This window comes from Vibrio sp. QJM3NY_35, from assembly GCF_057785915.1.
The window spans coordinates 689,818-805,160 of sequence record NZ_CM173508.1 but is presented as its reverse complement, the minus strand read 5'-3'; the positions used below and the strand labels follow the sequence as shown (position 1 = coordinate 805,160).

Sequence of the window (115,343 nt, the reverse complement as noted above, 5' to 3'; positions counted from 1 at the left end):
AACGAAAACGGGGCTCATCGACAATGGTTACGGCAGGGATATGGTAGCCAGTCGCTGTGGTTTCAACGAGCTGTAAAAGGGTTTCGATGCCGTGGATAGCGCCATATGGGCTTGGTGCGCTCAGCGTGACTTGCTCACCCTGAGTGGTAATCTTGTAGGACTCTACAGAGTCGATGTTCTGTACTTCAGACTTTGGTGCCGAGTCAATATCAATGATCAGGTTCGCTTCGTCTGCGCTATCAACCTGCCAGTTTAAAATCGGCACACCCGTTTGGCGCTCTAGGCGATCGATAAAGCGTTTTGCGGTGTACTCAACGCGATCAGAGTTAAAGCCTTTGATGTAAACCTTGAAGTTACCGTCTACCTTAACTTGCCCAGCTTGCAGCTCGACTGTCTGTGGGTACGGCATTAAATTTAGATCGGTATTCGGAGCCATTGCTAACGCCATTGGGGACACTACTGAACCTGAAATCAATAGAAACAATATAGTTTTTTTCATTATTAGTTTTCCTATATAACTGGGGTTCTGTTTTGTTTATCGGAGGCAATTCACAAAACAGAACCTTCAGCCACTGCTGTTGTTTATCGAGAGCTCAAAGCCTATCGCCTGTTAAAACGAATGAGCTCACAAACTTATGACTAGCTAACCAATTCAACGGCTTCACGAACCAACACCGCGATCTCATCCCACTGTTCGTTCTCGATCATCTTTGGAGACACCATCCAAGTACCACCACAGCAGACCACACGATCAACCGCTAGGTAATCATTGACGTTGTGTTTGCCGATACCGCCCGTTGGCATTAGCGACACATCAACGTAAGGCGCTAGCAAAGATTTCACCATATTGATCCCACCAGACGCTTCTGCAGGGAAGAACTTCAAGAAGTTAAGACCTAGCTCCAACGCTTGCTCTACTTGGCTTGGGTTGTTTACGCCAGGAACGATTGGCATACCGATCTCTTGGCAACGCTTAACCGTGTTTGGGTTCAGGCCAGGTGCAACGACAAACTCACTGCCCGCTTCTTTTGCAAGGTCGATCTGCTCTGGTGTCAGTACTGTACCTGCACCGATACACATCTCTGGGTAAGCATCACGCATCGCACGAATCGAATCTGCTGCCGCTTCGGTACGGAACGTCACTTCTGCTACTGGCAGGCCGTTTTCGACTAATACTTTTGCTAGTAGAATCGCATGTTCCACCTTGTTGATTTGAATAACAGGAATGACTTTGAATTGCTTAAGTGTGTTGATCATTTCTTGAGACATAATAAATTCGCTTTATTTTTCTATTTTTTAATTAAGTGATTCATAGCGCTTACCGGGATGATCGCGCCTGAGTATTGAATAACGGTAGAAGCCAGTTGGTGGCCGAGTTCAGCTGCATCGGTAGTGCTCTCACCTGTAAGGCGCGCAGCCAAATAGCCGGCAGCGAAGGAGTCACCCGCTGCGCAGGTGTCGACCACGTTAGAAACACGAGTCGCTGATACATAGCTCTCAACAACATCGCCCTGTTCAACTTGAACAATCTTGCATGGCTCACAGCCACGTTTGATGACGATCTCTTGGCAGCCTAAGCGAAGGCAGCGTTGTTGAACGCTCTCGCCATTGCCCCAAACCAGCAGGTCGTCGTCTTCGGTAATCAGTGCGATGTCTACCAATGGCAGTAACTTGGCGTACCAGTACTGAGCTTGCTCGGTGCTCCAAAGCTGCGGGCGATAGTTGTTATCAAAAATCAACTTGCCGCCTTGATTTGAGAACACGTTAATGGCTTTGAATAAGCGCTCACGAGAGGCGTCATCTAAAATCGCGATACTGATACCGCTGATGTAAACCGCATCGACTTGTTTCTCTGTCAGGGCGATTTCAAGCTTATTCAGGTCGTCAGCTTGAAAGTAAGATTTGACTGCCGCGTCGTTGCGCCAGTAGTGAAAGTGTCGCTCGCCTGTATCGTCGGTTTCGACCATGTAAAGACCAGGGAGCTTATTCGCAATGCGCTCTACGAAATTGGTTTGAATACCTTCTAACTGCCAGCTATCAATCATATTTTGAGACAGTTCATCGCCACCAAGGCCTGTCGCGTAATGCACAGACAGATTTTGATGTTGAGTTAAACGAGAAAGGTAAAGTGCGGTATTAAGTGTGTCACCGCCAAACTTTTTGGTTAATGGAGAGCCGCTGATTTCGACCATGCATTCGCCAAAGAAAGCAATATTGAAATGAGAAGATGCAGGCATAGCCGATCCTAAAATAGAGAGATATATGGGGAAAAGGCCCTGCCACTAAGCAGGGCCTGAATTAAGCAAACCAGTTGTGGAGACTAGGTTTAGCTTGTTTGATTTGCAGGACGTTGAGGTGCCGCTTCTTCTTCAAGTACGCCAGTCTCAGACATTTCCATTTCCATCAGAGCACGCTCGTCATCAAGAATCGCTTTTGCCATTTCAGGTGTTACTTGGTTAGCCGGAGTCACTAGGCTCACAACCACACCTGCCGTTAGCGCAAACAGACATGATGGAATAACTGGGTTGCCCCAGAAGGCTGTGTAGTCAGCGTTTAGCATTACTACGAATGAAGCTACAGAAGCACCCGCTAGTGTTGCAAGCGCACCTTGCCAGTTGTAGCGTTTCCAGAATTTACCCAACATACCGCACACAAACATGCCCGACATAACCGTTGAAATCATCTTAGTGATGTAGCCAATGATGTCGTTTGACGTCAGTGCGAACAGTAGTGCGAAGCCAATCACCACAACCAAAGCTAGACGAGAGTAGTTCAACATTGATTCTTTGTTTGGTACGCGGCCTGTGAACATCACGTACACGTCACGCAGTAGGATAGATACACCGGCAATTGCATCTGAGCTTGCGCTCGACATAGTTGCAGATAGGCCTGCGATAAGAACAATCATACCTACGCCAACTGGAAGAACCGTTGCAGCTACGTATGGGAACGAGTAGTTCGGGTTAGCCAATGATGGGTCGATTGCGTGCGCAGCCATACCAATGATTGCTGGAATAATTGAGAAGAAAAGGTACAACACACCAGAAGCAACAAATGAGCGACGGATAGTTGAAACATCTTTACCAGAGTAGATGCGTTGGCGGAATGAAGGTGTTGCCAGTACGCCTACACCGATAACCACAGCCAGAGAAACAGCAGGTAGAATGCCCAGTTTATCGATTGCTAAAAAGCTTGTAGCAGCAGGGTCCATCGCAGCGTAAAGGTTGTCCATGCCACCAATGTGATCAACAGACATTACCGCCATTAAAATGAAGCCAGCAAAAAGGATGATTGCTTGAATCGTATCGGTCCATACAACCGCTGTGTAACCACCGATAACAACGTAGATAGTGAATGCTGCAGCAATAATGATTTTCGCTAGGTTAAGGTCGATGTCTGCAATCCACGCTAGGTACATGCCGCCACCTAGAATGTGCGCACCTAACCAACCGATTGACGCGATAAAGATAAGTAGGCCAACCACGTTTTTTACGATTCGGTTAGCGCCAACGTAATAAGCCAACTCTTCACTCATGGTCATGAAGTTCAGTTTACGAACCGGAGCAAACCAAAGTGCAAGCAATAGGATGCCTACAGCACCGCCAATTCCGTACAGAGCACCCGCCCAACCATTTGCGTAACCGAAGCCAACCGCGCCCATACTTGAACCCGTGCCGACCATAGTCGCAACTGTTGTACCAAGTACTAAGAATAATGGCAGGCCACGGCCGCCTAATAAGAAATCTTCGCCAGATTTTTGATTACGCGAGACAAACCAGCCTAACCAAATTAAAAAACATACGTACACGCCGAAGCCTGTAAGAAAAAGTGTGCTGTTCATTTGACACCTCTCAGTGAAATATTGAGTTCATTCTTGAACTTTATTTATGATTCATTCATTTTTATATTTCATATAATTACTTTATTGATTTTATCTATTTTAATTAAAGTAATTTTTATAAATGTAGGGTGAGAGTATTAAAGGATAATAACAGGGATGACTAACCCCTAATACTCTCTAAGTAGGTAATTGTGATTAGGTTATTACTAAACGCGATCCGCGCGGTAGCAAGTCACATCTACTTCAACCTTCACGTCTACAACTAGGTCGCAAACCATGCAGATACGAGCCGGTGGGTTAGCACCGAAGAACTCTTTGAAGACCTTATTAAAAGATTGGAAGTAACGAGAATCTGTTAGCACAACCTTTACGTGCATTACGTCTTCTAGGCCGTAGCCTGCTTCAGTCATGATATCGACACAGTTTTGGATCGCTAGGCGAGACTGGTCAACAATGCCGCCCTCTACCACTTCACCATCTGTCATCGGTGTCTGGCCAGAAACGTATAGGAAACCACCCGCTTCAGTTGCGCGTGCAAATGGTAAATGTTGTCCGCCTGTACCTGTGCCGCCTTCAACACCGTAACGTTTAATAGTCATTTTTTAACTCCACTTCTTTATAGATAATATTGGGTTTATAGATAAAACAGTTTCTATTCCAATATATTTAAATTAATTCGTCGTTTTCTTATTACTGTCTATTTAATAAAATAATTAAATTCTAATTACGGTAAATAAAAACGCCTGAACGATTATTTTTTACTTTTCCTTTTTGGTAAGTTAACTCACCATTTACAAATACACTTTCGATTCCCTCAGCAACTGAAATAGGATTTTCAAATGTTGCTGTGTCTTTAATATTCTTTGGATCAAATAGAACTAAATCGGCAAATGCGTCTTGGCGAATCTCACCTCTTCCCGCGAGGTTGTAGCGCTTCGCAGACATTCCGGTCATTTTGTGAATCGCTTCTGGCAGCGCGAACAGTTTTTCATCTCGGCAGTAGTGACCCAACACTTTCGGGAAGGTACCCCATAATCTTGGATGTGGGTGCGGGTCATTCGGTAAACCATCAGAACCAACCATGGTCAGCTTGTATTTCAATACACGCTTTACGTCGTTCTCATCCATACAGTGGTAAACCGCACCAGCTGGTTGAAGCGCTTTTGCTGCGTCCATCAACGGTAGGTTCATCTCATCAGCAATCTGCTTAAGCGTTTTGCCTGCATGTTCTGGCTTTGCTTTAGACCAAGTGATGAAGATATCGAAATCCTCTGTCACCTGTTTCAGATCTAACGTCGAGGAGCTCGCTGAGTATGGGTAGCAGTCGCAAGACACATCTTGGTGCTCAGAAACCTTGTCCATCAAATCAAGTACTTCAACAGTTCTGCCCCAGTTGCCTGCACCTGCACATTTAAGGTGAGAGATAACAACGGGTACTTTCGCGTATTGGCCTGTCTCAAACGCCTCTTCCATCGCGCTTAAGATCTCTTCAAATTCGGTACGCATATGCGTGGTATAGATGCCGCCATGGCTAGACAGCACTTTTGCTAACTGCATTACTTCATTGGCGTTGGCTTGTTTCGCGCTGGCGTAAGCCAAACCTGAACTCAAACCCAATGCACCTTGCTCCATCGCTAAATCAAGATTGGTTTGCATTGCTGCAATTTCTTCTTCGCTTGCGGTGCGTTGTAGGTCGTCCATCACTTGGTTACGCAGTGTGGTGTGGCCAACTAACGCTGCTACGTTCACCGCTGGTTGTGCTTGCTCTACGGCTTGTGCATATGCGGCAAAGGTTGGGTATTTGAAATCAGCCTGTGCTCCTAATAGGTTCATTGGGTCTGGTGGATCGCCCGCCAAAACCGTTGGTGATGCGCTGATGCCACAATTGCCAACAATCACGGTTGTCACACCTTGGCTAATCTTAGGTAGGCAGTCTGGGTAACGAATTACATTGGTATCGTCGTGTGTGTGTACATCGATGAATCCAGGAGCCAATGCTAAGCCTGCTCCCTCAACCAACTGGCTACAATCTTCATGATCGATTTTGCCAATTTCGGCGATTTTTCCATCTCGGATTGCTACATCGGCACAAAACGATTGTTCGCCGGTGCCATCAAACACCTCTACATTTTTAATTATCGTATCGAACAACATTTCTCACTCTCTCAATCCACTCTGTTGATGGAGCTATATTAGAAATCCAGCCGATTATTTTCAGTGACAAAACACACATAATATTTTAATTTGCGTGATAGTTTCTATCACAAAGTACGTTACAGATATATTTAAACATTAAATAACAACCACTTAAGTCATGTTAGGAATCAGCAATGAAACATAACCCTGCACAAAAAGATGTTATAAAGTATCAAAAAGATAGTTTCATCTTGACTGAAAAAGGCCAAAAAGGGAGAGCAGTATCACAATCTGAGAACGGTATTTATCGACTGGTTGATGAAGACATTTCGCTTCCGGTAGCAATTATCAAACAATCAGCGTTGACCAATAACCTGAATTGGATGCAATCATTCGCCGATCATCACCAGGTTAAATTGTCGCCACACGGCAAAACATCCATGACACCTGCTTTTTTCCGTCAACAGCTAGAAAATGGCGCTTGGGGAATTACGGTTGCGACACCTGCACAAGCAGAAATTGCAGCAATGGCAGGTGCAAAAAGAATCATCATGGCTAACCAATTGGTAGGTAAAACCAACATGGCGATCATCGAACAGCTTATTAGTGAGTTCGACGTTGATTTCTATTGCTGTGTGGATTCGTCAGTCAACGTGCAGCGACTCAACCAATATTTCTCCAACAAAAAGCAAACGCTAAAAGTACTGATCGAGTTTGGTGTTCCGGGTGGCCGTTGTGGTTGTCGTTCACCTCAAGAGGTTCTAGAGCTGGCGCAAACTATCCAAAATACGTCTGCGCTTTCTCTAGCGGGTATTGAGGTATACGAGGGTGTGATTCATGGCGACAATGCCGAACAAGACATTCGTACCTTCTTAAACCAAGCGCTCACTTCGGTTGAAAGCCTCGCATCAGACGGCTTAATTACAGGGCAACCTATTATCACTGGTGCAGGCTCGGCTTGGTATGACGTGGTGGCAGAATGCTTGGCGAACCTCACAGATTACTTAGCGATTATCCGCCCAGGTTGTTATGCCATTCACGATACTGGGATCTACCTAGATGCCCAAAGTAAGGTATTGCAACGTGCCCAAGTAAACCAAGGTTACGCGTGTGAACTGGGTGGTGACTTAGAATCGGCACTGGAAGTGTGGGCGTATGTTATCTCTCGTCCGGAGCCAACCAAACTGGTGATCGGTCTAGGTAAGCGTGATGTTGCCTTTGATGCGGGTTTACCTATTGCCGAGCGCGGCTATCGCAATGGCGAAGCTATCTCTGTGAAAGGGCTAACAGCTACCGCGGTGATGGATCAGCATACCTTTGTTGAAACGGACGGTTCTGCTGAGATTGAAGTAGGCGATATGATTGCGTTCTCAACCTCACACCCATGTTTAACCTTCGACAAATGGCGCTACATTGCCATCAGCGATGACGATCATCAGGTAAGCCACTGGGTAGAAACCTGCTTCTAGCTTGATTTTTCAATAAGCTAGAATCAGCGAAGCAATCAGATATACTAAAGGGGCTAAGGCTTAGCCCCATCAACAAAGGATCAGGATTCTTGAGTTTAGAAGTAGATATCATTTCACAGATAACCGAGCGTTTTCCCGCTCTTCGTGATGCAGAGAAAAAAGTCTCCAAGCTGATCATGGACGACATTGATTTCGCAGCCAATGCCAGTATCACAGAGCTTGCTGAAGGTGCTCAAGTCAGTGAAGCCACAATTACGCGTTTTGCGAAGGCGATCGGCTGTAACAACGTGCGTGATATGAAGATCAAGCTTGCTCAAACCCTAACGGTGGGCCAGCGTTTTATTCTCGAACCGGTAAACCAAACTGGCTATCAAGGTATCTACGAATCGATCAAGCAGAGCTTAGACATCAACCGAACCTTGTTCAAGGAGCAAGACATTGAAACCGCGGTGAGTTGGCTGCACAACGCCAGACAGATCATTGCTATCGGCATGGGTGGCGGCTCAACCATCGCCTCTCAAGAGCTGCAACACAGACTGTTCCGATTGGGTTATCCGGTTGTGTCATACAACGATGGTTTAATGTCACGCATGGTTGCTGCCACGGCAGATGCCAACGATGTGATGGTGATGATTTCCGCGACAGGCTTTACGCCAGTGATCACCGAAACCGCCGAACTAGCGAAGCAGTACGGGCTTAAGATCATCGCAATTACCCCGCAAGACACGCCACTGGCAAAGATTGCGAATATTGTTTTGCCAATCAAACACATGGAAACCGACTTCATCTACAAGCCATCAGCGTCTCGCTACGCAATGCTAGCATTAGTGGATGTGCTTTCAATGGGTATGGCGGTCAATCACAAGAACCGCTCGCGCGATAAACTTCGCCGCTTGAAGGTTGCTTTAGACTCCTACCGAGGCGGCGGCGACCGACAACCTCTCGGTGATTAAACGTTACCGAAGCCAAGCTTGTCGCAGCTAAATCAAAATAGAATCTGAATAAAAAGCCCCGCAGTATTCACTCAATCGAGTCGATACTGCGGGGCTTTTTAGTTGTGGATTTGCTAGAAATTACTCGCCTGAGTCAATTGAAGTTAAAATGAACGCGACTCGTTCCTCGACAGATAGCTTAGGCACTTCCACCAGCTGATAACCAAACTGAGTATAGGCTTCCACCATCTTTTCATAGGTGGCAACCGCCTCTTTAAAATCTTGCTTGCGCTCTTGGTCATTGATGAAAATAGAGTCCCATGGCGGGAAGATAAACACCTTACTGTTGTATACGAGCTCATTACAGCTATTGAGCAAGGATTCTGGAATAGGCAACGTCTCTAACAAACTGTAACCGTATGAATCCACGATGCTTCTATCAAAGAAAACGAGTTGCTCACTTGCCTCAAATACTTGGTAATTAGCTAACTCTTCTCGCACCATCTCATCACGAAAAGCCACTTTATCTAACCACGGCAAAGCGCTACCTTGTTGCTCAACTTGGTGCTGAATCACTTTACGCCCAACCTCTGGTGCGCAGCGATAGCCCTTGCTTTTCAAAGCGTCGATGACCGAGGTTTTGCCGGATCCCGGCCCACCTGTAAATACAATTAGGTTATTCAAATGAACCTCTTCAAAGGGGGAAAATAACGAATCGGACCTCAACGAAACCCAAGTTAACGAATCAAGGACAGAATGGACTTAAATTCTGGTGCGCGGCAATCTTTCACTAGCTCGTATAAGCTCATTTCTAATCCCGTAATTTGGACACCAGCGTCCCACAATCGACTGATAGCCAGTTTCTTGTTCAATGCTGTTCGCGAACTAACACAGTCACCAACTACCTGAACCTTGTACCCAAGTTCCAACAAACCCACTGCGGTTTGATAGACACAAATATGAGCCTCAATGCCACACACTAACCACGTATCGACATCCTTGGTTTGCACTGTCTCAACAAATTTGGGTTCGCTACACGCGTTGAACGTGAATTTCGGTATCGGCTTAACATCACTCAATAGGTCATTCAGCTCACTAACGGTAGGCCCCAACTTCTCTGGGTTCTGCTCCAAACTCACAATAGGAAGGCCTAAAACCTGCGCTCCCTCAATCAGCTTTCCACAGTTAGCAATCAGTGTCTCGCTCTCATCAACAAGGCGTGCGAGCTTGCCCTGAACATCCACAACCACCAAACCTGTCTTTTGTTTCGTTAGCATGTTTACTCCTTGTTTTGGGCAGCCTGATTAATTACGCAATCTGATGTGTATGTTTTCTACTATGTAATGATTCAGCTTACAAAGCCATACAGTAATACATAAAAGACTACGGAATAATGGTCATCAACGGTCGAAAGGTCGCAAAACAAAAATAATTGATACTGGCATGACATTAAAGAGTGAGTAAGAAAAATGAACAAGATAACAAAATCAGCATTAGCACTGGGTTTAATCAGCGCGGTTTCTCTTCCAGCTTTAGCAGCAGGCACTGACGGCGGCGCTTACATTGGTGGCGGCCTTGGCTTATACCAAGATTCTGATACAGATGGTCAAGGTAGTCTAGATTCCGACGGTATGGGCTACAACCTATACGGCGGCTACCAATTCAATCGTATCGTAGGCGTTGAACTTGGCTACAACGATTACGCAGACTACAAAAAAGGTACAGAAAAAATGTCTCCAACGTCTGTTTCTGTATCAGCAAACCTAGGTTACACGTTCGACAACACGATTCGTCCGTTCGTATTGGCTGGTTTAAGTTCTGTTGACCTAAACGCAAACAAGAGCGCTGGTTACGCTGATGACAGCGGTACAGGTTTCCACTTCGGTCTGGGTGTTGAATACACGCCAATCGAAAACCTAACACTACGACTAATTTCACAAGCTGATGCTGTGAGCGTAGAAAACTACTACGGTCCATTCAAAACCGAAGATAAGACACTGGCATTCAGCAGTGTTAGCCTAGGTGGTTCTTACAACTTCTAATGTAGCGAGCCTACGTAGAACAACCTAACGTAAATAATTCACTTTGCTGTTCCACCTTGTCATGAAGGTCACTCAGTAAAGTGAATTTTTTGTTTCTACTGCCCCAAAACGCGTCATTTCACTTTAGCCAGTTTATCGCTCATCATCATCGATTTGAGCTGTATAGATTGATATTAGAGCTTTCTTGATAGCGAGGCTAAAATAAAGAGATAAGAGGCGCAGGAGACAAGCATAGTGAATCTACCAAGTGTAAATATGTCGATAAACAAACTGCCCTTTATATTGGCGGTATATTACCTGCTGATTATCAACATACCGCTCTCCCAAGAACTATTTAGTATTGTTCAGTCCTCAAAATCTGAGAGCCTCTGGTTTGTTCTATCCATTCCAATCTTCTTCCTCGCAGCGTTCAACTTCATCTTCCAAGTCTTCAACTGGCCGATATTCTCCAAGCCATTTTTTATCTTCTTGCTGATCACCTCAACACTCGTCAGCTACAGCATGTTCAGTTACGGCATCTATGTCGATTATGGGATGATAGAGAACGTCTTCGAAACCAATAGTGGCGAAGCAGCAAGCTATGTAAGTACCCACTCCATCTTATGGTTATTCGCGATGGGTATTATTCCGTCACTGCTGCTACTGTTTACCAAGCTTAAGCGAGAGTCATGGAAAGATTTCTTTGTCTGGAAGTCGATTGGATTGCTCTCTTCATTGATTGTTATCGCGATTATTGCAGGGCTGTTTTACAAAGATTATGTCTCGATTGGTCGCAATAACTCGCACATCAAAAAGATGATCATCCCAACCGAATACGTGTCATCCGCGGTCAAATACATCAATAATACCTACATTAAAGAGCCTATCCCCTATCAAGAGCTAGGATTAGATGCGAAGCAAACACCACAAGCCAAAGCGGCAACCAAGCCGACCTTACTGGTGTTTGTGCTTGGTGAAACCGCGCGCGTGTATAACTACCAATATCATGGCTATGAGAGGGAAACGAACGCTCACACTCAGCCTTACAACCCGATATTTTTCTCTGATGTTCAGTCGTGCGGAACAGCCACTGCGGTTTCTGTGCCGTGTATGTTCTCGAACATGAATCGCAGCAACTACGACCGAGACAAGGCTTACAATCAAGATAACGTGGTCGACATCATGAACCGCGCGGGCATTCACTCTATCTGGCGAGAACATGATGGTGGAGACAAGGCGGTCGCACACCGAATCAAAGAGATGACGCTCGTCGCCAAAGACAGCGATCCGTTGTGCAATAACGATGTGTGCTACGACACGGCAATGCTAGAGAACTTCGAGCAAGATACTCAAGATCTTAGCCAAGATAGCATCATCTTCTATCATATTGCCGGATCTAATGGCCCTACTTACTTTGAACGCTATCCAGACGAACATAAGAAATTCACGCCTGATTGCGCTCGCGCCGATATTGAAAACTGCACCAAAGAGGAAGTGGTTAACACCTACGACAACACCATCTTGTACACGGATTTCTTCCTCTCACAGGCAATGAAAAAACTTGAGAAGCTGACCGACAAATACAACGTGGCGTTGATGTACGTATCCGATCACGGTGAGTCTCTGGGAGAAAATGGCGTCTACTTACACGGCATGCCTTACTCTCTCGCTCCAAAAGAACAGACCCACGTTCCACTGATCTTTTGGATGTCGGATGGCTTTGCTGCCGAGAAAGGCATCAGTGACACGTGCTTGCGTAAAGCAGGAAAAGAACAGAGCTTCTCACACGATAATCTGTTCGACTCTTTGCTTGGTCTGATGGACGTTCAAACCCAAGAATACCGAGAAAACCAAGACATCTTCGCACCGTGTCGTTAATGAACTTACTTAAGTGAGTAGTCGAAAAATGCGACTTGCCTAAATAAGCTCATCTCTATATCCATCTATAGAAGAAAAGGCCTCGGTCTTTTCTTTTTTTTCCATCGCTAACGTTACACCAGAGTGCTAATTTATAACCTCTAAACAATAAGCTACATTTATTAGAGAGCCCGAAGCACTCGTTATCTCGGCTCTCGCTCCCAAAAAACAGGGCTCTACATAGCACCTTAATAGTGCTCGAATCTCGATGGTTACGTCATATCATTAAGGACAACGAATGGACGCTTTCATAATTTCAAGCTGGCAATTTTCAGAGGGTGTGGCACATGAGCACACCACCAACCCAGCTCCATTTGAGCAATCGACATGGTATCACTGCCAAAGAGATGCAAAAGGGCTGAGAGAGTGGCTCCAAAAGAATACGATTCCAAATGCCATCGTGGACTCACTGCTCACCGATGACACGCGCCCACGTTTTGAACAGTTTGGCAATGATTGCTTTTTGATGATCCTGCGAGGGATTAACCTAAACGAAGGGGCTAACCCTGACGACATGTTAAGCCTGCGTATCCTATGGTACAAAGGCACTTTAATATCGACACGCAAAGTTCCTTCGAAAGCGGTCAGTAATCTGATATCCGATCTCAAACAGAACCAAGGTCCAGCATCATTACCAGATGTATTGCTAGGCATGATACGTGGAATCAACCACAGCATTTCAACCTTTCTAGCTCCGGTCGAACTATTGATTGACGAGTTAGAATCTAAATCCAACATCGATATAAGATCCATCAATGCTCTGCATTCAAGACTGCTTAGACTAAGGCGCTATTTGAAGCCACAGAAATACGTTTTTGAGGATCTAATGAGTGACCTACCTGCACCATTGAGCAAGCACAACGGTCATATAAAGAACAGCCTTGATACCATCCTGCGAATTAATGAGTCTGTTGAGTTTTACATCGAACAAATTAATGTATTTTTAGCGAACCTAAATCAGCAACAAGCTGAAAAAATGAATAGAAATACGTACCTATTTTCTATCATTGCGGGTATTTTCCTTCCTGCTGGTTTTTTCACTGGTTTACTGGGTGTCAATATCGCTGGGATACCCGGAACAGATAACCCAATAGCATTTCCACTATTTTGCATCGGGCTGCTCGTGGTCGTAGCGGCAGAGGTCGTTATCTTGAAAAAAATGAGGTTTATTTAATGGTTGAGTTTTTGCAATCCAATATGTGGCTTAAGCAAGCAAGTTTAGGTTTGCTGCTTATCGTTGGGTATTGGGTGATCAAACGCTTAGGGAAGAACTGGATAGAAACATTAGCGGAAAATAAGCGTGTCGAATTGAAGCGAAAGCAGTTCGTGATTAAGTGTTTCAATATCGTTCTGTTTCTACTCTTCATCGCTGTGTTTACGATTGTTCTTAACTTAGGTTTTGGTGATATTTCGCTATTCTTATCATCCATATTTGCGGTGTTGGGTGTCGCATTATTCGCGCAATGGTCAATTCTAAGTAACCTTACAGCCAGTGTACTAATATTTTTTGTATTCCCTTATCGCATTGGCGACAGAGTAAAAGTCGCGGAGAAAGACGAAGACATCAGCGGTGTGATCATTGATATCACCATGTTCCACGTTATTCTCCGACACAGTTCAGGCAACATCATCACCTACCCTAATAACCTGATCCTACAAAAAGGCGTGATAAAGATATTAGTTGAGCCGGAAGCAAAAAGTGAAGCAGGTGATACTGAGCTAACCAAAACTGAAAATTCAAAATCATAAGATCTACTGGTGCCTTAGATATCGGCAAGTCAAACAGATAGACACTGCGAACTGATTCGTAAGATATTAAAAGAGCTTAGTTCGACATGGATTGCAGAACTTGGCGATAAAGGGCATTAGAGAGAAGCTTCAATAAGGTAAAAAGTCTAACACCCAATACTTACGCCAAACAAGGCGGTTTAACCATAGATGTCTATGGTGGAGTGAGATCGGAGTAACCCAATCTTTGTCTATAACGAGCGCTCTGTCTTTTGTGTCCCACTAGCTGCAAGTTTTATTGAGTTTAGATTTGCGACTAAATATACTGGAGGCACAATCATACGGAGGACATAAATGAATAATAAAAACAAACATATAGTTTTAATTCATGGTCTATATATGCCTGCGTTGATCATGCAATATCTGGATAGAAACTTCAAAAAACGCGGCTTTACAACGCACAAGTTTGCTTACAACTCGCTACGTTTCCCTTCTGCCGCCAAACGTCTCAATCGCTTCGTCAATGCACGCTTTGATGAGCACGATGAGGTCTACTTCTTCGGTCACTCACTAGGTGGCTTACTGATTCGTCATTACTTTAAATTCTACCAACCACACTTCGCCGACACCTGCATCATTACTGCGGGCACGCCACACAATGGGGCAACCATAGCCAAAACGCTCTCTAATCATGGCCTTGGGTTCATTTTTGGCTCGACCAAAAACATCCTCAATGATGGGCTTGGTGACTACGATAATGATGTGCCAATTGGCGTGATTACTGGCACCTACGACGCTGGCGTGGGACGTATTGTGCTGGGAAGAAACCCGGGCGATGGCACAGTCACACTCGAAGACGCAAACCTGAGAGGAGCAACGGATACTTACGCCCTCAAACTCAACCACACCGCACTTGTCTACTCCAAGGAAGTCGTGGTACTGTCGGCGCAGTTCATTGAACACAGAGCTTTCAAGAGCGCTTCATAGCTTATTTCCGTTAGCTTTTGCGCGTTTACTCCGGTATCGAACTCTTGTTCTCTTATTCGTGATAGATAAAAACAAAAATACCACTCTGAGATCGAGTGGTATTCAAAGATTGATTGCTGGAAGTGGTGCTTGTTACAGACGATTCACTCGCGTTGGCAAAAACACCTCACCCAACATGCATCGCACCGAACCACCACCAATGTCTTCAATCGTTTTCACGTTAAATGGTAGCAGCTTGCCATGTGTCGATAGCTGAGCTAACTGAGCTGGAGAAAACGCATCGTAAGCCGATTGAGACATCGCGATCACCTTGTCGCCATTCACCGTCTCCAGTTGCAAAATGTTGCCGCAAAATCGGTTCATCTGATCAATTGAGATAGAGATAACCTGCTTGTCTTTAGCAAGAGATTTCACCACAAAACGGCGCTCAAACTCTGGAATCACTTCATCACAGATCACGCAGAAATTATCACCAATCGCCATCATTACATTGGTGTGGTAAATCGGCTGGCCAGATGGCAATGCCGTTTGAAACGAAACCACGCGAGAATAACCAATACGCTTCGCATAGTCTTCTAACACTTCACGGTCACAACGCTGAGAAAGCGCAGCATAGATGGTCTTGTTAATATGGTCGATAACCATCACACCCGTGCTCTCAAGATAAGAGCCTTGAGTAATGTAAGACTCTAGAGACTCGCTGTGGTTAACAATGCGACCAGACGCTTCAAGCGCTTCAATAAGGGCACTTGGCTTCACTTCATTTTGACGGTTTTTACACGCCATCGGGAACGTAAATAGGCTTCCATCACTACAGGTACTGAACCAGTTATTTGGGAACACTGCATCAGGGGTTTCGACACCAAGCTCAGGATAATCAAACTCTACAACTTGCACACCTTCTTTACGTAGCGAAGCCACCATAGCCTTAAATTCAGCCATCGTTTCTAATTTGACCTCAGCCTCAGTCAGGTCGACTCTGTGCTGAAATTCGTTATCACGTGCTGTTTCTTCGTTAAATTTAAACTCTTTTGGCGGCACCATAACAACGCAATTGGCGTTTTGAACATTAGTAATATGAAGTGATTTTTTGTGTAGGTTTAACATTTCAACCGTCCCTATCTTTTATTTACTTCAGAATTGTAAACAACTTGTTACGACAAGATTCACTGAAAAGAATATTGATTTGAATATTTATCCCAAACAATTACTGCAGATCTTAGATTAATCGGTAATTTTTACTGCAAGATAACAGCACATCAGAAAGAACCAACTGTATGCATATTCGTTAAGTCACTTTATGGATAAATATTCTGATTCCATTTTCTCGCCTATCACGAGTTTTGATTACAATTTAATCCATTTAACGTTAGGATTATCACCGTTGCATAACAATCAATTACGTTTGAAATAAGCTTAACTTTTCCTGTCTAATTCAATCTAAAATAAGCGTCATGAAAGACATTCTTTGGACCTTTCCTGCATTGTTTAGACAAAGTTTTAGTGTTTTAAAGCCAAGTGCCTAAATAGGCGCTAGAACAAAATCCATCGAATGACTTAATACTGATAAGAACCCATTGGCGCTTATATAATTTCAAACTAAGACAGTTAAATTTTAAATCAAGACCATAAAAACAAAGCTGCACCAACGATGCAGTCGCTTATAGATGCACTAGTTTATAAAGGGAAATCTATGTACAAAAAGTTTGAAGGCTTTACTGAAGCCTTTCCAAAGGGAGAGCCGATACAACCTCCTACTGGAATACTGGCATTCTGCCGCCACTACACCCGAGGCTTTGAAAAGCCACTGATCGTGCTCGGTATCATGAGCATGACGATTGCGATCATCGAAGTGGCGCTATTTGGTTACATGGGGCAATTGGTCGACTGGCTATCAACAAGTAACCCAGAAACCTTCTTAGCTGACAACAAGTCCACTCTTATGGGCCTTGGTGTGCTGCTGTTGGTTGTGATGCCAATCTTGATCAGTGTTTACTCGCTATTGCTTCACCAAACTTTGCTGGGCAACTACCCAATGTCGATTCGTTGGTTAGCGCACCGCTACCTTTTGAAGCAAAGCCTGTCCTTTTATCAAGATGACTTCGCCGGACGTGTCGCGACCAAAGTAATGCAAACCTCACTCGCGGTACGTGAAACCGTGACCAAAATGGTTGATGTGTTTGTCTACGTAACGGTTTACTTCACGGCGATGCTGTTCATGCTTGCTGAATCAGATTGGCGCTTGATGGCCCCGATGCTGATTTGGCTATTCGTTTACATCGGTATTCAACTGCATTTCGTGCCAAAGCTAAAAGACGTTTCTTCAGAGCAAGCGGATGCTCGTTCACTGATGACAGGTCGTATTGTTGATAGCTACACCAACATCGCCACCGTGAAATTGTTCTCACACAGTAAAAGAGAAACCGAATACGCAGAAGAAGGCATGGAAGGCTTTTTAGATACGGTTCATCGCCAAATGCGCTTGGTTACTGGCTTCAACATCTGCGTTGAGTTCGCTAACTATCTATTGGTATTCAGCATTGCAGGTATCTCTATCTACCTATGGTTAGACAACGCGATCACCGTGGGTGCAATCGCGATTGCGGTCAGCTTGGCTCTGCGTATTAACGGCATGTCGAAATGGATCATGTGGGAAATCGGTGGTCTGTTTGAGAACCTTGGTACCGTGATTGACGGCATTAAAACTCTGTCTAAGCCTATCACTATCGAAGATAAAAAAGACGCAAAGCCTCTGGACGTTCCACAAGGCGGTATCAACTTCGACAACGTGAGCTTTAACTACGGTGAGAATAAGGGTGTGATTAACAACCTAAACCTCAACATCAAACCGGGTGAAAAAGTGGGCTTGGTTGGCCGTTCAGGTGCAGGTAAGTCGACCCTAGTTAACTTACTGCTGCGCTTCCACGATGTAGAAAGTGGCCGCATCCTAATTGATGACCAAGAGATCTCGAGCGTTACTCAAGATTCTCTGCGCAGCAACATTGGTATGGTGACTCAAGATACCTCACTGCTGCACCGTTCGATCAAAGACAACATTCTTTACGGTCGACCAGAGGCATCAGACGAAGAGGTATACGCGGCGACTAAACAGGCGCACGCTCATGAGTTTATCGAAACGCTAACCGACCCGTTTGGCAACGTTGGTTACGATGCTCAAGTAGGTGAACGTGGCGTTAAGCTTTCTGGTGGTCAGCGTCAACGTGTCGCTATCTCGCGTGTTCTTTTGAAAAATGCTCCCTTACTTGTTCTCGATGAAGCAACTTCTGCACTCGATTCTGAGGTAGAAGCCGCGATTCAAGAGAGCTTGATTGAGCTAATGGAAGGCAAAACGGTTATTGCGATTGCACACCGTTTATCGACCATTGCTGCGATGGATCGCCTGATCGTGCTTGATGCCGGTAATATCGTAGAAGAAGGCACGCACCAAGAGCTGATTACACAAAATGGCATCTATGCTCAATTGTGGAATCACCAAACCGGTGGCTTCATTGCCGATGATCTTGAGAAAGCTACGAACGCTTAATTTCTGTGCTACTTTAAAAGTGCGATGTGATTCACACCAATTTGTTAATTAACGGTAAATTACACATAGCAGAATGTTATGTCGTAATTATATAATGACATTAACACCAAAGACGCCTCGCTTGCGCGTTCTGGAATAAGGCTAGACTTCGGGGGGAGGCTAGCCTTTTTTATGCCTGCTATTTGGTACTCTTTTCTACCTGTCCAACAAACTTCATCGATCCTTTTGTTTTTTTCTTGGCGTTTTTTTCTTAAAATGCGCGCAATATTCTTTCGAGAGATCAACCATGAACAAAAGTGTCTTAACTAACGTTATTGCGTTAGCACTGCTTGCTGGCGGCTATGCGACAGCAAACCAATACTTGCTTTACGCAGGCCTATTCGCATTTTCTGGTGCCATCACCAACTGGCTTGCGATTCACATGTTGTTCGAGAAAGTACCCGGCCTATACGGTTCTGGCGTTATTCCAGCGCGCTTTGAAGAGTTCAAGGCAGCTATCAAGCAACTGATGATGGAGCAATTCTTTACAGAAAGTAACATCGACCGCTTCCTAAGCAGCGAGATGACAGGAAAGTCGCTCAATCTAGAGCCTGTGATTCAGAAGATCGACTTTAACCCTGCATTCGACTCACTGGTGCATGTTATCGAGAACTCTCAGTTTGGCGGTATGTTGGCAATGTTTGGTGGCACAGAAGCACTAGAGCCAATGAAAGCGCCATTTGTTGAGAAGATGCAAGAATCTGTGATTGAAATCAGCAAAAGTGACTCTGTAAAAAATGCCATCAAAGACGAGCTAGAGTCGCCTGCGATGATGGATGAAATCAAAGAGAACATTGAGGCGATCATCGATCAGCGCTTGAATGAGCTGACACCTAAACTGGTTAAAGAGATGGTTCAGACTATGATCAAGAAACACCTTGGTTGGCTTGTGGTTTGGGGTGGTGTATTCGGTGGTGTGATTGGCTTAATCTCTGCGGCAATTACGCTGTAAACCGGACAAGTTTATCGGATTACTCTTTCTCTAACATTCAATAAAAAATGGAAGCTTATTGGCTTCCATTTTTTATATCTAAACCACCTTAGTAAGGCGAAATCAGGCCACTATTTTAAAGTTGCCAACAACTCAGGGTTAACACCAAAGCCCTTCTTGTGCTCCTCAATGACCACTTCACTGCGTGTCTGAATGACACCAGGCAAGGTGCCTAACTTTGTTGCCATAAACGCTTGGTACGCCTTCATGTCTTTCACTCGAACCTTGATCATGGTGTCAAAGTCACCCGACAGTGAGTAACACTCTTCCACCTCAGGCATCAATTCAACCGCTTGAGCAAATTTGTCGAAGATCGAAAAGCTAGTCTGGTCGAGACGGATATGGATAAAGACTTGAACATCGAGTCCCAGCTTTTCTGAACAAAGCTCAGCATGATAGCCCGTGATGTAGCCCTCCTTCTCCAATCGCTTCAATCTATCAGAGCAAGGTGAAGTCGTTAAGTTGACCTGCTTTGCCAACTCAACAACGGGCAGACGCCCTTTCATATGCAGAATTCTTAGTATCTCTTTATCGATACGATCGAGTTGGTGCTGAGACATAACATTCCTTAAACATTCTAAATTCCACTCAGTATATTCCATATCAAGAGCAATCGAAGAAAACCTCGCTCACACATTTAGAAAACTAAACAGGCCATTTACATTCAGACTAAATATAAATATCAATATCAAACCACTGATAACTCGCCTTATAAATCAAGCTCTAGTTATTAACAAATTATTATAGAAATGACCCGATAAACAAATAAGTTGAGCCGGAAACGAAAGAAAGGATATAGGCCAAAGTGAATAATAGAATTATCAAAGAGAAAGGATGACTCTATTATGAAAACGCAAGAACTCGCATATAAACCTTACGGGATTGGTTCATGGACACACGTAACGGTATCAAAAGATGTTGCTCAAGCACTAGCAAATGAATACTCAAACTATGGTTGGGATGTGAAGATTGATGGCGAGCTAGCACTCAAAGCCGCATAGAAACGCAAAAACCTCCTAAAACGGAGGTTTTTTGATCTAAGTTAGTGAGCGCTTACTGTAAGTTAAGCTAAACCAACTTGGGTTACAGTACTTCCTGTTTCGCAACGGCAGTTACACGTGCGGCAGAAGTGCTGAGTTTCCATATCGTAGTGCAGGTTTCCACTAAATAGCTTTGACGTCCATTGCATCATACGGCCAGAGGTTGTCTCAGGCTCTGATTCACAACGTTTCATTATAGACTTATGTAGTGTTGTTTTTTTACATCCTTTGCAATAGAGATCTGGCATACCTTTGTCCTATAGGTCTTTAGTGGTTACTGACAATTGACACATCATGTCCAATTCAGTTCAACAATTCACCGAGCTAATCACAAAAGTGAGCGCCAAGTTCAAAAAATAGCCATTTTTCTGTTTCATTTTTTGACATCAAGCGCCATAAAGGTCCAACCTCTTCCATGCAATTTCTCTCATTCACTCGGTTTCAATTTACATTGTAAAACCCCTTCAAACCGTCTCCTCAACGCGATCTTCCATCAAATACACCAACAAAAAAACGGCACTCCCATTATGAAAGTGCCGATTTGTAAAATCATTTTAGATTCAATATGACTCCAACTTAGAAGCCAAATTTACCATTTTCATTTTTCCACTCTGAACGCGCTGGAATGGTTTCGATAGTGTCCCAGTGCTCAACGATCTTGCCGTTATCGACACGGAACAGATCATAAAAAGCGACATGGTTATTCATGAACTGGCCTTCACTGATTGACAACACGAAGTTACCTTGGCCTAAAATCTTGTGGTTAGCGGTATAAACCATTGGCATGCCTGCTTCCGCTAACGCCCCCAAAGCTTCACCCAAACCGCTTAGGCCATCGGCTACACCAGGGTTGTGCTGAAGGTAAGCGCTGTCTTCGTTATCGATGTACTGATTAATCTTCGACATGTCACCGCCGATCAGGATGTCTTTTACAAAGCCACCGACAAGCTGTTTATTTTGATCCGTTTTCTCGAGATCTACGACTTTAGTCGTACCGTCTAATTGAGTGCGACCACTTGCGTTTGGCTTGGCAATTTCTTGCAAGTTATCCCAATGTTCAACTATCTGTCCCTCTTCAAAACGGAACACGTCAAAGCCGACTTTAGGGCCGAAGAAGTTGTATTCAGTGTGTGTTACTACGAAATCACCATCTTGAAATGAGCGCTTCACTTGCGCTTTCGCTGAACCTTCTGGAAGCATTTGTAATACTTCACCAAAGCCCGCTAAGCCATCACCTACCGCTAGGTTATGTTGAATGTACTTTTCAGGGTTAATGTAGCTCACCGCTTTTGCGTCGCCCGTTTCAATGCTTGAAATGACCGCTACCGCTTTTTCTTGAATAGACAGCTCTTGTGCAGCCACAGAACCGGTAACAACAGAAGCAGCAAGTACGCCAGCAGTTAGTAGTGTTGATTTGAATGTGTTAGTTATTGTTTTCATTATTAAGTCCTCTCGTTGGCTTGGAAACTATATTAGTCAACGAGAGAGGCTCACGGCAGAGTGGGTTTAGGCAGAAAAATGGTAGATATCGAACCTTAGATGATTCGTGTCGACCTACTAGCTATTCAGAGAGTGAAGGCTTGGAATACTTCTTTTGAAACTCACTCGGCGTCATCTGAGTATGATTTTTAAAGTACTTAACGAAATTACTCGCATCTTCAAACCCAAAATCCAACGCCATTTTCTGAGACGTAATATTGGTTACCACCAGCTGACGCTTCATTTCTAAAACGGTAAAAGAATCGATGATTTGCTTAGCGGTTAACCCGGCTTTGTTGCGTAATTAAATTTATAGATAGAGCTACCCCATTTCGTGTGTTTCTTAGTCAATACGACAAGTTTCAGGCATACCTAACCCAGTAAGCTTGTTCAACGCTTTTATCATCGCGTAAGTCTCACCCACCTGCGCATTGTAATGTCTTAAGCTCAATCGTCCTCCTAGTAACTGTTTAACTCGATACATCGCTGTTTCTGATAGTGAACGTCTGTGGTACCCATACCGCTCTTTCCAATACTTATTTGAGCCGTATAACTTCTGGCAAACCACGGCGAGGTTTCGAGGATGACCACGCTCCCAGAAGGCTGCCCCTTCTCTTGGGGGAATAAGCGCAATGGCTCCCTTAATCTTAATAGCAGCATGACACAATCTCGTGTCGTAAGCTCCATCACCAGACACCTCAAGGATACTTCGGCGTGTTTGTTTCAGTAAGTTCGGGAGGACTTCTCCATCTGTAACCGTCGATAAACTTAGCTCGGCTGCGATAATTTCATGAGTGCTTGTATCAACGGCAATATGCAGCTTTCGCCAAACTCTACGCTTACCATCTGTCCCGTGTTTTTTGACTTTCCATTCACCTTCGCCATAAACCTTTAGGCCAGTTGCATCAATGGCCAGGTGCTGTATTGCTCCTCTCGCTTTAGTCTTAAATGAGACCTCAACTTGCTTTGCTCTACGACTGATGCAGGTGTAATGCGGACAACTTAATGGAACATGGGCAAGCCTAAATATTGAGTCGATAAACCCTTGCAGAGCTCTCAGTGGCATAGAAAAAACTCGTTTCACCATGAGCGCTGTCGTGATAGCTAAATCGCTGAACCGACGTGGCCTCCCGCGCTTACTCTGTTTGCTTTGCGCCCACCCGTTTATTGCCTCTTCATCAATCCAAAAGGTCAGAGAGCCACGGTTAATAAGTGATTGGTTGTATTGCTTCCAGTTGGTTGTTTTGTAACGAGGTTTAGGCATAGAGCTACGAGAAGGAGTGAACGTAGCTGATCAGATCGTAGGCTCTTGATTTAGTTCCATTGAATTACGCAACAAAGCCGGTTAACCCTGTTGCGACCTTGCACACTTGGTTCAACGTCTTGTACGTGGTGTTAATTTGATTGGCGTACCAGTTTGCATCACGCACGCGCAGGTAGTTGTTTTGAAGAAGCTCAAAGTAGCGGGCAAACTTAATGTTCTGCTGCAAGCTCAAGGCGTCTTTCTTCACTTCTGGTCGTAGGCGATGAAGAATCAGAGCTAGTGCTGAGAACAAGTACATGACAATCAAGGGATCGGATTCTGGCTGATTCAGCTCCGTCATAATCTGCTGAATGAGACTTTGCGTCCGCTCTTGGTGGGACTCGTCGAGTGACAACAGTGCCGAGTGCGCCTTGTTCAAATGAGTAGGCGTGTAGTTCGGCAACTTCATATTAGCGTGAACGCTGTCTAAGAACGCTTGAGTAAACAAAACCGCAGTGCCTTGTGGCTTGTTACTAAAATCAAAGGCGTGCATCTGCTCTCTTTGAATGAACAACACGTTCCCTTGGCTAAAAGGATAGTCCTCAAAATCGACCATGTGCGTGCCAGAGCCTTGCTCGATAAACAGAATCAGGAAGAAGCTGACACGATGTGGCAATTGAGGATCGTGGTTAATATTGCTTTCTGAATACAGCCGAGACAAGGGCACCAACTCCAGCTCAGCTTGCGCCGTTTTCTCATGGTTAAAGCCAATATTCGGGATTACTTGAGGCACTATTAACTTCCTATTCATTTACTCAACGGCTCTTAGCAAGAGTAATGTATCGCAGTGGGAACGGAAATGCTCTGAGCCTAGAAGTATGACTTAGCCAGCGTCACCAACAAGGTAAACATGCTCAATACACTCAACTTGCCAGACGCAACACAAGGTCGAAAGGTCAAAGCATTGGGGTATAGTCAAAAAAATAGAGCCACCGAAGTGACTCTATTATTTTTAGCTCATGTTCTTTGTTAATTCACATCTGTTTTACAATGTAAATTAGTCTAGCTCAACGAGGTTCTTCTCGAACTCAGCGTGTTGCTTCTTAACTTCTTCTTCAGGCTCGCCCGTAATTAGACTCACGATAACGATAGAAAGAGTCGATAGGATGATTCCCGGTACGATTTCATACACATCGAACCAACCGCCCGTGAACTGTTTCCAAAGTACAATCGTCACACCACCAACCACGATACCCGCCAGAGCGCCGTTACGGTTCATACGAGACCAGTACAGGCTCAATACGATAGCTGGGCCGAATGCAGCACCAAAACCAGCCCATGCGTAAGACACAAGGCCAAGTACTGAACTGTCTGGCGTCATCGCTAGTACAAGTGCAATCAGAGAGATTAGGATAACCGCGAAACGGCCTACACGAACAATCTCTTCTGACGTAGCGTCTTTCTTCAGAACTTGCTTATACAGATCTTCTGCCATTGCAGATGAAGAAACAAGAAGTTGTGAATCCGCAGTACTCATGATTGCCGCTAAGATTGCCGCCAGTAGAATACCTGCAATTACTGGGTGGAACATCGCGTTCACAAGAAGCATGAAGATCTTCTCGCCATCGTCTAGCTTAGGCGCGCCAGAGTTCGTCACGTAGATTAGACCAACAAGACCAACCAGCATTGCACCAATCATAGACAGCGCAGTCCATACCACAGCGATACGACGCGCGGTTGTTAGGTCTTTATTGCTACGCGTTGCTTTGAAACGAGCAAGGATGTGTGGCTGACCGAAGTAACCTAGACCCCATGCCGCTAGCGAGATGATCGCGATAGCAGAAAGCGGCTCACCTTTCGCATCATTCCATAGCGTGAGTAGCTCTGGGTTGATGTTATGAAGGTCTGTAGATAGCTGACCAAGGCCGCCGTTCATTGCTGCGATTGGCACAATCAATAGCGCAGCAGACATTAATAGGCCTTGAACTAAGTCAGTCCAAGATACCGCTAGGAAACCACCAAACAGGGTGTACGAAACCACACATACGGTACCGATAATGACCGCCGTTGTGTAATCTAGGCCGAATACCGTTTCAAACAATTTACCACCTGCTACTAAGCCTGAGCTTGTGTAGAAAAGGAAGAATAAAAGGATAAAGAAAGCAGAAATTGTTTGGATCAGCTTAGAGTTATCGTTGAAGCGACGAGATAGGAACTCAGGCAACGTCAGTGATTCCGTTGTAATACTGTAAGTACGTAGGCGTTTAGCACTGATTAACCAGTTTGCCCAAGTACCAACCAGGAGGCCACCAGCAAGCCAAAATGCTTCAAAGCCAGCAGCGTAAGCGTAACCAGGCAGGCCAAGTAGCAACCAACCACTCATGTCTGATGCACCAGCAGAAAGTGCAGCAGGCCATGGGCCTAACGAACGACCACCTAGGAAGTAGTCAGTTGAGTTAGATGTACGTTTGTAAGCAATAACACCGATCGCTAGCATCATAATTAGATACGCAATGAACGTCGTCGTTATTGCAAAACTGTTTTCTATCATTTGATAGTCCTCATTTTGTAGAAAGCCTTCCATGCCTAATTCAATGCAAGGTACTCACCGTAAAGGCAAACAAGTGCATTGAGTTAGGTATTGAGGCTCCAAAGCACTCAGGGAGAAAACCAAAAATGGGAAAACCCAAAAATGGAGAAACCAAAAGTCTTTAGAGCCAATTTTACTGAAGGTTAGTGAGCTTCGCTTCCAAGTTCGAGCAAGGTCGCGTTACCGCCCACGGCTGTTATATTTATAGTTCGCGTACGCTCGGTAATGAAGCGCAGCGATAGGTGTGGATCATTAGCAACATTCATTGTCGCCAGATCCGTTTCAGCCACTAAACCGACGATTGCACCGTCACGCTTAGCAAGCTGTAAATTGATAGCTTGTGCCGTTTGTGAATTACCCACGTAACCTGCACTTCGTACATCGCAAGACAGCAGCTGTTGAGCAGCGTCGTACGAGGCAACCTGCACCAAGTTGGTTGGTAGATTCGCTTGTTTTGCAGCATCAGCAATTAAGGTATTGAACTGCACGTCATCACTGCATAATTGAACGCTGTTACCTGCCAATAGTGCTGCAGTAATCATCGCTGTTGCAGTTTGCAGTGCCGGCACTTTCTCTTCGCAATCATCAACAATCACCAAAGCCACACCGCGGCCTGCGGCATACAACTCATTGGTTTCGCCCGTAGGACCTGCCATTAGGTGATGTTCAGAAAGCAGCGCAGACGCTTGCTCTAGATGATAAGTTGCCACTGCAGCCAAAGGCACAGATTGACTTTCGATCTCTGATTTCAGCGCAAGTACCTGAGCACTCTTGTAATCAAAGTCGGTAAGATTCCATTGTTCCCACGCTAGCAAAGCATCAGAAAAACCTGTCACTTGATGAACCATGATACTGCTCCTTATGCCTTGTCTTGTGATTGAGAGAAATGAACATCTGTAAAACGGTATAGGTAGTGAGGACCACCCGCTTTAGGGCCAGTACCTGACAAACCTTGACCGCCGAATGGCTGAACCCCAACAACGGCGCCCACTTGGTCACGGTTGATGTAGCAGTTACCCACACGAACGTGTTTTTCGATCCAACGGTAAGTTGTCTCGTTACGGCTGTGGATACCCATAGTTAAGCCAAAGCCCGTTTGGTTGATTTGGTCTACCACTTGCGTCAACTCACTCGCTTTGAAGCGAACAATGTGTAGCACTGGGCCAAACTGTTCTTCTTTCAAGCAGCTGATATGATCAATTTCAAAAGCACTTGGTGGAACAAAATCACCATGATCACAATCACTACCTAGAGAAAGTTGAGCCACCTTCTTCTGGGTATTGGTCATGTTTTCTAAGTGTGCCAACAACTTCTGTTTCGCGTTTTGGTCGATAACAGGGCCGACATCGGTTTTATGAAGGTGTGGAATGCCAACACTCAGCTCGTCCATTGCTCCGTGAATCAATCCAACCACGCGGTCTGCAATGTCTTCTTGGATGTAAAGCACACGTAGTGCAGAACAACGCTGACCTGCTGAAGCGAATGCTGAACGAATCACATCACGAACTACCTGTTCAGGCAGTGCAGTACTGTCGACGATCATCGCGTTTTGGCCGCCTGTTTCCGCAATAAACGGAACTGGCTTAGCGTTACGAGTGGCTAATGACACATTGATACGTTGTGCTGTTGGTGTTGAACCCGTAAAGGCAACGCCCGCAATCGCATCATGACTGGTGAGTGCACTACCGATCTCAGCACCGCGACCCGGTAGTAACTGAATCGTTCCAGCAGGGAAGCCCGCTTCATTCATCAGTTCAACCGCGCGAGCTGCAATCAAGCTTGTTTGCTCGGCAGGCTTAGCCACAACCGTATTACCCGCCACTAGTGCTGCAGTAATTTGGCCAAGGAAGATCGCTAGAGGGAAGTTCCAAGGGCTGATACAGACGAACACACCACGACCTTGTCGAGAAGCGATTCGTGTTTGGCCATCAAAACCTTTTAGTTCGAAACCTTGTAGGTTGTCAGCTTGTTTTGCGTAGTAACGACAGAAGTCGACTGCTTCACGTACTTCATCAACACTATCGTGAATTGTCTTACCCGCTTCTTGATGACAAATCGCCACCAATTCAGCGAGGTTGTCCTCCATCAAGTCAGCTAACTTATCAAGTGCCGCCGCTTTGGTTTCAACCGATGTTGCGTTCCAATCAGCGAATACTGCGTCTGCGCCAGTGATCGCTGCGGAAACATGATCAAGGTTAGCGAAAGCCACCTGACCCACATTAATACGACGATCATAAGGTGCTGTCACTTGCTCAACGTTCTGATCAGCCTTGATCATGCTTTCGGCAAGAGATTCACCGTTGATCACAGGGCCCGCAGTCCATTGATTGTTTAGGAAGCCTTTTACTTGCTCTTCAAACTGATGCGCTTCGCTTTCAATATCAATGTTCACACCGTAAGAGTTCTTACGCTCAGGGAAAACCGCTGGAGGCAGAGGAATCTTAGTGTTGTGCAATGTATCGAACGCCAGAAGCATATCGACAGGGTGTTGAGTCAGCTCTGCCACAGGGCAACGCGCATCAACTAGACGGTGGACAAACGAGCTGTTTGCGCCGTTTTCTAGCAAGCGACGTACTAGGTATGGCAGTAGATCTTTGTGGCTGCCAACAGGAGCGTAGATACGTACTGACTGTTGGTAAGCTTCCATCGCATGGTTGTACAGAGAATCACCCATGCCGTGTAAGCGTTGGAATTCAAAGTCTTTATGGTCGGTCATGACGGCAATAGCAGAAACCGTATGAGCATTGTGGCTCGCAAACTGCGGGAAGATATTGCCACGAACGCTTGGGCTCAATAGGTAACGCGCACATGCAAGGTAAGCTACGTCTGTCGCTTCTTTGCGTGTGTAAACTGGGTAATCAGTAAAGCCCGCTTGTTGCGACCATTTGATTTCGCTGTCCCAGTAAGCACCTTTCACTAAGCGAAGCGGGATCAAATCACCCTGCTCTTTCGCTAGGCGGTTTAGCCATACTAGAACCGGAAGTGCACGCTTTGAGTATGCTTGAATAACCAGACCAAATTTACCCCAACCTTTTACAAGGTCAGTGCGGTACAGTTTTTCGAATAATTTAAGAGAAAGCTCTAGGCGATCCGCTTCTTCCGCATCAATCGTAATCGCAACATCGAGCTCTACTGCGCGGCGCAATAGTTGCTCTAGCGTGTCGCAAAGTTCAGTCAGTACGCGGTCTTCGTTCGCCACTTCATAACGTGGGTGAAGCGCAGAAAGCTTGATAGATACCGATGGCGCTGGACTAGATTTTGAAGAGACATAAGTGTCTCGACCTACGGCTTCAATCGCCATTAGGTAATCTTTGAAGTATTTGTTTGCGTCAGCTGTAGTCAGTGCCGCTTCACCTAGCATGTCGTATGAGTAGGTAAAACCTTTGTCACGCATAGACTTACCGTTCTTTTGTGCTTCCGCAATGCTGCGGCCAAGAACGAATTGGTGACCCATCACCTTCATCGCTTGGTGCATCGCTTTACGAATCACCGGCTCAGAAAGCTTGTTCACTAAGCGGTTTACCGCTTGACCTGCACTCTGCTCTTTAGATGAAAGTCCAACCACCTTGCCTGTTAGCATTAGGCCCCAAGTTGATGCGTTAACAAAAACCGAGTCAGAATTCTTCAGGTGAGATTTCCAATCCGCAACGCTAAGTTTGTCGCGAATCAGAGCATCAGCGGTTGCCGAATCAGGAATACGCATCAAGGCTTCCGCCAGACACATTAGCAAGATGCCTTCTTGAGTATCTAAACTGTATTCAAGCAACAAGGCGTCGATCATCTGAATAGATGTTTTATCCGCACGGATAGACTCAATCAACGACGTCGTTTTGTCTGTAATTTGCTGCTTTTCAGACTCAGAAGGGGTAGCTAGCGGCAGAAGTTGCTCTAGCCATTGGGTTTCATCCACCATATATAATGGTGAGATAAGCGACCATAGATCACTAAGCGACTGCTCATTGAATTCTGGCTTTAACACATCAGTAGCTGTAAACATGCGTTTTCCTTAATCTCACACCCGGAATTAGCCCGGGATCTCTACAATGGCTGCAGTGTATTTAGAGTATATAAGGATTACTTGTCAAAAACTCCGAGTTTTTTGCTAAAAACTCGCTTTATTAACAAAACAAACACAACGTCACATATGAAACTTTAAAATAATATGCCGTTTTGTTTCACTATTTAACAGAAATTTTCTTTTTGTATTGGGATGGTGACATGCCTTGAAGGCGTGAAAAGGTGTGAGTAAAGGAGGATTGACCGGAGAAACCAGCAAGTTCTGCAACCTGACCAAGGCTCAGATTGCCTTGTTCGATCAAGCGGCGAGAGCGGTCAATACGCTTACCAAGAACATACTGGTGAGGGGTAATGCCCATTTGCTCTTTGAACAGCATATGGAACTGGCTTTCACCCAAGAACACGCTTCCTGCAAGCTGAGCGACAGAGATCTTATTCGCGAGGTGTTGCTCGATGTAGCGATCCAGTGCTTCAAGATCAAAACGCGAGTCTTTAATTGAGGTTTCAAATGCCGAGATGTGCCTTTGCATCAGAGCGATCACCGTGTCATTACAGGCACGGCTTAACAATAGATCATCCGGGCTCGCCTGCATTTCTTGCACCAACATATGGATAAGCTTTTGAATTTGCGCATCTAATTGGAAGTAGACGTTCGATGATTCTAACTGGTTAATCTTCTCTAACATCAGAGGGTCATCATCGGTTGGCACTGGCATGTTGAGCACTAGGATATCCGACTGACCGACCACCCCACCGAAAGCATGATCAGAGCTCGCTGTTACCACACAACCTTGACCCGGCCCGATAAGATTACCCTTACCGCAAACTTCAAATTCTGCCTGACCTTTTAAACCAATCACCACCTGAGAATAATGGTGATCGTGACAATCCATATGCGAAGGCAAAGTAATGATCTCCGCAGGGCGAGGGCCAGTAAGGCCTAGCGGGGACAAGTCTAGGTTTGGAAAGGGTAAAGGTTTTGGCATGACAGCAAAATACTCAGGTCGACATAGTAAGAATAATACTCTGAAATCTGCATAAGATGAATTTGTAAATGATCATGAGAGTCATTTCCTCGCCTTTAGCAAAAGATCATTATCGCGATCGTCTTGATCATGCCTCCGGAAAGATGATCAAGAGTGTATAAACTACGGCCATTGTAAAACCAATCGTTCCGGTGAGTTTAGGGGCTTCACAAGCACTCATACAAGCAAGTACACCGGCACGAAAAACCATGTCATCAATAAATACTTCAGCGCCCTAACATAATGAATAAATTTTCTTATATAGCTCAAATAATTGGCGATAAACCTGTAAAAAGTGTATCCGAAGTACCGAAACTTGGCTTTTGAGTAGATTGGATAGCAATAAAACGGTATAAAGACGGGTACTGTGTTAATTGCTAATAACTAGTGACTCACAACTAGGAAGTAGACACTTTATTAACGAGCCAATTTCAATCTATAAGTTGCAGGGACCTATGACTAACTTTCGAATTTCAGCGCTTTTACTTGCGCTATCCCCACTTTGGGTATCTGCATCGGTATCCGCTGAAGAACTGAATCAAGTCGATCCCGTTTCAGCTATCGATGCAAAGCTAACAGAGAAAAACTCAGATATTGAGCGTATTTCAGCAACCAAAGTATCGGCGACTGAAAACCTAAAACAACTACAAAACAAAAATAGTAAGTTGTTGCGCGAAGGTGAAGAACTTAAGGCAAAACGTAACAGAGCTAAGTCTGTACTCGACAAACAGTACAGTCGCTTACTTGAAGATCCAGAAACTGATTTGGTCTCTTTCCAAAAAAGCTACCAAGATGCTTGGGCGGCAGTTAAAGAGAATCAATCGTCTCAGTTAGATAACCAACAAGCGATGAACGAGGGTGAAATTCACCTTTCTCAAATCAAGCAAAAGCAAGCGCGTCTTAATAATGAGCTGGCTAACTTGAGAGAATCAAAAGTTGAAGCTCGTGTTAAACGTATTGCAACAGAACTTCGTGAAAGTGCCGTTCTTGAAACCAGCTACACCACCACATGTGCATCAACAATGACACTCGGTGAATGTACATCTCAAGGTAAACACCTAACGAACCAAAAAGCCGTTCAAACGTTCAAGACCCAATTACTTGAACAGCTCACAGAAAGCACACTAGCGAAGCAAAACTTGCAAGGTGTTCAACTGAACATCCATGTTCAAGACAGCCAAGCAATCAAGAGTGGCTTCTCTGGCAACAACGCATACTTCATGCAGATACAAGCTCAACTTCAAGCGAAACCTGAAGCCATTGCCGCTTGTAACTTGTTGAACGTGTCTACTCGCTACTGTCTAACAGGCAGTCAAGCCGCTGTCGTTAAGAAAAATGACAAGCAATGGGCAAATGTGACCGTTCGTTCTGATCAGTACAATGATTCAGTCACCATTAACGGCATCAAGTATGGCAGTACACCTCTTGAGGTTGCGCTACCAAGTGGTCGTCACCAAGTAACTATTTCAAAGCCAGGTTACGAGTCTTATAACCGCACAGTTACCATCAACGGCAGCGACACGATTTGGGTTAAGCTTCTTCCTAGTAAAGAAAGCTAAACACCCTTTCTACATAGAGCTGAGCCGATACAAAACGCTTAGCTCTATATCAGATAGCCGTGCCTATTTCACAAAGCTGAATGAACACTCGCCATTTTGTTGATAGTTATAAACTGTATGATCGTTACAAACTTGTATGGTCGTTATAACCTTGTTTTATAGTTATAAACAGTAGCTGCAGACGAAATGGCGTTTTCGTTTAGAATATTCGATTAACCTAAATTACGATTGAAGTAGCCCATCATGCGCCAAGGTCTTCCTACTCTATTATTTGCACTTGCTCCCTGCTTAATGACGCCAGCTGTTTTTGCTGAGGCAACACCACCAGCGATCGCGTCATCTGTCACCGACATTGAAAGCTCACTTTTCGAAAAGCATGCCGACTTAACGGCTGTTGAGAAGAAATTGGCTGATAAACAAAATGAAGTCGACAATCAGGCGCAGCAAACGGCACGTCTAGCTGAGTTATCGGCTCAAGCAGAGCAAACACTCGCAAAAGCGAAAGCCAGCCTAGAGCAAGATTACACGCGCATGATTGATGAGCCCGATTTCGATATCTCGCCCGCTCAAAACCGCTTCCAAGGGGCTTGGAAAACCGTAAAAGAAGGCAAGCTTGCGATTTCAGACTCAGATCAGAAGCAGCAAGACTTGGTGATGGAGCTTGAGGTTATCCAAGCCGAGAAAACCGCAGCAGAAGCTTCAATCGCAAACCTGAACCAAGACAAGCTAAGAGCAAGAGCAGAGCTACTAAGAAACGAGATCACTCAAACGGAAGAGCAAACGGTTAGCTTTACCAACCGTTGCAGCAGCGATATGACACTGGCGCAGTGTTCAGACCAAACGGTGACCTTGGCACTTCAAAAAGCGGTAAAACAGTTCCAACACAGCCTAGTGGACAACGCGACTGAATCGAAAACAGTGAAAGAGCACCTTGCGTCTGCTTCGCTAAATATTCACGTTGTGCAACACAAAGTGAAATCCTCTGGCTTCTCTGAAGATAACCGTTACCGAGCGGTGATTGCGGCGAACCTAGAAACTCGTCCAGATAAGAACACCCCTTGTCGCCTACTTGGTATTCAGTCATCAAACTGTTTCACGCAAAGCGAGCAGCAAACCAACGACCAGCAAAAAGAAGTCGCTTGGGTTAACTTGGTGGTACGTTCAAATCAATACAACGACAAGGTTTCTATCAACGGCGTGAACTATGGCAGTACACCGGTTGAAGTAATGTTACCAACTGGTCAGCACATGGTCACGATTGAGAAAGAGGGTTACCTTTCTTTCCACCAAGAGCTGAAGATAGCCCGCGATCACAACCTACGAGCCGTATTACAGGCCAAGCAGAACTCATTGAATGTCGGTACCAAGTTTGCCGATCCGATGGGTAACGACATTCAGAGCCCTGAAATGATTGTTGTCGGCTCGGGTCGCTACCTACTGGGTGAAAACAACGCACAACAAGTGACGATCAAACAGCCGTTTGCATTAGCAGCAACGCCAACCCGTGTTCAAGACTTCAAAGCATTCGTAAAAAACACAGGCTACCAGACAGACGCTGAGCTGATGAACACCTGCGATACATTCGTCAATGCAGAGATCACAACCGTTTCAGACAAAGACTGGCAGAACCCAGGCTTTAAGCAAGCTGATAACTCACCGGTAGTTTGTGTTAGCCAAAACGATGCCAAAGCTTATACACGTTGGTTATCTAAAAACACCGGCTTCACTTACCGCTTGCCAACACCACAAGAGTGGGAAGCTGCAGCAAGAGCAGGCCAAGACACCAACTTCTGGTGGGGCAATCAATTCCGTTCAGGCAAAGCCAATACTGGCTGGGCGGGTACACCTTGGTCAAACGTTAGCACATCTCCAGTTAAGTCATTCCTACCAACGCCAACAGGCTTCTACGACATGGTGGGTAATGTATGGGAATGGACAACCGTTCAGAAAGGCCTAGCGAAGGGTGGCGCGTGGAGCTTCTCTCCTGAAGAGGCAAAGGTGTTTAACGAACTGTACGTACCGCCTTCAACGGCAGCGAACTATCTAGGATTCCGAGTAGTACGAGAGCTGTAGGCTCCCAATCACAGGCTCAGAATCCCCAATATTTACTCTAGGTTCTCAATTATCACATTGAGCAGCATTTATAGGGGAATTCCCCCCTTATGCATAAGCACTCCTAGGAGTAGATTCGTCGATAGAGTAGTAAGTCACTCTGGGTATCAAATTGATGCCTCAGTTTAATTTACCTGACCCTCGTAAATTAGACTGAAAATCTTCTACATGTCGACAAGGCATATCTTGTCTTTAGCCAGCCCCTCTTCAGGCTGGCTTTTTTTTGCCTGATTATCACCCTTTATGCCCATCGATTCTCCGTGATCGACACAGTTAATCAGCAGTCCGTTTAACTGTCAGTCACCCCTTATGTTTCGTACTCTAATTGCCATTGCAGCGCTATAAGAAACTGATATCATTGCCATACCTCTGCTTACGAGATAAAACCTTGCCAGATCCACTCAACTCCATACATCGTTCTTTATTCGAACAACTTCCAGGCTGCTGGGGCTGCAAAGATACTGACTCGGTCTTCGTGTACGCCAACCTTGCTTACAACCAATTGATTGGCTTAAAACCCAATGAAACTTGTACTGGCTTGACCGACTTCGACATGCCCAGTCAAACCACTGAGTGCGCACAAGATTTCAGGGCTCAAGACAAACATGTAATGGATACACGCAGTACCCTTAAGATCCTCGATATTCACCCTTATCCAGACGGACGCTGGCACGCCCATATCTTTACCAAAACCCCTTGGCTTGATGATGACGACAACGTCCAAGGCACCATCTTCTATGGCCAAGAGCTTACCGATACCGCGATCTTAGAGGTTGGTCATTGGGTTTGTCAGGCCACAGGAACAAAAGGCAATCAGGCATCGCTTGCGGGGTCAGAGCCGCGCGTCTCTAAACTGCAAAAGCGGCTGACTTCGAGAGAATCAGAGGTGCTGTTCTTACTGCTTTTTGGCAAGAAACCACAGTACATCGCGTCGACGCTAAACATTTCAATCAAAACGGTCGAAGGTCATGTCGCCAGATTGAAACAGAAGTTCGATGCACGCAGTAAAAGCCAATTGATTGAGTATGCGTTGGACTCAGGATTAGGCTCAGTGATCCCAGAAACTCTGCTCAAAAAACAGATATCTGTTGTTCTACACAGTGACTGATTTACTAATTAGCTGAAAATTCAGACAAAAAAATGCCGTTGATTTGATCAGTCTAATCAACGGCATTTTTGGATCTATTAAGCAGCTAAGCGATCAAGCAGCCTAAGGCGCTAGGCGATCAATATCCCAACTGTTGTCTTGGCGTGAGAACAAGAAACGGTCGTGCAAGCGGTGTTCACCACCCTGCCAGAACTCAATGCTATCCACACGTACACGGAAACCACCCCAGAAAGAAGGCACAGGAATCTCTCCTTTGGCAAACTTCTGTTTAAGCTCTAGATACTTACCTTCTAAAATCCCACGTGCTGAGATACGGCTACTCTGCTTACTTGCAATCGCGGCCAATTGGCTCTCTTTTGGACGTGACGAGAAGTACTTCATATTTTCCATAGCCGTCAGCTTTTCAGCCGTGCCCGTAATATGAACTTGTCGCTCAAGTGGATGCCAAGGGAAGTGCAAACTGATTTTGCTGTTGTGCTCAAGCTGGTGCGCTTTACGGCTACCTAAGTTGGTGTAAAAAACGAACCCGTCTTTATCAACATTCTTCAGCAGAACAATTCGTTGGAATGGCTGACCATTTTCATCAACCGTAGCAACTGTCATGGCAGTGGGGTCCGTCAACTTCGCTTCAATGGCTTGCTCTAGCCATAGATTGAATTGCTCAATCGGGTCTGCGGCCAAGTCTTTACGTCTCAATCCACCCTTAGCGTATTCGCGACGAATATCTGTCAGTTCCATTTGGTTGCTCCTTTCAATTTTTTTGTGATTTTGCGCTGTAATCCTTTGAAACACAAGTCTAAGCCATGGTTTTGTCTCGCAGAAGGTGCTCTGTGTTAACAAGATCTCGGTACTCTCTCCATCATATTGATAATCTTTATACAAACCGATGACAAGTTGAGATCCGAGTGACCAAAATACTGCCTAACCTAATGACGCCCTTTGTTTTATTCTCATTGTTATTGGGAGCTGCAGGGCTGACTGCAACCCACTTTATGGCAGTGCAATTCCAAGAAAAAATCGTCACTCAGCAACTCGATGAAGCAGCGAATAAAGCCAATCTACAAATCGACTCTGAATTGGATAAATTCAAACAGATCCCCGATTTACTCAGCCATGATCCACGTCTGCTCTCTTATTTTGACTCATCACCACGAGCAGACAAGATTTCCGCTGCGCAGCTCAATCAATTACTATTTGAATGGTCGAATCAAAGCCAAGCCGACACCATCTATATTCACGACCCGAGCGGTACTGTGGTCGCTTCCAGTAATTACCAAAAGCCTCGTACCTTTGTAGGTGAGAACTTCTCGTTTCGTCCCTACTTTGCTTCTGCTATTCAAGGCAACAACACACAATATGTCGCGCTAGGCGCTCGTTCGAACGTACGCGGTTATTTTCTGTCTTCGCCTCTGTATATCGACAAAGAAACTGTCGGGGTTATCACCGTAAAAGTGAGCTTAGAAAACCTCGAAAACATCCTGACCAGCGACGACTTTGAGATCGTGGTACTCGACTCTAACCAAGTGGTGTTTCTATCAAGCCAAGCTCCATGGCTTTATCATTCATTGTTGCCATTAACTCAGCAACAACAAACGGATATCGCACTTCAACGCCAATACGGTCAAAGCGAAATTTCGATCATCGAAGCCTTTCGCTCTTCAAGCTCTCAGTCAGAAGCTAGCAATACCAATCAATCTAGCAACCTTCAATCCAATGAAATCCGAAAAGAGCTCACCGCCAACCAGTTATTCAAGCTTGGTGCTTTTAATCTTTACCCTGCAACGGTCAGCAACAACCAGTACCAAGTTGTCGCACTAAAAGAGACCAGAGCTGAACTTATTAAAATCTTGCAGATCGATGTCATCTTCGTGGTGATTTACAGCTTGGTGATGCTCATCGCTTGGTCGTGGCGCCAAACCTACGTAGCGAAAGTGGCGTTGACCCGACTCAACCAAAACTTGGAGCAAACCGTTGATAAACGCACTCACTACTTGAAGCAATCCAATCAACAGCTGCAACAAACCCTTTTTCAATACCAAGAGTCGCAATCCAAGTTGAAACAGACAGAACAAGAGCTGACACAAACCGCGAAATTAGCGGTACTCGGTGAACTGTCAGCCAGCATTAACCACGAAATCAACCAACCACTTGCAGCACTGCGAACCTACAGTGAAAACAGCTTAAAGCTACTGGAAATGGAACGAACCGATTTAGTGAAAAGCAATCTTGAGAAAATGATTGGCCTCAACAACACCATTACGGACATCATCGCGCGACTCAAAGTCTTTACTCGCAAGGTCACCAAACAAGAACATCATGTGGCGAACCTGCATCAAGCGGTCAATAACGCCACCAGCATTCTCAGTGCGCTGATGATCAAGCAAGGTATTACGCTGAGGCTAAGCACGGTGCCAGATGATATCAATATTGCGATTCATCCAACCGAACTAGAACAAGTACTGGTGAACCTGATTCACAACGCGACTCAAGCGCTTCAACAGCAAGTTCTTGAACAGAAAATCTTGCAGGAGCAACAAAACCTGGAAAGCGTTGACCAACAGGCTAGCCCACAGATAGGCATCGAATGGCAACTGCACCATGACTCTTGTCAGCTGATCATTTGGGATAACGGAATTGGCATGCCGAACGATAAGCTAGAACAGCTGTTCGACCCGTTTTTTACCACCAAACCGGAAGGCTTAGGGCTAGGGCTTTCAATATCGAAACGGATTATTGAAGCGTATCACGGCACGATCAGCGCGAACCGGTTAGAGCCTTCAGGCATGGTATTCTCGCTAAACATCCCGTTATATAACGATAAGGGCTAACACGCCGTTGTTATCGCTGATTAGAAAACGAATCTCACATACTGCTAAGGACTCGACTTTTGCACTCTATGCCTAAACTCTATTTTGTCGACGATGAACCCGCCATTCGAGACTCCGTAGAACAAGCCATGCTCATTGAAGGCATCGATATCGTCTGCTTTCCCAATGCTATTGAGGCATTAAAGAAAATAGATACCACGCAAGCCGGAATTGTCATCACCGATATTCACATGCCGGTAATGGATGGCATTCAATTAACGCAAAAGTTGCTGAGCCAAAATCCTCATTTTCAGGTCATCGTACTTACCGGACATGGTGACGTGCAAACCGCGGTGTCCGCGATGAAAGCCGGCGCTTACGATTTTCTGGAAAAGCCATTTGTGGTCGATGCCCTACTCACTGCCGTTAAAAAAGCGGCGGATAAGCTCGCACTGGTTGAAGAGAACAACCTACTGCGTAAAGAGTTGGCAATGCAAAATCAGGTTGGCCCAAAACTGATTGGTCAATCGCCATCGATGCAGGCATTACGCCGAGAATTGATCACCCTAGATACCAAAACCAACCCACTTCTATTGTTTGTTGGTGATTTAGGGACAGGGAAAAGGGTCACTGCACAATACACCCATGATTTACACAGTCATCAAACCGCGGAGCTTTGCCCTGTCGCTGCGTTTAATTTGCCACGCAGTGACGAAGCGACATTCCATCAGTTTGTTTTGCAACTGTTCTTGAAGCATCAAGGTGGAACGATCTATATCCATGAGACAGAAGCATTAACTCAAGATCAATGGCTGTGGTTAGCGAACTTAAAACCCACTCTACTTCGTGAAAACTCATGCAAGACCAATGCAACTTGTATCATTATCGCAACTACAGTAGTTCCTACTACAATTACAGGTGAACTACGCCGATTTAATTTACTACCCTTGGCGCAAAGAACGGAAGATATTGGATCTTTGTTCAAACACTTTGCTCGCGGTGCAGCCAGTCGCTATCAACTGCCGCCCCCCGTCATTACAGAAAAAGAGATTCAACGACTCATTGCAACGCATTGGACGGAGAACATTCGTCAGCTTCGCCAACATGCTGAACTCAGAGTGCTGACTCAAATTAAGCAGCCGTCGCTCGACAGCGATACTAATGAGCCAAATGACGACAATGAACTCGATATGAGCATTGAAGAGCAACAACAGTCGTTAAACCAACGCACCGATAGCTTTGAACAAATTATCTTGATTGAGGCGTTACATCGCCATCAAGGGCGTTTAAAAGAAGTACAACAAGAGCTGCAGGTATCGCGAAAAACACTGTATGACAAACTAAGAAAGCACCAACTCGATAAAACAGATTTCAAGAACCGATAAGTCTTAAAAAATATATAAATTCAAAGATTTAAAGGAGCAAAATCTTAACATTTATCAAAAGTAAGAATACACTCAATAGGCTTGCACTTTTATTTAGCGAACAAGGACTGTTATGAGTCAGAAAAATTTCAGCAAATTGAACGAGACCGAGCTTGAGTATGTCGATGATAAAACAGCGGCACTGCTCCTCAATACGCCCACCAGTGCGCGTATTATGTTGTGGGTGATCGTTCTGTTTTTTATTGCTGCTATTGGGTGGTCTGCCTGGGCAGAGATCGACAAAGTTACCGTTGGCCAAGGCAAAGTGATCCCTTCCTCTCAGATCCAAGTGGTGCAAAACCTTGAGGGTGGTTTGGTTAAAGAGATCTTAGTTAGAGAAGGCCAACAAGTTCAAAAAGGTCAACAACTACTATTGATCGATGACACTCGCTTCCGCTCAGACTTCCGCGAACGTGAACAACAAGTTGCCAATTTAACCGCCAACGTATTGATGCTTTCAGCCTCATTAACCAGTGTTGTTATCGACGAAGAGTTTTCTGTAGAAGAGTGGAAAAAAAGTGTGTTACTTGATTACGGCAAGCTCGCCTTCCCACCCAAGTTTTATGAACTTCAACCTCAACTGGTTAATCGCCAAAAAGCAGAATATCGTCAAGATCTCAATAACCTAAAAAACCAACTTTCCGTTTTTGATCAACAAGTTGAACAGAAACAACAAGACCTTATCGAAATTAAAGCGCGTGTCGATAACTTAAGACAGAGTTACCGATTCGCCCGCCAAGAACTGGATATCACCAAGCCTCTAGCCGATGAAGGGGTGGTACCACGAATTGAATTACTTAAACTGCAAAGACAAGTCAACGACACTCGCCGAGAAATGACCTCAAGCGAGCTAAAAATCCCTCTTCTACGTTCAGCCATCAAAGAAGCGATGCTCAGCCGTGTTGATGCCGCACTGAACTTCCGCTCCGAACAACAAGAAAAACTCAATCAAGCCCAAGACAAGCTATCTGCAATGACCGAATCGGCCGTTGGCCTTGAAGACAGAGTAAACCGCACTGTGGTGGTATCTCCTGTAACCGGCACCGTTAAAACGCTTGGCATAAATACCGTAGGCGGTGTTATCCAACCGGGTATGGACATCGTTGAGATTGTACCAACAGAAGACTCGCTATTGGTCGAAGCGAAAATCGCTCCTCAAGACATCGCCTTCCTACGCCCAGAACTGACAGCCATCGTTAAATTCAGTGCTTACGACTTTACTAAATACGGTGGTCTAGAAGGCGTGCTAGAGCACATCAGTGCCGATACCACCCAAGATGAAGAAGGCAATAGCTTCTACATCGTGCGCGTGCGCACCGAAAAACACAATTTTGGACAGAACGAAGAGTTGCCAATCATTCCAGGTATGACCGCCTCTGTCGATATCATCACGGGCAAGAGAACCGTGCTTGAGTACATGTTGAAGCCACTATTAAGCGCTCAAAACAATGCACTAAAAGAGTAAGGACGTTGGATGTTTGATAACGCCTTTCAATACACAGCAAATAGACAAGAGCAGAGGCTATGAAGTCTCGGATTTCGCTATTGCTGCTGGTCCTCACCTCTTTTACCTCTGTGGCGCTCAACAAGAGCGACCAACGGTGGATAGATGCGGTGACCAAAACCTACGGCGATAGAGCCGGAAAGCGAGTGGCGACATGGCGCTCAAATATGACGTCATACGATGGATTAAGTGAAAAAGAGAAGCTCAGATCGGTGAACCAGTTCTTCAACCAAATGTACTTTGTCGATGACAACATACTGTGGGGAAAGAATGACTACTGGGCAACACCACTGGAATTTTTAGGCAGCAACGCCGGTGATTGTGAAGACTTCACTATCGCAAAATACTTCTCTTTGCTTGAACTGGGCGTCCCAGATAAGAAATTACGATTAGTGTACGTAAAGGCACTGGAGCTAAATCAGTTCCACATGGTGTTGGCGTATTACTCAACACCGAGTGCAGAGCCACTAATTTTGGACAACTTAAACCCTGAAATTAAACGCGGTTCCAAACGCCCAGATCTACGACCAATTTACAGTTTCAACGGTAAAAACCTTTGGTTGATCAAGTCGGCAGCAGGCAGCGGCAAGTTAGCAGGGAAATCTTCAAGATTGAGCTTATGGAACGACTTACGTTCCCGTGAGCGCTCTCTAAAATTAAACAAACCCATTATCAATTACGATGAGTAGGTACAATGACTTTATATAAACAGCTTGTGGTCGGGATGGTTGCAGTGTTCATACTGCTGATGACGTCAGTTTTTATGATCGAATTCAATACCACCCGTGGATACTTAGAGGAGCAGCAACGCTCTGAGGTAAGTAATACCATTAATACTGTTGGACTGGCTCTCGCCCCTTACCTAGAAGAAAAGGACAAGGTGGCAGTGGAGTCTGTTATCAACGCCCTGTTTGATGGCAGTTCTTACTCAGTCGTTCGATTGATATTTCTCGACAGCGGTGAAGACATTCTCCGCTCATACCCTGTAAAGCCAACCGGCGTGCCAGAGTGGTTTACCAACCTAAACCTGTTCGAACCTGTTCATGACCGCCGCGTGATCACCAGTGGCTGGATGCAATTGGCCGAAGTCGAGATCGTAAGTCATCCAGGTCCTGCCTACGATCAACTTTGGCAAGCATTCATCCGCTTACTGAGCATATTTGGCACGATCTTCTTGCTCGGGTTAGTGTCTATATCTTGGATCCTTAAACGCGCTTTACGCCCGCTCTCGTTGATCATTACCAAAATGGATCAGATCGCCAAGAATCAGTTTGGCGAACCACTAGCCCGTCCAAAGACAAAAGATCTGACTTTGGTTGTCGATGGTATCAACCACATGTCGACTCAAGTTGAACTGGCATTTAAAAACCAAGCGAAAGAAGCTCAGAAGTTACGTGAAAGAGCGTATATCGACCCTGTATCTCAGCTAGGTAACCGTGCTTACTACATGTCTCAGTTAACTCAATGGTTAGAAGAGTCGAGCTTAGGTGGTTTAGCGGTACTTAAAGCGGAGTTTATTAGTGAAGAGTACGATGAAAAGGGCTATCAAGAAGGTGATGCCTTAGTTCATCAACTGGCTGAACAGCTGCAAGCTTCAATTTCATCTCCAGATATCACCATCGCTCGTATTTCTAGTGACGAGTTCGGTTTCATCATGCCAAACATTGATGAGAGCGAACTGAAACTTGTCGCGAGCAGCATCGTAAACTGTATCCAGAGCCTAGGTTCAGACCCAACAGGCACTGCGAATCCACATATTGCTCTTGGTGTGACCTACAGCAACAAGCGTAAAACCAGTACTGAAATCATGTCGCTGGTGGATAACGCACTCTCAAGTGCCAAGGCGAATCGAGAACTTGCTTACGGCTACGTCACCGCAGACGATCACGGCGCAGTGATGGGCAAACAACAATGGCGTATGTTGGTTGAAGAAGCGATCATCAACGACCTCATTACCTTCCGTTTGCAGGCTGCAAACAATGCCTTTGGTAAAACGTATCACCAAGAGGTGTTCTCTGCGATTGAAAAAGATGGCGTGCGTTACGGTGCTAACCAGTATCTATACGCGCTAGAACAGCTTGAAATGAGCCACATTCTCGACCAATACGTTATTGAGAAGATGATTGAAAAGCTCAATGCAAAAGAAGTAGCCAGCCCAGTCGCTATTAATATCTCGCCAAGCAGTATATCTCAACCAAGCTTCATCCGTTGGATCGGTAAGACGCTTGAACAGAATGCTTCAATCGCTCACCTGTTGCACTTTGAGATTCCAGAAAACTGCTTCATCAACGTTCCGCACTACACGGCACTCTTGTGTAACACCATTCGCAACGCTGAAGCGGTGTTTGGTGTCGATAACTACGGACGTAACTTCCAATCACTGGATTACATCAACGAATACCGTCCAAGCTATGTGAAGCTAGATTACCTGTTCACACATAACCTTGATGACGAAAAACAGAAGTTCACCTTAACGTCGATCTCTAGAACCGCTCACAACCTAGGCGTCACCACCATCGCGTCTCGAATAGAAACTCAGACTCAGCTAGATATCCTGTCTGATAACTACGTAGAAGTGTTCCAAGGCTTCATTGTTGATAAATAGTTGTAAGGGTTATATCACATGCAAGATCCACTATTGAACTCACTGATCTACGTTAGCCGGTATTACGGGTTAGCTAACTCGCCCGAAGCGTTGATCAATGGGCTACCACTATCAGACGGAAAGCTAACCCCTTTCCTATTCCCTCGTTCTGCTGAACGAGCAGGATTAGTGGCAAAAGAAAACCGTTCCGATTTAGAAAAGATCCCTCACCTGATTCTGCCTGCAGTTTTACTGCTTAAACAAGGTGAGGCGTGCGTTCTCAACAGCATTGATTTAGAGAAGCAAGAAGCGGAAATCATTACTGCGGAAAGCGGAATGGTGCCAATCATCATTCCTATTGAAGAGCTGAAAGAACAATTCATCGGTCGCTACTTCTTGGTAAAGAAACAGTTCCGTTATGATGAACGTTCACCAGAGGTTCTAAAAACACGTAAAGGGCATTGGTTTTGGAGCACCATTTGGGAATCTAAAAACATCTACCGAGATGTGTTGATCGCCTCCATTCTGATCAACATCTTCGCAATTGCCGCGCCCATGTTCACTCGCTTGGTATACGACAAAGTAGTCCCTAACCTCGCCTTTGAAACCTTGTGGGTGCTAGCGAGTGGTATCTTCGTCGTATTCCTATTCGATTTGCTGCTCAAATTGATGCGCAGCTACTTCATTGACGTTGCCGGTAAGAAATCCGATATTCTCATTTCCTCCAAGCTGTTTAGTAAGGTGCTAGGGATTCGCATGGAAGCAAAGCCTGCTTCTGTCGGCGCTTTCGCTAAAAACCTGCAAGAGTTCGAATCCATTCGAGAGTTCTTTACCTCTGCAACCATTGGCTCGCTAATCGACTTACCGTTCGCACTGATGTTCTTAGCACTCATTTGGTTAATGGCCGGAAACCTTGTGTTCGTTCCCGTTGCTGGCGTGGTTATTTTGATCATCTACGCGTTGCTAATCCAAGGTCCACTACGCCGTACTATTGAAGAAGGCTCTCGTCTTGCTTCGCAGAAGTATGCAAACTTGATTGAAAGTTTGGCAGGGTTAGAAACGGTTAAGCTGTTCAGCGCGCAAAGCCAATTCCAATTCCGTTGGGAAGAAGCTGTAGCTCACATGGCGAATTGGAATATCAAAAGCCGACGCATCACAGACAGCATCCAAAACACCGCCGGCTTTGTTCAGCAAAGTACTAACGTAGGTATGATCATCTTTGGCGTGTATCTAATTGCAGAAGGTGAACTCACTATGGGTGGCTTGATTGCCGCGACCATGTTGAGCGGCCGTGCAATTGGTCCTCTTGTTCAACTGTCTTTGCTTTCTACACGTTACAACCAAGCAAAGTCTTCGATGACCTTGATTGAACAAGTAATGTCGATGCCGGATGAACAAGAAGAAGGTAAACGTTATATCCACCGTCCGATTATTCAGGGTCATATCGCGCTAGATAAAGTGACGTTCCACTACCCAGATTCACCCGTTGCTTCTATTAGAGACTTAACCCTCAATATTAGCCCAGGGGAGAAAGTGGCGATCATTGGTCGTATTGGTTCCGGTAAAACCACGCTAGAACGCCTGATTATGGGCCTGTACAAGCCCACAGAAGGCCATGTACGCATTGATGACACCGATATGGAGCAACTGCATCATGTCGACGTACGACGCAATATAGGCTGTGTGCCACAAGACAGTAACCTGTTCTACGGTTCAGTAAGAGACAACATCACCTTAGGTCGCCCTTTGGTGGATGACCGTGACGTGATGGATGCAGCGAACCGTGCAGGCGTAACCGCATTTACTCAACAAGATCCGGCAGGTTTAGAACGCCAAGTGGGTGAAGGTGGTGCTTTGCTGTCTGGTGGTCAACGTCAGTCAATTGCCATTGCAAGAGCCTTTCTAGGCCGTCCGCCAGTATTGCTAATGGATGAGCCGACCAGTGCTATGGATAACCGTTCAGAGATGCACATCAAACACCAACTTAACCAATTGCTACCAAGCGAGACGTTGATTCTGATTACGCACAAAACGTCGATGTTGGATATTGTCGATCGAGTGATCGTAATGGAGAAAGGCTGCATCATTGCAGATGGTCCAAAAGCACAGGTTCTTTCAGACCTTAAACAAGGCCGAGTAAGAGCGGTGAGCTAAAACGCGCAATCCACCTAAATAAATCATTATCAGTAGAAAGCAAAAGGGGAGCATCAACTCCCCTTTTTCTATTTGTCAGTATCGACACCTAGACAATACGTCACTTTGTGTTCAGCACAAAAGTCTACAAAGCAATATCCTCTTGCTCCATCTTGAATGAACATTGAATCTCGTATTGGTTGAATGAGAAAACACTTCCGCCGTGGGTTCTCTTGGTTGTGACTGTCTCATCACCAAATTGAATCGTCACTCGGGTATACACTTTTTCGTGTACCTCTACCGTACATTCAGCAAGGTTGGTTTCAAACTCTGCTTCGAGTGTATCTAACTGCGACTTTGTATTTTCAATTGCGAGGTTGTTCTTCTCACGTTGCCGCTCTATTTCTAGGGCTTGCTCTTCGCTTCTCTCTGCTTTCGGGCGCTTCTTAAATTCTAACTCTTGGCGAATCACACCCATGGTTTGCTCTTGAGTGTGTTTATAAGTTTCCTTCAGCTCGGCTATCTTTTGGCGGTAACCATCGTAGCGCGCAAAACCATGTACCTTAGTTGCGGTGTCTCCCTCAACACCTAAGAAGACACATTCTACTTTTCCGCCAACTTTGGCTTCACCACCGCTGAGCGTGCCGTGTTTTTTCAAACTGTCCATCACGATAAGGTTGTTACCACAGCGAATGTCATTACTCATACTGTGCACACCAAGTCGAAGGTCATTGGCCGTTTGTAGCTCGGCATTCTGTGCGTAGCTTGCTGTGATAGAGCCTTTGCTAAATACCTTACAACTTTTTGGCTCACCCTCTTTAGTCGTGTGGCCGATAATGCCTTTCGCGACTTTGATATCCCCCTGGGCTTGAACTTCGGCCGATTCGATAAAGCCACCAACCGTAACACTTCCTGTCGCCTTGACGATCATACCCGGCTCGATGTTGCCAGAGACAAAGACATTACCTTTAAATTTAACGTGCCCAGTTGAGACATCGACGTTGCTGACACATAAAGCGTCATCCACTTCGATGGTTCGATCTTTAATGATGGGCAATCCAGGGTGTGAGGCGAGTAGTAAATTGGGATCTTCAGGGGAGATGTAGGTGCCCTTTCCAGGCTTGATTAAACTGTCTTGTCCAGGAAGCGGTGGGATAATTCGGCCTTGAACGGTAAAGCCAGCGATACCTTTGGTAGCGGGGGTACGTTTCATTAAGTGATCATTTTGACCAACGGTAATGGTTTGTCCCAAGTCTCGCATATCAATCTTGCCTTCGTCTTTGCTGCGAGGCTTCAAGACTTGGCGAGTAATATCTTCAACCAAAGCGGCAAACTTAGCGTCTTTACCTTTTACTGGTTGTGTCCCTTTAGCGACTGGCTGAGTAAACTTTTCGCCGGGCTTAAGTTTGCTACTCATCATCAGAACTTTTCTGAGCGCTAACTTATTTATTCCTTTTGTTATTTGAGCTTGAGATAAGCATTGGATGATGTCGCTGCCACGCAGTGGGTGTCCATTATATGGACCAGTAACTACAAGACTCGCCAACATCTCATCATCAGACAGTTCGACCGCAACACTGGCATTTCGAACTTCGGCAATCAAGATACCTTCATAAGCTTCACCCTTACCTTCTTTAGCAAGAGTAACGAAACGCAAAACCTCTTCTTCGAAAAGAAAATAGTTTGATGCATTCAAAGCTTCCAAGGTTGGTGGCAGCGTCTTGTTATCAAAGCTTGCGTCAACCACAGTTCCGGTTGGCAGACATGCCATTACTTGTTGCTTGTCTTCCGACAATGTAACGATGTTATCCCACATTCGAATTGAGTATCCCTAATGACTCAGTTGTTATTCAGTCTATATAATTCATTCTGCGCTGAGTATCACATTATTAGAATAATCAGCGTCACATCACTTACTTTCGATTCTGCAAACATGACTCATAAATAAGACTTACACATTTTATGATTTGCTTCGCCTTTACAAATACATAGGAAAAGTTTTTCAGAATATTTCATGTAATTGAATGTCGAGTCGATGTTAGAGCAAATAGTAAAGGCAAATAGCCTTAGAAGATTAAAGGCTGTCATGGAGAGATGAAACAGAAGTGATGTAACAGATAATCAGGGTAAAAACGGGGTTCGATGTGAAGCTGCAGTTTACAGTGTAAATCCAAGATTCTAATTTACACTGTAAATCTAATTTGTAGCAGTCGGTCTATTTTATTGATGGCTTGTCTATTTACACTGTAAATTTGCTAGCAAAGAATCGACATCTTTACGAAACTGAGTCTCTGCTTGTTTGCGACCAACAAGATTAAACTGTTCGACACAAGTCCCCCACTCTTTCTGCTGAACAACCTTTGCGATGAGTAAGTCAGAAATACCTATGTTTCGATTGTTACTGAGTAGAATCAAATTCAGTACGTTGAAGCTGATCGCATCATAACTGTTGCCACCGTTCACGTAATTTCTAACTAACTGAGTTTCAAACTCGCTAACGGTATCGACACTCTTTGGCAGCAGTGCGCGCACCATATCGGTTTCAAGTGAAACTAAAGAACCTGAAACAAGAAAACAGTAGCTACGCTCGAAGTGATTTTGAACTTGGTTAATCCAGCTTTGAGAGTTTGAGTTAAGTGCCTTAACCATCAGAACCGAGTGACAGCCGCTTGCCTGATCTCGCTGGTGGCCGATGTGTACAGCTTCGAATTCACTACCACGCCAAAAAGAAATCAATTCGCAGGTCGCACCAAAGCTTGTCGCCAGATAATCTGCTTGGCTGGTTTGCTGTGATAACTGAGCCAACATCCAACGGCCAATACCCAAACCTTGATGACGTGCTGAAACAGCAATGCGCATAACTCGAAGGCAACGACTGGTCGCCGCCTGAGTACAGCCAAGTTGGTTTGCCAGTAATACGGGAGCAAGGTGACCTTGAGGCCTGCGTTTTCCAAGTTGAATTTGAGCAATCAACTCGCTGTCCAAACCTCCCTCTTCCGTCACCAACATACAACCTAAACATTCATCTTGCTGCCAAACGGCGTATAAACGGATTGCTGGATTGTTGAGAAATTGCATTAAGTCATTTGGCGAGGTCTGATAGTGCGCATCCACAAGAAGAGAAAAACATTGTTGTAGCTGCTCAGGATTAGCTAAGCATTCTGCTTTTGATAACTCGACCAAGTTTAATTGGTTGATTGCGTCAGCAGAAAAGCCTTCGATTACATCAACCGCTGATTCAGTGACTGATGCGTCATTACCAAGTAGGAAGCAATCAAACAACCAAGCTTCTAGCGGATCGTTGATATTCCAACGAATCGGTTGTTCGAGCTTAAAGCCTTTCCACCCCGGACGATGCTCAGAAAGCCAAGATTCAAACTTAATTCCGAACCCTCGCCCACTGCCTTCGTAACCATGTACCGTGGTTGAAAAGACCATACGGTGATAGATGTCGACCATGGATTTAAGCATCGGAATTGGAATTGCAGCTGCTTCATCAACCAATAACAGATCGCAATCAGGCTTAGATTTAAGTAATTCATCTGCTGCGACGAATCTTAAACTGCCACCTTGATGACGAATGTGAGTAGCGTTTACCACTTCGCAAGATTCTAACCCTTGGCTAGCGTGAGAAAATACCGGCTCTATCGCTTTCACTGAAGGCGCGGTAACAATAATATTAAACCCGTGACGCTCAACTAACAGCTGCGCTGCGGCAATACCCAATGTCGAGCTTTTACCACGCCCTCTATCCGCAGTGAGAATCAAAGGACGTTTACGATGTCCAGACACTACCTTTTTAACTAATTCAACAGCCGTGTTTTGCTGTTCAAATTTATCCAATCCGTTTTGGGCGCTTTGCATCTGAGGAAGAGCGTGAGTTGCTTGAACTACATCGCCGGCTTCATTGTGTTGTGAAACAGAAATCAGTTTATCGAAATGACGTTTTAACCAACGTTGACCAAAGCCCTGGCTATCTTCAGAGGCATTAACTTTTGGCGGCAACACCAACAACAGCCCACCACCAACTAACGAACCCAACGCGGCACTAAAACCATTCGCATCGAACTGCTCTCTAAAATCACAAACAAGAACCTGACACTCACGACCAAGCAGTTGTTGGCCTTTTTTTACTGGAGCATGAATCACACCTTCAAATGGCGTACCGCCAATCTGGAAGATGCTCGGACTGTGTGAGTCTTGAAGGAAGGAAAAAACAGCAGAGTTTTGCCAATCAAAATCGCCATAAAAGACCACGCCGTAACGGTGATCGTTATGTTGAGCAATATTAGAAAGTATATGTAGAAAAGTGTTGGTTGGGTTTGTCATAGTTAGCGTCCAGATTCATCTAAACACAGTTTATCACAGCCAAATAAAAAGCCGCATTAAGCGGCTTTAGAGGAGTAATGAAAAGTCGTCGACTTAGTCGAGCTTCGATTGAACGAAGGCGAGGATTTCTTCCATTGTTGCATCATCAACTTTCTTAAGGTTCAACGCCAAGTTTGAACCCTTACGGCTGTATGATGCGCGGCCCTTAATAAGCTCGACTTTTGGAGAAGCTTTCTTCGCTGGCGCTGGCGCCAATTCAAGAATCCAACCTTCCAAAGTTTCTGTCACGTCTTTGGTTAGACGAGTTACGCCTTGAGCTTCACTACGCTGCCATACAAAACCTTCAGAAGCGTCACACTTAGTCAACAGTGTTTGCTGCTGTTCACTCGTCAATCCACCAAACTGCTTGTGCAGCTTAACAATAGTTGGACGACCAAGGTCGCTCACATTTGGGTAAGCTTGTAGCAATTCAAGTGGCAAAGCGGCCGCTTTCAATGCACCACTCACCAAAGCTTCACTGCACTGGAACATTTTTGCCAGTGCTTTCTGGTCTTCAGCTTCGCCTTTATCTAGCTTCGCTTGCATCTCTTTGCCCTTCTCGTAAAGAGAAAGCGGTTTATGAGCGTTAGCTACGTCTGATAGGAACTTAGCGTGTTCGCCGTTAATGTTTTCAGCAACATAGATTAGGAACTCTTTGTCAGCCAAAATACATGACATACGACGACGGCTACCATCAAGAACTTCAATCTTACCGTCTTTATTCTTACGACCAACCGCTGGGTATTGCTGACCACGTTCTTTCAATGTTGTAAGAACATCAGAAAGCGCGTGCTCATTTAAGAAAGATTGCTCACGAGCGTTCTCTTCAAAAACAACCGTTCGAGTTGCCACTTCAGCCGCAGGAATGCGAACCAATTCAAATGAAACCAAATCTTCGCCAGCAACAGAAAGCTCGATCACTTGAGCCTGTTCTTTTGCCGCTGTTTGCGCTTCTTGTGGTGTTGCTACGCGACGTTTGTTTGCTTTACCAAATAGCTTTGCATTTAAGTCAGATGTTTTAATTGCCATTGTTGTTATCCCTGATTAAGTGAAGGCCAGTTGCTATGTAATACGCGCTCTAATTCTAGAGCACTTTTTTGTACTGCGTCTTGAGCAACAGCTAGAGTTTTCTTACCGCCCTCAAAGTCGCTCACCGTTAGATCGAAAACCGTGCTGTAAGTGTCGGCACAGGTTTCAAAAGCACGGCTTCTTGGAATGGTTGCCATCATTACTTGATCATTCAACAGGTAGTTCATTTCAGTCAGAACTGACACCTGTTTCTTGTTGTCGTCTTCAAACATAGTTGGCATTAGACGAACAAATTCGAGCCCTTTCCAGTCATCCGGGAACATTTCGTAAACCGTTGGTAAGTGCTGGAAGAAGTTAACCGTTGAAGCCCAATCCAAACGCTTAGCAGCACATGGAATAAGAAGTGCGTTGGACGCGTACATTGCATTCCATACTAGAGGGTCAACGTGCGGGCCGGTATCAATCATAATCACATCGAAATCATCGGCGATTTTGTCGATTAGCTTCTCTTTTAACAGACGAACAATATCAAGTGACTGATCTTGTGAAAGGCTTTGCCACGCTTCAGCGTTAAACATCGCATCTTCCGGGAATGCAGAAATTGTCTTCAGGTTTGGATACTGAGTTGGCAATAGTACGTTCTTACGAAGAAACTCTAGATCGACATCTTGGCCTTCAGGCACGTTGTCCAACATGATATCGACGGCAGAATAGATGCTGTCGTGCTCTGCCCCACTAATTTGTGGATTTAGGAACAGACGCAAAGAGCCCTGTGGATCCAAGTCAATCAGACAGATACGGTAGCGCTTATCCAAATTCAGAGACAAACAAGCGGCTAAGTGAACCGCTGTCATTGATTTACCCGTACCACCTTTCTGGTTTTGTACGTTGATAATCCATGGCTTATTGTCAGCGTGCTGCTTACGTTCATGGAACTTTGGCACTTCTGCCGCGTCCATCAACATGTGAGCTTCTGTCAATGAAATCGAGTAATGATTGGCGTTGTTCTTTGTAAACTGATGGCCATCAGCTTCAAGTTTAGTGATCGCTTCATCGAGTTTACGACGCGTTAAACCAGAACGAGTCTCCATCATAGCTTTAGACATTGGAGGGAAATGTTCATCACTTCGCTCTTCCAAAATAATCTCAATTCGGTCAGCCTGAACTTGTTGAGTTTGTTCGGCTAGCTGATAGAGCTTATCAATCGTTTGTTCTCTTTTCATTGCCAGTTTCCGTAATGATTAACTAAGTACAAATTGTACAGCGATTAACAACAAACACAACAAAAACATGAACATTCATTTATGAGTAAAATCACATAAAATAGACCGCATTTTTACAATTTGATGAAACATCGCCTTAGGCAAACACAAAAATCACCGTTTTTATCATGCATAACCATGTTATTTCTAGCCTACATTTAAAATGTTACAGTATCACTTATTTACAATGTAAATGGAAATTCAGTGAAAAACCTTCGGAACGATTGAAATACAACCGTAGATTACGGTTGGTGTGATTTGCATTCGAATTTATAGATTTTCAATACAATAAAAATTAAAAACGCTCAATGAACAAAAAGATTCAAAACAGAAGAGAAGATGGGGTGTCAAAAAACAACAGAGGATTGGAGCCTAACCGGAAGAGTGATCATGGAGTACATCCAGTGTAAGATAATTAATAACGCCAAATTATGAAGCATGATCAAGGCGTAAACTGAGCAATATTGATCCGAGTAACCGCACATTGGAAATGATCAACTTCCGGAAAAATGATCAAGTAAATATAGTTCCGGAAGCATGTAATTTATGAGCTAAGTTACGGACAAATGCTTTTGGAATGGGGATTCAACGCCTATAAGGGCTCAATGATTGAAAATTCAATCGACACAGACCTAGAATACACAAACATGACAATTTCATGATCATGCTTCCTAGTTAAGACCCACCAGCGCTAAACACATCAAAGCAATCCATTTCCAGCGGATAGAGACTAAATTTTGCACTCAAAAAGGTAAGAACGATAAAAAGTATGCTCTCTTGATCATTGTTCCGATAGATTGGCCGCCACAAGTGTCCACATAGACAAGTAAAAAGCGATTTAGAAACCGATGTTGAATTCCGATCTGTGGATAAGCTGTATAAGTATAATGATCATGCTTTCGAACCAATAATGATCATGCTTACAATGACTTAATGATCATCGTTCTGATGTTCTGTGATCATGCTTTCTTAAGTTTAATGATCATAGTTTCGGAACCTTGATGATCATGCTTTCAAAGGCGATTTATTTTAATACTTTAAATTCAGCCACTTAAAAGCAAAATTACGTCCAGATCATTAGATCACTTAATCATTTAAGATCATATTAATCAAAAAGATCAGTTATTTAAAAGCCAATAAATTCTCTTTATTTATGATCATTCTTTCTTTATCATTCAGGAACTATAGTGAAATTACGGTTAGTGTGATACGGATCAAAAATGAAACCAGAAGAGAAATTGTTAATTAAGGCACGAAGCCACAAAGATGGTCATTTATTTGAGGTATCTGAAACAGCCGTTGAATGGATAGAACAATATCAACACTTCAAAGGTGTCACCAAAAGCATAGTTGAGCTTCTTAACCTAATTTCACTTCGTGGGTTTAGCAGCAAAGACGGGTACGTTTCCACCACTGAGATTATTGAATCAACTGATGGTCAGGTCACTCGCGCGGCCTTACAGCAAAGGCTGAGAGCAGCAGTTAATATCGGATTGTTCAAACAAATCCCCGTTCGCTTTGAAGAAGGCCTTGCTGGTAAAACCATGTTGCATCGCTTTGTGAACCCAAACCAGTTGATATCGGTACTGGGTGCCACCAGCTTAGTGACAGAAAGCGTGAAGCAAAATGAAAAGCAAAAGCGCTCTAAAGCCCTAGCTCAAACCAAAGTAAACAAGCGCTTACTGAACGAACATGGACTAAATACCCCACCAACAATGAAAGATGAAGCGGATCAATTCATTGTTTCACCAACCAATTGGGCAGGGATTATTGATCAAGCGTTAGCGCCACCTAGAACTCGTAAGAGCTACCAGAAATCCATGGTTTCGATCTCTGGCACTCGCGCTGTGATCGAGACACGATCTTCTAAAAATATCATGACCGTTGACGATCTGATGACGCTATTCGCGTTATTCACGCTCACCGTTCAATATCATGATCATCACCAAGATGATTACCATCTAGACGCGAAACACACGCCGAACAAAACACCACTCTACATCACTGATATTTTGTCTTTACGTGGCAAAAAAGATAGCGGTCCTGCTCGTGATTCGATCCGCGACAGTATTGATCGTATCGAATTCACGGATTTCCAGCTGCACGAGCTTACAGGCCGTTGGCTTAGTGAGAACATGCCAGAAGGCTTTAAGAGTGATCGTTTCCGATTCTTAGCTAGAACCATTACCGCATCGGAAGAAGCGCCTACAGAGGGTTCTGACGGCGAAATTCGCATTAAACCGAACCTATACATCCTGGTTTGGGAACCTTCGTTCTACGAAGAGCTGTTGACGCGTGACTATTTCTTCCTGTTTCCGCCAGAAATCCTGAAGCAACATACCTTGGTCTTCCAAATGTATTCGTACTTTAGAAGCCGCATGGCACGTCGCCATTCAGATAGCATGTTGCTCAGTGAGCTAAACCAGAAATTGGCACGTAACATCGATTGGCGTCGTTTCTCGATGGATCTGATCCGCGAGCTCAGAAAATTGGGTGAAGTCGGGGATCAAGAAGATACCTTCCTGGTTAATCTTTGGGGTTATCACTTGACGATCACCGCGTTGATCGAAAAAGGGAAAACGACCGATTATCAGGTAGATATCAAATGTAACGTGGAAGAGGTCTTACGTTACTCAAGAGCGCGTACCACTAACGCAGGTAAGCGTAATATGGCACCAACGCTGCCGAACCCACTTCGTAACGAGATGGTGTCTAAGCAGAAGCTGGAAGAGCTGTCTGAGATTATCGACGGTGAGTTTGAGCCAATTCAGCGTAAAGCACCGTCGCCAAGAGGCAAATTGGGACGTCGAGTTAAGCAGCGTAAACACTCTGTTGAAATCAACGCTGATGAGATCATGATTACTCTCTCTAAATATACCTCTGCAGAGGCTCTAGAACGCAGCATAACGGCTTTATCTGCTATGACAGGGCACTCACATGCCTCAATCAAAGAAGAGTGCTCAGAGCTCATTGAGAAGCTTGATTGGTTGAGAGTAGGGGAGGACGTTATCCCATACGAAACACTGAGTCGCTTAATTGAGCTTTACAACGACCGAGATAGCACCAGCAATCGACACTTGTCCATCGAACGTTTGATCTCTGGTTTAGCGGTGCGTCGTAAAGTGTGTAAACAAGTTCATGAAGGTCATTTAGACGAAAACGTGTTCCTTGCGCTCGATGAAATGGCGATTGGCCACTAGTGATTATCCTATCGCAATAAGCCTGTTTTACCGTCGCTGAATGGATAGTTTTGAACACATTAGGTGCTGATTAAAATCGCACCTAACGCTGACAAAGTGATGACAAAGTAACGCATCTAGTTGATTATTATTTATCCCGAATAGACAACCTTTGTCCTTTCTTATGATTAATAGATTGGCTCATATTTTGTTACATCATACTGAATAGATTTTTGCGAGTTCCTAAGGGACTCGCTTTTTTTTGCCTTAAATTCAGTCAATCATTAGAATTCAATAGCTTACATAATTAAACGCCGAAGCATGATCAAGGCTAGATCATGCTTTCTACGGATCTAGCTCTGATGAGATTTTGATTTGATGTTTGATCGAGAAGGGCTTGATCAGTGGAGATGGCGTTGAATGCTGCCTTGATCATCGTTTCGGGGATGGGTTGCCATAAAGCGTACATGCGATTCGATCAATTTCTCTGATTCGGCTTTCCAACGTGGTTCTTGCTGTTGGTTCGTAAACTCCAAAGCCAATACACACAAGTGTTGTAGCCGCTGTGTACACCACTCTTGCAAGCCAGCTTCTGATTTTGGGTCGCATGACACCGCTTGCAGCTTACTGTAGGCAAACATCAGGTATTGGTAGGCTTTATCTTGATGACTTGAGCTGTTGGCCTCCTGCGAAGCCAAGTCCGGATTCGATGAATCTGCGAGGTGGCGATAGAAAGTAAAGATTCTCAGGCACCCGTCTAGCCAACATGCGATGCCTTTGCTCTGCTCATCCGTGATCAATGGTCCCCAGAGCGCATCTGGAGGCATTAAGATCAAAGGTTCTAACCGGTCCACTTGATCATGCTTTCGGTCTTTGTACCAGTCTCCGATCCGCTCTAACCAAGTGTCTAGTTCATTCATGCAACATTATCCCATTGTTTTACAAAGTGATTATCAGCAATTTGCTTAACGTTATGCTGTATTTCACTGCTTTGCTCTCGAATACGATCAGCGTCTATTGAATAGTTTGGTTCATTTTTAACGAGTTCGCCAAACGGTAGATCAGGATCTGGCACCGCAGAGATCAATAGTTTGGTGTATGGGTGTTGAGGATTGGTCAAGATCGACTGAGTGGATCCCCATTCGACGATCTGTCCTTTGTACATAACTGCTGTCTCTTCTGCGATGTAATGTGCGGTGGCGAGATCATGGGTGATGTACAAAAAGCCAATCCCGAGCTCTTTCTTCATTCTTTGCATTAGATTAAGTACGCCAAGTCGAATCGAAACATCCAGCATGGAGGTGGGCTCGTCCGCAAGAATGACCTCAGCGCCAACAGCCAGTGCTCTTGCTAGGTTAACCCTTTGTCTATGGCCTCCACTGAGCTCGTGAGGGTACTTAGCCAATGTTTCAATGGGTAACTCCACCAGCGTTAATAACTCTTCCAGGCGCTCTGCTAGCGCTTGTTTGTTGGCGACTTGCTTATGAATCTTGAGAGGGCGTGTTAAGTGGTGCTCAATGGTGTGAGTGGGATTGAGTGAACCAAAGGGGTCTTGAAAAACCATTTGCACACGGCTGCGATAATCCAAGATATCTTTACGGCTTTTCAGCGTAGAGATGTCTCTGCCTTTGAACAGTATCTCTCCCTTCGCTGTAGGGTAAAAATCGTGCGCAGGTGCTTTTACCACAACCTGATTCTCCGGCTAAGCCGAAAATCTCGCTTTAGCCTATGTGAAAGCTAACGGATTTTATTGCATTGAAAGCGGGGAAAATGAGAGTTGGATCAAACCACATTTCTTATGGGGAATCTTTTAAATGTAATTGCAGAAAATGTCTTTGGCAAAGTTTAAATGAGGCATTTATTAATTAGGTTTGTGAAGCGTCGGAATCATCACATTTCAGTACAGATTTTCTTAACAAGCGAAATAGCATTTGCTACAGATTACCTGTCCATTACATGGTGCTTTTCGGAGGAAAACATGTCCATTAATTCTATCAACCATGATGAAATGACAAATATTGCAAACAAGTGGGATGCTGAAGAAGAAGTATCTTTTAAACCAGAAAAGAAAATGAAGTCCGCTGAAGCTCGTCGTCGTATCGAGACTCTAAGAGAAATTAGAGAAAGCGGTTTGAGTCTGGAAGAAGCGAGGGAGCTAGGTCTTATTCACTAATAATCCCCATTGCATTTAGAAGGGTGGCACAATGCCACCCTTTGATTTATAAGTATTTTTTCATTTTTCCTATCCAGGTTTAATCAACTCCTTGATTCTTTGGCTCACTGTTCCGTTCAGCCTATCCCTTTTGATATTAAGCTTTTCAGATGAAAAACACGCACATGGCATACTCTTGAGCTAAGTTGTTTGACAGTAATATTCAACGCCACTAATTTTAAAGTTAAAGCAAAAATATGCGATGTCGTTGGTAAGGAGAAGGCTATGTCTAATTCTGTGGCTCAAGCTAAAGAAGTGCTGTTTTACGAACCCGAAGATCCGAACGGATACCTGTCAAATTTTGCCGCTTGTCCTATCAAGGTGGGTGATCAAGTTTGGGCAACCAGCGAACATTATTATCAAGCGATGAAGTTTGCCTCCGAAGCGCTACGCAATACCATTTTGGAAGCCAGTACACCTGCCGAAGCGTTCTCTTTAAGTCGTGACTACGAAAACCAAGTTCGCGAAGATTGGTATGACATTCGTGTTGAAGTGATGCAGTTCATTGTGACTGAGAAGTTCAGACAGAATCCACAGTTTGCGCTGTTTCTTACCAACACCGGAGATTCGGTGATCAAAGAACATTCGCACAAAGACCACTTCTGGGGCGATGGCGGCGATGGAACCGGTGAGAACCATTTGGGTAAGATTCTGATGGCAGTGCGTCACCAACTTCGTACTCAGCAACTGCATTTGATTGCTTCGCACTGATTCGTCGATTCAGATAGCGGATATGCTTATGATTACCCCTTAGACGCATTTAAAAGGCCGCCCTGCTATCTAGTATGAAGCAGGGCGGCCTTTTCGGTTTTAGAGAGTCAGGCATCAACGAGAGTTAAAGTACGTGACTAAGCTATCCGTTGCTAAGTTCTACTTTACGCTGGTGCTACAAGTAACTCTGTACGATGTCGTCAAGCTGTCCATCGTCTTTCATTTGGTCGAGGCGTTGGTTGATGAAGCTTTGCAGTTTAGGATCCATCTCAGGGTCAAACGCCAAATGGATAGGGTAGTTATTGATTACAGAACCAAACTCTTGCATCTGGTAATCATCAATACTCAGTTTTTGTTCGTTTAGGTTGTATTTGATTCGTGATTCCATTTCCACAAACACTGTGTCGCCAGGTGCTCGGTTCAGGACACGAAACGCAGCAGTGTAATCTTTTACTCGAATCTCGTTGAGCTTGCCTTGTTGGATATAAGGCTCCAAGTTCGGGTACTCAAATCCTTTCAGCAATACCACGGCTTTCCCATCGAGATCATCGATTGTATTGAACTCAAATGGCTTTTTACCGCTGCTGAGTAATACGTGTTTTACATTGTAAATCGGGTCTTCAGATAGATTCGCAGATTGAATATTCCCCCAACTAGGGCTGCCATAGGTAACCCAGTTTGGGTTCTCTCTCGCATCGAGCTTGTCGATCATTCGATTAAAAGGGTAGGTATGGTAGTTGATCTCATATTGGCTGTCATCAAACACGGCTTCCACAATATCTGAAACAATTCCTCTGTGAGATGACCCGTCAGTTTCGATTTGAAAAGGTTGCGCTTGGCTCGCAATAATGTAGTAGTGAAGAGGTTCGCTTGCAGAAGCATAACTGCTTGAAAACAAACTGACTATGGATGCAACGATAAGATGTTTTTTCATAACCTTCCCTAGTTATTTGATGAATGACTACTATTATACTAGTTGAGTAATTGTAGTTTGCTAGGATAACAATAATGGTAATTTGTGTATGGTGACAAAAGGAAAACGCTACGTTGGACTCTCCCGACAGTTGATCGGGATGATAATAGCGATCAGTACCTTATTCACAGTTATAGTGACAGGTCTCGGGTTGTATGTAGAGTACCAAAGTCGAGTTTCTTTTATCAGCTCTCAGATCGAGCAGGTCAAGGCTGGCTACCTGTCCGGTTTAACGGCCAGTTTGTGGGTGGAAGATCGAGAGCAATTGTTTGTGCAAGCCGAAGGCATCTCTCGCCTCCCTTCGGTCAGTTACCTTCTTATCGAAAGTCCCGATGAAAAAATTCTAGAGTTAGGTCAAAAGACCGAAGGCCAATCTTATTCTCAGTCTTGGGAAATGGTGCACCAGATGGGCGGCACAGACTTCCCGTTGGCGACGCTCACAGTGCAATCAGACTTGAGCATGATCCTAGATGACTTTGAAGAACGAGTGTTACTGTTGCTCGCCTTCGAAGCCGTTAAAATCTTCTTGTTGTCTCTGGTATGTTTAACCATCGTCTATCGTCTTGTCGTAAAACGTTTGATGACCATGTCTTCCCAAATCAACCAACAACAGGTCGAAGACAACAAACCGCGCTTTATAACGCCAACTCACTCTACTTACAAAGATGAGATATCGACTCTAGAGAGTAGCTATAACCGATCGGTAGAACGTATTCGTCAACAATATCAAGAGCTGGAAAAAGCTAAAGATGTTGCTGAGGTGGCCAACCGTAATAAAAGTGAATTCCTTGCCAATATGAGTCATGAAATTCGTACCCCAATGAATGGGATTATCGGGTTGTCGTCTTTACTCTCTGAAATGGATATGCCGAAAGAGCAAAAAGAGTACATCAACATGCTCAACACCTCTTCGCTTACTTTGCTCGACTTAATCAATGACATTCTCGATTACTCGAAGATCGAAGCGGGGCGTCTAGAGCTTCAACAAGAGCCGATGAAAATGATGGGCATTGCGGCCGACGTTGAATCAACCTTCCGCGTGAAAGCGGAACAGAAAGGGCTTCGATTCCAATTAGCGATAGACCCTAAGATCCCAACCATGGTGATTGGCGACGGTACTCAACTAAGACAAGTCCTAAATAACTTAGTAGGCAACGCGATTAAATTTACCGAGCACGGCCACGTCACGCTCTCACTTCGTTTGGAAGAGGTGGTTGAGCCTGAACAAAAACTCAGAGTGAAGTTCGAGGTTGTCGACAGCGGTATCGGTATTGCAGAAGACAAACAGAAATCGGTGTTCGATAAGTTTCAACAAGCCGACGGCAGTACCACACGTATTTACGGAGGAACAGGGCTTGGTCTAACAATATGCGAGAAGATCGTGACATTGATGGGCAGCAAGCTTGAACTCACCAGTGTTGAAGGTAAGGGCAGTACCTTCTATTTTACGGCTGACTTTGACCCGTGTTTAGAAGCCGATGAAAGCAATATCGATTTCAATAAGGTTTCGGTTCTGCTTGTGGATGATAGCCAGCTGAACATGCGTATAACGTCTACACAGCTTCAATCCTTTGGCGTTAAGTCTGAGTGCTGTGAAACGGCAAACCAAGCGTTAGAGTTGGTTTCAGAGTCTGTGGCTCAGTCATCACCTTATGACCTTGTGCTGATAGACAAAGTGATGCCGTCCGTTGATGGCTTTCAACTGGCGAGAAGCTTAGTTGAACGCTTTGGTAGCGAGTGTCCTAAGTTAGTGATGATCTCTGCTGACCCTAGAAAGCAAGATGAAGCTCGTGCTAAACAAGTCGGTTTTGTTGCCTACATTGCGCGTCCTTACCAAGATAATCAGCTTAAATGGACCATCAGTGAGGTACTCGCGAGAGCGGCTGATACTTCAGTCTTTACCTATCCGAACAGAGGAGAGGTTGCGTTTAAAGACAATGAACCTGTGCCGTTAAGCAAACCTGCGGCGGTTGTTAAAGAGGCTTCCAATGTCTCTGTAAACGCCCCGCAAGCCGTTAAACAAGCTCCAGTTCAAGCAGAGTCAAAACCTGTCGCGGTTGCCGGAGAGTTTAGTGGTACGGTTTTGGTCGTTGAAGACTCGCGAGTAAACCAGCAAGTTGCCAAGATGATGCTCAAGAAGCTTGGCTTTGAGGTTGATATTGCCGACAACGGTGAAATTGGTGTCGAGAAATTCAAAGCCAACGAATACGAGATGATTTTTATGGATTGTCAGATGCCGGTTCTCGATGGCTTCGAAGCGACCAAGCAGATCCGAGCGCTCGAAGAAGGCTCTTCAAAGCACATTCCAATCGTTGCGCTGACGGCCAACGTCGTACAGCGAGACAAGCATTTGTGCTTCGATGTAGGCATGGATGAGTTTTTACCTAAACCGGTTAACCAAGGCAAACTGAGAGAGATCGTAGCGAGTTTCTTGTCGAAAGAGACCGAATCAAACAAAGAGCATGAGCAGCAAATTGTTTAGTTGAGTATATCTAATCTTACTTTCATTAAAAGAGTAATGAGGCGAGTTAGACACCGTCTTTTATGCCGTTGGTTATATTTGAAGTATCGTGTGAAAGAAATGACAAAGGTGGCCTGAAAAGACCACCTTTTTTGTTTGTGTCGGTTTGAACTTAGTCCCTATCGATTGCGAATGCAGACCATGCTTGACGGGTCGGCATCACTTCGACTCGGTTAATGTTGATGTGATCTGGCAAGGTTGCGATATAAAACATCTGCTCGGCAATATCCTCTGCTGACAACGGTGTGGTGCCTTGGTAAAGATTGTCTGAAGCCGTCTGATTACCTTTGGTTCTTACTAGAGTAAATTCCGTTTCTGCAATACCAGGGGAAAGGTCAGTCACTCGTACTCCTGTGCCTTGTAGGTCGCAACGTAGGTTGTAACTGAACTGTTTTACGAATGCTTTGCTGGCACCATACACATGGCTTCCTGGGTAAGGCCATTGCCCGGCGATTGATCCAACATTGATGATTGAGCTACCCGCACCGCTTTCAATTAACTTCGGAAGTAGAGCATGCGTGACATTGACTAATCCAGTGACATTCGTGTCGATCATAGTGTGCCAATCTTTTAAATCCACATCAGGTGCGCCTTCCGGTGCCAAGGCTAAGCCTGCATTGTTAACCAGCGCTGTAATCGATGAAAACTCAGCGGGTAGCGAATCAACTGCTTTTTTTACGGCGTCTGCGTCTCGAACGTCGAGTTGAATCACATGTACAGGCACCGTCAATTCTTCCTTTAAGTCGAGCAACCTTTCAATACGACGACCCGACAATACGAGCGACCAATTGTCTTCTGCAAAGCGTTTTGCCGCTGCTTTACCAAATCCGGATGTCGCCCCTGTAATGAACGCTATCTTATCCATAAGTAAATCCTTCTAATTTGAAATTAACATAAGTAGTGCCATGCCGATAAGGATCGGCGCGGTCGTTGTTTTTGCAGGCAAGTTAGGTACTGAGATATACAGTTTCTGCCCTAATAAATTGCCAATCACAGCCGTCGGAAGTAACCATAAGCCTGTGGTAAACGTGTTTTGGTTGAATGCACCGATCCAAATAAATCCGCTTAATGAAACAGCAGAACTCAACAAGAAAAATACAATGGCGGTTGCTCTCTGCTCTTTGGCTTCAATAGTGATATTCATTAAATACGTCACTAACGGAGGCCCGCCAGAAGAGGCCGCGGTCATACTGAAACCGGATATAGCTCCTGCCCAAAATGCGTGCCGATGGTGTAACCATGTCAGGCGAAAATCCAAAATAATCAGTGCACCAGCCACTAAAGACATCATCGCGATAAAGGTCTTCAAGCCTGATTCCGATATCGCGCTAATGAAATACAGCGAGAAAGGCACCGCAACCAACATGCCTATACACAGCGGCGCAATAAGCCGGATATTGATGGTGGTTTTACTTCGCTTGAGTAGAGGAAAGGTACTTAAAAAATCCAACAGGATAGCGATGGTTACCGCTTGTAATGGTGGAACTATAAAGCTGAGAGATAGTGCTGCAATGATCGCAAACCCAAATCCTGAATAGCCTCGAACCACACCTGCAAACAGAATCAATATCATCGCCAATCCTATTTCCACTCTTGCTCACCTCTTTGCTTTTGATATTTTGCTGCTGTGTTAATTAGCGTCCGATGAGACTTGTCTCGTCTGCCTTTCAATCTATTCACACCTAAGAATTTTGAATAGAGCCAGATCGACGATTGGATTGGGTCAGGCTGTTGGTTGGATTGGGGACGAGGTTTGAGCTGATTCACTGGCCCAAGATTTTGTTGAAACTGACACTATGAGTTGGGCCCTGTTTGGGACGAAGATTATTCCATCCGATAGCGCAGCCTTTTCAATCTCGTATTTCGCACTTTGATAGACGAGAAAGACTGAAGGAGAGGGTTGTGAATCTAGTTTTGTTTATGGAGACGATGAAATGGAAGTATCAACAGAACAGCTTGTAAACCAAGATATTATCGACCTCGACAAGAGCGTATTTCATTCTTGGTCGATTCAAGAAGCGGCAGAACCTATCGCTATCGCTGGTGGGCAAGGATGCAAAATGTGGGACTACGAAGGTAAGGAGTACCTTGATTTTAGTAGCCAACTGGTTAACACCAACATTGGTCATCAGCATCCACAAGTGATTAAAGCCATTAAAGATCAGGCTGATTCATTGGTGACCGTTGCCCCTGCGACAGCAAACCTCACTCGTGGTTTGGCCGCTAAACGTATTTTGTCTAAAGCACCAAGCAAGTTTAAGAAGGTGTTCTTTACCAACGCAGGCGCAGATGCCAACGAAAATGCAATTCGTATGGCAAGACAGTTCACAGGACGCGATAAAGTGCTTTCTGCTTATCGCTCTTACCACGGAAATACCGGTACAGCGATTGCGGCGACGGGCGATTTTCGCCGTATTCCAAATGAGTATAGCCGTGGGCACGTTCACTTCTTCAATCCATTTCTCTATCGAAGCGAATTCAACGCGGCGACTGAGGCAGAAGAGAGTGAGCGTGCCCTACAGCATTTAGAGCGAGTGATTGAATGCGAAGGACCCACAGCGATTGCGGCGATTATTCTAGAGACGATTCCGGGAACGGCGGGCTTCCTAATTCCACCGAAAGGCTACCTTATTGGCGTGCGTGAGCTTGCAACTAAATACGGTATTCAATTGATCTTTGATGAAGTCATGGTCGGTTTTGGTCGAACGGGTAAGTGGTTTGCGTTTGAGCACTTTAATGTCGTGCCGGATCTTATTACTTTCGCTAAAGGGGTTAACTCTGGTTATGTTCCGGCTGGTGGTGTGGTGGTCAGCGAACCGATCGTTGAGTACTTTAAGTCGAACTTCTTTATGGGTGGCTTAACGTATTCTGGTCACCCTCTAGCGATGGCTTCGATCGTTGCAACGCTCGATGTGATGGAGCAAGAGGGCATTGTTACGCATGCTGATAATGTCGGGAATAGCGTTCTTGGGCCGCTTCTGCTTAGTCTTCAAGAGCTGCATCCTATGATTGGTGATGTGCGCGGTAAAGGGATGTTCTGGGCGGTTGAATTGGTCGAAGATCGAGAAAGTAAAACGCCATTGAGCAATGAGAAAATGGGTCAATTGAAAGCGGAGCTAACGAAACGAGGCCTGCTAACCTTTATTGTTAATAATCGTATTCATGTAGCCCCTCCTTTGGTTATTCAACCAAGCGAGATAAAGAAAGGCGTTAAGATCATTGACGACGTTTTGTGTGAGCTTGCATCTTAATTTTTCAATCGGATAACCAGTAACGAAACCAAGGCACTTTGATAAGGACTCCCCATTCTTGTTTAAGTGTCTGGCTTTTAGATTGTTATGTCGATCCTAAAAAGAGCATCAATTGATGCTCTTTTTTACGTCATTCTCTTTTTAATTCATGCTCATGGAGAGTGTCGGTAAACAGCCCTAAGTGATGCTAAATCTTCATTACTTCAGACAGCTCTTTGATGCCGGGAGCGATCAGATCTTTATCGATGGCGTGAAACCCTAATCGAAAATAAGAGTTGGGATCATATTCTGACAATGATTCATAACCCGATACCGTTTCGGTATTAGTCATAAAGTGTGAATACCCGGTTTCAATCAGTATCCCTTTCTGTGCGGCTCGTGAAGCCAGTCGCTGGCTATTAATGTGGCTCGGTGTTTGTAGCCATAATGAGTTGGCTTGCTCGCTTTGTGCGAGTCGTTTGCAATCAGGTAAATACTTTAAGACGGCATCATTGAGCAGCTTCCAACGCTGACGCGTGTTTTCTCTGAAGCGCCTCACAAAGCTGTCGTAATAGCCTTGTTCAATAAAATGTGCGACTTCCATTTGAATACGATTTGGTGCATGTCGATACATTAACCGGCGCAAGATTCTTAAGTCATAAATCAGCTCTTCGGGTGCCACGATGTAGCCTAATCTCAAGCCGGGTGCCAATAGTTTGGAAAAGCTGCTGACGTAAATGACTCGGCCATCTTTATCATTGGCTTTAAGTGCCGGTTTTGGATTCCACTCAACGTTGCACTCGGCATCGTAGTCATCTTCGATAATGATGGCATCATTGGCCTTTGCCATCTCAAGCAACTGAGTTCGACGTTCGTCACTCATGGTAACCCCAGTTGGCGCTTGATGGCTCGGAGTGACGTAGAAGTGGTCACACAGCGATGAGTGCTCATTGAGCTTTAACCCTTGCTCATCTACTTGATGAGGGTGTAACTGCGCACCTGAGAGATTAAAAATATGGTTTGCTTCTTTATAGCCGGGGTTTTCGACGCCGACTCGGCTTTGAGCATTCATTAGTAAAGTCGAAAGCAGATAGAGCGCATTCTGCGAGCCCATTGTAATTAGGATTTCATCACTTTGAGCGTGGATGCCTCGTTGTGGTAGCACCCGTGTGCGTATTTGTTCCACCAGCATATCGACGTCTTTATCAACTTTGTCACACAGCCAGCGGTGGTCATGAGGATCTGAGGTCACTTTTCTTGTCGCTTCTCGCCATTGAGCCAATGGAAAGTCATTGATTGAAGGCTGGCCAAAAATAAATGGGTATTGATAGCAACTCCAGTGCGACGGTTTGACTATTCGTGGGTATTGACTTAATTGCAGCTTCACTCGTTTGCTCCAATCCGGTGCATTGTTGCTGTCTGTTGATTCAAAATGATCCAAGCTAGAGTCAATTTCATCGCTCGGATTTTGATACTTTTCTGATAAATAATAACCACTGCGAGGTTTACTTATCAGGTAGCCATCGTCGAGCAAACTGTCGTACACCAAGGACACAGTATTGCGTGAAACACCTAATTGGCTAGAGAGCTTACGACAAGATGGGAGCGCTTGTTCAGCCGGAAAAATACCATTCAATATCGCCGTCACCAAATAGCTACGTACTTGTTCTTGCAGGCTTCTTTTGGAATCAAACTCGATGAAACAATTGTGATTTATCGCCATGAGATACAGTCCTTATTCTCAGTGAACCTCAGTCCAATTTGTATAAAAGAGCAAGAAATGAGCCAGAGTTCATATCAATTCTCAACGGTGATTTTTTACTCTGTCTCGAACCCGAAAGTTGATCTGTCTTTTATATGAAAATGGCTCTGTCCCAACCTGAAAATTAAATTGGCTCTACGTCTTAGATGCATTCCGTTCATAAAGTAAAGGCAGGCAAATAATCTCGATAAGGAAAGCACATGAGACAGGGAATGACGATGAAGGCATGGGTTTCAACGGCGGCAGCAACCGTTGTGCTGGGTTGTTTTGGTGTTGCACAAGCATCAGAACTTTCAGCCATTGAAAAGCAAGGCTTTATGAAAGTGGCGACAGAAGATAACTACTCACCATTCAACTACATTGACCGAGGCAAGCCTGCGGGGATCAATAAAGATTTGCTTGATGAGCTGCGTGAATATTCAAAGTTCGATATTGAACAAGAGATCTTACCTTGGACAGGGTTGCTCGCCTCAGTATCTGCGGGTCAATACGATGTGGCGCTAACGGGCGCTATCGTGACAGACGCTCGATTGAAGGTGTTTGATTTTACGCCGCCTATTGCCTCAGCACAGCATTATTTCTTAACCAGAGCGGATGCTGACGACATCAATACGGTGTCGGATCTAGACGGCAAAACGGTGGGATTACAAGCGGGTAGTGCTTTGTTAGAGCGACTGCCAGAGCTCGAAGAAATGCTCGAAGCACAAGGTAAATCTTTAGGTAAGGTCGTTCAGTACCAATCGTACCCAGAAGCGTATTCAGATTTAGCTATTGGTCGAATCGACTACGTCATCAACAGTGTGGTCTCGGTTAACGAGGTAGTGAAATCTAAGTCTAACGTCTTTAAAAAAGGTGAGGCGGTATCTGGCCCTGGTTTCGTAAGCTGGCCTGTTCCAAAAGAGAGCCCTGAGCTATTGGCTTACCTCACTGAGTTTTTCATTCACCTAGAGCAAACAGGAAAAATGGCAGAGTTGCAGAAGAAGTGGTTCGGTGAATCGTTCGAGCATCTTCCTTCGGAAGCCATCACTTCAGTAGAGCAGTATCACAAGCTAACAGCGGTCCAGTAGATCAGTAAGCACGCGCTGGCACAAACAGTTAACCGCTGTTTGTGCCGATGACAAAAGGGCTAGAGCGATTTTACCCATTTGTCATTCGCGCAAAAGCCTATTGCAAGAAGTCGCTTTTTAAAGAGGTCGTTTATGGATTATTACGCTTGGGAACAGTTGCTACAGGGCGCGTGGGCTACAGCATGGATATCGGCAGTCTCGATTGTATTGGGTGTGGTTATTGGGCTAGCGATTGCCTTAATTCGAATGATGAAAATCCCATTTGTCGATCAAATGCTGGGCATCTATGTCAGTTGGGCAAGAGCAACACCTCTGGTGACTCTGGCTCTGTTTATCTTTCTTTCGTTTCCCTCATTTGGCATCAATTTAGACAAACACGTTTCTGCCATTTTAGCGCTTACACTCAACACCTCGGCATTTAATGCGGAAATTTGGCGCAATGCCTTTCTCAACTTTTCAAAAGGGCAAATGGAAGCAGCCGAGGCTATTGGTATGAGGCGACTGACTTATTTTCGCCGAATCATGTTCCCACAAATGGTGATCATGAGCCTACCTGCATTGGTCAATGAAATGTCGTTCTTAATCAAAGGCAGCCCTGCCATCGCGGTGATTGGTATTGTTGATTTAACCCGTGTCACCAACCGAATTGCAGCGGTTACCTATGAGCCACTTGGGCCAATTCTGTGTGCGGGTGCCATATACATGTTGATTATTGGCGTGTTGGTGAAATTGCAAGCTGTGGCTGAAAACCGAGCCACTTATCTGCAGCAATAAGTGCATACATCTGTTAACAGCAGCAGTAGTCGCAGTTTAGCCGTTATGATTACTTGGTCAGAAACACGATTTATCTGCGTATTGAAGTGCTATCTCGTGGGTAAATATAAGGAGTAAATATGGAAGAATGGAATATTATCTGGCAACAAAAAGAGCTGTTTGCTTCTGGTTTTGTGACCACGTTTTATCTTTTTGTCTCGTCTTCAATCTTGAGTTTCGTCATAGGTATTGGTTTGTTGTACTGTCTCGAAAACTCGAGACTCGGTGTTAAGTACACCATCAACAGTTTGATCGGCATTATGCGTACCTTACCGTTTCTGATCTTAGCCTACCTGCTCTATTACGGTTTGCCTCAGGTTGGTATTCGATTGGACGCAGTGACAGCGGGAATCATAGCGCTCAGTCTCTATCATGGTACGTATTTCTGTGAGATTTTCCGCGGTGTGCGTAAAGGGTTAGAGCCTGGTTACATCGAAGCAGCGCACGCTTATGGCTTTTCTAAGCTGAAAACCTTCACTCGAGTCATCACGCCCAACGTGTTATTTAAGTCGGTTCCTCTGATCACTAACCAACTCATTATCTGCTTAAAAGACACCGCATTTCTCAGCATTATTACGGTCGCTGAAATTACTGCGGCAGCTAACAGTATTCAATCCACATATTTTATCCCATTGAATGCGTTCATCATTGCTATCGCGCTCTACTGGGCTGTGAGTATTGCACTTGAAACCATCACCAAACGAATCCAAACCAAAGTTGAACTTAGAGGGCTTAGCCATGCTTAAACAGTCAGAGATTATTGAAACAGAAGCACCGATTAACCCCTCTTTGGGAGTGAGTTTGGAAGTGATTGAGTGTGAGCCACTATTGGAAGAACGAGAGACGATCATCAGCGTTGAAAACTTGTCGAAGCAGTTTGATGGAATCGAAGTACTGCGAGACATCAACCTGACTATAAAAAAAGGCGATGTGGTGAGTATTCTCGGCTCGTCAGGTTCGGGTAAGTCAACACTATTGCGCTGCATGAATTGGCTAGAGCAGCCAGAGCGCGGCACGATTTTTATGGGTGATGAACGCATTGGGATCAACTCTGAAACGGGTAAACCTCTCAAATACAAAGAGTTAGCGAAACTCAGAGAGCGCCTTGGCATGGTATTTCAAAGCTTCAACTTATGGCCGCATCTCACCGTGTTGCAAAACGTGATGGAAGCGCTGGTTCATGTTAAGAAGATAGCGAAATCTGACGCAGAGGAGATGGCTCGTAAGCAACTTGATAAGGTTGGCATGTCTCACAAGCTAGAGAGTTATCCAAGTATGTTATCGGGTGGACAAAAGCAACGTGTCGCGATTGCTAGGGCGCTCGCGATGGAGCCAGATGTATTGTTGTTTGATGAGCCAACTTCGGCGCTCGACCCTGAATTGGTCGAAGAGGTGTTACTGGTAATGAAGAAGCTATCGCAAGAGGGTTACACCATGGTAGTGGTGACTCATGAGATGGAATTCGCGCGTCAGGTGTCGGATCAAGTAGTATTCCTTGAGAAGGGGATATTGATTGAGAAATCCAACCCAGAGAAGTTCTTCACTAACCCAGATTCACCAAGGGTTAGACAGTTCCTCAAGCTTGATTCATGAACTAGATGATTCACATCACCTTAATGTTTGACCGCTAAATCCTAAACTCCGACTGAATCAGTCGGAGTTTTTGTATGTGTGGGGTTCTTCTCTCAAGCAGGCACAGCATTACCCAATGCTATCAATATGGAGCACCACAGAATCGGGTCGCCAATATTCCAGCTCGCAGTCCATTAACTCGCCATCTTGTTTGTAGTTCACTCGACAGATCTTAAGAACAGGCTGGCCCTCAGCCAAATTCAATGCCTTGGCGACATGGGCAGGGGCAGAGGTAGGGACCACGTCAAAGCGAGAGCGTTGGGTCTCGTAGCCGTATTTTTCTCGGTAGATACCTGTCAGCGACATAGTGAGGTTTTCTGACAACACCTTTTCAAACAGTGCCGCTTTCAAGACGTTTTCAACGAACAGCACCGCTCGGCCATCAATAAAGCGTAGTCGCTCAATCACGTGTATCGGCGTTATCTGTTCTATCTCTAATGCTTTGGCGTAATCGCCCGCGGCCATCTCTGTGCGGCTGCTCAGCAGCCTTGTTTCTGCAATACGATGTTGTTCGCGAATCATTTGGTGAAAATGAGAACGAGACAATGGGTTGTAGCGAATTCGTTCGGGTGATACATACCAGCCACGGCGCTCTTCTCGGTATATCAGACCTTCGGTTTCTAATGACACCAATGCATCTTTGAGCGTGATTCGTGTGGTGGAAAACAGCTCGCTGAGCTCTCTTTCCGATGGCAGTTTTTGCCCCTCGGTGAAGATGCCTGATTGAATCTGCTCTCTGATGCTCGCCTTAATTCTGCCTAGCTGTGTCCCTGATTGCCCTGTTGCCAATGTTCTCATTACTGATCTAGTCCATAGGTTCGTGTGCTCAATAAGGTAAACCACGGAGTTAACAGGAATGTGACAGTAAACAAAGGCTTACTGTCATATGAGTGAAATATAACTGCCACAGAAATGCATCTGAACTGTCAAATAAGTTGCGCGAAAGCGTCACACTCCGGCGATAGCATACAAAACGAACTTACTGACCTAGTCCAGAGGGATAGAGACAATGAAAACTTTGCTTAGCCGTTCAACTGTATCGCCAGCTAAACTGATTGGCGCAACGCTAATAACGGCAACACTTTCAATGCCAGCGATGGCGAAGGATGCTGATCTTGAGTCACTGATTGAAGCTGCTCAAAAAGAGGGTGCGGTGTACAGTGTGGGTATGCCAGACAGTTGGGCAAACTGGAAAGGCACATGGACAGACCTGAAAGCAAACTACGGTTTGAAGCATCAGGATACCGATATGAGCTCGGCTCAAGAGATCTCGAAATTTGAAGCAGAGAAGAAAAACGCAACCGCTGATATTGGTGATGTGGGTTTTGCATTTGCACGTGTGGCAGTGAAGAAAAACGTCACTCAGCCATACAAACCAACCACTTGGAATGACATTCCAGACTGGGCGAAAGACAAAGATGGTCACTGGGCTCTGGCTTACACCGGCACTATCTCTTTCATTTCCAACAACAACCTTGTTGAAGATGCGCCGAAAACTTGGAGCGACCTACTAGAAGGTGACTACAAAGTCACAGTCGGCGATGTCGGTGTAGCAGCGCAAGCAAACAACGCGATTCTAGCGGCTGCGTTTGCTAACGGTGGTGACGAGTCAAATCTAAAGCCAGCGATTAAATTCTTTGGCGAGCTAGCGAAGCAAGGCCGTCTGTCTTACACAGACCCAAGCATCGCGAACCTTGAAAAAGGTGAAGTGGAAGTGGCAATCATGTGGGACTTCAATGCACTGAACTACCGCGACACGATTGACCGTGAGCGTTTCACGGTGAGTATTCCACAAGATGGTTCGGTGATCTCTGGTTACACCACCATCATCAACAAATACGCGAAAAACCCGAACGCGGCGAAGTTGGCTCGTGAATACATCTTTAGTGACCAAGGCCAAATTAACCTAGCAGAAGGTTACGCACGTCCAATCCGTAGCAGCGTTACGCTACCTCAATCAGTACAAGACAAGCTGATCTCGAACGAGCAATACAGCAACGTGCACCCAGTATCTGACTTCTCAGCATGGGAAAAATCAGCACGTCGCTTGCCACGTCAATGGCAAGAAAGCGTATTGATTCACCAGCAATAACCCCGCTTAACACGCCACCTGTAATGGGTGGCTTATAGTAACAAGCAATAGAGAATAGACCATGAGCAATAAGGTTATCCTTGTTGTTTTAGATGGACTGAATTATCAGGTAGCCCGTGATTGCATGGGCTACCTGAACGGCCTTCTAGAACTTAGTGACTCGAAAAACAGTAATCACAGCGTTTCCCAAAATCAACAGGGCACTTCGCAAATCATGAGCACGCAAAAAAACAAACTGCGCGCCACTCTTTACCCTGTGCAATGTGAATTGCCGTCAATGTCACGCCCACTGTATGAGTGCATTTTAACGGGAGTCCGCCCTGTCGAGAGCGGCATCGTTAACAACCAAATCGTGCGTTTATCGAATCATGAGTCGATCTTTAGCTTGGCTAAATCACAAGGTAAAGTGACGGCTGCAGCGGCCTATCATTGGGTGAGTGAGCTGTATAACCGAGCGCCATTTGATGCTGTGCGTGACCGCTTTACCAACGATGAGACCATGAACATTCAACATGGCTGTTTCTATCACTGGGATCACTACCCAGATGAAGCCTTGTTCTTGGATGCAGAGCACCTGCGCGTCACTCATCAACCTGATTTCTTACTGATTCACCCAATGAACATTGACGACATAGGACACAAGCACGGGCTGGATTCTCGCCAATACCGCAACAGTGCACGTGGCGCGGATATCTACCTGTCGAATTACCTTGAGAAATGGGTAGATGATGGTTATCAAGTGATCATCACCAGTGACCACGGCATGAACAATGACTTGTCTCACGGTGGCATTCTGCCCGAAGAGCGTGAAGTGCCATTCTTTGTGATTGGCGATAAGTTCACACACCAAGAATGTTCAGTGAAACAGACCGACATCTGCGGCAGCGTCTGTCAGCTACTCAACCTTGAACACGATAAGTCTTACACTCAGGAATTGTTGGCCCTATGAGCAGTTCTGTAATCACGCAGAGCGATGGCTCTGCGCTTCAACCCAAAACCAAATCTTGGTTCAAACGCTTCAAGCCCGCTTTGTGGCTTGCGCCTTTCGCCCTATTTTTCTATCTGTTCCAACTGGCACCTATGGTTTGGGTGCTGATCAACAGCTTTTTCTATGACGACGAACTCTCTCTCGAAAATTACGCTGAAGTGTTCGACTCTGCCTTTATGATGCAGGCTTTTGGCAACAGTTTATGGTTGTCGATTTGGTCGAGCATTGTTGGCTTGGCGATTGCGACTCTGCTCGTTTCTTCACTGCGCCGCGTTGATTCTAAAATCCGCGATGCGGTGATTGCGTTTACCAACATGAGCAGTAACTTCTCAGGCGTGCCTCTGTCGTTCGCCTTCATCATCATCCTTGGCACCAACGGTGCTATCACCTTGCTGCTTAAGCAGTACGGGCTATTGGGTGATTTCGACCTGTATGGCAAGTGGGGCTTGCTGGCGATTTATATCTACTTCCAGATCCCATTGGCGGTGTTGTTACTCTATCCAGCGTTTGATGCTCTGAGTGACGACTGGCAAGCTGCCTCAGCACTGCTTGGTGCGAAAACTTGGCAATACTGGACTAAAATTGCGCTGCCTGTGCTATCTCCTGCCTTGTTTGGCACCTTTATCATCTTGATTGCCAATGCGATTGGTGCGTATGCGAGCGTGTATGCGTTGACCTCGGGCAACTACAACGTGATTACGATTCGAATCGCGAGCTTAGTATCGGGCGACTTGTTCCTAGAACCCAACCTAGCTGCCGCAATTTCCGTAATTCTGATGGCGATGCTGGCCTTCATCACCGTGATTAACCAATGGCTGATCAGCAAAAGCTACGTAGGGAAGAGAAAGTAATGAACACCGTAAATACTCGCTTTCATAAAACGGTTGTCTATTCGATTGTCGGCATCATGATGATCCCGATCTTAGCGACCTTTATCTACTCGCTCTCTTCTCGATGGGGCGCAACGATCCTGCCGGATGGCTTCACGTTAGATTGGTATATCAACCTGCTGACGGATCCTCGCTTCTTGCAAGCCTTTGGTCGTTCACTGTTTATCTGCGTGGCGGCACTGTCATTGAGTGTGGTGTTGGTTCTGCCTGCGATTTTCGTGGTGTTTTACTATTTCCCGAAACTCGACAAGGTGATGAATATCCTGATCTTATTGCCGTTCGCTGTGCCTCCTGTGGTGTCATCGGTGGGTTTACTTCAATTGTATGCAGACAGTGAAATCTCACTGATAGGCACGCCGTGGATTTTGATTGGCACCTACTTCACTATCGCGTTGCCATTTATGTATCGCGCGATTGCCAACAGTTTTGAAGCGATTAACTTACACGACTTGATGGACGCTGCTCACCTGCTCGGTGCAAGCACCACTAAGGCATTTCTATTGATTATTCTGCCAAACCTTAAGAAAGGCTTAATGGCGTCGCTGTTCTTGTCGTTCTCGTTCCTACTGGGTGAGTTCGTGTTCGCCAACATCTTGGTCGGTACACGCTACGAGACACTGCAAATCTACCTATACAACATGCGTCAAACCAGTGGTCACTTCACGTCAGCCCTTGTGATGACGTACTTCCTGTTTATTTTCTTACTGACTTGGTTGGCAAGTCGTTTCAGCCAAGGAACAAAATAATGAGCTATGTAAATGCGAAAAGCCTCACCAAGCGTTTTGGTGACAACACAGTGTTTGAAGACATTGAATTCTCAATCGAGAAGGGCGAATTCATTACTCTGCTTGGCCCGAGTGGCTGCGGTAAATCAACTCTACTGCGTAGCTTGGCAGGCTTGAATCCTGTTGATGGTGGTGAAATCTGGGTGAATGGCGAAGAGATTACTCACCAAGTGCCGCAAGAGCGTGGCATCGGCATGGTGTTTCAATCTTATGCGCTGTTCCCGAACATGACGGTTGAAGGCAACATTGCGTTTGGTCTCAAGATGAAAAAGCTTGCTGCCGATGAAATTAAACGCGAAGTCGCGAAAGTGATTGGGCTGGTGGACTTAACGGGCAAAGAGAAGTTTTACCCGCATCAGCTATCAGGCGGTCAGCGTCAGCGTGTCGCTTTGGCAAGAGCCTTGGTAGTTAAACCACGTATCTTGTTGTTGGATGAGCCGCTTTCAGCGCTGGATGCGAAGATCCGTAAACATCTGCGCCAACAGATTCGAGACATCCAAAAAGAGATGGACCTGACCACGATCTTCGTGACTCACGATCAAGAAGAAGCGATGATCATGTCTGACCGTATCTTCTTGATGAACAAAGGCGAGATCGTGCAAGCCGGCACACCCGAAGAGATCTACACTCAACCTGCCAATGAATTCGTTGCTGGGTTCATGGGCCACTACAATGTGGTGCAAGCGAACAAAGCCAAGCAGCTGTTCAACATTGAAACCGAATGGAAGGTGGCGATTCGACCTGAATCTATCTACGTTAAAGAGCAGGGTCGACAATATGGCGAGCATATCTCTGCGCCGAAAACGGGCACTATTCGCAACCACCAGCTTTTGGGCAACGTGATTCGCTACCAAGTGGACGTTGATGAGTGTGAATTAACGGTCGACCTGCTTAACCGTTCCGCTGAACGACTGTTGGCAAATGGCAGCCAACTTGAACTCCTGTTTAACCTTAACGAAATTCAACCTGTGAGAGCCTAAGATGTTCAAACCTTTGTATGTATTTGATATGGACGAAACGCTGATCAATGCTGATGCAGCGATGCTCTGGAATGAGTTCTTGGTTGAAAAGGGCATTGCCACAGCCCCCAACTTTATTGAAGAAGATAAACGTTTAATGGGCCTGTATTCAGAAGGTAAGCTAGACATGGAAGATTATCTAACATTCTCCATGCAACCATTGGCCGACATGCCAACAGAGCAAGTTACTGCCTTGGTCGAAGAGTGTGTTGAACAGCATATTCTGCCTAAGCAGTTCAAGCAGTCGAAACCCTTGATTGAGCAGTTAGAGAATGATGACATCGACATGTTGATCATCTCGGCTAGCGTCACTTTCCTAGTAGGAGAGGTCGGTCGCAAGATTGGTATCGAGAACGCACTCGGTATCGATTTGGTCGAAAACCAAGGCCGTTTTACGTCTCAAATATCAGGCGTGCCAAGCTACCGTGAAGGTAAAGTGACGCGTTTGAAAGAGTGGTTAGACAATCAAGAAACCAACTACTCAGACATTCACTTTTATACTGATTCAATCAACGACTTACCTTTGTGTGAACACGCCGATTTTGCCTATCTGGTGAATCCATGCCCGCGTTTGAAAGCACTGGCCGATCAACCAAATTGGTCGATCCTCGACTGGGATTAAACAGAATCTTATCTTCGAATTAGGTTCGCTCTAGAATTCATCAAGCCGCTGACTACAGCGGCTTTTTTGCATCATCAGTCTAATGTTCGATTTATTACCTTAGCTGACAAAAGGATGTATGTAACAATTCAGTAACATATCTTGCTCTGCTGTAAATCAAACCACCATCTTTCAATCCCTTGATAGCACTCACTTTCTTGTCTTGATGGTTTGTGTGTAACAAATATTTTACAAATTGACAGAGTTTCATCGAAATTGCCCATTTTCCTCCACCCATTCCATTATCTCGGCTTGTGGGCCAAATTTAATTAAGGATAAAAAACACACAACTACGTAATAAATACAAAACCAATAGGTACAAGGAGAAAGTTCATGGTGGATACATACAACCCGCTTGGCACGGATGGGTTCGAGTTTGTTGAATACACGGCCGTTGACCACAAGGGAATTGAGCAACTTAAAGCGCTGTTTGTGTCACTTGGTTTTGCTGAGATCGCCAAGCACCGCTCAAAAGAGGCTTGGCTGTATCGACAAGGTGACATCAACTTTATCGTCAATGAACAGCCACACAGCCAAGCTGAAGCGTTTGCTAAGGTACATGGGCCATCGGTCTGCGGCATGGCTTTTCGTGTGAACGAAGCAACGACGGCCATGGAGCAAGCGTTCAAGGGCGGTGGTGAAGAGTACAAAACAGAAATAGGGCCGATGGAGCTGAGCATTCCTGCCATTTACGGTATCGGTGAAAGTTTGCTTTATTTCGTAGACCGTTACGGCAAGCAGAGCATCTATGATGTTGATTTCCGATTCTATGATGATGCGGAAGAGCGTATGGCGAAAGCTGATGTAGGCCTTTACGAGATCGATCACCTCACGCACAACGTGAAACAAGGCAACATGGACCTGTGGTCTGGTTTTTATGAGCGTATCGGCAACTTCCGTGAGATTAGATACTTCGATATTGAGGGTAAGCTAACAGGCCTTGTGAGCCGCGCCATGACCTCACCATGTGGCAAAATCCGTATCCCTATCAATGAGTCTTCAGACGATAAATCACAAATTGAAGAGTTTATTCGCGAATACAACGGTGAAGGTATTCAACACATCGCACTTGCTACAGATGACATCTACAAAACAGTGAAAACCCTGCGTGATCGCGGCATGGACTTTATGCCAACCCCAGACACTTACTACGAGAAAGTTGATGAGCGCGTTAAAGGCCATGGGGAAGACACCGATCTGTTGCGTGACCTGCGCGTTCTGATTGATGGTGCGCCGACCAAAGACGGCATCTTGCTGCAAATTTTCACGCAGACAGTAATCGGGCCTGTGTTCTTTGAAATCATCCAGCGTAAAGGCAACGAAGGCTTTGGCGAAGGCAACTTCAAGGCGCTGTTTGAATCGATTGAAGAGGACCAGATTCGTCGAGGAGTATTAGACGATGCATAAATGGATCTCATTTCCTCATCGGGAGGGGGTATGCTCGAAACAAGCGCATGCCGACTTCCCTGAAGAGGCAATCTATGAGCGAGAGGCGGGCCGAAGTGGTTTCTTCGGCCCTGCCGCTCACTTTCATCACCAACATGCGCCAACAGGTTGGTCGGAGTGGGAGGGCGATTTACGTCCTCGCGCTTTTGATTTTACGCTGGTGGAGAAAGCTAGCCAGATAACCCCTTGGGCGGTGCCTCATCTTTTGCACAACGCAGACTGCAAAATCCGCGTATGGCGCATGGATGAGAAGATGGATTTCTTGGTGCGTAACTCTGACGGTGATGAGCTGCTGTTCATTCATCAAGGCAGCGCCGATCTCTATTGTGACTATGGTCATCTAGAGGTGAGTGAAGGGGATTACGTGATGATCCCGCGCTCAACCAACTGGCGCTTGGAGCCAAGCGAGCCGATGTTCATCTTGATGATTGAGAACACCGACGCGGCTTACTCCTTGCCAGAGAAGGGCATGGTCGGCAATCATGCGGTGTTTGATCCGGCGGTTCTTGAAATCCCGTCGATCAACGATCAATTCCGCGCTCAATATTCAGAAAACCAAACCCAAGTTCAGGTGAAGCGCCACGACAAAGTCAGTGTGATCACTTATCCGTTCAATCCATTGGATGCAATTGGCTGGCATGGTGATTTGGCCGTGGTGAAGGTGAATTGGCGCGATATCAGACCGCTGATGTCACATCGCTACCACTTGCCACCGTCTGCACACACTACCTTTGTTGGCGCAGGCTTTGTGGTGTGCACTTTTGTACCACGCCCGATTGAGAGCGATCCAGGTGCGCTGAAAGTACCGTTCTACCACAACAATGATGATTACGATGAAGTGCTTTTCTATCACGCTGGTGACTTCTTCAGTCGCGACAATATCGAAGCGGGCATGGTGACTTTCCACCCTGCGGGCTTTACTCATGGACCTCACCCGAAAGCCTTTAAGGCTGGGCAAGCGTATAAGAAAAAGTTCACCGATGAAGTGGCTGTGATGATTGATACCCGCCATGCATTGCAGTTCTCTGACGAGCTCGATAGCGTTGAGAACAAAGAATATGTCTACAGTTGGCAAGACTCTGGTTCGCAAGATACGGGCCAGCAAGAAATGGCTGACGATAAGAAATAAGGGACAAGGATGAAATTAGCAACCAAGAAAAATGGTACTCGCGATGGTCTGTTGATGGTCGTGAGCAAAGATCTCAAACAGTGTGTACCTGCCACTGAAATCTTCCATGCAATGCACCTTGCACCCACCATGCAGGTAGCCTTGGATAACTGGGACAGCGTTGCTCCTCAGTTAGAAGAGTTATACACCTCGCTCAATAACGGGCATGTGACGGGAAGTGAAGTGTTTGCCACTCAATATTGTGAATCGCCTCTGCCACGCGCTTATCAATGGGCAGATGGCAGCGCGTATGTAAACCACGTCGAGCTGGTGCGTAAGGCTCGTGGTGCTGAAATGCCAGAAAGCTTCTGGGTTGACCCACTCATGTATCAAGGTGGCTCAGATGCCTTTATTGGTCCACGTGACAATATTGAATTTGCCAGTGACGAATGGGGTATCGATTTTGAGGGCGAAGTCGCGGTTGTCACCGGAGATGTGCCAATGGGAGCCAGTGCCAAGCAAGCGCATGATTCGATTCGTCTGCTGATGCTAGTGAATGATGTATCGCTGCGTGGTTTGATTCCGGCCGAACTCGCCAAAGGTTTTGGTTTCTTCCAGTCTAAGCCCTCTTCAGCGTTCTCTCCGGTTGCCGTTACGCCTGATGAGCTGGGTGAACAGTGGAAAGGGAGCAAGGTACATCTGCCACTGACTTCAACCTACAACGACACGCCTTTTGGTTGCCCGAATGCAGGCGTGGACATGACCTTCAATTTCGCGGAGCTGATTGTCCATGCTGCGAAGACTCGTCCACTGTCGGCTGGTGCAATCATTGGCTCTGGCACGGTATCGAACAAACAAGGCACTGACCACGGCACCTCAATTGCCGAGGGCGGAGTGGGTTATTCATGCATAGCTGAAGTTCGCATGATAGAGACGATTCGCGATGGTAAGCCTTCGACTCAATTCATGTCGTTTGGCGATTCGATCAAGCTTGAGATGTTTGATGCGGCGGGTGATTCCATTTTTGGTGCGATAGACCAAAAAGTGAGTCAGTATCGGGCGCTATAGTCCACATAATAGGATTTCTGTATGAGCGAGAGCATCGTGAACAAGAAAATTGTACTTTACGGTTACTGGCGCTCTTCGGCAGCCTATCGAGTGCGTATTGGCTTGAACCTAAAGCAACTTAGCTATGAGTCGAAATCGGTGCATTTGGTGCGTAATGGCGGCGAGCAGCATGACCCACAATATCGCGAGCTCAACGCCAATGAATTAGTGCCTGTGCTGGTGGATGGTGAAGTTCAGCTCAATCAGTCGCTGGTAATTCTTCAATATCTCGATGAACACTATTTGTGTGAGAGCAGCCCTGACTCCTCGCTCATTCCAGAGCAAACACCACTGCGTTATCAAGCGTTGGCAATGGCTCAGGATATCGCGATGGAAATTCATCCTTTGAATAACCTGCGTGTGCTGCAGTATTTGGAGCGGGAATTGTCGTGCGAGCAAGAGGCAAAAATGGACTGGCTTCATTATTGGATGAGCCAAGGTTTCTGTGCTTTAGAAGAGAAGCTTTCTAAGCATCGTCAAACACACGGTGATTCGGTGTATAGCATCACCGATTCACCATGCATTGTCGATATCTGCTTGGTGCCACAGGTGTATAACGCGCTGCGCTTTGGCGTTGATATGTCACCGTATCCATTGATTAACTCGATTGTCGAAGCGTGTAACCAGTTACCCGCTTTTATTGAGGCGATACCAGAGAACCAAGCGGATGCGAATGTACTTACGTAAACGTATAGCAACACTTTACGGCTAATTTCGACTGCAATACGATAGACCACAAACATCTAAGGTGTGTCTGACGTAGTGCTAACAATGTTTATTTTATTTGTAATACAATTAAATATCTTTAAATCAACGAATAAAATGGCTATGAAATCAGTTCTATGTTTTGGCGATTCCAACACTTGGGGATGTTCCCCAGACTTACCGCGTAGATATAACCGTGCAGAGCGCTGGACGATGTTACTTCAATCAAAACTCCCTAATTATGTCGTGATTGAAGAGGGTTTAAACAGCAGAACAACCGTTTTAGATGACCCTTATGAAGCAGGAAAAAAAGGGCTAGATTACCTTTTACCGTGCATAGAAAGCCATCACCCCGATCTTGTTATACTGATGCTTGGAACCAATGACCTCAAATCTCGTTTCAATTTGACTGCCAGTGATATATCTAAAGGGGCTGCAAGACTCGTTCAACTGATACAAAACTATCAACACGGTTTTATGACTAAGCCTGCTGAAGTCTTGCTAGTGTCACCTACTCATGTCCTTGAAGTGAATCCATTAAAAGAGGGTTTTACGAACGCTGAAGCTAAATCAAAGCAGCTAGGACACTATTTTAAACTTCGCTCCCAAGAACTGGGTTGTCATTTCTTTGATGCTGCAACCGAAATCCAACCTTGCCCAAAAGAAGGTATACATTGGCAAGCATCTCAGCATGAAAAGTTTGCTGAGATACTAGCAAAGCGAATCCCCACCATCTTGGAAACCGCTGTTTAGTTATAGCTGCAGGCTTTTCCGAGGTTAGAAAGCCTTATGTTGGTATTTCTAGTCATCCTTTTGCTTTGATATTTTTCGTCCTGGCAAACTATGGTGAGGGTTAGATTGAACGCCGCGGGACAAAAGCTTGTTAAGAAGCCAATAAAACTAAGGTGATGCGAATAATCTCTGCTTCTACAAAGTATTCGAATCACCTAAAAGTAACGATCAACTTTACTCATCCGCTACGCCTTCCACTACCTGTACTTAAATAAGATTCTTGGTATTAAGACGGAACAACCAATTTGTCTACAATGTAGCAATCTATATTGGTAGTGGCAGCAAGGCGTATGAGTTTTGCGTCACGATATTCAATGTCATTATCCCATGCTAATGCAGCTTCTCTACTTGGGAACTGAATGATTATTTTCATTTGTAAACATTGCCCCGACAGTGTTTGACCTTCACTTGTTGCGACCAAAATCTCACCACCATGCTTTGCAACCGTGTTAGCAGTGACATGATTTAACCCAGGGTTGTATTGCGCATAAAGTTCTTCATCCGCAATATCATAATTAACTACATAATAAGCCGTCATTATTATCTCCAATCAACCCGCTATTTGAGTGACAAAGTTCATGTACTGGTTCATATCACCTACCACGGCTTTCTCCATTAATGCCCCAGTCACTTTCGAATAAGGTTGATTAAAGTGGATATCCCAAACATCCGATTCTTTTCTCCAGTGTTCATACACGGCTAACGTGTCGTCATTGCCATTAATGGTAAACAAATCAAACAACAAATTACCTGCCTCGGTGCGAGTGTGTTGAATATGCTCCTCGAACTGGGCGATTAGCGCTTCACGATGTTCCATTTTTAGTTTGAAAATGAAGAAAATATTAAATTTCTCATCCTCTTTATCTGCTTGCTTTAAGGCCACAGGCGCAGGGGTTGTTTCACTAAGGTTCAAAACCATCGCAGGCTCAACCAAAGCAGTTTCTGTCAGTTTGATGAGTTTTTGAGTGTGTGCCTGCTGTAAGTGTGAATCCAAAGCCTCCTGATTAACCCAACGGTCGTAGGCAAAAAATAGATTCGAATCTTGGTTATCAACATAGATTCGCATCTCCACATTGCCAGTTTCTTGGCTACTCGCCAGTTGGTGCTCCAATAGCTGTTGTTGAAATTCGTCTTCGTATTCTGGCTTTACTGTGAACTTTACAATTTGGTTAATCATTACTCTACACCTTGCTAGATTTTTAATTTTAACTTCAATGACTTATGGGAACTAAACCGTTACGATAACTTTACCTACGGTTCGGCCAGTTTCGACAGCAGTGTGCGCCAGAGCTAAATCTTTAAACTCGAAAATTTGAGATACGTGTGGTTTGATCGAGTTGTTGGCGAGCATTTCAGAAATTTTTGAAGCGTCTTCACCGTTAGATTGAACAAGAAGCGGAGTAATCTTTAAATTTGATTCAAACGCAGTTTTTTGCATGTTATCTGAAGGCTCTCGAATAGTAATTGAAACGAGTTGACCACCAGAACGCAGCACTTGTAGCGACTTTTCAGCGTTTTCTGGACTCACCGTGTCGAACGCTAAATCAATATCATGAAGTACTTTTTCAAAGTCTTGCTCACGGTAATCGATGTGCTCATCTGCACCAAGTGACATCACAAAATCCTTATTTCGAACCGAACTTGTCGAATAAACATAAGCGCCCATCTGTTTGGCTATTTGAACGGCAAAGTGGCCCACGCCGCCAGATCCCGCATGAATTAGAACTTTATCACGTTGGTTTACCCGACCGTTCAATGCCTGATAGGCTGTCATGGCAGCAAGTGTGGTTGCTGCTGCATCGATAAAATTAACGCCCTCAGGTATTAATGCGATATGTGATTCTGGAGATGCAACATACTCCGCATACGCTTTACCATTTCCTGGAAAATTCACTATACCAAAGACGTTATCACCCACTTTGAAATTGGTGACGTTTGCACCAGCTTCAATCACTGTGCCTGCAATGTCCCACCCCAAAATGATAGGACGCTCTTCGCCATACAAATCAAGTAACGCTTCTTCTGCATACTTCACTTTGGTATCCGCAGGATTAATGCTGATGGCTCGAGTTTCTACTAGTACTTCATTGGCTCTAATTGTTGGCTTTTCTACGTCGTGCAACTGTAGGTTTTCAATGCCGCCTGCTTGATGAGTAATAATTGCTTTCATTGGTTTGTCTCCGTTGGTGAATTCGTAAATGATTATATATATGCCACTATTTGGTATCATCTAGCAGATTAAGGAAAGACTATCCTTAAATTCGGGATTAATAGAGAGGCGGATGAAGTGAACTTTGATCTAAAAACCTTAGCGTTATTCTTACGAGTTGTAGAAATAGGAAAAATTGGACGTGCTGGCGAAGACTTTGGGCTTTCAACGACTAATGCCAGCCAAAGAGTCCAACAATTAGAAGCGGAGCTGGGCGTAAAACTGTTCCATCGCTCAACAAGAACCATCACATTGACTCATGATGGTGAAATGTTTCTACCTCATGCCAGACGCATTGTTGACGATGTTGAAGAGGTGGCAAATGTCTTCAAAGGTAGCGAAAGCAATGTTCAAGGGCGATTAAAAGTGGCTGTATCAGCTTCATATGGTCGACATTACATTGTTCCCTTTATCCCTGAGTTACTCGAGCTGTATCCTAATCTTGAATTGGAAATTGACTTTAACGATAAAACCGAGGATTTAATTGAGCATGGCTACGACTTAGCCTTCCGTATTGGTAACTTGTCTTCAAGTAACCTGTTAGCGAGGCGACTGGCTGACAATCCAATTATGCTAGTTGCTTCACCAGACTATATTGAAAAATATGGTGCGCCTGAAAGCCCAGAAGATTTACTCAAGCATCGATGTTTGCCCTTGGGTCATGCTGTCGATTGGGCGTTTATGAGTGCTGACGGGAAAGTACACAAGGTATCTGTAGCAAATCCGATCTCCTTAAACTTAGGGGATGCGGTCAGTGATCTTGTTGAGTCTGGTATGGGGATTGGTATGGCCTCTTACTGGCATGCAGGGCCTTCGTTAAAATCTGGTCGAGTGATTCAAATCCTTCCGGATTATAAGCTTGTGAACGACACAAAAATTTGGGCGGTACGGCCACCTGGCAGAGTTTTACCCGTTAGAGTTAAAGTATTCTTAGACTTTATTGAGAAAAAAATCGTAGATACCAATAAAGTGAGATACGAGGATTTACTGATGTAGTTTGGCTCTTACCTAGAGCACACTAAGACTATTTCTGAGACTCATTAGAATGTAAATGAGCCGGTCAGAATTCGCCCAGAACTAGATATAAGCGAGGCACCTAAATTCCTAATACTGGTTAGCGCTTAGTCGTTAAACCAAGCAACAAGATGATCGATTAAAGCTCTGATTCTTGCGGTTAAATGTCGGTTCTCGGGATATACGGCGTATAACCCCATTGGCTCTACTTCCATCTCTTCGAAAAGCAACGTTAGCTCACCTGATTTGACATGGTTTTCGACGGCGTAATACGGCCCAATTCCGATACCTAAACCACCACGCGACATATTGGTAATTGCCCTTGGTGAGTCTGCATTGAAAGTCCCAGACACTGGGCAAGAGACGATTTGGCCATTGAGGTTAAAATGCCAGTTTTTCGAATCAGTAGAGCTACGAAAAAGCAGGCAGTTATGATCGACAAGTTCTTCAGGATGAGTAGGTAAGCCATTGAGACTTAGATAGTCTGGGGAAGCAAAAAATACCACTCGCATATCTTTCAGCTTTCGTGCCATTAAATTTGAATCTTGCAGCTTACCAAATCTTATTGCAATATCGACGCCCTCTTCCACGACCGCAATATGGTTGTCTGACAGGCGAAGATCGACTTTTACTTCGGGATGCTGCTTTTGGTAGCTTAGCAGTGGTTCTATCAACTCTTTGCTTCCAAAGCTTGTGGATGCTGTTAACCGGATAGTCCCTGAAAGTTCTTTTTGACGGTCTTGTACCAAGTCTTCGAGCTCATCAAACTGCTCTAGTATCGGTTGACAACGCTTATAGTAAGCTCGTCCCGTTTCGGTTAATGTCACGCTGCGTGTAGTTCGATAAAAAAGTTGAGCATCCAATCTCGCTTCAAGTTGACGAACATACTTACTTGCTAGCTTCGTACTCAGGTCTGATTGCTTTGCTCCTTGAGTAAAGGATTTTTGACGTGCCACATTAACAAAAACCCGCATCGCTTCAATAGTGTCCATAAACTCCCTTTCTCTGCTGACCTCAGAATTATAATTATCTACAAAATGTACATTATCATTGTATATATGGGTAGATTATAACCTATTAAACACCTTATATACTCCTAGCATACACAATCAAACCAGTCCGTTTAGGAGGCTACAATGTCACATGGTATTCGAATCTACAGTTTTCCATTATCAGGCCATGCACACCGTGTGGAACTTTTTGTAAGCATTGCCAATATTAAACACGAAATTGTTTATGTTGATCTTCCATCAGGAGAGCACAAAAAAGAACCGTTCCTAACATTAAACCCTTTGGGACAGGTACCGGTCATTGAAGACAATGACATTGTCATCAGCGATTCAAATGCCATCCTCGTTTACTTGGCGCGCCGATATGCTCCAGACTTTCTTCCTTCGGATCCTATGCTAGAAGCTGAAGTGCAAAAGTTCTTAACACTGGCCGCTGGTGAAATAGCTTTTGGTCCAGCGGCTGCCCGTCTAATTACTGTTTTTGACGCGCCATTCGATGCTCAGTTTTGTCAAATTGTTGCTGAAAAGGCACTTACCAAACTCGATACTTTATTGGCTAACAAAGACTTCTTGGTTGGTGGTCGACCAACCATTGCGGATATTGCCGTCTACTCATATGTGGCTCATGCACCCGAAGGTAACGTGTCGCTAGACAAGTACCCGAATGTACTCCGTCTGCTAAGCAACATTGAGAATCTTGATGGCTTCAAAGCGATGCCTCGCACAGCTGTAGGGCTCTATGCCTAACACGGCTATTTCGTGTGAGAAGCGTTACGAGGCACGCTCATAAATAGACGATTACACGATCTGAAAAGTGACATCTCTCCCTTTTATAAGGGAGAGCTAATATGCTGGTACGAGTAGGGACGTGATAGCTCATCGTTCATTTCTATCGACAGGCTGTTTGCCCGCACATGCTGGACAGCACCGTCAGTTTTTTAATTAATCACCATCCATGACTAGCACGGATTCAGCTATAAACATGGCTTTTTTCGGTAGAAAGCCTCGATGGTTTTAAAGCTCTGAAGCAAGCAAATTAACAACGAAAAAATAAGGGATACTATGTCTTTTTTATCTTATCATCCGGGGGAATTAGCAGCCCAAGACAAAGCGGGAACAAGAGGCGCAGCCGCTGAACTCGCTGCCGGTAAGCGCAGTGCCCTTAGCTTTTCTTCTAGTCATGATGCATTTTTGGCAGCTCAATCATTTGCCGCTTTAGCAAGTGTTGATATAAAGAGTCAGTCTGTGTGGGTAACCCCTTTGTTCGGCAAAGCTGGTGATTTAACGGCTACCTCAGAACACGAAATTTCAATCTCCGCAAGTTGCATCCCAAACTCTGAAATACTTAAATTTATTGAGCCTGGCACGCCTCTTTCATTATTAGGAATTGATTTAAATAGAAGAATAAGACATCGCATTAGCGGCACTTCGCTAACTTCAATGAATCAAGAGAGCCGTGGATTGAATTTACAAGTTGAGGAATATAGCCCCAACTGCCCTAAATACATTAATCGCAGACAAATCATCCATGCATCAAATGAAGCGTCTGCCTTAAACAAAGATGCAAAGGCAGTAATCCGCACTCAGTTAACTCCTGATGATCAAGCGTTTGTTCGGACAATCGATACTTTGTGGATCGGCAGTTACGCACCTAATGTCGGTGCTGATTGCAATCATAGAGGCGGGCAACCAGGTTTTATACGAGTAATATCACCATCTATCATAGAGTGGCCTGAGTATCGTGGTAATGGCATGTTTTTTACCTCGGGTAATTTGGAATCTTGTGATAGAGCTGGAGTTACTTTAGTAAATTTTGAATCAGGTAGCATGATTCAAATGACAGGCCGAGCAACTGTAGATTGGGCACACGATGGGAGTTATGAAGGTGCTTCAAGGAAAATAGTCTTTCACATAACAAGTCTTATCCGAACAGACAATGTTACCAGCCATCGTTGGCAACGCTTAGATTACTCTCCTTATAACCCTGTGGTAGTGGGTGCAGAAATCTTAGATTCTGAAACTGAATATCCGCAAGTGGCAACGTTGGCGAAAATTGTGGACGAAAGCGAGCATGTTAAGACTTTCCGCTTTGTGATACCGCGTCGTATTGCTTTTCTGCCTGGTCAATATGCTACTTTTGAATTTTCCAATATTCCCGATGGTGAACCGCTTGAGGTACGTACTTGGACTCTATCGGAAACACCTAACAGTATTAATGGCGACAATACATTAGATATTACGGTGAAGCGTGTCCCAAATGGGTTGCTAACGAACTGGTTACACGACCATGCGGAGCTCGGCATGCAAGTTAAATTGCTGGGTGTTCAAGGCGAAATGACTGCAATTCGATTGGACATAGAAACGCAAAAACCGGTCGTTCCTAAACATTTGCTGTTACTGAGTGCTGGCATTGGTATTACGCCTAATCTGGCGATGGTTCGTGGTATCGGCGCATTTTCATTACAAGACCAAACCAATATTACTATGATCCACATAGAAAGAGATGAAAAGCACCTCATTAGCCAATCAGAATTATTACGCCGAGCAATGAATTACCCTAGTTTCAATTACATAAATATCATTAGTAGTCGTCAGGGGCGGTTGACAGAAGATGCACTGGAAAAGGTGGTGCCGAATGCGGCTAGCCAGCAAGCCTATATATGTGGGCCGACTCAATTTATGAGGGATATGACTGAGTACCTAGTTTCAATAGGCGTCCCAGCAGCACAAATTTATACTGAAAGTTTTGAGTTTTGAGTTTTGAGTTTTGAGTTTAGCTGTTCGAGGTTTGAGGCACAGATGGTTGGACAACCGATTGGAACAGCTCAAACCTTGATTGATAATGACAGGCTCGTGCTGATTAGCCCACTTAGATAAATCGAATACGAAGATCAAAAAAACTCCGCGGCGTTAAGTTCCACGGAGGACTTTTTATTTCTAAATCATGTTCTTCTAGGTCTCAGCGCTACAGCGAAACAGCACGCTTTATCTCTTCTAGAACCTCGGCGTTAGCGATTGCTCCGAGGTTTTCTACATCTTTGCCATTCACGACCTGCTTCACTGCCAACTCCACCAATTTACCAGAGCGTGTTTTTGGCACGTCGCTGATCGCAAAAATCTGGCTTGGTACATGCCTCGGTGAGCAAGAGGATTTGAGTTTACTTTTGATGGCTGTCAGTAAGTTATCATCTAAGCTCACACCTTGCTGCAGTTGAACGAACAGCCATATTTGCTCATTGCGGTCGATGTCTTTGCCGACTGCTATCGAATCAACAATGCCCTCAATGGTATTCACTTGCTGGTAGATCTCGGCAGTACCAATTCGCACGCCACCAGGGTTGAGAGTGGTGTCGCCTCGCCCGTAGAACAGGTAGCCACCATGCATGCTCTGTGCGACTTCATCACCGTGATGCCACACATTATCAAACCTGTCCCAGTAAGTGCTGTGGTAGCGCCCCCCTGTGTCATTCCAAAAACCAACAGGGAAGTTGGGTAGGGAGTTTGTACACACGAGTTCGCCACGTTCGTGATTGACCTTGTCACCAGAAGAGTTGAACACCTTGATATCGATTCCAAGCCCTGCCTGTTGGCACTCACCGCGATACACAGGCGAGATCGGGTTACCCAATACAAAGCAGCCACAAATATCCGTGCCGCCAGAAATTGAGGCTAAATGCAGGTCTTGTTTGATGTGTTTGTAAACGTAATCAAACTGCTCTGGGTAAAGCACTGATCCCGTCGAGCACAGTGTTCTCAAATGAGGAAGCGAGTGACTGTCTATTGGCGAGAGTTCGGCTTTCTCAATCGCCTCTAAATACTTGGCTGAGGTGCCAAACAACGATACATTCGCGCGCTGTGCCAAGTCCCAAAGTACATTGGTTTGCGGATAAACCGGGTTACCATCAAAGATCACCAAACAAGCCCCGCTGGCGAGCGCAGAGACGTGCCAGTTCCACATCATCCAACCACAAGTGGTGTAGTAGAACATGCGATCGTGTGGCTTAACATCGCAGTGAAGTTGATGCTCTTTTAGGTGATTGATGGTGGTGCCACCGACAGAATGCACAATACACTTGGGTTTGCCCGTTGTGCCAGAAGAGTAGAGTACAAACAGTGGTTCATTAAAGTTCACACGAGTAAATCGAAGAGGCTTTGGTTGATAGTGACTAATGATGTTTATCCAACTTTGGATTGACACACCATGTTTAACTTTGTTCTTCTCCAAATTGCTCTTCTCTAAATCATCACTTGGCTTTAAATAACCGATCTGACACACCTGCTTTAGCTCGGTTAAGTGTTCGATGATTTCATGGTTCTTGTCCGTCATATCGAACGTTTTGCCATTGAAGGTGTAGCCATCACAGGTGAATAGCACCTTAGGTTTCACTTGGCCAAATCGTTCAATCACACTCTCTATGCCAAAGTCGGGAGAGGTCGATGTCCAAATCGCCCCTAAGCTGGTGGTCGCCAACATCGCTATCACGGTTTGCGGTAGATAAGGCGTATAAGCAGCAACCACATCACCTTGTTGAACTCCGTTATCAACAAGCCATTGTTGAACGCTAGAGACGCCTTCACTTAGAGTTTGCCATGTATAACTCTGTTGTTCGCCACGCTCATTCTCAAACCAAATAGCACGTTCATCCGGTATCTCATGCGCCAAGCGCAGCAAATTTTCGGCGTAGTTTACTTGCGCATTCGGAAACCAAACTGCATCGCGATTCGATTTAGGCTGCAGCCAGCGGCTCTCGCCTTGAGTTTTGATGAGCTCTCTTTGTGCGTTATCAATACTGTTCTGCGAGCCCACCATTCCACAAAACTGCCAAACGTTCTGCCAAAACGACTCGGGATGTTCCACGGACCATTGATGGAAATCCGTGTAGTTTTGTAATTCCCGTCCGAGTACGCCCTGCTGAGCAAGGCTATCCATGAATTGGGTTAAGTTGGCGTCTGCGATGCGCTGCTCGCTAGGTTGCCAAACTGGCTTATTGCTTTCGTGCATTCCTTTACCTTTAACAAAAAGTTAACGTTTTCAGTCTGGTATTTAGGTTTTACAAAGTCAAAAGATCAGCAAAATAAGGGGCTGTCGGAATTGTGTAAATAAAATGTTACACGATCGCCTATTTCGAAAAGTCGCGCAAATTGGCGGATATAACGAGTGGAGATAGGCTTAAAGTGAGACATTCGAAAGGAGGTGTGTAATGACTCAATATCATTCTAAGCCCGTGAGCCAAGAGGGATGGGTTGAGTGGAGCCTCGAAGAAGACGCTATTTGGCACGACTTGGTAAAAAGGCAACTGGACGTCATTAATGACTGTGCATGCGATGCTTATTTGCATGGCTTGACCCTGCTGGATCTGCCATTAGACAGAGTTCCCCAGCTTCCAGAAATAAATAAAGTTCTAATTAAAACAACAGGTTGGCAGGTTCAGCCTGTGCCTGCGTTGATCGATTTCGACCGTTTCTTTGATTTGCTCGCCAATAAGAAATTCCCAGTCGCGACATTTCTGAGAACGCGAGACGAGTTCGATTACTTACAAGAGCCCGATTTCTTCCATGAAATTTTCGGACACTGTGCCATGCTCACCAATATCGATTTTGCGACATTCACTGAGCATTACGGAAAACTAGGCCAAGCAGCAACACCTAAACAGCGCGCCTATCTTGCCCGTTTGTATTGGTTTACGGTCGAGTTCGGTTTAGTAAAAGAAGGCGATAGGCTGAAAATCTATGGCGGCGGCATTCTTTCGTCTCCGGCGGAAACCATGTATGCGCTGGGAGCGGATTTGGCCGTTCGTGAGCGGTTTGATCTGCAAACCGTATTAAGAACACCTTATCGTATCGATATTATACAACCGAAATATTATGTGATTGATAAGCTGTCTGAACTCTTCAAAATCAGCCAGGAAAACCTATTGCAGCAAGCTGATCTAGCGATAGATGAGGGATTATTACCACCACTTTTTGAACCTAAGGAACCAACACATGTTGAATGAACAAAAATGCGAAGCCTGCAGTATCGACGCGATTGCCCTAAGTAAAGACGAACAAAAGTCTTTACTGTTGGAGTTGTCTGATTGGCAGATCATCGAAAGAGACGGTACCCCACAGCTTGAGAAGGTGTTCAAGTTTAAGAACTACAAACAAGCATGGGCATTCAGCAATAAAGTGTCGGAGTTGGCAGAAGAAGAATTCCATCACCCTTCGATCTTATTGGAGTGGGGCAAAGTCACTGTTACTTGGTGGAGCCACTCAATCAAAGGCCTGCACAAGAATGATTTCATCTGCGCCTCACGCTGTGATGTGCTTGCTGTGAGTGAATAGTATTTTGGGTTAGGGGTTACTCTTGCAACCTTATGTGGTGTTATTACCTCATTATTCGGCTCATAAGGTGAGCTGAATAATCACCTTAATCAACTCATGGTATGAGTTGAATAAGCGATACTTTCGTATCATAGGGTGTAACTTCTCCCAAACTAGCTTGACCTGCATCAGTGACTTGCCGCTTTCTCGTCCTACAACCCCCACTATTGTTCATAGTATTGGTTTTATGAGGCTGCTCTATGATATATTTCTCGGCCAAGTGTATTACAGACGAAGGCTAATAATGTCTATCAACCTTTCACTCCTTCCACCCAGCGAGAAAAATAAAATCGAACTGGATAAGCAGGCATCGTTTCTTGTATGGAAACTGAAGCAAGCGAAATGTGGCCCTGAAGCCATTGTTGAAGAAGCAATGAAGCTAGGTGATCCAGAAGAAAAGGCTTGGTTTGAACAGTCTGTAGAAAAATACAAACGGGTAATGGGTGTCGCATAAACGCAGACAAACCTTACCCAGCAAAGCTGTAGAATTGAAATGACACAGTAATTTGCTAGAATTTGCTCCGTTAACTGAATCAGAGAGAAGATCCCGATGGGAAGAAGTTTTGAAGTGCGCAAGGCCTCAATGGCGAAAACTGCAGGCGCAAAAATTAAAGTTTATTCTAAATACGGTAAAGAGATTTACGTACTGGCTAAGAACGGTAGCTCTGACCCAGACATGAACCTACCTCTTAAGCACCTGATTGCTAAAGCGAAAAAAGACCAAGTACCAGCTCACGTTATCGAAAAAGCGATCGACAAAGCTAACGGCGGCGGCGGTGAAGACTTCCAACCAGCTCGTTACGAAGGTTTTGGCCCAGGTGGCACAAGCGTAATCGTTGACTGTCTAACTGACAACGGCAACCGTACTTTCCAAGACGTTCGCCAATGTTTCGTTAAAACTGGCGCGAAAATCGGTGTTGAAGGTACTGTTTCTCACATGTTCGCTCACCAAGCTGTATTCCAGTTTGCTGGTGAAGATGACGAGATCATCCTAGAAACGCTAATGATGGAAGACGTAGACGTGACTGACGTTGAGCTAGAAGACGGTGTTATCACTGTATTCGCCCCAACGACTGAGTTCTTCAAAACGAAGACTGCACTAAACACTGCGTTCCCAGAGCTAACTCTAGACGTTGAGGAAATCACTTTCGTTCCTCAAACGACTACGCCAGTTGCTGAAGAAGATTCTGAGAAGTTCCAGAAGTTCTTAGACATGCTTGACGACTGTGATGACGTTCAGCAGGTTTACCACAACGCTGAGCTGTAATCTTTACAGTAACAACAGTTATTAAAAAACCGAGCCTAGTGCTCGGTTTTTTTTATGTCGGTAATAATGATTGTTTTCGTTGATCATCGTTCCGCTGGTTCTATAAATAACTATGGAATTCATGGCGTTATTCATCGCATAAACTCACTTCGGTTATCGTTTTTGATCTCGGGCGACATAGCCACTCGGCGAGCTTTCTGACTTGTGGTAACAAGGTTAGGCTCAGTGTGAGTGCACACGGGCAAGCAATCAAAAAGCTGTTTAACCAAATTGGTGGCCATGCTTGACTGAAACCCATCTTATAACCCGATATGATCCCCGACATCATGAAAGCCATGACAAGTGAAGACAGTATCGCGGTAACCCAGTGCAGTTTGTTTTTCATCCGATCTCCTTAGTGATTTTATTATTGGAATGCATTAAGGTTACTCTTATCCATAAATGAGAAAAATAGGCACATATAGAAGTATGAATTCCATATTTGGAAACATTGATGATCTATTCCTGTTTTGCACTGTGGTGGAAGAGGGGTCGTTGTTGTCGGCATCGAAGCGACTGCAGTTGCCTGTGTCGACCATGTCGCGCCGATTAACCGCTTTGGAAGAGCGCCTGAGCATTCGCCTTTTAGAGAAGAAGGGTAGAGAGCTGGTGGCTACTAAAGATGGTGAGGCGGCCTTTGCAGCGCTGAGTAGCAGCATGGAGTCACTGCATCAAGGGTTTAGTAGCTTGCTTGAAGAGCGCGATGCCATTCAAGGCAAGATAAAGCTTGCGGTGCCTCATAACTTCTATAGCGGTTTTCTTCGCCCGACGGTCGAGCAATTCCTTGCTGAGTACCCAAAAGTACAGCTCAATCTCATTTTGAGCCAACAGCAAGTGGTGCCTGAAACCGATCGTGATTTGTTGATCACGTTTCAAATTTCCGACATGGACGGCATGATTGCGCGGCCATTGTTTAAGGCCAAGCACGGATTTTTTGCGAGCCAAGCCTATCTGGATTCTCGCGAAGAGATTAAAAAGCCGGACGATTTAGAGCTTCAAGACTGGATTAACGTCGATGATGTGTTTGATATGCCGCTCTACAAATCTGACCGCTTAGAGCAGATGATCACGATAAAACCCAAGTTCATCGTTAACGATATTCATGCAGTGGCGGCCGCTGCGCAAAAGGGATTGGGCATCGCGTCATTGCCTTTTCGTCACGTATCCTCTGAGATGAATTTGATTCAAGTGCTCCCTGAGTATCATCGGGGTGATCGCCAAGCGTATTTAGTGTACAAAGAAAGAAAATATCAGCCAAAGGCTTTGACCCTGCTTATTGATGCATTGATTGAGAGTGTTCGATCTTTTCATAGCGATGGTTTGGTCAAATAAAAGGAGAAAGAAATGAAAGTAAGTTTTATCGGGCTAGGCGTTATGGGGTTCCCAATGGCAGGCCACCTAGTCAAAGCCGGTTTTGAAGTAACGGTATTTAACCGCACTCACAGCAAAGCGCTAGACTGGGCTGATAAACACCAAGGTAAAGCCGCTGAGAGCGTGGCTGAGTGTGTAGCCGAAGCTGATGTAGTATTGGTCTGTGTTGGTAACGATGACGACGTACGCAGCATGACGACCAGCGAAACAGGCGCGCTGGCTGCAATGAAGCCAAACGCGATTCTTGTCGACCACACCACAACGTCTGCAATCCTGTCTGAAGAGCTTGAAGTAGCTGCGAAGCAATCAGGTGTTCGCTTTATGGATGCACCAGTATCTGGAGGCCAAGCGGGCGCAGAAAATGGCGTGCTAACCATCATGTGTGGCGGCGAACAAGCGCTATTCAATGACCTTCAACCTGTGTTCAAAGCTTACGGTAAGTCGTCAGTTCTTATGGGTAAAGTCGGCCAAGGCCAACGCGCAAAGATGGTCAATCAGATCTGCATTGCAGGAGTATTGAACGGCTTATCTGAAGGCTTAGTACTTGCTGAAAAATCAGGTTTGGATATCCAAACGCTAGTTGATTGCCTTAAAAACGGCGCAGCAGGTTCATGGCAGATGGAAAACCGCGCCACCACAATGGCGCAAGATAAGTTCGATTTCGGCTTTGCCATTGATTGGATGATTAAAGACTTAGGTTTCTGCTTAGATGAAGCAGAGCGCCAAGGCATCCAGCTTCCACTGACTGAAAAGACCAACAACGCATACAAGGCATTGTCTGCCGAAGGACAAGGCCGCATGGATACATCAGTATTGATGAAAGCTGTGGTTGAAGAGACAAAGAAGTAGTCGCATCGAAGAAGCAGTAAAAGCTTCGTTTGAAAATTAAAAATAGCCGCTGATTAGCGGCTATTTTTGTTTGGTTAGAGCTCTGTCGAATGCGTTAATCCAAAATAAATCCCCTCCTAGCCTCCCCTTGATTCATATGTAGATCCCTTGCTGATCGTTGAAAGGGGAGGAATAGAACATCGATCGTTAAAAGTGTCGATGTATGTTCAGTGCTAAAGAAAGTTCTCCCCCTCTGCTAAAGATCTAGAGATATTGATGAACCCAGATTGAGGGGGAGTTAGAGGGGGGAGGTAACTATGGCTAATTATGCGAATAGTGTTCGTCTAGTTCCTATGAGGTTGAGACCCCACTCACACCTCCTCTCAACCATTCACTCCTCATTATTACCATTCGTCGCATTGATAAAACGGCGTGACAGTTTGTGGTTAACCTTTCAACGTCAACATTTGAAAGGGATTAGAAATCATGACTACTTCACACTCATTTAATTTAGGCTCTACCACTTCTCTGCTTAAGCGTTCATTACTGATTGCGCTTGTTTCGTTTGCACCGTCGTTAGCTTTGGCGAACCCAAGTTCAGACGTGCTTGATATCTACAATCAAGCCGCGCAAGGCAATGAAGACTTGGTTGAGGTGGCTTACGAACACCTTAATGACACGCTGCAACAAGACGGTGCGACACCACTGACTTTGGTTTACCTAGGTAGCACAGAAACCCTGATGGGGCGTGATGCGTTCTTGCCTTGGAATAAGATGAAGTATGTGGAGAAAGGCTTATCAACCATTGATAAATCACTGGTGCTGCTGAAAGACGAAGACCAACCAATTCATGAGCAACCTCGTGTTCAAGGGCTGCCAGATTCTTACCTAACTCGCGCAATGGCTGCGGTGACTTACACCTCGCTACCAGACATGTTTAACCATTTTGATCGTGGTTATGACCTGTTCCTCTCGTTACTCGCGGAAGATGATTTCCAACAACAGCATTTCGCTGCGACCTCGTGGATTTACCGCTATGCCATTACTGCATCTATTCGTGCTGAGGACTTCGAGCAAGCACAGGTGTGGCTTGAAAAAATGGAAAACACCGATGCTGGCAACATCGAGACAATGACGGCTAAAGCCCTAATAGCGAAAGCCAAATAACAGCTGCGAATGCTAAATAGCGGTTTACTAAAACTCATTAACAACTGCGAACGCTTAAGAATGATGGGTCAGCGGAGGACAAAGGAATGATTGAATTTAAAGATATCGGCAAAGCATATGTCACGGGCGGTCAACGTGTTGATGCATTAAACGGGTTCGACGGACACATCCAGCGCGGTGAAATGGTGGCCTTGTGTGGCCCGTCAGGCTCAGGGAAAAGCACACTTTTGAATATTTTGGGTTTGTTGGATATGGACTACCGAGGTGAGATAAATATTGATGGCCAGCCGTATCCGACAGAGCAAATCGCCGCTGCACGCTTTCGTCGTCAATCGTTGGGTTTTGTATTTCAGCGCTTCAATCTGGTTCCTGTGATGACGGCACTTGAAAACGTCGCTTATCCATTGATGTTGAACCAATACTCAAAACAAGTACAGCAAACCAGAGCGCAAGACATGTTAGAGCGTGTTGGGCTAGGCGAATATGTACATCATCGCCCAGACAATCTTTCAGGCGGCCAGCAGCAACGTGTCGCAATAGCCAGAGCGCTAATCCACAACCCAAGCTTAGTGATTGCCGATGAGCCGACCGCCAGCTTAGACAGCCACACTGCTAACCTAGTGATCGACATTATGAAAGAGCTTGGCCACGAAATGGGCACCACCTTTATAGTCGCAACCCACGACCCAAGAATGGCGCAGCATTGTGACCGAGTGATCGAACTTATCGACGGTCAACTGGCGCCACAATCCGCAACAACGGAGGCGATCTCATGGGCAAGTTAACACAAAGAATGAGCACGTTTTTACTTCCAATTTCGGTGCGTTTGGCGTGGCTTAATTTATTAAGAAACGGTCGTCGTAGTTTGCTGTCGGTATTGATTATCGCGATTGCGGTATTTGCGCTGACCAGTGCTGGTGGTTATGGGCTTTACACCTATGAGTCACTGAGAGAATCGACTGCGCGTGATACTGGCCACCTTACTTTGAGCACACCGGGTTATTTTGAACAAGATGAAGACATGCCGCTGAGCAATGGTCTGGACAACGTGCAAGCGCTAACCAAGAGCATTATTGGCGATAGTGATGTGCGTGGTGTGCAGCCGCGAGTCTATTTTAGTGGCTTGGTTTCTAATGGCAGTAAGTCGACCATTTTTATGGGAACGGGCGTCAATGAGCGCGAGTTCGACATGAAAGGTCCTTTCCTTGATGTACGCAGCGGTCAGACTCTCTCTGATGTGAAATCACCAAGATACGACAGCCAAGAACCACAAGTGATGCTGGGAACCGACCTTGCTCGTAACCTCAAAGTTGCGGTTGGTGATTGGGTAACGCTGCTCGCGACTACCAGTGATGGCGCTTTGAATGCCTTTGATTTTAAGGTGCAGGGCATTTACTCGACAGGGGTTCCTGAGCTGGATAAGCGTCAGTTATATGTTCATATCACTGCCGCTCAAGAGCTTTTGGCCTCAGATAAAGTCAGCACCTTGTCGGTGTTCCTATTTGAAACAAGCAAAACCTCGACCGTTCAACAGCGCATCCAAACTGCTTTAGAGCGAAATAGCGCTAGCCAAAACGATCAAGGCTCAGAGATCGAGATTACCCCATGGCAAGATCGCGCGTTTTTCTACACCAAGGTTAAAGATCTTTACGACCGGATCTTCGGCATCATGGGCGCTGTGATGGCATTGGTGGTGTTCGTGTCGCTGTTTAACACCATGACCATGTCGGTGACAGAGCGCACTCGTGAAATTGGCACCTTGTCGGCACTCGGCAGTTACCCCTCTGAAATCGTAGCGGGCTTCTTAAAAGAGGCGGGTTTGCTGGCACTGATTGGTAGCGTTATTGGAGCACTAGTGAGTGGTTTGGTGTCGTTGCTACTGTTGGTGGTTGATATACAAATGCCGCCACCTCCCGGCAGAACCGAAGGTTACCAACTCAACATTTACTTCTCATTGGAATTGGTTGGTTACGCCACCTTAGGTGTGCTGACAATATGTTTAATCGCTGCTTATTTCTCTGCTCGTAAAGGCGTGAACAAGCCAATCACGGAGGCGCTGGCTTATGTGTAAATTAACTCGTTCAATTAAAACGTTGGGCTCTGTTTTGGCTTTGGCCTCGGTTTTAGCACTAACTGTAACATCGACGCCAAGCTGGGCTGTCGAGTCACAACAAGTCACTGAGATGATCGCCAAAGCGGATAGCTACCGCTTGAACAGTGCACAAGCCTCTAAGGTGGTTTCTCTGGTAGCGCTATACCAAGACGAACAACTGGATAAAACCCGTGAATACAATGTCTACACAAGGCCAAATCGAGAGTCATTGGTCGTCTTTAAATCAGCTGTTGAGGCAGGTCAAAAGATGCTGATGATTGAAGATAACTATTGGTTACTGATGCCAAAATCGCGCCGACCAATTCGTATAACACCGATGCAAAAGTTATTGGGTGAAGCCTCGGTGGGCGATATCTCGACACTCACTTGGAGTGAAGATTACCAAGGTGAGTGGGTTGCCGATCAACTGGTTGAGATGCCGACTGGCGAGACAATTGATACCCATCACCTAAAGCTGGCGGCGAAAACCAAGGGTGCCAGCTATCAATCGATTGATCTGTGGTTAACGACAGACCGATCGTTTCCAGTTAAAGCGGATTTGTACCTGCGTTCAGGAAAGTTAGCGAAGCAAGCGTGGTTTACTGAAGGTGTGCGAGATGGCTTGCCAAGTGTGGTATCGATGACCTTGCTCGATAAGATTCAGCCGAGTAAGAAAACCGTGATTGAGTATCGTGAAGTAATAGAACAAAGCTTGGAAGACAAATACTACAACCCTGCTTATTTGTCGCGTAACAGTGTATCTGGATTGTAGGTGATCGTATGAGAGCGCCCAATCGCCGATTCCACATAAAGTCTTCAATCACTACTTTGCTTGCTTTGTCTTGTGTGAGTAACACGATTCAAGCAGACGATCTGAGCTTGGCCTGGGATTGGCAACTGAGCGCTGAGTCGGTTGAATCGCGAGAGTCGCCATTCAGTCCTTTAGCATCAGATAATCGCCAGTCACTTAATGGTTTGCTGGATCTAGAGGTTGGATATGGCAATTGGCTTGGTCTGTTCGCAGTGAAAGCCAATGATATTGTGAGCAACAACCCTCAAGAACAAGACGCGACCTTTGAGTCTGAATTCATTGTACGAGAGTTGTTTTGGCAAGGTGGTGTTGAACTGTCTAATTCTGCTTTCGGGGATCACTACCTTGATGTCACGCTCGGTAAGGTTCGTCTCGATTGGGGCGTGGGTTATGGCTACCGTCCTTTAGACATCATCAAGCCGTATCGACAAAACCCAGTAGGTATTGTCGCAGAGGAGGGCGCGGGAGTCGCTTCGGCGTCACTGTTCGATATGACGGGCGAATGGACACTGCTTTATAGTGATTCGTCATGGACTTCCCAAGACGTAAATGAATTCGAAAAGCAGAATCAGCAACAAGGGCTTGGGATACGTCGTTACAACTTAGTGGGCGATCACGAAGTTCAATGGGTCGCTTATTACGATGATGTGCGACATGGCTTATTTGGAGCGAGTTTGGTTTCGGTATTAAACCTCGCGTGGGAGTTTCATGGTTCGATGGTTTATCAGCGACAAAGCCTTGGCTACAGCCAGCCTGATTCCATACTTAAACCTGTTTACTTAGAAGAACAGGGCGAGGCCTATCAAGCGTTAGCCGGATTAACATGGGCCAATGACACTGGCCACAATGTGGTGTTGGAATATTGGTTTGATAGCCGAGCTTGGAGTAACTCTGAATGGCAAAGCGCGATAGAAAATGCCGAGTCTTTGTCGGTTAATCCAATGACAGCATCATTGGCTGGTTCTTACGCTCAGGGCTATCAACACGCCAATTTGGTTCAACACAACATCATGTTTCACTGGTCTTTGGATTCGACACATGGCTGGCTTGAAGATATCACGCCGACATTCGACGTCATGTTATCTCCACAAGACGGCGGCTTTATTGCTACGCAGTGGCTCAACTATCAGGCTTTAGATAATGGCGACTCATCGTTGGATTTGGAACTTGCTGCACGCTTTCTAGGCGGTAAAAGTGATTCTGCTTACGCCAACTTACCCGATAGTCATATGATTCTTATAAATATCAAAGGACGATTTTAATGAGTACTTCTTCTAAAAGTGAATTTTCGTGGCCAAAGAGTTTCACTCTGACCACCATTTTCTGCGCTTTGATTGCTGTGACCACGCAAACCATATGGGGAGGCGATTTCATCCTCAACCTCGCGATCAGCTTTGGTTTTGGTTTGAGTGCGGTCGGCTCTTCTTTCATTTTGGTTAAGTTGTTCAAAACCGAATCTCGTGTGTTTGAAGTGGGTATCTCGATGTTGGTGGCGATGACGGTTGGTACGTTAAACGCACATTATTGGTTAAATGGTTTCTTTGGTGACAATTTCTCTGGGCTGAAATCGGTGATGTTGTTGGGTGTCATTTTCTGCTCGGTTTGTTACTACTATTTTTATACGAGAGGCGAACAACTCAGAGCCGAAAATGAGTTGGAGATTGCTAAACGCCGTCAAGCTGACCAAGAGAAAATCGTGGTGATGAGTCAGCTAAAGCAACTTCAAAGCCAAATTGAACCTCATTTTTTGTTCAACACTCTCGCCACCATAAGCGTGCTAATTGAGACTGATGGCGCTAAAGCCAAGCTGATGTTAGAAAAGCTGACGGATTTACTGCGCGTGACATTAAAAAATAGTCGTGCCGATCAATCTACGGTTTCTCAAGAAGTCGATTTGATTGATGCTTACCTTAATATTCAGAAAATTCGATTGGCAGAACGATTGGAGTTTTCGATTGAAACGCATGGCATCAGCGACTTGCAGGTGATTCCGCCATTCTTGATTCAACCTTTGGTCGAGAATGCACTCACGCACGGTATCGAACCTAAAGCCGCGGGTGGCCAAGTGAATATCCGCATAGCTCAACAGGCGCAGCAGCTAAAAATTGAAGTTGCAGACAATGGCGCTGGGCTGAACTCCCCTTCTATTAGTGCGGGCCATGGTGTGGGGCTTAGCAATATTCGTCAGCGAATCGAAACCCTTTACGGTGAGAAAGCTAGCTTGATGATCACTGAGCAAGCTGAGGGTGGGGTGGTATCGACAATCTTATTACCGCTCATTAGCGAAACTAGATCTGAGAACGATGAGCCGAACCTCTAAGATCAGTGATTACAAACAGACGATTTACAGTGTGAATTTAAAGGAATAATAATGACTAACCCAGCAGTAAAGCCGAACGTAACGGCAATTATCGCAGACGATGAAGCACTGTTAAGGCACCATTTAGACAAGAGCCTTGCTGAGGTTTGGCCTGAGCTAGAAATCGTCGGTAAGGCACAAAACGGCTTGGAGGCGATGCAGAGTATTCAGCAGCTTAAGCCCGACGTGGTTTTTCTCGATATTCGTATGCCTGAGCTAGATGGCATCTCGCTGGTGAAACAACTCAACAAGCTAGCTTCACCGCCATTGATTGTGTTTATCACGGCTTATGACGAATACGCGGTCAAAGCTTTTGAGCACAATGCGATGGATTACCTGCTTAAGCCTATCAATGAAGAGCGTTTACTGGCCACATGTCAGAAGGTGCAAGCGCGTCTGTCGATCAATCAAACACAATCAGGTATTACGCCAGAACAGCCCGATATTACGGCGTTAATGAGTCAGCTTCAGCTATTATCTCAATCAACATCACAGCAAGTTCAATATCTAACATGGCTTAAAGCCAGTGTCGGAGAAGACATCCACCTTATCGCCGTCGATGATGTGGCTTACTTCAAAGCGGAAGACAAGTACGTCTCGATATTCAAAAAAGGCCAAGGGGGATCGCTAGAGGAGTTTATTCTTCGCGTGTCATTAAAAGAGCTGATTGCGCAGCTTAACCCGGATGAGTTTTGGCAGATCCATCGCTCGGTGGTGGTTAAAGTGTCGGCCATTGATAAGGTGAAGAAAGGACTCTCCGGTCAGATGTCGGCTTATGTGTCAGGGGAAAAGCTACCGATCAGCCGTGCCTCACAAGCGTTGTTTAAGGGTATGTAGAGAACTGGCTGAAATTTATGTAGCTTATTGATTCTAAATAGATGTAATAGGCTCTTATCTAAATGCCTATTTAAATGAGCACAGCGATCTTACATAACGATTGATGATTTATAAAATAAAGATCTAGATCACAAAGATACTCACCAGGTTCAATATTAAATAATAATCGTTAGCTCAATCTGTATATTGTCGATGAATGACATTAAGAGGTTGTTATGAAAACATATTATTTAGCGACGGCTCTATGCCTCACCTTAGTTGGCTGTAGCTCAACATCAAAAACTACCGAAACGCCAATCCAGCCGGATCCGGCATGGACATCAGGCCAGCTAGAAAATGGCCTTACCTACCATGTTTATCCCGATCATGAAGAATCCGTATCTGTTCGTTTAGTCGTGCACGCGGGCTCAATTCAAGAGACTTCTCAACAAGAAGGCTATGCGCACTTCTTGGAACACATGGCATTCAATGGCAGTAAAAATTTCTCTCAGAACGATGTGATTCGCTTATTCGAAGACGCAGGCGCTAGCTTTGGCGCTGATATTAATGCTTACACCTCTTATGAAGAGACGGTATACCAGTTAGATTTGCCAGATAACATCCAATTGCAGTCTGCCCTGACGTGGATGCGTGACATTGGTGACGGTCTGGATCTATCAAGTTCAGAAGTTGAAAAAGAAAAAGGCGTGGTTCTTGGCGAGTTTCGTATGGCTCGCCTCGATGATAAGTCATTCGGAGAGAAATTCTTTGACCACTTCATTGAAGGCAGCCCGTACCAATCGCAAGATGCATTAGGCACTAAATCGTCGATTGTGAATGCTACTCCTCAAGGCATCACCAACTTTTATCAGACTTGGTATCAACCTCAAATAGTTGAACTGGTCGTTTCTGGTGATGTGGATATCAAAACCGTGATTCCACTCATTGAAGAGAAGTTTTCGAACTGGGAGCGTGGCGACACGCCGAGACCAGAAAAACAGAAAGTGACCTCGTTCAATGAAGATGATTATGTTGAGTACGCAGGAAGAGAAGCGCCAAGCATCACTCTGACGTTTAACCGAGGTTTAAATCGAGTTGAAAATCATGCACAGCAGCATCAACGCTGGTTGGATGAAACCGTTCAACAATTGATTCGACAACGATTAGAAGCAGTATTCAATGATGCAGCTCTGCCGACTCAATGGATAGCGTCTGATGGCTATCGAATGGGTGCTCTGCACTATTCTTCAATAAGTGTTGGGTTTCCGGCTGGCGGTCGTGAAGTGATTCAACAAGATCTGCTTTCTACATTGGCATCATTGCGTGATTTTGGCGTTTCGCAAACGGATATTGTTGGCGAACAGCACTACTACCAAGACTTGCTGGATAACATCGAGCATGACTGGGATAAAATGGACAGCGTTGAACATGCGAGCTACAAAGCGAGAGCGTTAGTCACTGATCGAATTGTCCAATCACAGAAAGACTACCAAGTCAGTTTGGAAGCCTTCATTGCTAACTTGAGCCTTGAAGTGATTAACGACAACATCAAAAATCTACTTTCTGATGATTACTTCCTCGTTATTGGGATGGATGACTCTGAAGACAGAACAGCGATCATCAACTCTCTAGATAGTTTAAAAGCCACGTATAGCGAGACGGGAATTCCACCGCTTACGATTGGAACAGCAAGTGCCTTTGCTGTACCTAGTTCGCAAGGCGAGGTTGTGCTTGCTGAACAAATGTCCGTAGACCCATACATCCAAAAGTGGACGCTAAGCAATGGTATCGACATGTGGTACTTGCGTGATTATCTTGCAGGTGATGATGTTGGTGTGATGTACATGAGCCTCGGCGGAAAAGCCGCTTTGGATCCGAGCTTATACCCAGCCGTTGAAGTTGCGTTACCTACCTTCGCTCGAAGTGGTGTTGGTGAATTTACGGGTTCTGAGCTTTTAGCGTATTTTGACCGTGAAGATATTCGAGCCGATTCCTTTATTGGCAACACCCGCCATGGTATTGAATTTAATATTAATAAAGATGGGCTTAAAGACACGTTTGCTGCGCTTTATACCTTCATCACTGCGCCTAAAATTGTTCCCGAGCAGTTAGAGGCCGTTAAGCAGGAGTTTGTACAAGGTCAAGAATCTTTCTTGAGCAGCCCTGTTGGTCAGTTTGAACGAGCGGTAAACCACAATATTTATCGTCAGGAAAGTGGACATTATCTTGTAGATAAAGAGCGTGTTGAAGCGGTTTCTGTGGAAGACGTCGCTAATCTTCATCAGCAGTTGTTTGGCCAATTGAGACATAACCAATTGGTGATCGTGGGTGATATCGACCCAAGTGAATTAAAGCCTTTGGTTGAGCAATACTTGGCTTCGATTCCATTAGAAAAAGCCGAGGTTCCTGACTTTAAAGTGGCTTACAAGCAGCCAACTGAATCACGCATTGATTTGGCGATCAACAATGTGAATAGTGCAGAGTACGTCCTAAGAGTTATCTCTGAGCCTAGTGTTGAAGTTAAAATTTCGGCAAAAGATGTTTTCATGGAAGACTTGCTGCAACGTTTGCTGGCGGCTCGTTTAGATACTTATATTCGTGAAGAGTTGAGCTTAGATTACTCGCCATATACGTATTCAGCATCCGCAGATAGTGAGCTGAGTGGTGAGTGGGTTATCGGGGCGATGGTAGCGCCGGAGAACGTTGATCAAGTCGAAGTGGCGATCGATAAGGTGGTTGCTGACCTTCTGCAAGGTGTCTCTGAAAAGGAAATGCGAGCGGTCGTGAAACAGTTCGAAGCTGATTTCACACCTCTAGAGAAGAGCTCTATCGACCAAACGTGGTATGTGTCTCGTTATCTGCTCCATGGCTACGGTATCGAAGCTTTGTCTCAAGTAGAACGAGTGGCGAGATCGGTCTCTGTAGAAGAGATGAATGAGCTAGTGCAAAGTATCTTTGGTGAAAATAGCCGTAAGGTTAAGAACATCATGCGTCCTAAAGCCTAAAGCCTAAAGCCTAAAGCCTAAAGCCTAAAGCCTAAAGCTTGAAGCCAACAGAAAGAGACAACTGAAAGCCAAGCGAGCACCGCTTGGCTTTCTTGTTTCTCCACCATTCATAACATCTATCCATCACCTGTTGTTAAGCCGTTTTAGATCTATGTAAATCTAAATTGCGAGGGTGCTTAATCGGTTGCATCGAATCATTTTCTAAAAAAATGTTTTAAATCAAGACAGCGTTTCATTTGTATTGTAGATTGACGATCTACGAGAATGTTGTTTGGATATTAGATTGCTTAAACTGGGTACCCGATTAGTCTTAATGTTGTTTTTACTGAGCTTTGGCTTAGTGAATTCTAACGGCTATTCGTTTCCTTCTAAGCCATTTCAAATTCATTCGGCTCAAGAGCAATCTTCGCAGACTAATCTTTGTAAACAGGCAACTGCGGATAATCCGTCGGCCTATTTAGAGTGCGATAAGGTTCAGTTTGGCACCACGTCATTAGATGACAGTTCCAACTATCACGACACTGAATCGAGCCTTCAAGCGACAGCCTTTCGACGTATGCTCAGTAATGAGCAAGAAAGCGTGGCCGACCTTGAGCCTGCTTATCATCTACTGATCGACTTCTCTCCCCCTTCAATACTGGCTTCTCTGCTCTTCAACACGCCGTTGTTGGATTCCAAGCAGCACTGGACCAGTATTGTGAGTTCTCCGTCCTCCCGGCTTTCTGGGTGGAAAGAGGGCAACATCCAATACTCGCATTTCCGAGAACTTCTTAGCTAATCGTTTGACCCTAAATTGGTCGTATCGATGGTCACTTGTGCCCGTTGAGCTCGCCAGTTAACCAAGACAAACATAGCGACATCAGCTTTAGCATCACTACCGTTCAATCAGCTTGTTCTGGTTGCGATTAGCCATTGCTCGTGTTCGCAAAATATTAGTTCAAAGAAGAGATCTTGACTGTGAAAAAACGCATTCAAAGAAAACAAATAAACCACTACTCAAAGTGGAAATATGTGGTGCTTATCGCCACTATCATCATCATGGTTCTGAGTGCTTTACCTTCTTGGTATGGCGAGAATGCATCGGTTCAAATTAACAATCGTTCCGAACAGACCATCGATGCGAGCCAAATTACCCAATACCTTGCGAGCGAAGGCATTCAAGCCAAATCGGCATTTCAAAAAGACAACCGTTTGGTTGTGATCTTGGAAGATGCAGAGCAACAAGCGAAAGCCAAAGAGGTGCTGAATGAGCGCCTATTGGACAACGCGACGGTTGCGCTAGCGATGGAGCCAGCAGCACCGAAATGGTTGACTGACATGGGCTTCGCACCGATTCAGCTAGGCCTTGACTTACGTGGTGGTGTGCAGTTCCTGCTAGAAGTGGACATGGAACCGGTTTACCACGCACAAGCGCAATCTGTGGTCGATGAAATCACCAGCCAAGTGCGTTATGCACGCGGTAAAGTGGTCAATAACCAAGTTGAATTTAACTTCCGTACTGATGCCGATTTCGAGAAAGCACAAAAGCTGATTCGCGAAGAGTTCCCACAATGGCAACGTGACCGTTCAGATAAATCACTGACGTTAACTCAGTCTGAAGAAGAGCAAAGAACGCTACGCAACCTAACGGTTCAACAAAACCTACAAATCATGCGCAGCCGTATTGAAGAGCTAGGCATCACTGAGGCATCGATTCAACGCCAAGGTGAAAGCCGTATCCGTATCGAATTACCGGGTGTACAAGACCCTGCAGCTGCGAAAGACGTGATTGGTGCTACGGCTTCATTAGCGTTCTACTCTGTGTACGACAACGCAACTCGCAATACTCAAACGCTAAAAGATACAGATGGTAATCGTGTCGTTGTCGCTCGCAAAGCCGTACTGAGTGGTGAACACATTATTGATGCTCGTAGTGGCATTGGTGAGATGGGCAGCGCTGAAGTAAATATTACCCTAGATTCTTCTGGTGGTAAGAAAATGTCTGAGTTTTCTCGCCATAACATCGGTAAGCCAATGGCGACTGTTTACAGCGAATACAGCCGCGACAGAGCCGGTAACAGCGAGAAAACCAGTGAAGTGATCAGCGTTGCGAACATCCAATCTCAGTTGGGTAGCCGTTTCCGAATCACAGGTGCAGGCAGCTTGGCAGACGCACAAGAGCTTGCATTACTGTTGCGTGCGGGGTCATTGACTGCGCCTGTGACCATCATTGAAGAACGTACTATTGGCCCATCTTTGGGTGCTGAAAATGTAACTAACGGCTTTGCTGCTTTAGCACTTGGTCTTGGCCTTACGCTAACGTTTATGGCGCTATGGTACCGCCGCTTAGGTTGGGTCGCGAACTGTGCATTGGTGGTGAACATGACCACATTGTTTGGCTTGATTGCCTTGCTACCAGGTGCGGTATTAACCCTGCCGGGCATTGCGGGCTTGGTACTAACCGTCGGTATGGCGGTGGACACCAACGTGCTTATCTTCGAGCGTATTCGAGACAAGATGAAAGAAGGGCGCAGCTTTGCGAGTTCTATCGATCGTGGCTTTGACAGTGCGTTCTCTTCTATTTTCGATGCCAACGTCACCACCATGATTGTTGCTGTAGCCCTATACACCATTGGTAATGGACCGATTCAGGGCTTCGCTCTGACACTGGGCTTAGGTCTTCTAACCAGTATGTTTACGGGCATTTTTGCTTCACGAGCGATCATCAATTTGGTTTGGGGGCGTGACCAACGCCACGATGTAAGGATTTAAGCATGAGTATTTCAAAAATGACTATTTCAGACCGCTATTTTTCAAACAGTAATATGACTCGCCTTCGTAAGGTGATGTCTGTGATTTCTATTGTACTGTTCATGAGCTCTGTGATGCTGGTGGCAGTGAAAGGTTTCAACTGGGGCTTGGACTTCACAGGCGGTGTGGTTGCTGAGGTTCAGCTCTCTGATCAAGTAACCAAAGATGCGTTAAAAACAAAACTAGATACTGCTTTCCAACAAGACGTGCAAGTGGTTGGTATGGCAGAGCAAGACCGCTGGACAATTCGTTATAGCCAACTGACTGACGCACCACAGCCAAACTTGGTAGATGCTTTGTCTTCTGTAAGTGACCAAGTAAAAGTGCTTAACAGCAGTGTGGTTGGCCCTCAAGTTGGTCAAGACATGGTGGATCAAGGTGGCTTGGCGGTATTGGTGTGTTTCCTGATGATCATGCTGTACCTGAGCGTGCGCTTTGAATGGCGTCTGGCATTGGGTGCTCTTGCCGCGATCATCTATGATGTGACGCTTATCTTGGGTCTGTTCGCTTTTACTCAGTTCGAGTTCAACTTGACCGTATTGGCAGCCGTGTTGGCGATTTTGGGTTACTCATTGAATGACTCAATCATCATCGCCGACCGTGTTCGTGAAATGCTGCGTGGCAATCCAAATGGTGACACTGATAACCTGCTTAACGAATCGGTTAAAGCTACTTTCTCACGCACCATGGTGACGTCAGGCACAACGCTAATCACCGTATCTGCGCTTTGGCTACTTGGTGGTGCGGCACTGCAAGGTTTCGCGATTGCATTAGTGGTAGGTATTGTCAGCGGTACGTGGTCTTCAGTTTCAGTTGGTATCACACTGCCTAAACTACTTGGCCTACAGCCTTGTCACTACCAAGTGAAACCGCCAGTAGAGGTTGAGGGTGAGTACCCTTAGGTTTATCTTATTAGATAGCACCAAACTCAGTGATTGAACTCAATAAAGCCCTTCGTTAATAACAAAGCGAGGGGCTTTATTTTTAATAGTCAAACAGTTACAGAAAAGAGAGCCTATTTCAAAAAACGATGGATTGAGCAGGCACGGCCACATTATATGAAGTATGTTTAGATGACGTTTGTAGAAATGAGGCAAGGGAATGGAATATCGACATCAATGTCATGTAGGCGACCATGGTGATGCGCTAAAGCATCCAGTATTGAGTGCACTTGTTCAGTCTTTAATGCAGCAACATTCACGCCTCAATGTTATCGACACGCACTCTGGTACAGGGTGTTATGACCTAACCACAGCACCAAGCAATCATGCAGCGGAGTTTGCAGGAGGGGTCGGATACTTGTGGCGAAACAAGGCTTACCTTCCAGAGTCATTCGCTTCATTTATGTCGGTTCTGGAATACTACAATCCTAATCAGCTTATCACGCTGTACCCCGGCTCTGCGGCCATTACCTATCAACAAGGTCGCAGCCAAGACAGCTTCTATTTTTCCGATATTCAGCAAGACGAAGCCGACTTACTTCAAACCAATATTGAGAAGTTGCAACGCGATCTTGATGTTTCAAGTAAGCTAACAATCACCGCAGGCGACGGGCTTAAAGCGCTGCCTGATGATGTAGCTAAGCACGATAATCATCACCTGATTGTTATTGACCCACCCTATGAAACCGATTCTGAATATCTCGCGGTGATTGATGCCTTGGTCAAGGCGTATCAGCAATCTGAGAAGGTATCTGCTCTGATTTGGTATCCGCTCTACACGGATGATAAGAGCTCACTGATTTTGAACCACTGCGTGACCGCGGTGAAAGATGGTTTGCTGCCAAGTCCGATTAAATCTGAATTGCGACTAAGAGATCCCAAGGGGGATGATCGCCTGATCGGCAGTGGCTTGCTGTTGTTCAATCCACCACAAGGCATTGCGGGAATGGTCGCAGATACGCTCGATTATTTACACAGCCAACTCGCGACTAATGGTGAAGGTTACTGGCAAATGAGAAGCTTATAGATCTGATTTTTATGGGTTTTATGATGGTTTTCTAGACGTCACTCACTAAATCACTGTTATCTATGTGGTTTAAATTGACCAAACGCTAACTTTTATCGATTGATTAATTGCAGTGAATCATTTAAAAATAGAATATCAATGCGCACAAGTGCATAATGGCTCATAAGTTAAATAATTACCCCTAATTAATATCAGATTGTGGTTTACCCCCTAAACTGCATAAGGCTCGCACTAGTCATGCGAGCCTTTCTTTTGCCTGTCGGAAATTTTTACAACAGTTGCTCTTCAATCTTTAGTGCTTTCTCGATGAGTTTTGCATTGAAATCGGCAGCTCCCACTGAGTAGTGCGCTTCACGATGACAAGTCGGACAAAGTGCAATCACATTTTCGGGGCAATCAGCGCCGCCATCAGCTAACCGTGTCAGGTGATGCACTTCTAGGTAAGGGCCTGACTTGGTCTCAAAAGGTGAGGGTACTCCACAACCTTCACAGATACCATTTGCCCTCTTTTTTGCGTAGAGCTTAATGGCTTCACTACGATACTTCACGTGAGTGAGTTGTTCTTTAGGGTCAGCTTGAAGTGGCGTTGAAGCTAAAGCGATGTCTCGTAATTGCTTCAAGGATTTACTTTTAGTTGGCTTCGTTAGATATGAAGCTTTTGGTGTTTGAATGGTATTGCTGACACTTTGTGGGACGATATCTAGATGGAAAACTATTGCATCACGAAGTTGATCGTTCTTGTCGGGGCGTTGCTCAATGTGATGACAGATGTAGTTGCAAACTCCAACGAATCTAACAAAACCAGTTGAGACAGATTCAAACAAGAGAATCTCTTTAAGGTTGTTTTGGTGTTTAAAGATGGCCAAGTTTCCTTTAACCATTTTCATATCACCTTCTTGGCCTTCTCCTGTATATCGGAAAGTGCCGTCTGCACTAAAACCATCAGAGTAGCCAAATTCTTCACCAGCATCGCTAGTGAAGATAAATACATATGGGGAGGCTGCAGGCGTAGCTATACCACCATATTGCTGACCTTTGTAGCGACCGTGTATATCTGTGCGTCGATTGTAAACCTGTCCTACATTGAACAATGGAGAGTCCTCGTTTCAATTCTAATTATTATTGATATTTTTATAATTTAAATTTGATGTAAAGTTAAAATATAACAGTGGTTTAGGTAAAAATATGCAAGTGAATTTTTGAGTGTGAAAAGGTATCGAATCGGTCACGTTTCTAAAGAGGCAAGCCTGCAGGACTCATGCAGGCTTGGTGTTTATTTAATGTTTTACCACTACAACGCTGGATAATCGATGTAGCCTTTTTCGTTGCCGCCGAACAGAGTGGCGCCATCGAGATTGGATAGTTCGCTGCCGTTTTGTAGGCGTGAAACTAGATCTGGGTTAGCAACGAATGGGCGACCGAATGCGACGAGATCGGCGTAGCCTTTGCTTAACACTTCTTCGGCGCGTTCTGGTGTGTAGCTGCCAGCAACGATGATGGTGTTAGAGAACAACTCTCTTAGTTCGACACGGAAGCTTTCAGGTATCACAGGCGCGTCATCCCAATCGGCTTCTGATAGGTGTAGATAAGCGATATTACGAGCTTGCAGTTCCTTTGACGCTTCTAAAATCGTTGGCACGATGTCTGGGCAGTTCATGTCTTTGAAGGTGATGAACGGAGCTAAACGAACACCCACCTTATCGGCACCAATCGCATCAATCACTGCATCCACCACTTCGATTAGAAAACGAAGTCGGTTCTCGCGGCTACCGCCGTAGTTGTCGGTGCGTTTGTTTGAGTTGGTTCTTAGAAATTGATCGATAAGGTAGCCATTGCCACCGTGGATCTCGACGCCATTGAACCCTGCCTCGACCGCTTTTTTCGCTGAGTTAGCAAAATCTTGAACAACACGATCGATGTCTGCTTGAGTCATCTCTCTTGGTTGGATGCAATCCACCATGTTGCCGTTTCCATTCTCATCAGAGATCCAAACCTGAGTTTCAATTGGTGCTAATGCTGAAGGGGCAATCGGCAACTCGCCTTTTTGAAAGGTAGGGTGTGATACTCGGCCTACGTGCCATAGTTGGCAGAATATCGCGGCACCTTGCTCTTTGGCTGCTGTTGTTACTGACTTCCAGCCTTCGATTTGTGCATCGGTATAAACGCCGGGTGTGAATGAGTAACCCTGAGAGTCATCTGAAATCTGGGTCGCTTCAGTGATGATAAGCCCAGCACTTGCGCGTTGTTGGTAATAGGTTGCCATCATGTCGTTTGGCACGTTTCCAGGTTGGCTAGTACGAGCGCGTGTCATGGGTGCCATAACCACGCGATTTTGCAGTTCTAGGCCTTTCAGTTCTGATTTTTCAAATAATTTGTTCATGGTTTCTACCTTGTTTTAATGCTGTGATCTTTCGTTTTTTATTGGGGCTATAGCCGCGTTATTTGCTTTCTGCTGGGCTGAAAATAGAGTTGCTTTGTGGCTTGCCCGCTCGGTTGGCTTTGGCGATAAGCAGCAAACCAATCACTGGGACAACAACGGCTGCGAATGGAATCATGCCTGCGCCTAGTTGGCTGTCGAGTACCATGCCGCCAAGGAATCCACCAAAGGCATTGGCTAAATTAAACGCTGAGATATTCGCGGTTGCTGCTAGCTCTTGGCCTTCGCCACCGTTGTTCATCACTCGAAGTTGCATGGCTGGAACGTTCGCAAATGATGCAATACCAAAGACAAATGCCGCTGCAACGAATAGGATTTTGTTGTCTACCACAAGGCCAACTACAACCAATGAAACGATCATTGCGACGGCCCAAAACATTGAAGCTTTGCCTAGGTTTTTATCTGAAGAACGTCCGCCCAAGGTGTTACCGATGATTAAGCCGACACCCACAACCACTAAGATCCAAGTAACAGACTCTTGACCGTAGCCGGTGATGTGCATAGCGATTGGCGCAAGGTATCCGTAAAGCGTCATGAAGCCAGACCAAGCAAAAGCGGTGATTGCCAAGCTGATCAGCAGCATTGGGTTTTTGAACGCTAACAGCTGAGTTTTGATGTCTTTTGCTTCACTGTGACCAGTCGATTTGATTGACGTTAGAATAGAAATCATCGCAATCGTGCCAAGAGCTGCCACTGTGAAGAAGGTGGTGTGCCAGCCGAATTGCAAGCTAACCCATGTACCCGCTGGAACGCCAAGAACGTTAGCGAGCGTTAAGCCTGCGAACATCTGACCAACCGCGCGGCCTGCCATTTTTTCAGACACTAAGTTGGTCGCAACAACCGCACCGATGCCATAGAAAGGGCCTTGCACTAAGCCTGCGATAACACGACTCGCCAGTAGTAATGGATAGCTTGGCGCTAAGGCGGATAAGACGTTACCGATGATGAACAGTGCCATTAAGCCAATCAGCACCATCTTCTTATTAAAGCGCGCCAGGTAGATGGTTAAGATCGGGCCGCCGATAACGATAGCCAACGCGTAAGCACTGATAAGATAGCCCGCTTGGCCTTCTGTGATTGAAAGTGATGTGGCGATCTGTGGAAGAATGCCTGCGATAACAAACTCAGCGGTGCCGATTGCAAATGCTGCGAGTGTCAGTATCCAAACTTGGAATGGCATCTTTTCTTGTGTCATGGCTTTTGATTTCATGATGA

Annotated in this window: 98 protein-coding genes and 4 pseudogenes (1 of these 102 running past the window's edge); 61 read left to right on the top strand and 41 right to left on the bottom strand. The window is 45.3% G+C overall.

All coding sequences use genetic code 11. From position 1 onward, the window contains the following. The 6 genes from AC3CH3_RS19035 to AC3CH3_RS19010 form a co-directional block, all read right to left on the bottom strand. On the bottom strand, positions 1 to 499 hold the beginning of the coding sequence (locus AC3CH3_RS19035) for a family 20 glycosylhydrolase (RefSeq protein ID WP_488538991.1). The gene continues 1,952 nt to the left of window position 1, outside the view; only the first 499 of its 2,451 coding nucleotides appear in the window; it begins with the start codon at positions 497 to 499; the stop codon falls past the left edge of the window. 140 nt (positions 500 to 639) lie between these two features. Beyond that, positions 640 to 1,269, bottom strand: a complete 630-nt coding sequence (locus AC3CH3_RS19030) for a bifunctional 4-hydroxy-2-oxoglutarate aldolase/2-dehydro-3-deoxy-phosphogluconate aldolase (protein ID WP_488538990.1) — start codon at positions 1,267 to 1,269, stop codon at positions 640 to 642. Between the two features lie 20 nt (positions 1,270 to 1,289). Beyond that, positions 1,290 to 2,237 (bottom strand): sugar kinase, encoded by a 948-nt coding sequence (locus tag AC3CH3_RS19025; protein WP_488538989.1) that lies wholly within the window; start codon positions 2,235 to 2,237, stop codon positions 1,290 to 1,292. 89 nt (positions 2,238 to 2,326) lie between these two features. Beyond that, positions 2,327 to 3,841 carry a sodium:solute symporter family protein gene (locus tag AC3CH3_RS19020; protein ID WP_019824549.1) on the bottom strand — a complete coding sequence of 505 codons (1,515 nt, stop codon included), beginning with the start codon at positions 3,839 to 3,841 and terminating at the stop codon, positions 2,327 to 2,329. Between the two features lie 206 nt (positions 3,842 to 4,047). Next, a complete protein-coding gene (locus AC3CH3_RS19015; RefSeq protein WP_017065166.1) occupies positions 4,048 to 4,440 on the bottom strand; it encodes a RidA family protein in 393 nt (130 codons plus the stop codon). Positions 4,441 to 4,561: 121 nt separating this feature from the next. Beyond that, on the bottom strand, positions 4,562 to 5,995 hold the full coding sequence (locus AC3CH3_RS19010) for an N-acyl-D-amino-acid deacylase family protein (protein WP_488538988.1): 1,434 nt from the start codon (positions 5,993 to 5,995) through the stop codon (positions 4,562 to 4,564). Positions 5,996 to 6,171: 176 nt separating this feature from the next. On the opposite strand from AC3CH3_RS19010, the gene AC3CH3_RS19005 reads away from it, so the two are divergent. Next, positions 6,172 to 7,446 carry an amino acid deaminase gene (locus tag AC3CH3_RS19005; RefSeq protein WP_488538987.1) on the top strand — a complete coding sequence of 425 codons (1,275 nt, stop codon included), beginning with the start codon at positions 6,172 to 6,174 and terminating at the stop codon, positions 7,444 to 7,446. Between the two features lie 89 nt (positions 7,447 to 7,535). Beyond that, positions 7,536 to 8,399 (top strand): MurR/RpiR family transcriptional regulator, encoded by an 864-nt coding sequence (locus tag AC3CH3_RS19000; protein ID WP_488538986.1) that lies wholly within the window; start codon positions 7,536 to 7,538, stop codon positions 8,397 to 8,399. 120 nt (positions 8,400 to 8,519) lie between these two features. On the opposite strand, the gene AC3CH3_RS18995 is transcribed toward AC3CH3_RS19000, so the two are convergent. Together AC3CH3_RS18995 and AC3CH3_RS18990 are read right to left on the bottom strand one after the other, a co-directional pair. Beyond that, positions 8,520 to 9,062, bottom strand: coding sequence for an AAA family ATPase (locus AC3CH3_RS18995; protein WP_019824552.1), 543 nt, complete (start codon positions 9,060 to 9,062; stop codon positions 8,520 to 8,522). A gap of 53 nt (positions 9,063 to 9,115) precedes the next feature. Beyond that, a complete protein-coding gene (locus tag AC3CH3_RS18990) occupies positions 9,116 to 9,655 on the bottom strand; it encodes a hydrolase (RefSeq protein ID WP_488538985.1) in 540 nt (179 codons plus the stop codon). Between the two features lie 192 nt (positions 9,656 to 9,847). Between AC3CH3_RS18990 and AC3CH3_RS18985 the strand changes: the two genes are divergently transcribed. From AC3CH3_RS18985 to AC3CH3_RS18960, 6 genes and pseudogenes are all read left to right on the top strand, one after another. Next, a complete protein-coding gene (locus AC3CH3_RS18985; RefSeq protein WP_488538984.1) occupies positions 9,848 to 10,420 on the top strand; it encodes a porin family protein in 573 nt (190 codons plus the stop codon). Positions 10,421 to 10,654: 234 nt separating this feature from the next. After that, entirely contained in the window at positions 10,655 to 12,277 is a 1,623-nt protein-coding gene (locus AC3CH3_RS18980; protein WP_488538983.1) for a phosphoethanolamine transferase, read from the top strand. 277 nt (positions 12,278 to 12,554) lie between these two features. Next, on the top strand, positions 12,555 to 13,490 hold the full coding sequence (locus AC3CH3_RS18975; protein WP_488538982.1) for a CorA family divalent cation transporter: 936 nt from the start codon (positions 12,555 to 12,557) through the stop codon (positions 13,488 to 13,490). Beyond that, positions 13,490 to 14,065 (top strand): mechanosensitive ion channel family protein, encoded by a 576-nt coding sequence (locus AC3CH3_RS18970; RefSeq protein WP_488538981.1) that lies wholly within the window; start codon positions 13,490 to 13,492, stop codon positions 14,063 to 14,065. The genes AC3CH3_RS18975 and AC3CH3_RS18970 overlap by 1 nt, the downstream gene beginning before the upstream one ends. An 18-nt stretch (positions 14,066 to 14,083) precedes the next feature. Beyond that, positions 14,084 to 14,283, top strand: a pseudogene (locus tag AC3CH3_RS18965) (AraC family transcriptional regulator); the annotation flags it as partial. A 115-nt stretch (positions 14,284 to 14,398) separates the two neighbouring features. Next, the gene (locus AC3CH3_RS18960) at positions 14,399 to 15,031 is read left to right on the top strand and encodes an esterase/lipase family protein (RefSeq protein WP_488538980.1); all 633 of its coding nucleotides are present in this window, start codon (positions 14,399 to 14,401) and stop codon (positions 15,029 to 15,031) included. Between the two features lie 132 nt (positions 15,032 to 15,163). On the opposite strand, the gene AC3CH3_RS18955 is transcribed toward AC3CH3_RS18960, so the two are convergent. Continuing rightward, a complete protein-coding gene (locus tag AC3CH3_RS18955) occupies positions 15,164 to 16,138 on the bottom strand; it encodes an arginine deiminase-related protein (protein ID WP_488538979.1) in 975 nt (324 codons plus the stop codon). 586 nt (positions 16,139 to 16,724) lie between these two features. Here AC3CH3_RS18955 and AC3CH3_RS18950 point away from each other — a divergent pair. Beyond that, positions 16,725 to 18,575: an ABC transporter ATP-binding protein gene (locus tag AC3CH3_RS18950; RefSeq protein WP_488538978.1), complete on the top strand. Its 1,851-nt coding sequence runs from the start codon at positions 16,725 to 16,727 to the stop codon at positions 18,573 to 18,575. 286 nt (positions 18,576 to 18,861) lie between these two features. Then, entirely contained in the window at positions 18,862 to 19,566 is a 705-nt protein-coding gene (locus AC3CH3_RS18945; protein WP_017065155.1) for a DUF445 domain-containing protein, read from the top strand. A 110-nt stretch (positions 19,567 to 19,676) separates the two neighbouring features. Here AC3CH3_RS18945 and AC3CH3_RS18940 read toward each other — a convergent pair whose 3' ends face one another. Continuing rightward, entirely contained in the window at positions 19,677 to 20,165 is a 489-nt protein-coding gene (locus tag AC3CH3_RS18940) for an Lrp/AsnC family transcriptional regulator (RefSeq protein ID WP_017075645.1), read from the bottom strand. 285 nt (positions 20,166 to 20,450) lie between these two features. Between AC3CH3_RS18940 and AC3CH3_RS18935 the strand changes: the two genes are divergently transcribed. Then, complete coding sequence (locus AC3CH3_RS18935; RefSeq protein ID WP_488538977.1) at positions 20,451 to 20,606, top strand: hypothetical protein; 156 nt, start codon at positions 20,451 to 20,453, stop codon at positions 20,604 to 20,606. Between the two features lie 62 nt (positions 20,607 to 20,668). Here the strand turns inward: AC3CH3_RS18935 and AC3CH3_RS18930 are convergent, their stop codons facing one another. The 9 genes and pseudogenes from AC3CH3_RS18930 to AC3CH3_RS18890 form a co-directional block, all read right to left on the bottom strand. Beyond that, positions 20,669 to 20,839: a hypothetical protein gene (locus AC3CH3_RS18930; protein WP_488538976.1), complete on the bottom strand. Its 171-nt coding sequence runs from the start codon at positions 20,837 to 20,839 to the stop codon at positions 20,669 to 20,671. Between the two features lie 382 nt (positions 20,840 to 21,221). Then, on the bottom strand, positions 21,222 to 22,085 hold the full coding sequence (locus AC3CH3_RS18925) for a nuclear transport factor 2 family protein (RefSeq protein ID WP_019823304.1): 864 nt from the start codon (positions 22,083 to 22,085) through the stop codon (positions 21,222 to 21,224). A gap of 121 nt (positions 22,086 to 22,206) precedes the next feature. Further along, positions 22,207 to 22,413, bottom strand: a pseudogene (locus AC3CH3_RS18920) (helix-turn-helix domain-containing protein); the annotation flags it as partial. 54 nt (positions 22,414 to 22,467) lie between these two features. Further along, on the bottom strand, positions 22,468 to 23,388 hold the full coding sequence (locus tag AC3CH3_RS18915) for an IS5 family transposase (RefSeq protein WP_488538008.1): 921 nt from the start codon (positions 23,386 to 23,388) through the stop codon (positions 22,468 to 22,470). 79 nt (positions 23,389 to 23,467) lie between these two features. Next, positions 23,468 to 24,160: pseudogene (locus AC3CH3_RS18910) on the bottom strand (AraC family ligand binding domain-containing protein); the annotation flags it as partial. A 264-nt stretch (positions 24,161 to 24,424) separates the two neighbouring features. Next, positions 24,425 to 25,915, bottom strand: a complete 1,491-nt coding sequence (gene putP / locus AC3CH3_RS18905) for a sodium/proline symporter PutP (RefSeq protein ID WP_029405518.1) — start codon at positions 25,913 to 25,915, stop codon at positions 24,425 to 24,427. A gap of 185 nt (positions 25,916 to 26,100) precedes the next feature. Further along, positions 26,101 to 26,805, bottom strand: a complete 705-nt coding sequence (locus AC3CH3_RS18900; RefSeq protein WP_004732537.1) for a 1-pyrroline-5-carboxylate dehydrogenase — start codon at positions 26,803 to 26,805, stop codon at positions 26,101 to 26,103. A gap of 11 nt (positions 26,806 to 26,816) precedes the next feature. Then, on the bottom strand, positions 26,817 to 29,954 hold the full coding sequence (gene putA, locus AC3CH3_RS18895; protein WP_488538975.1) for a bifunctional proline dehydrogenase/L-glutamate gamma-semialdehyde dehydrogenase PutA: 3,138 nt from the start codon (positions 29,952 to 29,954) through the stop codon (positions 26,817 to 26,819). 181 nt (positions 29,955 to 30,135) lie between these two features. Continuing rightward, positions 30,136 to 30,960, bottom strand: coding sequence for an AraC family transcriptional regulator (locus tag AC3CH3_RS18890; protein ID WP_019823315.1), 825 nt, complete (start codon positions 30,958 to 30,960; stop codon positions 30,136 to 30,138). A gap of 494 nt (positions 30,961 to 31,454) precedes the next feature. Here AC3CH3_RS18890 and AC3CH3_RS18885 point away from each other — a divergent pair, with 494 nt between their 5' ends. The 3 genes from AC3CH3_RS18885 (at position 31,455) to AC3CH3_RS18875 (ending at position 35,778) form a co-directional block, all read left to right on the top strand. Then, positions 31,455 to 32,558 carry a PEGA domain-containing protein gene (locus tag AC3CH3_RS18885; protein ID WP_488538974.1) on the top strand — a complete coding sequence of 368 codons (1,104 nt, stop codon included), beginning with the start codon at positions 31,455 to 31,457 and terminating at the stop codon, positions 32,556 to 32,558. Between the two features lie 243 nt (positions 32,559 to 32,801). Beyond that, entirely contained in the window at positions 32,802 to 34,631 is a 1,830-nt protein-coding gene (locus AC3CH3_RS18880; protein WP_488538973.1) for a formylglycine-generating enzyme family protein, read from the top strand. A gap of 364 nt (positions 34,632 to 34,995) precedes the next feature. Beyond that, positions 34,996 to 35,778: a helix-turn-helix transcriptional regulator gene (locus AC3CH3_RS18875; RefSeq protein ID WP_019823321.1), complete on the top strand. Its 783-nt coding sequence runs from the start codon at positions 34,996 to 34,998 to the stop codon at positions 35,776 to 35,778. A 102-nt stretch (positions 35,779 to 35,880) separates the two neighbouring features. Here AC3CH3_RS18875 and pdxH read toward each other — a convergent pair whose 3' ends face one another. Beyond that, positions 35,881 to 36,516, bottom strand: a complete 636-nt coding sequence (gene pdxH / locus AC3CH3_RS18870; RefSeq protein WP_017061203.1) for a pyridoxamine 5'-phosphate oxidase — start codon at positions 36,514 to 36,516, stop codon at positions 35,881 to 35,883. Between the two features lie 167 nt (positions 36,517 to 36,683). Here pdxH and AC3CH3_RS18865 point away from each other — a divergent pair, with 167 nt between their 5' ends. The 6 genes from AC3CH3_RS18865 (at position 36,684) to AC3CH3_RS18840 (ending at position 46,251) form a co-directional block, all read left to right on the top strand. Beyond that, positions 36,684 to 38,606 (top strand): sensor histidine kinase, encoded by a 1,923-nt coding sequence (locus tag AC3CH3_RS18865; RefSeq protein ID WP_019823324.1) that lies wholly within the window; start codon positions 36,684 to 36,686, stop codon positions 38,604 to 38,606. Positions 38,607 to 38,674: 68 nt separating this feature from the next. Next, positions 38,675 to 39,970, top strand: coding sequence for a sigma-54-dependent transcriptional regulator (locus AC3CH3_RS18860; RefSeq protein ID WP_029405520.1), 1,296 nt, complete (start codon positions 38,675 to 38,677; stop codon positions 39,968 to 39,970). A gap of 112 nt (positions 39,971 to 40,082) precedes the next feature. Beyond that, complete coding sequence (locus tag AC3CH3_RS18855) at positions 40,083 to 41,474, top strand: HlyD family type I secretion periplasmic adaptor subunit (protein ID WP_488538972.1); 1,392 nt, start codon at positions 40,083 to 40,085, stop codon at positions 41,472 to 41,474. A gap of 59 nt (positions 41,475 to 41,533) precedes the next feature. Beyond that, entirely contained in the window at positions 41,534 to 42,202 is a 669-nt protein-coding gene (locus AC3CH3_RS18850) for a transglutaminase-like cysteine peptidase (protein ID WP_019823329.1), read from the top strand. A 5-nt stretch (positions 42,203 to 42,207) separates the two neighbouring features. Further along, the gene (locus AC3CH3_RS18845) at positions 42,208 to 44,118 is read left to right on the top strand and encodes a bifunctional diguanylate cyclase/phosphodiesterase (protein WP_488538971.1); all 1,911 of its coding nucleotides are present in this window, start codon (positions 42,208 to 42,210) and stop codon (positions 44,116 to 44,118) included. An 18-nt stretch (positions 44,119 to 44,136) separates the two neighbouring features. Continuing rightward, positions 44,137 to 46,251: a type I secretion system permease/ATPase gene (locus AC3CH3_RS18840; protein ID WP_019823334.1), complete on the top strand. Its 2,115-nt coding sequence runs from the start codon at positions 44,137 to 44,139 to the stop codon at positions 46,249 to 46,251. Positions 46,252 to 46,375: 124 nt separating this feature from the next. On the opposite strand, the gene AC3CH3_RS18835 is transcribed toward AC3CH3_RS18840, so the two are convergent. The 4 genes from AC3CH3_RS18835 to AC3CH3_RS18820 form a co-directional block, all read right to left on the bottom strand. After that, on the bottom strand, positions 46,376 to 48,046 hold the full coding sequence (locus AC3CH3_RS18835; protein ID WP_019823336.1) for a flagellar assembly protein A: 1,671 nt from the start codon (positions 48,044 to 48,046) through the stop codon (positions 46,376 to 46,378). 419 nt (positions 48,047 to 48,465) lie between these two features. Continuing rightward, positions 48,466 to 50,559, bottom strand: coding sequence for a tRNA(Met) cytidine acetyltransferase TmcA domain-containing protein (locus tag AC3CH3_RS18830; protein ID WP_488538970.1), 2,094 nt, complete (start codon positions 50,557 to 50,559; stop codon positions 48,466 to 48,468). Positions 50,560 to 50,652: 93 nt separating this feature from the next. Further along, positions 50,653 to 51,627, bottom strand: a complete 975-nt coding sequence (locus AC3CH3_RS18825; RefSeq protein WP_017065141.1) for a ParB/RepB/Spo0J family partition protein — start codon at positions 51,625 to 51,627, stop codon at positions 50,653 to 50,655. Positions 51,628 to 51,632: 5 nt separating this feature from the next. Beyond that, complete coding sequence (locus tag AC3CH3_RS18820) at positions 51,633 to 52,850, bottom strand: ParA family protein (protein WP_017061213.1); 1,218 nt, start codon at positions 52,848 to 52,850, stop codon at positions 51,633 to 51,635. Positions 52,851 to 54,109: 1,259 nt separating this feature from the next. Between AC3CH3_RS18820 and AC3CH3_RS18815 the strand changes: the two genes are divergently transcribed. Next, positions 54,110 to 56,089 carry a replication initiator protein RctB domain-containing protein gene (locus AC3CH3_RS18815; protein ID WP_017071247.1) on the top strand — a complete coding sequence of 660 codons (1,980 nt, stop codon included), beginning with the start codon at positions 54,110 to 54,112 and terminating at the stop codon, positions 56,087 to 56,089. Positions 56,090 to 56,469: 380 nt separating this feature from the next. On the opposite strand, the gene AC3CH3_RS18810 is transcribed toward AC3CH3_RS18815, so the two are convergent. Together AC3CH3_RS18810 and AC3CH3_RS18805 are read right to left on the bottom strand one after the other, a co-directional pair. Then, positions 56,470 to 56,988, bottom strand: coding sequence for a hypothetical protein (locus AC3CH3_RS18810; RefSeq protein WP_019823343.1), 519 nt, complete (start codon positions 56,986 to 56,988; stop codon positions 56,470 to 56,472). After that, positions 56,985 to 57,861: pseudogene (locus AC3CH3_RS18805) on the bottom strand (ABC transporter ATP-binding protein). Before AC3CH3_RS18805 ends, AC3CH3_RS18810 begins: the two are co-directional and overlap by 4 nt. Before the next feature lie 185 nt (positions 57,862 to 58,046). Between AC3CH3_RS18805 and AC3CH3_RS18800 the strand changes: the two are divergent. Together AC3CH3_RS18800 and ybiA are read left to right on the top strand one after the other, a co-directional pair. Beyond that, positions 58,047 to 58,241, top strand: coding sequence for a hypothetical protein (locus AC3CH3_RS18800; protein ID WP_017061218.1), 195 nt, complete (start codon positions 58,047 to 58,049; stop codon positions 58,239 to 58,241). A 189-nt stretch (positions 58,242 to 58,430) separates the two neighbouring features. Beyond that, entirely contained in the window at positions 58,431 to 58,991 is a 561-nt protein-coding gene (gene ybiA, locus AC3CH3_RS18795; RefSeq protein WP_019823346.1) for a riboflavin biosynthesis intermediates N-glycosidase, read from the top strand. A gap of 175 nt (positions 58,992 to 59,166) precedes the next feature. Here the strand turns inward: ybiA and AC3CH3_RS18790 are convergent, their stop codons facing one another. Next, positions 59,167 to 59,925 carry a substrate-binding periplasmic protein gene (locus AC3CH3_RS18790; protein ID WP_019823349.1) on the bottom strand — a complete coding sequence of 253 codons (759 nt, stop codon included), beginning with the start codon at positions 59,923 to 59,925 and terminating at the stop codon, positions 59,167 to 59,169. 88 nt (positions 59,926 to 60,013) lie between these two features. Between AC3CH3_RS18790 and AC3CH3_RS18785 the strand changes: the two genes are divergently transcribed. Continuing rightward, positions 60,014 to 62,446, top strand: a complete 2,433-nt coding sequence (locus AC3CH3_RS18785) for a response regulator (protein WP_488538969.1) — start codon at positions 60,014 to 60,016, stop codon at positions 62,444 to 62,446. Between the two features lie 151 nt (positions 62,447 to 62,597). Here AC3CH3_RS18785 and AC3CH3_RS18780 read toward each other — a convergent pair whose 3' ends face one another. Continuing rightward, on the bottom strand, positions 62,598 to 63,350 hold the full coding sequence (locus tag AC3CH3_RS18780) for an SDR family NAD(P)-dependent oxidoreductase (RefSeq protein ID WP_488538968.1): 753 nt from the start codon (positions 63,348 to 63,350) through the stop codon (positions 62,598 to 62,600). 12 nt (positions 63,351 to 63,362) lie between these two features. Continuing rightward, positions 63,363 to 64,058, bottom strand: a complete 696-nt coding sequence (locus AC3CH3_RS18775; protein ID WP_010432216.1) for a sulfite exporter TauE/SafE family protein — start codon at positions 64,056 to 64,058, stop codon at positions 63,363 to 63,365. 361 nt (positions 64,059 to 64,419) lie between these two features. Here AC3CH3_RS18775 and AC3CH3_RS18770 point away from each other — a divergent pair, with 361 nt between their 5' ends. Continuing rightward, entirely contained in the window at positions 64,420 to 65,736 is a 1,317-nt protein-coding gene (locus AC3CH3_RS18770; RefSeq protein ID WP_010432218.1) for an aspartate aminotransferase family protein, read from the top strand. Between the two features lie 187 nt (positions 65,737 to 65,923). Here AC3CH3_RS18770 and pdxR read toward each other — a convergent pair whose 3' ends face one another. Further along, the gene (gene pdxR / locus AC3CH3_RS18765; protein ID WP_488538967.1) at positions 65,924 to 67,438 is read right to left on the bottom strand and encodes a MocR-like pyridoxine biosynthesis transcription factor PdxR; all 1,515 of its coding nucleotides are present in this window, start codon (positions 67,436 to 67,438) and stop codon (positions 65,924 to 65,926) included. 239 nt (positions 67,439 to 67,677) lie between these two features. Between pdxR and AC3CH3_RS18760 the strand changes: the two genes are divergently transcribed. From AC3CH3_RS18760 to AC3CH3_RS18745, 4 genes are all read left to right on the top strand, one after another. Next, positions 67,678 to 68,544 carry a transporter substrate-binding domain-containing protein gene (locus AC3CH3_RS18760; protein WP_032544965.1) on the top strand — a complete coding sequence of 289 codons (867 nt, stop codon included), beginning with the start codon at positions 67,678 to 67,680 and terminating at the stop codon, positions 68,542 to 68,544. 132 nt (positions 68,545 to 68,676) lie between these two features. After that, positions 68,677 to 69,318, top strand: a complete 642-nt coding sequence (locus AC3CH3_RS18755) for an amino acid ABC transporter permease (RefSeq protein WP_010432242.1) — start codon at positions 68,677 to 68,679, stop codon at positions 69,316 to 69,318. 119 nt (positions 69,319 to 69,437) lie between these two features. Next, positions 69,438 to 70,103 carry an amino acid ABC transporter permease gene (locus AC3CH3_RS18750; protein WP_016787468.1) on the top strand — a complete coding sequence of 222 codons (666 nt, stop codon included), beginning with the start codon at positions 69,438 to 69,440 and terminating at the stop codon, positions 70,101 to 70,103. After that, complete coding sequence (locus AC3CH3_RS18745; protein ID WP_010432249.1) at positions 70,096 to 70,950, top strand: amino acid ABC transporter ATP-binding protein; 855 nt, start codon at positions 70,096 to 70,098, stop codon at positions 70,948 to 70,950. The genes AC3CH3_RS18750 and AC3CH3_RS18745 overlap by 8 nt, the downstream gene beginning before the upstream one ends. Positions 70,951 to 71,058: 108 nt before the next feature. Here the strand turns inward: AC3CH3_RS18745 and AC3CH3_RS18740 are convergent, their stop codons facing one another. Beyond that, complete coding sequence (locus AC3CH3_RS18740) at positions 71,059 to 71,787, bottom strand: UTRA domain-containing protein (protein ID WP_488538966.1); 729 nt, start codon at positions 71,785 to 71,787, stop codon at positions 71,059 to 71,061. Positions 71,788 to 71,998: 211 nt separating this feature from the next. On the opposite strand from AC3CH3_RS18740, the gene AC3CH3_RS18735 reads away from it, so the two are divergent. The 6 genes from AC3CH3_RS18735 to AC3CH3_RS18710 all read left to right on the top strand — a co-directional run bounded on the left by AC3CH3_RS18735 (position 71,999) and on the right by AC3CH3_RS18710 (position 77,385). Further along, positions 71,999 to 73,081 (top strand): ABC transporter substrate-binding protein, encoded by a 1,083-nt coding sequence (locus AC3CH3_RS18735; protein ID WP_488538965.1) that lies wholly within the window; start codon positions 71,999 to 72,001, stop codon positions 73,079 to 73,081. 61 nt (positions 73,082 to 73,142) lie between these two features. Continuing rightward, on the top strand, positions 73,143 to 74,030 hold the full coding sequence (locus tag AC3CH3_RS18730) for an alkaline phosphatase family protein (RefSeq protein ID WP_010432256.1): 888 nt from the start codon (positions 73,143 to 73,145) through the stop codon (positions 74,028 to 74,030). Further along, on the top strand, positions 74,027 to 74,920 hold the full coding sequence (locus AC3CH3_RS18725; RefSeq protein WP_010432260.1) for an ABC transporter permease: 894 nt from the start codon (positions 74,027 to 74,029) through the stop codon (positions 74,918 to 74,920). Before AC3CH3_RS18730 ends, AC3CH3_RS18725 begins: the two co-directional genes overlap by 4 nt. After that, positions 74,920 to 75,705, top strand: a complete 786-nt coding sequence (locus AC3CH3_RS18720) for an ABC transporter permease (protein WP_210448725.1) — start codon at positions 74,920 to 74,922, stop codon at positions 75,703 to 75,705. The genes AC3CH3_RS18725 and AC3CH3_RS18720 overlap by 1 nt, the downstream gene beginning before the upstream one ends. Continuing rightward, positions 75,705 to 76,724 carry an ABC transporter ATP-binding protein gene (locus tag AC3CH3_RS18715; RefSeq protein WP_488538964.1) on the top strand — a complete coding sequence of 340 codons (1,020 nt, stop codon included), beginning with the start codon at positions 75,705 to 75,707 and terminating at the stop codon, positions 76,722 to 76,724. The genes AC3CH3_RS18720 and AC3CH3_RS18715 overlap by 1 nt, the downstream gene beginning before the upstream one ends. A gap of 1 nt (position 76,725) precedes the next feature. After that, positions 76,726 to 77,385: an HAD family hydrolase gene (locus tag AC3CH3_RS18710; RefSeq protein WP_488538963.1), complete on the top strand. Its 660-nt coding sequence runs from the start codon at positions 76,726 to 76,728 to the stop codon at positions 77,383 to 77,385. Positions 77,386 to 77,479: 94 nt separating this feature from the next. Here AC3CH3_RS18710 and AC3CH3_RS18705 read toward each other — a convergent pair whose 3' ends face one another. Continuing rightward, positions 77,480 to 77,662: a hypothetical protein gene (locus AC3CH3_RS18705; protein ID WP_488538962.1), complete on the bottom strand. Its 183-nt coding sequence runs from the start codon at positions 77,660 to 77,662 to the stop codon at positions 77,480 to 77,482. Between the two features lie 95 nt (positions 77,663 to 77,757). Between AC3CH3_RS18705 and hppD the strand changes: the two genes are divergently transcribed. The 5 genes from hppD to AC3CH3_RS18680 all read left to right on the top strand — a co-directional run bounded on the left by hppD (position 77,758) and on the right by AC3CH3_RS18680 (position 82,543). Further along, positions 77,758 to 78,831 (top strand): 4-hydroxyphenylpyruvate dioxygenase, encoded by a 1,074-nt coding sequence (hppD, locus tag AC3CH3_RS18700; protein WP_102433010.1) that lies wholly within the window; start codon positions 77,758 to 77,760, stop codon positions 78,829 to 78,831. Continuing rightward, complete coding sequence (locus tag AC3CH3_RS18695) at positions 78,824 to 79,999, top strand: homogentisate 1,2-dioxygenase (RefSeq protein ID WP_488538961.1); 1,176 nt, start codon at positions 78,824 to 78,826, stop codon at positions 79,997 to 79,999. Before hppD ends, AC3CH3_RS18695 begins: the two co-directional genes overlap by 8 nt. Positions 80,000 to 80,008: 9 nt before the next feature. Next, positions 80,009 to 81,046: a fumarylacetoacetate hydrolase family protein gene (locus AC3CH3_RS18690; RefSeq protein ID WP_488538960.1), complete on the top strand. Its 1,038-nt coding sequence runs from the start codon at positions 80,009 to 80,011 to the stop codon at positions 81,044 to 81,046. Positions 81,047 to 81,067: 21 nt separating this feature from the next. After that, entirely contained in the window at positions 81,068 to 81,772 is a 705-nt protein-coding gene (gene maiA / locus AC3CH3_RS18685; protein WP_488538959.1) for a maleylacetoacetate isomerase, read from the top strand. 84 nt (positions 81,773 to 81,856) lie between these two features. Then, entirely contained in the window at positions 81,857 to 82,543 is a 687-nt protein-coding gene (locus tag AC3CH3_RS18680) for an SGNH/GDSL hydrolase family protein (RefSeq protein ID WP_016787475.1), read from the top strand. 265 nt (positions 82,544 to 82,808) lie between these two features. Here the strand turns inward: AC3CH3_RS18680 and AC3CH3_RS18675 are convergent, their stop codons facing one another. From AC3CH3_RS18675 to AC3CH3_RS18665, 3 genes are read right to left on the bottom strand one after another with little or no spacing between them, the layout of a single operon-like run. Next, a complete protein-coding gene (locus AC3CH3_RS18675; protein WP_016794880.1) occupies positions 82,809 to 83,120 on the bottom strand; it encodes a DUF1330 domain-containing protein in 312 nt (103 codons plus the stop codon). Between the two features lie 12 nt (positions 83,121 to 83,132). Further along, positions 83,133 to 83,759, bottom strand: a complete 627-nt coding sequence (locus AC3CH3_RS18670) for a putative quinol monooxygenase (protein WP_010432303.1) — start codon at positions 83,757 to 83,759, stop codon at positions 83,133 to 83,135. Positions 83,760 to 83,810: 51 nt separating this feature from the next. Continuing rightward, positions 83,811 to 84,752: an NADP-dependent oxidoreductase gene (locus AC3CH3_RS18665; protein ID WP_488538958.1), complete on the bottom strand. Its 942-nt coding sequence runs from the start codon at positions 84,750 to 84,752 to the stop codon at positions 83,811 to 83,813. Positions 84,753 to 84,869: 117 nt separating this feature from the next. Here AC3CH3_RS18665 and AC3CH3_RS18660 point away from each other — a divergent pair, with 117 nt between their 5' ends. Continuing rightward, positions 84,870 to 85,787 (top strand): LysR substrate-binding domain-containing protein, encoded by a 918-nt coding sequence (locus AC3CH3_RS18660; RefSeq protein ID WP_372015102.1) that lies wholly within the window; start codon positions 84,870 to 84,872, stop codon positions 85,785 to 85,787. A 125-nt stretch (positions 85,788 to 85,912) separates the two neighbouring features. On the opposite strand, the gene AC3CH3_RS18655 is transcribed toward AC3CH3_RS18660, so the two are convergent. Then, positions 85,913 to 86,797, bottom strand: coding sequence for a LysR family transcriptional regulator (locus AC3CH3_RS18655; protein WP_488538957.1), 885 nt, complete (start codon positions 86,795 to 86,797; stop codon positions 85,913 to 85,915). 144 nt (positions 86,798 to 86,941) lie between these two features. On the opposite strand from AC3CH3_RS18655, the gene AC3CH3_RS18650 reads away from it, so the two are divergent. Next, on the top strand, positions 86,942 to 87,562 hold the full coding sequence (locus tag AC3CH3_RS18650) for a glutathione S-transferase family protein (RefSeq protein WP_010432311.1): 621 nt from the start codon (positions 86,942 to 86,944) through the stop codon (positions 87,560 to 87,562). 315 nt (positions 87,563 to 87,877) lie between these two features. Beyond that, entirely contained in the window at positions 87,878 to 89,572 is a 1,695-nt protein-coding gene (locus tag AC3CH3_RS18645) for an FAD-binding oxidoreductase (protein WP_488538956.1), read from the top strand. Positions 89,573 to 89,780: 208 nt separating this feature from the next. Here AC3CH3_RS18645 and AC3CH3_RS18640 read toward each other — a convergent pair whose 3' ends face one another. Beyond that, complete coding sequence (locus AC3CH3_RS18640) at positions 89,781 to 91,817, bottom strand: acetoacetate--CoA ligase (protein ID WP_016790513.1); 2,037 nt, start codon at positions 91,815 to 91,817, stop codon at positions 89,781 to 89,783. A gap of 199 nt (positions 91,818 to 92,016) precedes the next feature. On the opposite strand from AC3CH3_RS18640, the gene phhA reads away from it, so the two are divergent. The 4 genes from phhA (at position 92,017) to AC3CH3_RS18620 (ending at position 94,445) form a co-directional block, all read left to right on the top strand. After that, positions 92,017 to 92,811 carry a phenylalanine 4-monooxygenase gene (gene phhA, locus AC3CH3_RS18635; RefSeq protein ID WP_016787479.1) on the top strand — a complete coding sequence of 265 codons (795 nt, stop codon included), beginning with the start codon at positions 92,017 to 92,019 and terminating at the stop codon, positions 92,809 to 92,811. Further along, complete coding sequence (locus AC3CH3_RS18630) at positions 92,801 to 93,139, top strand: 4a-hydroxytetrahydrobiopterin dehydratase (RefSeq protein ID WP_010432321.1); 339 nt, start codon at positions 92,801 to 92,803, stop codon at positions 93,137 to 93,139. Before phhA ends, AC3CH3_RS18630 begins: the two co-directional genes overlap by 11 nt. A gap of 283 nt (positions 93,140 to 93,422) precedes the next feature. After that, on the top strand, positions 93,423 to 93,632 hold the full coding sequence (locus AC3CH3_RS18625; protein WP_010432323.1) for a DUF3283 family protein: 210 nt from the start codon (positions 93,423 to 93,425) through the stop codon (positions 93,630 to 93,632). A gap of 96 nt (positions 93,633 to 93,728) precedes the next feature. Continuing rightward, the gene (locus AC3CH3_RS18620; RefSeq protein WP_371965217.1) at positions 93,729 to 94,445 is read left to right on the top strand and encodes a YebC/PmpR family DNA-binding transcriptional regulator; all 717 of its coding nucleotides are present in this window, start codon (positions 93,729 to 93,731) and stop codon (positions 94,443 to 94,445) included. 127 nt (positions 94,446 to 94,572) lie between these two features. Here the strand turns inward: AC3CH3_RS18620 and AC3CH3_RS18615 are convergent, their stop codons facing one another. After that, a complete protein-coding gene (locus tag AC3CH3_RS18615) occupies positions 94,573 to 94,830 on the bottom strand; it encodes a DUF2798 domain-containing protein (protein WP_488538955.1) in 258 nt (85 codons plus the stop codon). 83 nt (positions 94,831 to 94,913) lie between these two features. Between AC3CH3_RS18615 and AC3CH3_RS18610 the strand changes: the two genes are divergently transcribed. The 14 genes from AC3CH3_RS18610 (at position 94,914) to rlmJ (ending at position 111,691) form a co-directional block, all read left to right on the top strand. Further along, positions 94,914 to 95,816, top strand: a complete 903-nt coding sequence (locus AC3CH3_RS18610; RefSeq protein WP_488538954.1) for a LysR family transcriptional regulator — start codon at positions 94,914 to 94,916, stop codon at positions 95,814 to 95,816. A 12-nt stretch (positions 95,817 to 95,828) separates the two neighbouring features. After that, positions 95,829 to 96,704: an NAD(P)-dependent oxidoreductase gene (locus AC3CH3_RS18605; RefSeq protein ID WP_488538953.1), complete on the top strand. Its 876-nt coding sequence runs from the start codon at positions 95,829 to 95,831 to the stop codon at positions 96,702 to 96,704. A gap of 465 nt (positions 96,705 to 97,169) precedes the next feature. Then, on the top strand, positions 97,170 to 97,850 hold the full coding sequence (locus tag AC3CH3_RS18600) for a hypothetical protein (protein WP_488538952.1): 681 nt from the start codon (positions 97,170 to 97,172) through the stop codon (positions 97,848 to 97,850). 86 nt (positions 97,851 to 97,936) lie between these two features. Then, a complete protein-coding gene (locus tag AC3CH3_RS18595; RefSeq protein ID WP_488538951.1) occupies positions 97,937 to 98,635 on the top strand; it encodes an ABC transporter ATP-binding protein in 699 nt (232 codons plus the stop codon). Further along, a complete protein-coding gene (locus AC3CH3_RS18590; protein WP_488538950.1) occupies positions 98,623 to 99,921 on the top strand; it encodes an ABC transporter permease in 1,299 nt (432 codons plus the stop codon). Before AC3CH3_RS18595 ends, AC3CH3_RS18590 begins: the two co-directional genes overlap by 13 nt. Beyond that, the gene (locus tag AC3CH3_RS18585; RefSeq protein WP_488526174.1) at positions 99,914 to 100,714 is read left to right on the top strand and encodes an outer membrane lipoprotein-sorting protein; all 801 of its coding nucleotides are present in this window, start codon (positions 99,914 to 99,916) and stop codon (positions 100,712 to 100,714) included. The genes AC3CH3_RS18590 and AC3CH3_RS18585 overlap by 8 nt, the downstream gene beginning before the upstream one ends. Before the next feature lie 8 nt (positions 100,715 to 100,722). After that, a complete protein-coding gene (locus AC3CH3_RS18580) occupies positions 100,723 to 102,015 on the top strand; it encodes a hypothetical protein (RefSeq protein WP_488538949.1) in 1,293 nt (430 codons plus the stop codon). After that, positions 102,015 to 103,073 (top strand): sensor histidine kinase, encoded by a 1,059-nt coding sequence (locus AC3CH3_RS18575; protein WP_473578889.1) that lies wholly within the window; start codon positions 102,015 to 102,017, stop codon positions 103,071 to 103,073. Before AC3CH3_RS18580 ends, AC3CH3_RS18575 begins: the two co-directional genes overlap by 1 nt. A gap of 51 nt (positions 103,074 to 103,124) precedes the next feature. Continuing rightward, positions 103,125 to 103,949 carry a LytR/AlgR family response regulator transcription factor gene (locus AC3CH3_RS18570; protein ID WP_488538948.1) on the top strand — a complete coding sequence of 275 codons (825 nt, stop codon included), beginning with the start codon at positions 103,125 to 103,127 and terminating at the stop codon, positions 103,947 to 103,949. Between the two features lie 215 nt (positions 103,950 to 104,164). Continuing rightward, positions 104,165 to 106,933, top strand: coding sequence for a M16 family metallopeptidase (locus tag AC3CH3_RS18565; protein WP_488538947.1), 2,769 nt, complete (start codon positions 104,165 to 104,167; stop codon positions 106,931 to 106,933). Between the two features lie 313 nt (positions 106,934 to 107,246). Beyond that, positions 107,247 to 107,711, top strand: coding sequence for a hypothetical protein (locus tag AC3CH3_RS18560; RefSeq protein WP_029235766.1), 465 nt, complete (start codon positions 107,247 to 107,249; stop codon positions 107,709 to 107,711). A 173-nt stretch (positions 107,712 to 107,884) separates the two neighbouring features. Further along, positions 107,885 to 109,684, top strand: coding sequence for a protein translocase subunit SecD (gene secD, locus AC3CH3_RS18555; protein WP_488538946.1), 1,800 nt, complete (start codon positions 107,885 to 107,887; stop codon positions 109,682 to 109,684). A 2-nt stretch (positions 109,685 to 109,686) separates the two neighbouring features. Further along, positions 109,687 to 110,625, top strand: coding sequence for a protein translocase subunit SecF (secF, locus tag AC3CH3_RS18550; protein WP_019819953.1), 939 nt, complete (start codon positions 109,687 to 109,689; stop codon positions 110,623 to 110,625). A 199-nt stretch (positions 110,626 to 110,824) separates the two neighbouring features. Next, a complete protein-coding gene (rlmJ, locus tag AC3CH3_RS18545) occupies positions 110,825 to 111,691 on the top strand; it encodes a 23S rRNA (adenine(2030)-N(6))-methyltransferase RlmJ (RefSeq protein ID WP_488538945.1) in 867 nt (288 codons plus the stop codon). Positions 111,692 to 111,960: 269 nt separating this feature from the next. Here the strand turns inward: rlmJ and AC3CH3_RS18540 are convergent, their stop codons facing one another. The 3 genes from AC3CH3_RS18540 to AC3CH3_RS18530 form a co-directional block, all read right to left on the bottom strand. After that, positions 111,961 to 112,782 (bottom strand): HNH endonuclease, encoded by an 822-nt coding sequence (locus AC3CH3_RS18540; RefSeq protein ID WP_019819956.1) that lies wholly within the window; start codon positions 112,780 to 112,782, stop codon positions 111,961 to 111,963. Positions 112,783 to 112,982: 200 nt separating this feature from the next. After that, positions 112,983 to 114,071 (bottom strand): alkene reductase, encoded by a 1,089-nt coding sequence (locus tag AC3CH3_RS18535; protein ID WP_019819957.1) that lies wholly within the window; start codon positions 114,069 to 114,071, stop codon positions 112,983 to 112,985. 58 nt (positions 114,072 to 114,129) lie between these two features. Continuing rightward, a complete protein-coding gene (locus AC3CH3_RS18530; protein WP_488538944.1) occupies positions 114,130 to 115,338 on the bottom strand; it encodes an MFS transporter in 1,209 nt (402 codons plus the stop codon). Between the last annotated feature and the right edge of the window lie 5 nt (positions 115,339 to 115,343).

Excerpts from the sequence above, each read along its gene's own strand:
- AC3CH3_RS19030 (WP_488538990.1), bottom strand. The coding sequence starts at position 1,269 with ATGTCTCAAGAAATGATCAACACACTTAAGCAATTCAAAGTCATTCCT.
- AC3CH3_RS19025 (WP_488538989.1), bottom strand. The coding sequence starts at position 2,237 with ATGCCTGCATCTTCTCATTTCAATATTGCTTTCTTTGGCGAATGCATG.
- AC3CH3_RS19020 (WP_019824549.1), bottom strand. The coding sequence starts at position 3,841 with ATGAACAGCACACTTTTTCTTACAGGCTTCGGCGTGTACGTATGTTTT.
- AC3CH3_RS19015 (WP_017065166.1), bottom strand. The coding sequence starts at position 4,440 with ATGACTATTAAACGTTACGGTGTTGAAGGCGGCACAGGTACAGGCGGA.
- AC3CH3_RS19010 (WP_488538988.1), bottom strand. The coding sequence starts at position 5,995 with ATGTTGTTCGATACGATAATTAAAAATGTAGAGGTGTTTGATGGCACC.
- AC3CH3_RS19005 (WP_488538987.1), top strand. The coding sequence starts at position 6,172 with ATGAAACATAACCCTGCACAAAAAGATGTTATAAAGTATCAAAAAGAT.
- AC3CH3_RS18990 (WP_488538985.1), bottom strand. The coding sequence starts at position 9,655 with ATGCTAACGAAACAAAAGACAGGTTTGGTGGTTGTGGATGTTCAGGGC.
- AC3CH3_RS18985 (WP_488538984.1), top strand. The coding sequence starts at position 9,848 with ATGAACAAGATAACAAAATCAGCATTAGCACTGGGTTTAATCAGCGCG.
- AC3CH3_RS18975 (WP_488538982.1), top strand. The coding sequence starts at position 12,555 with ATGGACGCTTTCATAATTTCAAGCTGGCAATTTTCAGAGGGTGTGGCA.
- AC3CH3_RS18970 (WP_488538981.1), top strand. The coding sequence starts at position 13,490 with ATGGTTGAGTTTTTGCAATCCAATATGTGGCTTAAGCAAGCAAGTTTA.
- AC3CH3_RS18960 (WP_488538980.1), top strand. The coding sequence starts at position 14,399 with ATGAATAATAAAAACAAACATATAGTTTTAATTCATGGTCTATATATG.
- AC3CH3_RS18955 (WP_488538979.1), bottom strand. The coding sequence starts at position 16,138 with ATGTTAAACCTACACAAAAAATCACTTCATATTACTAATGTTCAAAAC.
- AC3CH3_RS18950 (WP_488538978.1), top strand. The coding sequence starts at position 16,725 with ATGTACAAAAAGTTTGAAGGCTTTACTGAAGCCTTTCCAAAGGGAGAG.
- AC3CH3_RS18945 (WP_017065155.1), top strand. The coding sequence starts at position 18,862 with ATGAACAAAAGTGTCTTAACTAACGTTATTGCGTTAGCACTGCTTGCT.
- AC3CH3_RS18940 (WP_017075645.1), bottom strand. The coding sequence starts at position 20,165 with ATGTCTCAGCACCAACTCGATCGTATCGATAAAGAGATACTAAGAATT.
- AC3CH3_RS18935 (WP_488538977.1), top strand. The coding sequence starts at position 20,451 with ATGAAAACGCAAGAACTCGCATATAAACCTTACGGGATTGGTTCATGG.
- AC3CH3_RS18930 (WP_488538976.1), bottom strand. The coding sequence starts at position 20,839 with ATGAAACGTTGTGAATCAGAGCCTGAGACAACCTCTGGCCGTATGATG.
- AC3CH3_RS18925 (WP_019823304.1), bottom strand. The coding sequence starts at position 22,085 with ATGAAAACAATAACTAACACATTCAAATCAACACTACTAACTGCTGGC.
- AC3CH3_RS18915 (WP_488538008.1), bottom strand. The coding sequence starts at position 23,388 with ATGCCTAAACCTCGTTACAAAACAACCAACTGGAAGCAATACAACCAA.
- AC3CH3_RS18900 (WP_004732537.1), bottom strand. The coding sequence starts at position 26,805 with ATGGTTCATCAAGTGACAGGTTTTTCTGATGCTTTGCTAGCGTGGGAA.
- putA (WP_488538975.1), bottom strand. The coding sequence starts at position 29,954 with ATGTTTACAGCTACTGATGTGTTAAAGCCAGAATTCAATGAGCAGTCG.
- AC3CH3_RS18890 (WP_019823315.1), bottom strand. The coding sequence starts at position 30,960 with ATGCCAAAACCTTTACCCTTTCCAAACCTAGACTTGTCCCCGCTAGGC.
- AC3CH3_RS18885 (WP_488538974.1), top strand. The coding sequence starts at position 31,455 with ATGACTAACTTTCGAATTTCAGCGCTTTTACTTGCGCTATCCCCACTT.
- AC3CH3_RS18880 (WP_488538973.1), top strand. The coding sequence starts at position 32,802 with ATGCGCCAAGGTCTTCCTACTCTATTATTTGCACTTGCTCCCTGCTTA.
- pdxH (WP_017061203.1), bottom strand. The coding sequence starts at position 36,516 with ATGGAACTGACAGATATTCGTCGCGAATACGCTAAGGGTGGATTGAGA.
- AC3CH3_RS18860 (WP_029405520.1), top strand. The coding sequence starts at position 38,675 with ATGCCTAAACTCTATTTTGTCGACGATGAACCCGCCATTCGAGACTCC.
- AC3CH3_RS18855 (WP_488538972.1), top strand. The coding sequence starts at position 40,083 with ATGAGTCAGAAAAATTTCAGCAAATTGAACGAGACCGAGCTTGAGTAT.
- AC3CH3_RS18850 (WP_019823329.1), top strand. The coding sequence starts at position 41,534 with ATGAAGTCTCGGATTTCGCTATTGCTGCTGGTCCTCACCTCTTTTACC.
- AC3CH3_RS18845 (WP_488538971.1), top strand. The coding sequence starts at position 42,208 with ATGACTTTATATAAACAGCTTGTGGTCGGGATGGTTGCAGTGTTCATA.
- AC3CH3_RS18840 (WP_019823334.1), top strand. The coding sequence starts at position 44,137 with ATGCAAGATCCACTATTGAACTCACTGATCTACGTTAGCCGGTATTAC.
- AC3CH3_RS18835 (WP_019823336.1), bottom strand. The coding sequence starts at position 48,046 with ATGTGGGATAACATCGTTACATTGTCGGAAGACAAGCAACAAGTAATG.
- AC3CH3_RS18830 (WP_488538970.1), bottom strand. The coding sequence starts at position 50,559 with ATGACAAACCCAACCAACACTTTTCTACATATACTTTCTAATATTGCT.
- AC3CH3_RS18825 (WP_017065141.1), bottom strand. The coding sequence starts at position 51,627 with ATGGCAATTAAAACATCTGACTTAAATGCAAAGCTATTTGGTAAAGCA.
- AC3CH3_RS18820 (WP_017061213.1), bottom strand. The coding sequence starts at position 52,850 with ATGAAAAGAGAACAAACGATTGATAAGCTCTATCAGCTAGCCGAACAA.
- AC3CH3_RS18815 (WP_017071247.1), top strand. The coding sequence starts at position 54,110 with ATGAAACCAGAAGAGAAATTGTTAATTAAGGCACGAAGCCACAAAGAT.
- AC3CH3_RS18810 (WP_019823343.1), bottom strand. The coding sequence starts at position 56,988 with ATGAATGAACTAGACACTTGGTTAGAGCGGATCGGAGACTGGTACAAA.
- AC3CH3_RS18800 (WP_017061218.1), top strand. The coding sequence starts at position 58,047 with ATGTCCATTAATTCTATCAACCATGATGAAATGACAAATATTGCAAAC.
- AC3CH3_RS18790 (WP_019823349.1), bottom strand. The coding sequence starts at position 59,925 with ATGAAAAAACATCTTATCGTTGCATCCATAGTCAGTTTGTTTTCAAGC.
- AC3CH3_RS18785 (WP_488538969.1), top strand. The coding sequence starts at position 60,014 with ATGGTGACAAAAGGAAAACGCTACGTTGGACTCTCCCGACAGTTGATC.
- AC3CH3_RS18780 (WP_488538968.1), bottom strand. The coding sequence starts at position 63,350 with ATGGATAAGATAGCGTTCATTACAGGGGCGACATCCGGATTTGGTAAA.
- AC3CH3_RS18775 (WP_010432216.1), bottom strand. The coding sequence starts at position 64,058 with ATGATATTGATTCTGTTTGCAGGTGTGGTTCGAGGCTATTCAGGATTT.
- AC3CH3_RS18770 (WP_010432218.1), top strand. The coding sequence starts at position 64,420 with ATGGAAGTATCAACAGAACAGCTTGTAAACCAAGATATTATCGACCTC.
- pdxR (WP_488538967.1), bottom strand. The coding sequence starts at position 67,438 with ATGGCGATAAATCACAATTGTTTCATCGAGTTTGATTCCAAAAGAAGC.
- AC3CH3_RS18760 (WP_032544965.1), top strand. The coding sequence starts at position 67,678 with ATGAGACAGGGAATGACGATGAAGGCATGGGTTTCAACGGCGGCAGCA.
- AC3CH3_RS18755 (WP_010432242.1), top strand. The coding sequence starts at position 68,677 with ATGGATTATTACGCTTGGGAACAGTTGCTACAGGGCGCGTGGGCTACA.
- AC3CH3_RS18750 (WP_016787468.1), top strand. The coding sequence starts at position 69,438 with ATGGAAGAATGGAATATTATCTGGCAACAAAAAGAGCTGTTTGCTTCT.
- AC3CH3_RS18745 (WP_010432249.1), top strand. The coding sequence starts at position 70,096 with ATGCTTAAACAGTCAGAGATTATTGAAACAGAAGCACCGATTAACCCC.
- AC3CH3_RS18740 (WP_488538966.1), bottom strand. The coding sequence starts at position 71,787 with ATGAGAACATTGGCAACAGGGCAATCAGGGACACAGCTAGGCAGAATT.
- AC3CH3_RS18735 (WP_488538965.1), top strand. The coding sequence starts at position 71,999 with ATGAAAACTTTGCTTAGCCGTTCAACTGTATCGCCAGCTAAACTGATT.
- AC3CH3_RS18730 (WP_010432256.1), top strand. The coding sequence starts at position 73,143 with ATGAGCAATAAGGTTATCCTTGTTGTTTTAGATGGACTGAATTATCAG.
- AC3CH3_RS18725 (WP_010432260.1), top strand. The coding sequence starts at position 74,027 with ATGAGCAGTTCTGTAATCACGCAGAGCGATGGCTCTGCGCTTCAACCC.
- AC3CH3_RS18720 (WP_210448725.1), top strand. The coding sequence starts at position 74,920 with ATGAACACCGTAAATACTCGCTTTCATAAAACGGTTGTCTATTCGATT.
- AC3CH3_RS18715 (WP_488538964.1), top strand. The coding sequence starts at position 75,705 with ATGAGCTATGTAAATGCGAAAAGCCTCACCAAGCGTTTTGGTGACAAC.
- AC3CH3_RS18710 (WP_488538963.1), top strand. The coding sequence starts at position 76,726 with ATGTTCAAACCTTTGTATGTATTTGATATGGACGAAACGCTGATCAAT.
- AC3CH3_RS18705 (WP_488538962.1), bottom strand. The coding sequence starts at position 77,662 with ATGGGTGGAGGAAAATGGGCAATTTCGATGAAACTCTGTCAATTTGTA.
- hppD (WP_102433010.1), top strand. The coding sequence starts at position 77,758 with ATGGTGGATACATACAACCCGCTTGGCACGGATGGGTTCGAGTTTGTT.
- AC3CH3_RS18695 (WP_488538961.1), top strand. The coding sequence starts at position 78,824 with ATGCATAAATGGATCTCATTTCCTCATCGGGAGGGGGTATGCTCGAAA.
- AC3CH3_RS18690 (WP_488538960.1), top strand. The coding sequence starts at position 80,009 with ATGAAATTAGCAACCAAGAAAAATGGTACTCGCGATGGTCTGTTGATG.
- maiA (WP_488538959.1), top strand. The coding sequence starts at position 81,068 with ATGAGCGAGAGCATCGTGAACAAGAAAATTGTACTTTACGGTTACTGG.
- AC3CH3_RS18680 (WP_016787475.1), top strand. The coding sequence starts at position 81,857 with ATGTTTATTTTATTTGTAATACAATTAAATATCTTTAAATCAACGAAT.
- AC3CH3_RS18675 (WP_016794880.1), bottom strand. The coding sequence starts at position 83,120 with ATGACGGCTTATTATGTAGTTAATTATGATATTGCGGATGAAGAACTT.
- AC3CH3_RS18670 (WP_010432303.1), bottom strand. The coding sequence starts at position 83,759 with ATGATTAACCAAATTGTAAAGTTCACAGTAAAGCCAGAATACGAAGAC.
- AC3CH3_RS18665 (WP_488538958.1), bottom strand. The coding sequence starts at position 84,752 with ATGAAAGCAATTATTACTCATCAAGCAGGCGGCATTGAAAACCTACAG.
- AC3CH3_RS18655 (WP_488538957.1), bottom strand. The coding sequence starts at position 86,797 with ATGGACACTATTGAAGCGATGCGGGTTTTTGTTAATGTGGCACGTCAA.
- AC3CH3_RS18650 (WP_010432311.1), top strand. The coding sequence starts at position 86,942 with ATGTCACATGGTATTCGAATCTACAGTTTTCCATTATCAGGCCATGCA.
- AC3CH3_RS18645 (WP_488538956.1), top strand. The coding sequence starts at position 87,878 with ATGTCTTTTTTATCTTATCATCCGGGGGAATTAGCAGCCCAAGACAAA.
- AC3CH3_RS18640 (WP_016790513.1), bottom strand. The coding sequence starts at position 91,817 with ATGCACGAAAGCAATAAGCCAGTTTGGCAACCTAGCGAGCAGCGCATC.
- phhA (WP_016787479.1), top strand. The coding sequence starts at position 92,017 with ATGACTCAATATCATTCTAAGCCCGTGAGCCAAGAGGGATGGGTTGAG.
- AC3CH3_RS18630 (WP_010432321.1), top strand. The coding sequence starts at position 92,801 with ATGTTGAATGAACAAAAATGCGAAGCCTGCAGTATCGACGCGATTGCC.
- AC3CH3_RS18625 (WP_010432323.1), top strand. The coding sequence starts at position 93,423 with ATGTCTATCAACCTTTCACTCCTTCCACCCAGCGAGAAAAATAAAATC.
- AC3CH3_RS18620 (WP_371965217.1), top strand. The coding sequence starts at position 93,729 with ATGGGAAGAAGTTTTGAAGTGCGCAAGGCCTCAATGGCGAAAACTGCA.
- AC3CH3_RS18615 (WP_488538955.1), bottom strand. The coding sequence starts at position 94,830 with ATGAAAAACAAACTGCACTGGGTTACCGCGATACTGTCTTCACTTGTC.
- AC3CH3_RS18610 (WP_488538954.1), top strand. The coding sequence starts at position 94,914 with ATGAATTCCATATTTGGAAACATTGATGATCTATTCCTGTTTTGCACT.
- AC3CH3_RS18605 (WP_488538953.1), top strand. The coding sequence starts at position 95,829 with ATGAAAGTAAGTTTTATCGGGCTAGGCGTTATGGGGTTCCCAATGGCA.
- AC3CH3_RS18600 (WP_488538952.1), top strand. The coding sequence starts at position 97,170 with ATGACTACTTCACACTCATTTAATTTAGGCTCTACCACTTCTCTGCTT.
- AC3CH3_RS18595 (WP_488538951.1), top strand. The coding sequence starts at position 97,937 with ATGATTGAATTTAAAGATATCGGCAAAGCATATGTCACGGGCGGTCAA.
- AC3CH3_RS18590 (WP_488538950.1), top strand. The coding sequence starts at position 98,623 with ATGGGCAAGTTAACACAAAGAATGAGCACGTTTTTACTTCCAATTTCG.
- AC3CH3_RS18585 (WP_488526174.1), top strand. The coding sequence starts at position 99,914 with ATGTGTAAATTAACTCGTTCAATTAAAACGTTGGGCTCTGTTTTGGCT.
- AC3CH3_RS18580 (WP_488538949.1), top strand. The coding sequence starts at position 100,723 with ATGAGAGCGCCCAATCGCCGATTCCACATAAAGTCTTCAATCACTACT.
- AC3CH3_RS18575 (WP_473578889.1), top strand. The coding sequence starts at position 102,015 with ATGAGTACTTCTTCTAAAAGTGAATTTTCGTGGCCAAAGAGTTTCACT.
- AC3CH3_RS18570 (WP_488538948.1), top strand. The coding sequence starts at position 103,125 with ATGACTAACCCAGCAGTAAAGCCGAACGTAACGGCAATTATCGCAGAC.
- AC3CH3_RS18565 (WP_488538947.1), top strand. The coding sequence starts at position 104,165 with ATGAAAACATATTATTTAGCGACGGCTCTATGCCTCACCTTAGTTGGC.
- AC3CH3_RS18560 (WP_029235766.1), top strand. The coding sequence starts at position 107,247 with ATGTTGTTTTTACTGAGCTTTGGCTTAGTGAATTCTAACGGCTATTCG.
- secF (WP_019819953.1), top strand. The coding sequence starts at position 109,687 with ATGAGTATTTCAAAAATGACTATTTCAGACCGCTATTTTTCAAACAGT.
- rlmJ (WP_488538945.1), top strand. The coding sequence starts at position 110,825 with ATGGAATATCGACATCAATGTCATGTAGGCGACCATGGTGATGCGCTA.
- AC3CH3_RS18535 (WP_019819957.1), bottom strand. The coding sequence starts at position 114,071 with ATGAACAAATTATTTGAAAAATCAGAACTGAAAGGCCTAGAACTGCAA.
- AC3CH3_RS18530 (WP_488538944.1), bottom strand. The coding sequence starts at position 115,338 with ATGAAATCAAAAGCCATGACACAAGAAAAGATGCCATTCCAAGTTTGG.